The sequence below is a fragment of the Arthrobacter sp. BK1 genome (genome assembly GCF_056680055.1).
Genome location: NZ_CM155263.1, coordinates 1,941,537 through 2,053,852, shown reverse-complemented (window position 1 = coordinate 2,053,852; position 112,316 = coordinate 1,941,537). Strand labels below are relative to the sequence as shown.

At 65.9% G+C, this 112,316-nt stretch carries 110 protein-coding genes (2 of these 110 cut by a window edge); 63 read left to right on the top strand and 47 right to left on the bottom strand.

Annotated features, from left to right (window positions below; translation table 11 throughout):
• The 4 genes in view from AC1MCA_RS09250 to glyA are tightly spaced (at most 40 nt apart) and all read right to left on the bottom strand, a layout consistent with a single transcriptional unit that may run on beyond the window.
• Positions 1 to 2,538 carry the 5' portion of a sarcosine oxidase subunit alpha family protein gene (locus AC1MCA_RS09250; RefSeq protein WP_479802891.1) on the bottom strand. 405 nt of this gene lie to the left of the window's left edge, so the window shows 2,538 of its 2,943 coding nt (coding positions 1-2,538); its start codon is at positions 2,536 to 2,538; its stop codon lies beyond the left edge, outside the window.
• Positions 2,535 to 2,930 (bottom strand): sarcosine oxidase subunit delta, encoded by a 396-nt coding sequence (locus tag AC1MCA_RS09245; RefSeq protein ID WP_479802890.1) that lies wholly within the window; start codon positions 2,928 to 2,930, stop codon positions 2,535 to 2,537. The genes AC1MCA_RS09250 and AC1MCA_RS09245 overlap by 4 nt, the downstream gene beginning before the upstream one ends.
• 40 nt (positions 2,931 to 2,970) lie before the next feature.
• Complete coding sequence (locus tag AC1MCA_RS09240; protein WP_479802888.1) at positions 2,971 to 4,191, bottom strand: sarcosine oxidase subunit beta family protein; 1,221 nt, start codon at positions 4,189 to 4,191, stop codon at positions 2,971 to 2,973.
• Positions 4,188 to 5,528, bottom strand: coding sequence for a serine hydroxymethyltransferase (gene glyA, locus AC1MCA_RS09235; protein ID WP_479802886.1), 1,341 nt, complete (start codon positions 5,526 to 5,528; stop codon positions 4,188 to 4,190). The genes AC1MCA_RS09240 and glyA overlap by 4 nt, the downstream gene beginning before the upstream one ends.
• A 157-nt stretch (positions 5,529 to 5,685) precedes the next feature.
• Here glyA and AC1MCA_RS09230 point away from each other — a divergent pair, with 157 nt between their 5' ends.
• The 8 genes from AC1MCA_RS09230 (at position 5,686) to AC1MCA_RS09195 (ending at position 17,595) form a co-directional block, all read left to right on the top strand.
• Complete coding sequence (locus AC1MCA_RS09230; RefSeq protein ID WP_108598101.1) at positions 5,686 to 6,357, top strand: GntR family transcriptional regulator; 672 nt, start codon at positions 5,686 to 5,688, stop codon at positions 6,355 to 6,357.
• A gap of 248 nt (positions 6,358 to 6,605) precedes the next feature.
• Positions 6,606 to 7,415 (top strand): IclR family transcriptional regulator, encoded by an 810-nt coding sequence (locus AC1MCA_RS09225; protein ID WP_108598104.1) that lies wholly within the window; start codon positions 6,606 to 6,608, stop codon positions 7,413 to 7,415.
• A gap of 637 nt (positions 7,416 to 8,052) precedes the next feature.
• Entirely contained in the window at positions 8,053 to 8,466 is a 414-nt protein-coding gene (locus tag AC1MCA_RS09220) for a Rieske 2Fe-2S domain-containing protein (RefSeq protein WP_479802883.1), read from the top strand.
• Positions 8,457 to 10,388 (top strand): BCCT family transporter, encoded by a 1,932-nt coding sequence (locus AC1MCA_RS09215; RefSeq protein ID WP_479802882.1) that lies wholly within the window; start codon positions 8,457 to 8,459, stop codon positions 10,386 to 10,388. Before AC1MCA_RS09220 ends, AC1MCA_RS09215 begins: the two co-directional genes overlap by 10 nt.
• Positions 10,385 to 11,317, top strand: a complete 933-nt coding sequence (gene purU / locus AC1MCA_RS09210; protein ID WP_479802880.1) for a formyltetrahydrofolate deformylase — start codon at positions 10,385 to 10,387, stop codon at positions 11,315 to 11,317. The genes AC1MCA_RS09215 and purU overlap by 4 nt, the downstream gene beginning before the upstream one ends.
• 33 nt (positions 11,318 to 11,350) lie before the next feature.
• Positions 11,351 to 13,858 (top strand): GcvT family protein, encoded by a 2,508-nt coding sequence (locus tag AC1MCA_RS09205; RefSeq protein ID WP_479802878.1) that lies wholly within the window; start codon positions 11,351 to 11,353, stop codon positions 13,856 to 13,858.
• A gap of 273 nt (positions 13,859 to 14,131) precedes the next feature.
• A complete protein-coding gene (locus tag AC1MCA_RS09200) occupies positions 14,132 to 15,757 on the top strand; it encodes an HNH endonuclease signature motif containing protein (protein WP_479802876.1) in 1,626 nt (541 codons plus the stop codon).
• A 140-nt stretch (positions 15,758 to 15,897) separates the two neighbouring features.
• A complete protein-coding gene (locus AC1MCA_RS09195) occupies positions 15,898 to 17,595 on the top strand; it encodes an alkaline phosphatase D family protein (RefSeq protein WP_479802875.1) in 1,698 nt (565 codons plus the stop codon).
• Here AC1MCA_RS09195 and AC1MCA_RS09190 read toward each other — a convergent pair.
• Genes AC1MCA_RS09190 through AC1MCA_RS09180 form a run of 3 tightly spaced genes read right to left on the bottom strand, consistent with a single transcriptional unit; the run spans position 17,534 to position 21,702 of the window.
• On the bottom strand, positions 17,534 to 19,873 hold the full coding sequence (locus AC1MCA_RS09190) for an FdhF/YdeP family oxidoreductase (RefSeq protein WP_479802873.1): 2,340 nt from the start codon (positions 19,871 to 19,873) through the stop codon (positions 17,534 to 17,536). The two genes, AC1MCA_RS09195 and AC1MCA_RS09190, sit on opposite strands and share 62 nt — an antisense overlap.
• Positions 19,874 to 19,918: 45 nt before the next feature.
• Positions 19,919 to 20,599, bottom strand: coding sequence for an MBL fold metallo-hydrolase (locus tag AC1MCA_RS09185; RefSeq protein ID WP_479802871.1), 681 nt, complete (start codon positions 20,597 to 20,599; stop codon positions 19,919 to 19,921).
• Entirely contained in the window at positions 20,599 to 21,702 is a 1,104-nt protein-coding gene (locus AC1MCA_RS09180) for an S-(hydroxymethyl)mycothiol dehydrogenase (RefSeq protein WP_479802870.1), read from the bottom strand. The genes AC1MCA_RS09185 and AC1MCA_RS09180 overlap by 1 nt, the downstream gene beginning before the upstream one ends.
• Before the next feature lie 380 nt (positions 21,703 to 22,082).
• Here AC1MCA_RS09180 and AC1MCA_RS09175 point away from each other — a divergent pair, with 380 nt between their 5' ends.
• The 3 genes from AC1MCA_RS09175 to AC1MCA_RS09165 all read left to right on the top strand — a co-directional run bounded on the left by AC1MCA_RS09175 (position 22,083) and on the right by AC1MCA_RS09165 (position 25,799).
• Entirely contained in the window at positions 22,083 to 23,486 is a 1,404-nt protein-coding gene (locus tag AC1MCA_RS09175) for an MFS transporter (protein WP_479802868.1), read from the top strand.
• 60 nt (positions 23,487 to 23,546) lie between these two features.
• Positions 23,547 to 24,803 (top strand): aminopeptidase P family protein, encoded by a 1,257-nt coding sequence (locus tag AC1MCA_RS09170; RefSeq protein WP_479802866.1) that lies wholly within the window; start codon positions 23,547 to 23,549, stop codon positions 24,801 to 24,803.
• Between the two features lie 174 nt (positions 24,804 to 24,977).
• A complete protein-coding gene (locus tag AC1MCA_RS09165; protein ID WP_108600816.1) occupies positions 24,978 to 25,799 on the top strand; it encodes an IclR family transcriptional regulator in 822 nt (273 codons plus the stop codon).
• 130 nt (positions 25,800 to 25,929) lie between these two features.
• Here the strand turns inward: AC1MCA_RS09165 and AC1MCA_RS09160 are convergent, their stop codons facing one another.
• From AC1MCA_RS09160 to AC1MCA_RS09140, 5 genes are all read right to left on the bottom strand, one after another.
• Positions 25,930 to 26,229, bottom strand: coding sequence for a hypothetical protein (locus AC1MCA_RS09160; protein ID WP_479802864.1), 300 nt, complete (start codon positions 26,227 to 26,229; stop codon positions 25,930 to 25,932).
• The gene (locus AC1MCA_RS09155) at positions 26,216 to 26,959 is read right to left on the bottom strand and encodes a GAF and ANTAR domain-containing protein (protein ID WP_479802862.1); all 744 of its coding nucleotides are present in this window, start codon (positions 26,957 to 26,959) and stop codon (positions 26,216 to 26,218) included. Before AC1MCA_RS09155 ends, AC1MCA_RS09160 begins: the two co-directional genes overlap by 14 nt.
• Positions 26,960 to 27,098: 139 nt before the next feature.
• Positions 27,099 to 27,881, bottom strand: a complete 783-nt coding sequence (locus AC1MCA_RS09150; RefSeq protein ID WP_479802860.1) for an ANTAR domain-containing protein — start codon at positions 27,879 to 27,881, stop codon at positions 27,099 to 27,101.
• A gap of 10 nt (positions 27,882 to 27,891) precedes the next feature.
• Positions 27,892 to 28,140 (bottom strand): hypothetical protein, encoded by a 249-nt coding sequence (locus AC1MCA_RS09145; protein ID WP_479802858.1) that lies wholly within the window; start codon positions 28,138 to 28,140, stop codon positions 27,892 to 27,894.
• A 15-nt stretch (positions 28,141 to 28,155) separates the two neighbouring features.
• Positions 28,156 to 28,887: a GAF and ANTAR domain-containing protein gene (locus tag AC1MCA_RS09140; protein WP_479802856.1), complete on the bottom strand. Its 732-nt coding sequence runs from the start codon at positions 28,885 to 28,887 to the stop codon at positions 28,156 to 28,158.
• Positions 28,888 to 29,303: 416 nt separating this feature from the next.
• On the opposite strand from AC1MCA_RS09140, the gene AC1MCA_RS09135 reads away from it, so the two are divergent.
• From AC1MCA_RS09135 to AC1MCA_RS09125, 3 genes are all read left to right on the top strand, one after another.
• Complete coding sequence (locus tag AC1MCA_RS09135; RefSeq protein ID WP_479803350.1) at positions 29,304 to 30,107, top strand: alpha/beta hydrolase; 804 nt, start codon at positions 29,304 to 29,306, stop codon at positions 30,105 to 30,107.
• Positions 30,108 to 30,243: 136 nt separating this feature from the next.
• Positions 30,244 to 30,969, top strand: coding sequence for a FadR/GntR family transcriptional regulator (locus AC1MCA_RS09130; protein ID WP_479803348.1), 726 nt, complete (start codon positions 30,244 to 30,246; stop codon positions 30,967 to 30,969).
• Between the two features lie 88 nt (positions 30,970 to 31,057).
• On the top strand, positions 31,058 to 31,825 hold the full coding sequence (locus AC1MCA_RS09125; protein WP_479802854.1) for a glucosamine-6-phosphate deaminase: 768 nt from the start codon (positions 31,058 to 31,060) through the stop codon (positions 31,823 to 31,825).
• Positions 31,826 to 31,971: 146 nt separating this feature from the next.
• On the opposite strand, the gene nagA is transcribed toward AC1MCA_RS09125, so the two are convergent.
• The 9 genes from nagA to AC1MCA_RS09080 all read right to left on the bottom strand — a co-directional run bounded on the left by nagA (position 31,972) and on the right by AC1MCA_RS09080 (position 43,531).
• Entirely contained in the window at positions 31,972 to 33,201 is a 1,230-nt protein-coding gene (gene nagA / locus AC1MCA_RS09120; RefSeq protein WP_479802852.1) for an N-acetylglucosamine-6-phosphate deacetylase, read from the bottom strand.
• Entirely contained in the window at positions 33,198 to 33,881 is a 684-nt protein-coding gene (locus AC1MCA_RS09115) for an N-acetylmannosamine-6-phosphate 2-epimerase (RefSeq protein WP_479802850.1), read from the bottom strand. Before AC1MCA_RS09115 ends, nagA begins: the two co-directional genes overlap by 4 nt.
• Complete coding sequence (locus AC1MCA_RS09110; RefSeq protein ID WP_479802848.1) at positions 33,878 to 34,846, bottom strand: ROK family protein; 969 nt, start codon at positions 34,844 to 34,846, stop codon at positions 33,878 to 33,880. Before AC1MCA_RS09110 ends, AC1MCA_RS09115 begins: the two co-directional genes overlap by 4 nt.
• A 197-nt stretch (positions 34,847 to 35,043) precedes the next feature.
• Positions 35,044 to 35,961 carry a dihydrodipicolinate synthase family protein gene (locus tag AC1MCA_RS09105; protein ID WP_479802846.1) on the bottom strand — a complete coding sequence of 306 codons (918 nt, stop codon included), beginning with the start codon at positions 35,959 to 35,961 and terminating at the stop codon, positions 35,044 to 35,046.
• A gap of 37 nt (positions 35,962 to 35,998) precedes the next feature.
• Complete coding sequence (locus AC1MCA_RS09100) at positions 35,999 to 36,805, bottom strand: ATP-binding cassette domain-containing protein (protein ID WP_479802845.1); 807 nt, start codon at positions 36,803 to 36,805, stop codon at positions 35,999 to 36,001.
• Positions 36,802 to 38,946 carry a dipeptide/oligopeptide/nickel ABC transporter permease/ATP-binding protein gene (locus tag AC1MCA_RS09095; RefSeq protein ID WP_479802843.1) on the bottom strand — a complete coding sequence of 715 codons (2,145 nt, stop codon included), beginning with the start codon at positions 38,944 to 38,946 and terminating at the stop codon, positions 36,802 to 36,804. Before AC1MCA_RS09095 ends, AC1MCA_RS09100 begins: the two co-directional genes overlap by 4 nt.
• 3 nt (positions 38,947 to 38,949) lie before the next feature.
• Positions 38,950 to 39,906 (bottom strand): ABC transporter permease, encoded by a 957-nt coding sequence (locus AC1MCA_RS09090; protein WP_108598073.1) that lies wholly within the window; start codon positions 39,904 to 39,906, stop codon positions 38,950 to 38,952.
• Positions 39,907 to 40,020: 114 nt separating this feature from the next.
• Positions 40,021 to 41,646, bottom strand: coding sequence for an ABC transporter substrate-binding protein (locus AC1MCA_RS09085; protein WP_479802841.1), 1,626 nt, complete (start codon positions 41,644 to 41,646; stop codon positions 40,021 to 40,023).
• A 163-nt stretch (positions 41,647 to 41,809) separates the two neighbouring features.
• Positions 41,810 to 43,531, bottom strand: coding sequence for a sialidase family protein (locus AC1MCA_RS09080; RefSeq protein ID WP_479802839.1), 1,722 nt, complete (start codon positions 43,529 to 43,531; stop codon positions 41,810 to 41,812).
• A gap of 67 nt (positions 43,532 to 43,598) precedes the next feature.
• Between AC1MCA_RS09080 and AC1MCA_RS09075 the strand changes: the two genes are divergently transcribed.
• Positions 43,599 to 44,555, top strand: coding sequence for a carbohydrate kinase family protein (locus tag AC1MCA_RS09075; protein ID WP_108598087.1), 957 nt, complete (start codon positions 43,599 to 43,601; stop codon positions 44,553 to 44,555).
• A gap of 8 nt (positions 44,556 to 44,563) precedes the next feature.
• Here the strand turns inward: AC1MCA_RS09075 and AC1MCA_RS09070 are convergent, their stop codons facing one another.
• Both AC1MCA_RS09070 and AC1MCA_RS09065 read right to left on the bottom strand, forming a co-directional pair.
• A complete protein-coding gene (locus AC1MCA_RS09070; protein ID WP_479802837.1) occupies positions 44,564 to 44,935 on the bottom strand; it encodes a LapA family protein in 372 nt (123 codons plus the stop codon).
• A 168-nt stretch (positions 44,936 to 45,103) separates the two neighbouring features.
• Complete coding sequence (locus tag AC1MCA_RS09065; protein WP_479802836.1) at positions 45,104 to 46,288, bottom strand: ABC transporter substrate-binding protein; 1,185 nt, start codon at positions 46,286 to 46,288, stop codon at positions 45,104 to 45,106.
• 238 nt (positions 46,289 to 46,526) lie between these two features.
• On the opposite strand from AC1MCA_RS09065, the gene AC1MCA_RS09060 reads away from it, so the two are divergent.
• The 3 genes from AC1MCA_RS09060 (at position 46,527) to AC1MCA_RS09050 (ending at position 48,556) form a co-directional block, all read left to right on the top strand.
• Entirely contained in the window at positions 46,527 to 47,345 is an 819-nt protein-coding gene (locus AC1MCA_RS09060; protein ID WP_479802834.1) for an HAD family hydrolase, read from the top strand.
• A 132-nt stretch (positions 47,346 to 47,477) separates the two neighbouring features.
• Positions 47,478 to 47,726, top strand: a complete 249-nt coding sequence (locus AC1MCA_RS09055) for a hypothetical protein (RefSeq protein ID WP_479802833.1) — start codon at positions 47,478 to 47,480, stop codon at positions 47,724 to 47,726.
• 26 nt (positions 47,727 to 47,752) lie between these two features.
• Complete coding sequence (locus AC1MCA_RS09050; RefSeq protein WP_479802831.1) at positions 47,753 to 48,556, top strand: glycerophosphodiester phosphodiesterase family protein; 804 nt, start codon at positions 47,753 to 47,755, stop codon at positions 48,554 to 48,556.
• Positions 48,557 to 48,571: 15 nt separating this feature from the next.
• Here AC1MCA_RS09050 and AC1MCA_RS09045 read toward each other — a convergent pair whose 3' ends face one another.
• Entirely contained in the window at positions 48,572 to 49,003 is a 432-nt protein-coding gene (locus AC1MCA_RS09045; protein WP_479802830.1) for a hypothetical protein, read from the bottom strand.
• Between the two features lie 145 nt (positions 49,004 to 49,148).
• Here AC1MCA_RS09045 and AC1MCA_RS09040 point away from each other — a divergent pair, with 145 nt between their 5' ends.
• A complete protein-coding gene (locus AC1MCA_RS09040; RefSeq protein WP_479802828.1) occupies positions 49,149 to 49,400 on the top strand; it encodes a DUF6480 family protein in 252 nt (83 codons plus the stop codon).
• A 75-nt stretch (positions 49,401 to 49,475) separates the two neighbouring features.
• Here the strand turns inward: AC1MCA_RS09040 and AC1MCA_RS09035 are convergent, their stop codons facing one another.
• The 3 genes from AC1MCA_RS09035 to AC1MCA_RS09025 form a co-directional block, all read right to left on the bottom strand.
• Complete coding sequence (locus AC1MCA_RS09035; RefSeq protein WP_479802826.1) at positions 49,476 to 50,561, bottom strand: EAL domain-containing protein; 1,086 nt, start codon at positions 50,559 to 50,561, stop codon at positions 49,476 to 49,478.
• A gap of 211 nt (positions 50,562 to 50,772) precedes the next feature.
• Entirely contained in the window at positions 50,773 to 52,302 is a 1,530-nt protein-coding gene (locus AC1MCA_RS09030) for a putative bifunctional diguanylate cyclase/phosphodiesterase (protein WP_479802824.1), read from the bottom strand.
• Positions 52,303 to 52,357: 55 nt separating this feature from the next.
• Positions 52,358 to 54,010, bottom strand: coding sequence for a sensor histidine kinase (locus AC1MCA_RS09025; RefSeq protein WP_108599679.1), 1,653 nt, complete (start codon positions 54,008 to 54,010; stop codon positions 52,358 to 52,360).
• Positions 54,011 to 54,115: 105 nt separating this feature from the next.
• On the opposite strand from AC1MCA_RS09025, the gene AC1MCA_RS09020 reads away from it, so the two are divergent.
• The 4 genes from AC1MCA_RS09020 (at position 54,116) to AC1MCA_RS09005 (ending at position 57,520) form a co-directional block, all read left to right on the top strand.
• Entirely contained in the window at positions 54,116 to 54,502 is a 387-nt protein-coding gene (locus AC1MCA_RS09020) for a DUF7793 family protein (protein WP_479802822.1), read from the top strand.
• A gap of 205 nt (positions 54,503 to 54,707) precedes the next feature.
• Positions 54,708 to 55,517, top strand: coding sequence for a class I SAM-dependent methyltransferase (locus tag AC1MCA_RS09015; protein ID WP_479802821.1), 810 nt, complete (start codon positions 54,708 to 54,710; stop codon positions 55,515 to 55,517).
• A 370-nt stretch (positions 55,518 to 55,887) separates the two neighbouring features.
• The gene (locus tag AC1MCA_RS09010) at positions 55,888 to 56,304 is read left to right on the top strand and encodes a hypothetical protein (protein ID WP_479802819.1); all 417 of its coding nucleotides are present in this window, start codon (positions 55,888 to 55,890) and stop codon (positions 56,302 to 56,304) included.
• A 91-nt stretch (positions 56,305 to 56,395) separates the two neighbouring features.
• Positions 56,396 to 57,520 carry a glycerate kinase gene (locus AC1MCA_RS09005; protein ID WP_479802818.1) on the top strand — a complete coding sequence of 375 codons (1,125 nt, stop codon included), beginning with the start codon at positions 56,396 to 56,398 and terminating at the stop codon, positions 57,518 to 57,520.
• 19 nt (positions 57,521 to 57,539) lie between these two features.
• On the opposite strand, the gene AC1MCA_RS09000 is transcribed toward AC1MCA_RS09005, so the two are convergent.
• Together AC1MCA_RS09000 and AC1MCA_RS08995 are read right to left on the bottom strand one after the other, a co-directional pair.
• Positions 57,540 to 58,061, bottom strand: a complete 522-nt coding sequence (locus tag AC1MCA_RS09000; protein WP_479802816.1) for a DUF6766 family protein — start codon at positions 58,059 to 58,061, stop codon at positions 57,540 to 57,542.
• Positions 58,062 to 58,263: 202 nt separating this feature from the next.
• Complete coding sequence (locus AC1MCA_RS08995) at positions 58,264 to 58,758, bottom strand: DUF6328 family protein (protein WP_479802815.1); 495 nt, start codon at positions 58,756 to 58,758, stop codon at positions 58,264 to 58,266.
• A 206-nt stretch (positions 58,759 to 58,964) separates the two neighbouring features.
• Between AC1MCA_RS08995 and AC1MCA_RS08990 the strand changes: the two genes are divergently transcribed.
• The 4 genes from AC1MCA_RS08990 to AC1MCA_RS08975 all read left to right on the top strand — a co-directional run bounded on the left by AC1MCA_RS08990 (position 58,965) and on the right by AC1MCA_RS08975 (position 62,148).
• A complete protein-coding gene (locus tag AC1MCA_RS08990) occupies positions 58,965 to 59,864 on the top strand; it encodes an SDR family oxidoreductase (protein ID WP_479802813.1) in 900 nt (299 codons plus the stop codon).
• A 52-nt stretch (positions 59,865 to 59,916) separates the two neighbouring features.
• On the top strand, positions 59,917 to 60,288 hold the full coding sequence (locus AC1MCA_RS08985) for a hypothetical protein (RefSeq protein ID WP_479802811.1): 372 nt from the start codon (positions 59,917 to 59,919) through the stop codon (positions 60,286 to 60,288).
• A gap of 178 nt (positions 60,289 to 60,466) precedes the next feature.
• Positions 60,467 to 61,282 (top strand): GAF domain-containing protein, encoded by an 816-nt coding sequence (locus AC1MCA_RS08980; RefSeq protein WP_479802810.1) that lies wholly within the window; start codon positions 60,467 to 60,469, stop codon positions 61,280 to 61,282.
• The gene (locus tag AC1MCA_RS08975; RefSeq protein WP_479802808.1) at positions 61,279 to 62,148 is read left to right on the top strand and encodes an SGNH/GDSL hydrolase family protein; all 870 of its coding nucleotides are present in this window, start codon (positions 61,279 to 61,281) and stop codon (positions 62,146 to 62,148) included. Before AC1MCA_RS08980 ends, AC1MCA_RS08975 begins: the two co-directional genes overlap by 4 nt.
• A 1-nt stretch (position 62,149) precedes the next feature.
• Here the strand turns inward: AC1MCA_RS08975 and AC1MCA_RS08970 are convergent, their stop codons facing one another.
• Complete coding sequence (locus AC1MCA_RS08970; protein WP_479802806.1) at positions 62,150 to 63,502, bottom strand: uracil-xanthine permease family protein; 1,353 nt, start codon at positions 63,500 to 63,502, stop codon at positions 62,150 to 62,152.
• 261 nt (positions 63,503 to 63,763) lie between these two features.
• On the opposite strand from AC1MCA_RS08970, the gene AC1MCA_RS08965 reads away from it, so the two are divergent.
• The gene (locus tag AC1MCA_RS08965) at positions 63,764 to 64,369 is read left to right on the top strand and encodes a malonic semialdehyde reductase (RefSeq protein WP_479802804.1); all 606 of its coding nucleotides are present in this window, start codon (positions 63,764 to 63,766) and stop codon (positions 64,367 to 64,369) included.
• Positions 64,370 to 64,453: 84 nt separating this feature from the next.
• Here AC1MCA_RS08965 and pgm read toward each other — a convergent pair whose 3' ends face one another.
• Positions 64,454 to 66,112: a phosphoglucomutase (alpha-D-glucose-1,6-bisphosphate-dependent) gene (pgm, locus tag AC1MCA_RS08960; RefSeq protein WP_108600443.1), complete on the bottom strand. Its 1,659-nt coding sequence runs from the start codon at positions 66,110 to 66,112 to the stop codon at positions 64,454 to 64,456.
• A 242-nt stretch (positions 66,113 to 66,354) separates the two neighbouring features.
• Here pgm and AC1MCA_RS08955 point away from each other — a divergent pair, with 242 nt between their 5' ends.
• Positions 66,355 to 67,296 carry a nuclease-related domain-containing protein gene (locus tag AC1MCA_RS08955; RefSeq protein WP_479802801.1) on the top strand — a complete coding sequence of 314 codons (942 nt, stop codon included), beginning with the start codon at positions 66,355 to 66,357 and terminating at the stop codon, positions 67,294 to 67,296.
• A gap of 71 nt (positions 67,297 to 67,367) precedes the next feature.
• A complete protein-coding gene (locus AC1MCA_RS08950) occupies positions 67,368 to 67,952 on the top strand; it encodes a DUF4190 domain-containing protein (protein ID WP_479802799.1) in 585 nt (194 codons plus the stop codon).
• Between the two features lie 7 nt (positions 67,953 to 67,959).
• Here AC1MCA_RS08950 and AC1MCA_RS08945 read toward each other — a convergent pair whose 3' ends face one another.
• The 3 genes from AC1MCA_RS08945 to AC1MCA_RS08935 form a co-directional block, all read right to left on the bottom strand.
• Entirely contained in the window at positions 67,960 to 68,322 is a 363-nt protein-coding gene (locus AC1MCA_RS08945) for a hypothetical protein (protein ID WP_479802798.1), read from the bottom strand.
• Between the two features lie 103 nt (positions 68,323 to 68,425).
• Positions 68,426 to 68,626, bottom strand: coding sequence for a hypothetical protein (locus tag AC1MCA_RS08940; RefSeq protein WP_479802796.1), 201 nt, complete (start codon positions 68,624 to 68,626; stop codon positions 68,426 to 68,428).
• Between the two features lie 114 nt (positions 68,627 to 68,740).
• Complete coding sequence (locus tag AC1MCA_RS08935) at positions 68,741 to 70,213, bottom strand: amidase (protein WP_479802794.1); 1,473 nt, start codon at positions 70,211 to 70,213, stop codon at positions 68,741 to 68,743.
• A 111-nt stretch (positions 70,214 to 70,324) separates the two neighbouring features.
• On the opposite strand from AC1MCA_RS08935, the gene AC1MCA_RS08930 reads away from it, so the two are divergent.
• The 3 genes from AC1MCA_RS08930 to AC1MCA_RS08920 all read left to right on the top strand — a co-directional run bounded on the left by AC1MCA_RS08930 (position 70,325) and on the right by AC1MCA_RS08920 (position 71,991).
• Entirely contained in the window at positions 70,325 to 70,651 is a 327-nt protein-coding gene (locus AC1MCA_RS08930) for a rhodanese-like domain-containing protein (protein WP_108600621.1), read from the top strand.
• Positions 70,652 to 70,702: 51 nt separating this feature from the next.
• Positions 70,703 to 71,683, top strand: a complete 981-nt coding sequence (gene pheA, locus AC1MCA_RS08925; protein ID WP_479802792.1) for a prephenate dehydratase — start codon at positions 70,703 to 70,705, stop codon at positions 71,681 to 71,683.
• 95 nt (positions 71,684 to 71,778) lie between these two features.
• A complete protein-coding gene (locus AC1MCA_RS08920; protein ID WP_108600623.1) occupies positions 71,779 to 71,991 on the top strand; it encodes a hypothetical protein in 213 nt (70 codons plus the stop codon).
• A 27-nt stretch (positions 71,992 to 72,018) separates the two neighbouring features.
• On the opposite strand, the gene AC1MCA_RS08915 is transcribed toward AC1MCA_RS08920, so the two are convergent.
• Positions 72,019 to 73,077, bottom strand: a complete 1,059-nt coding sequence (locus AC1MCA_RS08915) for a diacylglycerol/lipid kinase family protein (protein WP_108600624.1) — start codon at positions 73,075 to 73,077, stop codon at positions 72,019 to 72,021.
• A gap of 88 nt (positions 73,078 to 73,165) precedes the next feature.
• Here AC1MCA_RS08915 and serS point away from each other — a divergent pair, with 88 nt between their 5' ends.
• Together serS and AC1MCA_RS08905 are read left to right on the top strand one after the other, a co-directional pair.
• Positions 73,166 to 74,446, top strand: a complete 1,281-nt coding sequence (gene serS, locus AC1MCA_RS08910) for a serine--tRNA ligase (protein WP_108600625.1) — start codon at positions 73,166 to 73,168, stop codon at positions 74,444 to 74,446.
• Between the two features lie 266 nt (positions 74,447 to 74,712).
• Positions 74,713 to 75,573, top strand: a complete 861-nt coding sequence (locus AC1MCA_RS08905) for an HAD family hydrolase (RefSeq protein ID WP_479802789.1) — start codon at positions 74,713 to 74,715, stop codon at positions 75,571 to 75,573.
• A gap of 256 nt (positions 75,574 to 75,829) precedes the next feature.
• On the opposite strand, the gene AC1MCA_RS08900 is transcribed toward AC1MCA_RS08905, so the two are convergent.
• From AC1MCA_RS08900 to AC1MCA_RS08890, 3 genes are read right to left on the bottom strand one after another with little or no spacing between them, the layout of a single operon-like run.
• Positions 75,830 to 76,429 carry a hypothetical protein gene (locus tag AC1MCA_RS08900; RefSeq protein WP_479802788.1) on the bottom strand — a complete coding sequence of 200 codons (600 nt, stop codon included), beginning with the start codon at positions 76,427 to 76,429 and terminating at the stop codon, positions 75,830 to 75,832.
• A 47-nt stretch (positions 76,430 to 76,476) separates the two neighbouring features.
• Complete coding sequence (locus tag AC1MCA_RS08895; RefSeq protein ID WP_479802787.1) at positions 76,477 to 77,187, bottom strand: hypothetical protein; 711 nt, start codon at positions 77,185 to 77,187, stop codon at positions 76,477 to 76,479.
• Complete coding sequence (locus AC1MCA_RS08890; protein ID WP_479802785.1) at positions 77,180 to 77,653, bottom strand: hypothetical protein; 474 nt, start codon at positions 77,651 to 77,653, stop codon at positions 77,180 to 77,182. The genes AC1MCA_RS08895 and AC1MCA_RS08890 overlap by 8 nt, the downstream gene beginning before the upstream one ends.
• Before the next feature lie 322 nt (positions 77,654 to 77,975).
• Between AC1MCA_RS08890 and AC1MCA_RS08885 the strand changes: the two genes are divergently transcribed.
• Positions 77,976 to 80,384 carry a phosphoketolase family protein gene (locus AC1MCA_RS08885; protein ID WP_479802783.1) on the top strand — a complete coding sequence of 803 codons (2,409 nt, stop codon included), beginning with the start codon at positions 77,976 to 77,978 and terminating at the stop codon, positions 80,382 to 80,384.
• An 88-nt stretch (positions 80,385 to 80,472) separates the two neighbouring features.
• Here AC1MCA_RS08885 and AC1MCA_RS08880 read toward each other — a convergent pair whose 3' ends face one another.
• Positions 80,473 to 81,222 carry a DUF429 domain-containing protein gene (locus AC1MCA_RS08880; RefSeq protein WP_479802781.1) on the bottom strand — a complete coding sequence of 250 codons (750 nt, stop codon included), beginning with the start codon at positions 81,220 to 81,222 and terminating at the stop codon, positions 80,473 to 80,475.
• A 126-nt stretch (positions 81,223 to 81,348) separates the two neighbouring features.
• On the opposite strand from AC1MCA_RS08880, the gene AC1MCA_RS08875 reads away from it, so the two are divergent.
• Positions 81,349 to 82,188, top strand: coding sequence for an alpha/beta fold hydrolase (locus tag AC1MCA_RS08875; protein WP_479802779.1), 840 nt, complete (start codon positions 81,349 to 81,351; stop codon positions 82,186 to 82,188).
• Here AC1MCA_RS08875 and AC1MCA_RS08870 read toward each other — a convergent pair.
• Complete coding sequence (locus tag AC1MCA_RS08870; protein ID WP_479802778.1) at positions 82,119 to 83,516, bottom strand: carboxylesterase family protein; 1,398 nt, start codon at positions 83,514 to 83,516, stop codon at positions 82,119 to 82,121. The genes AC1MCA_RS08875 and AC1MCA_RS08870 overlap by 70 nt on opposite strands.
• A gap of 179 nt (positions 83,517 to 83,695) precedes the next feature.
• Positions 83,696 to 84,184: an inorganic diphosphatase gene (locus AC1MCA_RS08865; RefSeq protein WP_108600631.1), complete on the bottom strand. Its 489-nt coding sequence runs from the start codon at positions 84,182 to 84,184 to the stop codon at positions 83,696 to 83,698.
• 257 nt (positions 84,185 to 84,441) lie between these two features.
• Here AC1MCA_RS08865 and dacB point away from each other — a divergent pair, with 257 nt between their 5' ends.
• Positions 84,442 to 85,836, top strand: coding sequence for a D-alanyl-D-alanine carboxypeptidase/D-alanyl-D-alanine endopeptidase (gene dacB / locus AC1MCA_RS08860; RefSeq protein WP_479803346.1), 1,395 nt, complete (start codon positions 84,442 to 84,444; stop codon positions 85,834 to 85,836).
• A gap of 30 nt (positions 85,837 to 85,866) precedes the next feature.
• On the opposite strand, the gene AC1MCA_RS08855 is transcribed toward dacB, so the two are convergent.
• On the bottom strand, positions 85,867 to 86,121 hold the full coding sequence (locus tag AC1MCA_RS08855; RefSeq protein ID WP_479802776.1) for a hypothetical protein: 255 nt from the start codon (positions 86,119 to 86,121) through the stop codon (positions 85,867 to 85,869).
• A gap of 178 nt (positions 86,122 to 86,299) precedes the next feature.
• Between AC1MCA_RS08855 and AC1MCA_RS08850 the strand changes: the two genes are divergently transcribed.
• From AC1MCA_RS08850 to AC1MCA_RS08770, 17 genes are all read left to right on the top strand, one after another.
• Positions 86,300 to 87,433 carry a zinc-dependent metalloprotease gene (locus AC1MCA_RS08850; protein ID WP_479802774.1) on the top strand — a complete coding sequence of 378 codons (1,134 nt, stop codon included), beginning with the start codon at positions 86,300 to 86,302 and terminating at the stop codon, positions 87,431 to 87,433.
• A gap of 84 nt (positions 87,434 to 87,517) precedes the next feature.
• Positions 87,518 to 88,585, top strand: a complete 1,068-nt coding sequence (gene tilS / locus AC1MCA_RS08845; RefSeq protein ID WP_479803344.1) for a tRNA lysidine(34) synthetase TilS — start codon at positions 87,518 to 87,520, stop codon at positions 88,583 to 88,585.
• Positions 88,586 to 88,622: 37 nt separating this feature from the next.
• Complete coding sequence (hpt, locus tag AC1MCA_RS08840) at positions 88,623 to 89,174, top strand: hypoxanthine phosphoribosyltransferase (RefSeq protein ID WP_108597333.1); 552 nt, start codon at positions 88,623 to 88,625, stop codon at positions 89,172 to 89,174.
• A gap of 184 nt (positions 89,175 to 89,358) precedes the next feature.
• On the top strand, positions 89,359 to 91,425 hold the full coding sequence (gene ftsH, locus AC1MCA_RS08835; RefSeq protein WP_479802772.1) for an ATP-dependent zinc metalloprotease FtsH: 2,067 nt from the start codon (positions 89,359 to 89,361) through the stop codon (positions 91,423 to 91,425).
• A 10-nt stretch (positions 91,426 to 91,435) separates the two neighbouring features.
• Positions 91,436 to 92,080: a GTP cyclohydrolase I FolE gene (gene folE, locus AC1MCA_RS08830; RefSeq protein ID WP_108597331.1), complete on the top strand. Its 645-nt coding sequence runs from the start codon at positions 91,436 to 91,438 to the stop codon at positions 92,078 to 92,080.
• Between the two features lie 10 nt (positions 92,081 to 92,090).
• Positions 92,091 to 93,011 carry a dihydropteroate synthase gene (gene folP, locus AC1MCA_RS08825; protein ID WP_479802770.1) on the top strand — a complete coding sequence of 307 codons (921 nt, stop codon included), beginning with the start codon at positions 92,091 to 92,093 and terminating at the stop codon, positions 93,009 to 93,011.
• Between the two features lie 13 nt (positions 93,012 to 93,024).
• Positions 93,025 to 93,414, top strand: a complete 390-nt coding sequence (gene folB, locus AC1MCA_RS08820; RefSeq protein WP_479802769.1) for a dihydroneopterin aldolase — start codon at positions 93,025 to 93,027, stop codon at positions 93,412 to 93,414.
• Positions 93,411 to 93,947: a 2-amino-4-hydroxy-6-hydroxymethyldihydropteridine diphosphokinase gene (gene folK, locus AC1MCA_RS08815; RefSeq protein ID WP_479802767.1), complete on the top strand. Its 537-nt coding sequence runs from the start codon at positions 93,411 to 93,413 to the stop codon at positions 93,945 to 93,947. Before folB ends, folK begins: the two co-directional genes overlap by 4 nt.
• A gap of 2 nt (positions 93,948 to 93,949) precedes the next feature.
• Positions 93,950 to 94,486, top strand: coding sequence for a DUF3180 domain-containing protein (locus AC1MCA_RS08810; RefSeq protein ID WP_479802765.1), 537 nt, complete (start codon positions 93,950 to 93,952; stop codon positions 94,484 to 94,486).
• Positions 94,467 to 94,979, top strand: coding sequence for a PH domain-containing protein (locus tag AC1MCA_RS08805; RefSeq protein WP_108597326.1), 513 nt, complete (start codon positions 94,467 to 94,469; stop codon positions 94,977 to 94,979). Before AC1MCA_RS08810 ends, AC1MCA_RS08805 begins: the two co-directional genes overlap by 20 nt.
• Complete coding sequence (locus AC1MCA_RS08800; RefSeq protein ID WP_479802763.1) at positions 94,976 to 96,607, top strand: PH domain-containing protein; 1,632 nt, start codon at positions 94,976 to 94,978, stop codon at positions 96,605 to 96,607. The genes AC1MCA_RS08805 and AC1MCA_RS08800 overlap by 4 nt, the downstream gene beginning before the upstream one ends.
• Positions 96,600 to 97,490, top strand: coding sequence for a Rossmann-like and DUF2520 domain-containing protein (locus tag AC1MCA_RS08795; RefSeq protein ID WP_108597324.1), 891 nt, complete (start codon positions 96,600 to 96,602; stop codon positions 97,488 to 97,490). Before AC1MCA_RS08800 ends, AC1MCA_RS08795 begins: the two co-directional genes overlap by 8 nt.
• A 1-nt stretch (position 97,491) precedes the next feature.
• Entirely contained in the window at positions 97,492 to 98,421 is a 930-nt protein-coding gene (locus tag AC1MCA_RS08790; protein WP_479802761.1) for a 4-phosphopantoate--beta-alanine ligase, read from the top strand.
• Between the two features lie 348 nt (positions 98,422 to 98,769).
• Positions 98,770 to 98,991, top strand: a complete 222-nt coding sequence (locus AC1MCA_RS08785; RefSeq protein WP_479802759.1) for a hypothetical protein — start codon at positions 98,770 to 98,772, stop codon at positions 98,989 to 98,991.
• Positions 98,992 to 99,003: 12 nt separating this feature from the next.
• Positions 99,004 to 99,330 carry a hypothetical protein gene (locus AC1MCA_RS08780; protein WP_479802757.1) on the top strand — a complete coding sequence of 109 codons (327 nt, stop codon included), beginning with the start codon at positions 99,004 to 99,006 and terminating at the stop codon, positions 99,328 to 99,330.
• 89 nt (positions 99,331 to 99,419) lie between these two features.
• Positions 99,420 to 100,115 (top strand): GAF and ANTAR domain-containing protein, encoded by a 696-nt coding sequence (locus AC1MCA_RS08775; protein WP_479802756.1) that lies wholly within the window; start codon positions 99,420 to 99,422, stop codon positions 100,113 to 100,115.
• A 9-nt stretch (positions 100,116 to 100,124) separates the two neighbouring features.
• Positions 100,125 to 100,835: a GAF and ANTAR domain-containing protein gene (locus AC1MCA_RS08770; protein ID WP_479802754.1), complete on the top strand. Its 711-nt coding sequence runs from the start codon at positions 100,125 to 100,127 to the stop codon at positions 100,833 to 100,835.
• 87 nt (positions 100,836 to 100,922) lie between these two features.
• Here the strand turns inward: AC1MCA_RS08770 and AC1MCA_RS08765 are convergent, their stop codons facing one another.
• Entirely contained in the window at positions 100,923 to 101,204 is a 282-nt protein-coding gene (locus tag AC1MCA_RS08765; RefSeq protein ID WP_479802752.1) for a hypothetical protein, read from the bottom strand.
• A gap of 128 nt (positions 101,205 to 101,332) precedes the next feature.
• On the opposite strand from AC1MCA_RS08765, the gene AC1MCA_RS08760 reads away from it, so the two are divergent.
• From AC1MCA_RS08760 to AC1MCA_RS08750, 3 genes are all read left to right on the top strand, one after another.
• Positions 101,333 to 101,953, top strand: a complete 621-nt coding sequence (locus AC1MCA_RS08760; protein ID WP_479802750.1) for a TetR/AcrR family transcriptional regulator — start codon at positions 101,333 to 101,335, stop codon at positions 101,951 to 101,953.
• 219 nt (positions 101,954 to 102,172) lie between these two features.
• Positions 102,173 to 102,739, top strand: a complete 567-nt coding sequence (locus AC1MCA_RS08755) for a type 1 glutamine amidotransferase domain-containing protein (protein ID WP_479802748.1) — start codon at positions 102,173 to 102,175, stop codon at positions 102,737 to 102,739.
• Positions 102,740 to 102,888: 149 nt separating this feature from the next.
• Positions 102,889 to 104,376, top strand: coding sequence for an MDR family MFS transporter (locus AC1MCA_RS08750; RefSeq protein ID WP_479802746.1), 1,488 nt, complete (start codon positions 102,889 to 102,891; stop codon positions 104,374 to 104,376).
• Between the two features lie 44 nt (positions 104,377 to 104,420).
• Here AC1MCA_RS08750 and AC1MCA_RS08745 read toward each other — a convergent pair whose 3' ends face one another.
• The 4 genes from AC1MCA_RS08745 to AC1MCA_RS08730 form a co-directional block, all read right to left on the bottom strand.
• Positions 104,421 to 105,578 carry an alpha/beta hydrolase family protein gene (locus AC1MCA_RS08745; protein WP_479802744.1) on the bottom strand — a complete coding sequence of 386 codons (1,158 nt, stop codon included), beginning with the start codon at positions 105,576 to 105,578 and terminating at the stop codon, positions 104,421 to 104,423.
• Positions 105,579 to 105,655: 77 nt separating this feature from the next.
• Positions 105,656 to 106,489 (bottom strand): alpha/beta fold hydrolase, encoded by an 834-nt coding sequence (locus AC1MCA_RS08740; RefSeq protein ID WP_479802742.1) that lies wholly within the window; start codon positions 106,487 to 106,489, stop codon positions 105,656 to 105,658.
• Positions 106,490 to 106,530: 41 nt separating this feature from the next.
• Positions 106,531 to 107,394, bottom strand: a complete 864-nt coding sequence (locus tag AC1MCA_RS08735) for an alpha/beta fold hydrolase (RefSeq protein ID WP_479802740.1) — start codon at positions 107,392 to 107,394, stop codon at positions 106,531 to 106,533.
• A gap of 33 nt (positions 107,395 to 107,427) precedes the next feature.
• A complete protein-coding gene (locus AC1MCA_RS08730; protein WP_479802738.1) occupies positions 107,428 to 108,312 on the bottom strand; it encodes an alpha/beta fold hydrolase in 885 nt (294 codons plus the stop codon).
• A 68-nt stretch (positions 108,313 to 108,380) separates the two neighbouring features.
• Between AC1MCA_RS08730 and lysS the strand changes: the two genes are divergently transcribed.
• The 5 genes from lysS to AC1MCA_RS08705 all read left to right on the top strand — a co-directional run.
• Entirely contained in the window at positions 108,381 to 109,913 is a 1,533-nt protein-coding gene (gene lysS / locus AC1MCA_RS08725) for a lysine--tRNA ligase (RefSeq protein ID WP_479802736.1), read from the top strand.
• Between the two features lie 2 nt (positions 109,914 to 109,915).
• Positions 109,916 to 110,125: a hypothetical protein gene (locus tag AC1MCA_RS08720; protein WP_479802735.1), complete on the top strand. Its 210-nt coding sequence runs from the start codon at positions 109,916 to 109,918 to the stop codon at positions 110,123 to 110,125.
• A 138-nt stretch (positions 110,126 to 110,263) separates the two neighbouring features.
• On the top strand, positions 110,264 to 110,593 hold the full coding sequence (locus tag AC1MCA_RS08715) for a histone-like nucleoid-structuring protein Lsr2 (protein WP_479802733.1): 330 nt from the start codon (positions 110,264 to 110,266) through the stop codon (positions 110,591 to 110,593).
• Between the two features lie 570 nt (positions 110,594 to 111,163).
• The gene (locus tag AC1MCA_RS08710; RefSeq protein ID WP_479802731.1) at positions 111,164 to 111,862 is read left to right on the top strand and encodes a M23 family metallopeptidase; all 699 of its coding nucleotides are present in this window, start codon (positions 111,164 to 111,166) and stop codon (positions 111,860 to 111,862) included.
• A 112-nt stretch (positions 111,863 to 111,974) separates the two neighbouring features.
• Positions 111,975 to 112,316, top strand: partial view of an ATP-dependent Clp protease ATP-binding subunit gene (locus AC1MCA_RS08705; RefSeq protein WP_479802729.1) — the start only. 2,154 nt of this gene lie beyond the right edge of the window; the window shows 342 of its 2,496 coding nt (coding positions 1-342); the start codon lies at positions 111,975 to 111,977; its stop codon lies beyond the right edge, outside the window.

Genomic DNA, 112,316 nt, shown 5'->3' with positions numbered 1-112,316 from the left:
GTCGGTGTCCTGCCCGACGATCGGGTAGCCCTTTTCGGCGCGGAGCACGTGCATGGTCTCGGTGCCGTAGGGGGTGATGTTGAACTCGGCGCCTGCAGCCGCCACGGCCTCCCAGGTGTTCAGCCCGTACCAGGACGGCACGTTGATTTCGTAGGCCAGCTCACCGGAGAACGAGATCCGGCAGACCCGTGCCTGCACGCCGGAGGCGAGGGTGGTCTCGCGGAAGGTCATGAACGGGAAGGCTTCGGCCTCAAGGCCACCGTTGGCGGCGAGCTCGGGAGCGACCTTCGCCAGGACGGCGCGGGACTTGGGTCCGACGACGGCAATGGTGGACCACTGTTCGGTCACCGAGGTGCAGTGGACGTCCAGTTCCGGCCATTCGGTCTGCAGCCATTCTTCCAGCCAGTCCAGGACCTTTGCGGCGCCGCCGGTGGTGGTGGTCATGAAGTAGCGGTCGTCGTCGAGGCGCAGGGTCACGCCGTCGTCGAAGATCATGCCGTCTGCCATGCACATCACGCCGTAGCGGGCGGAACCCGGGGCGAGTTTCTTGAACGCGTTGGTGTAGATCCGGTTGAGGAACTCACCGGCGTCCTTGCCGCGGATTTCGATCTTGCCCAGGGTGGTGGCGTCCATGAAGCCCACGGAATCGCGGACGGCGGCGCATTCGCGCAGCACGGCTGCGTCCATGTCCTCCCCGGCCTGCGGGTAGTACCAGGGGCGCTTCCACTGTCCGACGTCCTCGAACAGGGCGCCCTTGGCGACGTGCCACGGGTGGATCGAGGTGACGCGGGCGGGGTCGAACAGTTCGCCGCGCTGGCGTCCGGCGAGTGCCGCGAACGCCACGGGGGTGAACGGTGCACGGTAGGTGGTGGTGCCGATGTCGCCGATGCCGCGGGAGGCTTCGCCGGCCGTGCGGAGTGCGGCGGCGATGACGCCGATCGCGTTGACGCCGGAGGTCTTGCCCTGGTCGTTGGCGGTGCTGATGGAGGTGTAGCGCTTGATGTGCTCCACGGACCGCATGCCGGCGCCGGTGGAACGCAGCACGTCAGCCACTGACTGGTCGCGCTGGAAGTCCACGAAGTGGTGGTGCCAGTCGTCCGGCGTGCCCTCCTGGCCCGGGACCAGCCACAGCTGCCGGGTCGGCGCGGAGGCCTTCGGCTCACCGAACGTGACCGGCTTTGTGGCGGATTCGAAGCCTGCTGCGATCGCTGCCGAAGCGCCGGCGGAGATGCCCTCGGCCAGGACGTCCGCCAGTTCGAAGCTGCCGCGGCCGGAGCCGATGGTCTGCTGGTTCGGGACCACGGTGCTCGGCACAAAAGCTGCCAGCTCGTCGTCCCAGCGCAGTTTGCCCTGGCGCTGGGAGTGGAGGTGCACCAGCGGGCTCCAGCCACCGGAAACTGCCAGCAGATCGCAGGCGATCTCTTCGACGCCGGAGGTGAGTTCGCCGTCGTCGTTGATGCTGCGGACGGTGACGGCGTTCAGCCGGCCGTCTTCACCCGCACCTGTGTTGGCGACGGCGCTGCCGATCAGCACGCGGGTGCCGGCTTCGACGGCGGCCGTAGCCACCGCGGTGAGCCGGGAACGGGCGTCGACGACGGCTGCTACCTTGACGCCGGCGGCGCGGAGGTCAGCGGCCAGGGCGTAGGCGCTGTCGTTGGTGGTGCTTATGACAACACGCTGCCCGGCTGCCACTGCGTAGCGGTTCAGGTAGCTGCGCACGGCGGAGGCGAGGATGATGCCCGGCCGGTCGTTGTTCTCGAAGACCAGCGGGCGTTCGTGGGCGCCGGGAGCCAGGACCACCTGCTTGGCACGGACGTGCCAGATGCGCTGCCGGGAGACGCCGGTGGCGGCCGGGCTGGACAGGTGGTCCGTGCGGTTCTGGACCGCGATGACGTAGTTGGCGTCGTAGGCGCCGAAGGCGGAGGTCCTGTTCAGGACGGTGGCCTCGGCTCCGGATACCAGTTCGGCTTCCACATCGGCAACCCATTCCAGCGCCGGCTTGCCTTCGATGGTCTCGGCCAGTTCAGGGGCGGTGGAGCCGGAGAGCAGCGATCCGCCGAGTTCGGGCTGGTCGTCCATGAGGATGACGCGGGCGCCGGTGCGGACTGCCTCACGGGCTGCGGCGAGGCCGGCGGGGCCGCCGCCGATGACCAGGACGTCGGTGTGGACGTACTTCTTGTCGTATTCGGCGTGGTCTTCCTCCGGGTCCAGCTTGCCCAGGCCGTTGAGCAGTTCCGCCTTCAGGCCGTCCACCAGGGTGACGGTGGTGGCGGGGAGCATGGACTCTGCGACGTCGCCGGGGAAGCGCGGGGAGATCTTGACCATCGCGTTGGATTCCTCCACGCCGGCGGACATGATGCCGCGGGCGCGGTCCTCGTAGAGCGAGTTGCCGGCGGCGATGCGGCCGTTGGCGATCAGGGCCGAGGCGAGGGTGTCGCCGGGGTGGCCCGTGAATTCCTCGCCGTCCACGGTGAATCGCCAGGAGATGGTGCGGTCGATGCGTCCGCCGGAGGCGAGGCGGGCGTTCTGGGAAGTCACTTGGTTGCTCCCTTCGGGGCGGTGGTGCTGGTGCCGGAGATGCTGGGTGCGGCGTTCCCGGTGGTGGTGCTGTCAGCGGCGGTGCTGGCAGTGCCTGATTCGGGTGCCGCCTTGACCGTCAGGTCAGGCCGGGGCGTGCCCATCGGGTAGATCGCCTGGATGTCGTAGGTGACGGTGTCGCGGAGCATGTTGAACCACTGGCGGCAGCCGGTGCTGTGCAGCCAACGCTCGGCGAAGATGCCCTTGGGGTTGTCCCGGTAGAACAGGAAGTGTGCCCATTCCTTGTCGTTCAGCTCGTTCGGGTTCTCCGGGTAGGCCACGTGGGCCTGGCCGCCGTAATGGAACTCGGTCTCGTCGCGCGAGCCGCAGTTGGGGCATGCGATAAGCAGCATGTGCGTCTTCTTTCTCTGTGTTCAGGGTCGCCGGCGGCGGCTAGTGGGCGACGGCGGCTGCGCCGTGTTCGTCGATGAGGGCTCCGGTTTCGAAGCGTTCCAGCGCGAACGGCTTGTTCAGCTGGTGCGGTGTGCCGGTGGCGATGTTGTGGGCGAAGGTGAGGCCGGCAGCCGGGGTGGCCTTGAATCCGCCGGTGCCCCAGCCGCAGTTCACGAACATGTTCTCCACGGGGGTGTTGCCCACGATGGGGGAAGCGTCCAGGGTGGTGTCCACGATGCCGCCCCAGGTCCGGAGCACGTGGGCCCGGGCAAAGATGGGGAAGAGCTCGACGGCGGCTGCCATCTGGTGCTCGATCACGTGGAAGGACCCGCGCTGACCGTAGCCGTTGTAGGAGTCCACGCCGGCGCCCATGACCAGTTCGCCCTTGTGGGCCTGGGAAACGTAGACGTGCACGTGGTTGGACATGACCACCGTGGGGTGGACCGGTTCGTGCAGCTCGGAGACCAGCGCCTGGAGCGGATGGGACTGGATGGGAAGCTCGAAGCCGGCCATTTCGGCCAGGACCGAGCTGTGCCCGGCCGCAGCCAGGCCAACCTTTTCGGTGTTGATGGTGCCGCGGTTGGTCTTGACGCCGGTGACCCGGTTGCCGTCCTTGATGAAGCCGGTGACTTCGCAGTTCTGGATGATGTCCACGCCCATTTCGTCGCACTTGCGGGCGAAGGCCCAGGCCACGTGGTCGTGCTTGGCGATGCCTGCGCGCGGCTGGTAGGTGGCACCCATGACGGGGTAGCGGATGTTGTCGTTGATGTTCAGGATGGGGCAGAGTTCCTTGACCTGCTTGGGGTCCAGCCACTCCGCGTCCACGCCGTTGAGCTTGTTCGCTCCCACCCGGCGCATGCTTTCACGTACGTCGCCGAGTGTGTGGGCGAGGTTCATCACGCCGCGCTGGCTGAACAGGAAGTCGTATTCGAGTTCCTCGGGCAGGATTTCCCAGAGCTTGAGGGCGTGCTCGTAGATGGCGGCGCTCTCGTCCCAGAGGTAGTTGGAACGGATGATGGTGGTGTTCCGGGCCATGTTGCCGCCGGCGAGCCAGCCCTTTTCAAGGACGGCGATGTTGGTCATGCCGTGGTTCTTGGCCAGGAAGTATGCCGTGGCCAGGCCGTGCCCGCCGCCGCCCACAATTACGGCGTCGTAGGAGGACTTGGGCTCCGGGTTGCGCCAGAGGAAATCCGGGTGCTCGGGAAGCTGTTGGGTGTTCACTTGGCTGCTCCAATCAGGTCTGCTTCGAAGGCGGCAACGTCGGTGCCTTCATTGAGGTGGGGGTAGAGGGGGAACTGGTCGGCAAGGGCCGTGACCCGGGCGCGGAGTTCGACGACGGTCTGGTCACCAATGGTGCCGGTGCCGGCAGCGGCGATGAGCGCCGTCGCGATGACGTCTGCAACCTCGGTGAATTCCGCGGCGCCGAAGCCGCGGGTTGCCAGCGCCGGAGTGCCGATCCGGAGTCCCGAGGAAACCATCGGCGGGCGGGGGTCGAACGGGACAGCGTTGCGGTTGACCGTGATGCCGATCCGGTGCAGGGCGTCTTCGGCCTGCTGGCCGTCCAGCTCGGAGTTGCGGAGGTCAACCAGGATCAGGTGCACGTCGGTACCGCCGTTGACCACGGAGATGCCTGCAGCGGCCACGTCGTCCTGAAGGAGGCGTGCGGCCAGCAGCTTGGAGCCCTGCAGGACGCGTTCCTGGCGTTCCTTGAACTCCGGGGAGCCTGCGAGTTTGAAAGCCACGGCCTTGGCGGCGATCACATGCTCGAGCGGGCCGCCCTGCTGGCCGGGGAACACTGCGCTGTTGATCTTCTTGGCGTACTGCTCTTTGGCGAGGATGACGCCGCCACGGGGGCCGCCGAGGGTTTTGTGAGTGGTGGTGGTGACGACGTCGGCGTAAGGCACCGGGTTGGGGTGCAGGCCGGCGGCCACGAGGCCGGCGAAGTGGGCCATGTCCACCATCAGGTAGGCGCCCACGAGGTCGGCGATGCGGCGGAACTCGGCGAAGTCGAGCTGGCGCGAGTAGGCGGACCAGCCAGCGACGATCAGCTTGGGCCGGTGTTCCAGCGCCAGGGCCTCGACTTCGGCCATATCAATCCGGAGGTCGGATTCGCGGACGTGGTACGGAACCACGTTGTAGAGCTTGCCGGAGAAGTTGATCTTCATGCCGTGGGTCAGGTGGCCGCCGTGCGCCAGGTTCAGGCCCATGATGGTATCGCCCGGGTTCAGCAGGGCGAACATGGCGGCGGCGTTGGCCTGCGCGCCGGAGTGCGGCTGGACGTTCGCGTATTCTGCGCCGAACAGGGCCTTGACCCGGTCGATGGCCAGCTGCTCGATCACATCAACGTGCTCGCAGCCACCGTAGTAGCGCTTGCCCGGGTAGCCCTCGGCGTACTTGTTGGTCAGGACTGAGCCCTGCGCCTCCATGACTGCGGAGGGGGCGAAATTCTCCGAGGCGATCATTTCCAGGGTGGACTGCTGGCGGCCCAGCTCATTGGCGATGGCCTGCTGGACCTCGGGATCGACTACGGAAAGTCGCTCGTTCAACTGCTCAACCACGGATGCTCCTTTTGAAATACCACTGTTGCATTGACTGATATATCAGTGTGAGGTCAATGGTATGATTGGAATCACAGTGAGTCAAGGGCGGGGAGCAAAGTGGCACAACGCTTCCGCTTGCGGCTCCGAAATTGAGTCTGAAGAACGGAGTGGCGCCTTGCACGCATTTCCTGCCCTTCCCCCTGCCGAGGGCGAAGTATTGTCCCAGGCGGAGGCCGCCTACCGTCAGCTGCGCGACAAACTGATCATGCTCGAGATCCGTCCCGGCGAGCCCATCAATGACGGACAGCTCGCGGCTGAACTTGGCTTCGGCCGCACTCCCGTGCGCGAGGCCATCAAACGGCTCGAGGTGGACCACCTGGTGGTCTCGTACCCGCGCCGGGGCACATTCGCCACCATCGTTGACATCACCGAACTCGCCGACGTGTCGGATATACGAGAGCTATTGGAACCGCTCGCTGCCCGGCGTGCTGCGATCAACGCCAGTGACGAGATGCGTGCAGAAATCCGGTCCGTTGCGGAAGCCATCGCGGGCATGGACACCAAACCTGCCGACAAGCGCGAGCTCATGCGCTACGACCTCACCGTGCACCGGCTGATCTACCGTGCCGCCGGCAACCGCCATTTGGAAGACTCGCTCATCCGCTACGACAACCTGGCCACGCGCATCTGGTGCCTGGTCCTGGACAAGGTGCCGTCGGTTGCGGGCCACATCACCGAGCACGTGCGGTTGCTCGAGGCAGTGGCCGACGGCGATGCGGAACTCGCGGGAAAGCTGGCACTGGAGCACGTGTCCAGTTTCGAGAAGACCATCCGCAAGGTGCTTTAAGCGCTTTCCCGTTCCCGGCTACCGACGCGGATCAAAGAGCCTCGGGCACCGCATGCCCCGTGAAGAGATCCGCCTTGCAGCATCACTGATTTCAGGGACAAACGGCCCTGTTGGTGTACTGCGGGACCCGAGTGCCCGCGCCCTTGCGGACAAACGGCATAGGATCGAAATGGTGAACTGACCGGGAGGAAGCTTCAGGCGGCCGTTTGGCGGGTAAGCAAGCCGCAAATGACTTGAGGGTATGGATGATGGCTTCGAACAATGACCGCGAATCCGACGTCGACGCGGAGACCGGCCAGCATGGCGGCGTCCAGTCAGTGGACCGGGCCCTTGCGGTCCTGGAGATCCTCGCGCGCGATGGCCATGCCGGCGTGAGTGATATCGCCGAGGAGATGGGCATCCACAAGTCCACCGTCTCCAGGCTGCTGGGTTCGCTGGTGAGCAGGGAAATGGTCCACCAGAACAGCGATCGCGGAAAGTACCAGCTCGGCTTCGGTATCCTTCGGCTGGCGAGCTCCATTCCCGGCAGATTGAGCCTGGTCCGGGAGGCCCGCCAGGTTATGGAGAGCCTGGCGGACCAGTTCAAGGAGACCGTGAACCTCGCAGTCCTGCGCTCCAATTACGCGGTGAACGTCGACCAGGCGATGGGGCCGTCGACCCTCGCAACGTATGACTGGGTGGGCAGCCTGACCCCGCTTCACGCCACCTCCAGCGGGAAGGTCCTGCTTGCGGCACTGTCTGCGGATGACCGGGACCGGATCCTGAAAGAGACCGGGCTGCCCGCACGCACTCCGCGGACCATCACCAACCGGGGAAAGCTGGAGAACGAGCTGATCAAGGTGGCCAGGGACGGCTACGGCGTTACCCTCGAGGAATTCGAAATCGGGATCAACTCCATGTCCGTCCCCGTATACAACCACCTCGGAACGGTCGTTGGCGCCATCAGTATCTCCGGCCCGGCCTTCCGCTTCGACCCCGAAAAGGAGCCGGGGCTGGTGGAGGGCATCAAGGAAGCGGGTCTTCAAGTGAGCGCAAAGATGGGCTACACCGGGCGGTAAACGCAGGAACGCCCGGACGGGAGCCCGGCGAGTGCCGGTGCTCGCACCGCGAGGCTCCGCCGCCACGTGGTGAAGAGCTTCAGCTGGTTCAGGCCGAGAACCGCCACCGGGACTTCCTGCGGTAGTCGACGGCAAGGCAGCTGTGGGTGTGCCGACGCCACCCGCCTTAAATTCCAGCCTGCCCTAGACATCGGAACTGCCCGCGAGCTGCAGTTTGACCCCGTACTGGTTGACCGGAAATAGTGCGTTTTGGCTGGCGGCGGCCCGCCTTCGGTATTCAGCAGAGCCCCAATGGCTCGGGCGGCGCGTCCCAAGGCGCCTGTCCAGTTCAGCTAACGCGCCCGCGCGGGCGGCGGAAAGACCTGCCAGGAAGGCTCATGCACTCGCTGGCATCTGCACTAAAGCGACCTCTTTCAATTGCTTCTTGCGCAACAGCAAGCGCTATATGAAACAGAGGGAGCGAGGTCACCGTCGTTGTCAAGGGCTGTGCAATATCGGCCCCGCGTGCAGCCATAGAAGAAAAAACCCTTGACAACCTCAAGGGACGGGGCGCACTCTGTTGCTTATTGCGATGGTCGTTGTTCATGACGGAACTCGATCTCCCGGCAGACGCCGCACCAACTATGCAGGATCCCCGATGAAAGAAGAGGCCCATATGCACAAGGCATGCCCCTTCAGTGAACTTGCTCCCGGGAAAGCAATTCGTCTGAACACATCACCTCCCCTCGCCGTCTTCCACACGAAGGCAGGCGGAATATCTGCGCCCGACGGCATGTGCACCCACCAGGGCTCATCCGTGGCCGATGGCTGGGTTGAGGACCGCTCGGTGGATGGCCCCCTCCATTCCTCCGGGTTCACCCTCCGCACAGGAAGCGTCGACGCCCCGCCGGCCAACCTGCCGGTCCGCTCGCATGAAGTAACAGTGATCGACGGCGACATCATGATCACCGAATCAACGGAAGCCCCCAACCTTCCGCCACGCCTGACGGTGGACGGCCACGTCCGGCACCAGCGCATGAATCCGAACCAAAGGACCTGCTCATGGCTTTGAACAGCGACATCCGTCAGGACGGCAACCCTGCTGCCGAGCCCGACATCACTCCCGCATCCTTCGACCCGCTCGCCGAGGCGGAGGACACCGAACAGATCATGCACGAACTCCGCCAGACGAAAGCCGAACAGGCCGTTGCCGGGCGGCGGAACCGCAAGCTGACCCTTGATAAAACCACGTTCGGCATTACTGGCGTGCTCGCCCTGGCGTTCGTGGCCTGGGGTTTCCTCGGCCGTGACAGCCTGTCCGCCACCTCAACCCTCGCCCTCGACTGGGTGATGGAGTACACGGGCTGGCTGTTTATGGTCCTGGCCTCATTGTTTGTTGTTTTCGTCCTGTGGCTGGCCCTCGGCAAGTGGGGAAACATCCCCCTTGGCAAAGACGGGGAGAAACCCGAGTTCCGGACGGTTTCGTGGGTTGCCATGATGTTTGCCGCCGGTATGGGCATTGGCCTGATGTTCTACGGCGTAGCCGAGCCGCTTTACCACTACATCTCCCCGCCCCCCGGTACCGTGGACGGAAGGACTCCTGCGGCAATCCAGACCGCCATGGCCACCTCCATCTTCCACTGGACCCTGCACCCGTGGGCGATGTACGCCGTCGTCGGAATCGCCATGGCATACGGCACCTACCGCCTGGGCCGCAGGCAGCTGATCTCCGCAGCCTTCACCTCCCTCTTCGGCATCAGGACGGTGGAAGGCCCTGTCGGAAAGTTCATCAACATCCTGGCCATCTTCGCGACACTCTTCGGCACGGCCGCTTCCCTGGGCCTCGGTGCCCTGCAGATCGGCAGCGGACTGACCTCAAACGGCTGGATGGGCGAGATCGGCACACCCGTACTGGTCGCCATCGTTGCCATCCTGACTGCCTGTTTCGTGGCCTCGGCAGTGTCCGGGATCAGCCGCGGCATCCAGTGGCTGTCCAACATCAACATGGTCCTGGCCGTGCTCCTGGCACTCATCGTCTTCATCGCCGGGCCCACGCTCTTCATCCTCAACCTCATCCCCGCTGCCGTGGGGGACTACGCCCGTGACCTTGCCGAGATGGCGTCCCGCACCGAGGCAGTGGGGGACGAGTCCCTCCGCACCTGGATGTCCGGCTGGACCATCTTCTACTGGGCATGGTGGGTTTCCTGGACACCCTTTGTGGGAATGTTCATCGCCCGGATCAGCCGCGGCCGCACCATCCGCCAGTTCGTCACCGGCGTGCTGCTGGTCCCCAGCCTGGTCAGCGTGATCTGGTTCGGAATCTTCGGCGGCACCGCCTTCCACGTCCAGCAGGAGGCCGACAAGGCGAACCAGCCAGGGCTGGTGGACATGAGCAGCGGTTCGCCGTCCGTCAACTTCGACGGCGCGCTGTTCGACCTGGTGAAGAACCTGTCCATGCCGGACTGGCTGACCGCAGCCGTCATTGTCCTGGCGATGGTCCTGGTGGGGATCTTCTTCGTCACTGGTGCCGACTCGGCATCCCTGATCATGGGGTCCCTGAGCTCGAACGGTTCCTCCGAACCCAAGCGCGGGCTGGTCATCTTCTGGGGTCTCCTCACCGGAGCTGTGGCGGCTGTGATGCTGCTGGCCGGCGGCGACAAACCATCGGAAGCGCTGGCCGGCCTGCAACGCATCACCATCGTGGCGGCCCTGCCGTTCGTGCTGGTCATGCTGCTGCTGTGCTTTGCGCTCGTCAAGGATCTGCGCCGGGACCCGCTTTCACTCCGACGCCGGCTTGCCGACTCGGTGGTCGAACGCGCCATCCGTGACGGTGTTGACCAGCATGGCGGAGTCCAGTTCGACCTCGTGACCAGGCATGAATGCGGCGACCGCTGTTTGGCAGACGGCCGCTGCCCCGGGGATGCCACCAACACCGGCTCCATCGCCGCCGTTACTGCCACCAAGCCCACACCAGCACCTCAGGAGAACCCATGACCACTGTCATCGAAAGCCGCCCGGCGCACAGTTCCACCGCTGTGGCCGGTGCCGTAACAGCAGCCGCCAAGACCCGTCCCGCTGAATTTGTCCTCACCTTGTCCTGCCCCGAGCAGCCCGGCATCGTCCGGGCAGTGACTGCCTTCCTGGCCGACCGCGGCTTCGACATCGTGGAGCACAAACAGTTCGACGACCACGTCAGCGGCAACCTGTACCTGAGAACTGCCTTCACGGGCGGCGGTGCCGACGAGCTCAGCCAACAGGTTCTTGCAGCCGAGTTCGCGTCCATAGCAAGTGAGTTCGGCATGGAGTTCACCATCCATGACGGCAGGCCCCAGCGGCTCCTGGTGATGGTCTCAAAGTTCGGGCACTGCCTCAATGACCTCATCTTCCGGTGGCAGGCGGGAAGCCTCGGTGCGGAGATCGCCGTCGTGGTTTCCAACCACGAGGACCTCCGCCCCATGGCGGAGGCCGCTGGCCTGACCTTTATCCACGTTCCGGTCACCGCCGCAACCAAGCCCGAGGCGGAGGCCCGGCTGCTTGAACTGGTGGCAGAGTACAATGCGGACCTCGTGGTCCTGGCCCGTTATATGCAGGTTCTGTCCAACGAGCTGTGCACCAGCCTCCGCGGCCGCGCCATCAACATCCACCACTCATTCCTGCCCGGCTTCAAGGGCGCCAAGCCCTACCACCAGGCGTACGACCGTGGGGTGAAGCTCGTCGGCGCCACGGCGCACTACGTGACCGCCGACCTTGACGAGGGTCCCATCATCGAGCAGGAAGTCTTCCGGGTGGACCACAGCCTTGACGCGGATGCCCTGGTCACGGTGGGCCGGGATGCCGAAACGCAGGCGCTGTCCCGGGCCGTGAAGTGGCACTGCCAGCACCGCGTCCTGCTTAACAACACCCGCACCGTCGTCTTCCGCTAACGCAAACGCCAAGCAAAACCAGGAGAAACACTTATGAGCGCATCACCACGCGTTGTCATCATCGGCGCCGGCATCGTTGGCACCAACCTCGCGGACGAACTCGCCACCCGCGGCTGGACCAACATCACGGTGGTGGAACAGGGTCCGTTGGAGCTGGCCGGCGGCTCCACCTCGCACGCCCCCGGCCTGGTCTTCCAGACGAACCCGTCCAAGACCATGACCGAATTTGCCAGCTACACCGTGGACAAGCTGCTCTCCCTCAGCGCGGACGGCATCTCCTGTTTCAACCAGGTGGGCGGGCTGGAACTGGCCACCACCGAAGCGCGGCTGCAGGACCTCAACCGGAAGCTCGGCTACGCCACCTCCTGGGGCATCGAAGGCCGGATCATCGACGCCGACGAGTGTGAGAAGCACTATCCGCTGCTTAACACCGGCGCGCTCGCTGACGGCCGACGGATCCTGGGCGGCCTCCTGGTGCCCTCCGACGGCCTGGCATCGGCCGCCCGCGCCGTGCAGCTGCTGATCGCGAAGGCACGTGCAGCAGGCGTGGCCTTCCGCGGTTCCACCGCGGTGACCGGCATCGAGCAGTCGGGCGGGAAGGTCACCGGCGTCGAAACGGCCGACGGCGTGATCCCGGCGGACATCGTGGTGTCCTGTGCAGGCTTCTGGGGCCGCGAACTCGGCAAGATGGTGGGCCTGAAGGTTCCGCTGCTGCCGCTGGCCCACCAGTACGTGAAGACCACCCCGCTGGACGAACTGCGCGGCGTCAACGACCTTCCCAACGGGGCCACCAAGCCCATCCTGCGCTACCAGGACCGCGATCTCTATTTCCGCGAACACGGCAACCGGATCGGGATCGGCAGCTACGCCCACAAGCCATTGCCGGTGGACATGGAGCGGCTGCCCCGCGTCGGCGCGGAGGACATGTCCGATCACAACATGCCGTCCCGCCTGGACTTCACGCTGGAGGACTTCGCGCCCTCCTGGGAGGACTGCCAGGACCTGCTGCCGGCCCTGCACAAAACGCAGATTGACGACGGCTTCAACGGAATCTTCTCCTTCACCCCCGACGGCGGTCCGCTGATGGGGGAGGCGCCCGACCTCAAGGGCTTCTTTGTGGCCGAGGCCGTCTGGGTCACCCACTCGGCGGGCGTGGCCAAGGCCATGGCCGAGCTGCTGGTCGAAGGGCAGTCCCGCACAGACCTGCACGGCTGCGAGCTGACCCGCTTCGAGGAAGTCCAGACGTCCGATCAGTACGTCAGCGAGACCTCCCAGCAGAACTTCGTGGAAATCTACGACATCCTGCACCCGCTGCAGCCCAAGGAATCCCCGCGGGACCTGCGCGTCGCCCCGTTCAACGTCCGCCAAAAGGAGCTCGGCGCATTCTTCCTGGAGTCCGCCGCCTGGGAACGTCCGCACTGGTTCGAGGCCAACCGCAGCCTCCTTGCCGAGCTTCCGGAAGAGTGGCAGCCGCCGCAGCGGGACGAGTGGGCCGGAATGTTCTCGTCCCCCATCTCCGCAGCTGAAGCGTGGAAGACGCGCACCGCCGTCGGGCTCTACGACATGACGCCGCTCAAGCGGCTGTCAGTGGTTGGGCCTGGTGCGCAGGCGCTGCTTCACAGGCTCAGCACGGGCAATATCGCCAAGAAGCCGGGCGCCGTGACGTACTGCCTGCTTCTGGCGGACGACGGCGGCATCCTCAGCGATGTGACCGTGGCGCGTTTGGCGGAGGAAGAGTTCCAGCTGGGCGTGAACAGCAACGTGGACTTTGACTACCTCCGGGTGGAGGCCCGTCAGCAGTCGGCCGCGGATCCTGCCCAGTGGGTGCACGTCTCGGACATCACCGGCAGCACCTGCTGCATCGGGCTGTGGGGGCCGCTTGCCCGCGAAGTGATCGGCAAGGTCAGTTCTGATGACCTGACCAACGACGGGCTCAAGTACTTCCGCACCAAGCAAATTTCGGTGGGCGGCATTCCTGTCACGGCCATGCGGCTCTCTTACGTGGGGGAGCTCGGCTGGGAGCTGTACACCACGGCCGAGTACGGGCTGAAGCTCTGGGACCTGCTGTTCGAGGCGGGCCGGGAGCACGGCATCATCGCAGCTGGCCGTGGCGCGTTCAACAGCATGCGCCTCGAGAAGGGCTACCGGCTCTGGGGCACGGACATGACCTCCGAGCACCACCCGTACGAGTCGGGCCTGGGCTTCTCGGTGGCCAAGGACAAGACCGGCTTTGTGGGCGCTGAGGCATTGATCGCCCGGAAGGAGCAGCCCGCCACCCGCGCGCTGCGGTGCCTGACGGTCGACGACGGGACGTCCATCGTGCTGGGCAAGGAACCGGTGTACGTGGCCGGTTCCGCGGTTGGTTATGTCACGAGCGCCGCCTACGGTTACTCGGTCCGCAAGCCGCTCGCGTACGCCTGGCTGCCGGCTTCGGTTTCGGTCGGGGATTCGGTGGAAATCGAGTACTTCGGGAAGCGCATCGCCGCCACCGTGACGGCCGAGCCACTGTTCGATCCGGGCATGGACCGCCTGCGCGGCTAAGCTGCCCTTTCCGCGGGCCCGCTGGTGTCTCCTTGTGGGGACTCTTTGGGCCCGGGGGAAGCGGCCTGGTAGCCGTACGTTCCTGCCCGGTTGCTTACTGAAATGCCCGGTGCGTCCACGGACGCGCCGGGCTTTTCTGCGCTTTCTTCCGGTTCTTCGGGGCCGGGACTAAATGGGCGTGAGCGCACGGCAGCAACTTCGCCTTTTCGCTCACCTCGACTCTTCCCCTCGGCCTGCCGCGTTATTGTCAGACCCACCTGTGATGATGAATTCATGGGAACAAGCGCGGTGGTGGCGGAGGCTTTTGCGGCTATCAATGCCGGCTTCGCTGTGCTTGCTGCCGTGGTCACCGACGCCCGTGTTGGAGCAGCAGCCGCCGGGCCGGATTCGGGTGCTGATCCTGCGGCCTGCCTGGCCGAAGACTGCCTTCAGATCCTCTCCCGGGTCGCTGAATCGGAGCCGCGGCTGGCCGCCGTGAAGGCCCTCGCCGCCGCCAAATACTTCGAAACTGCGGCGTTGATCGCCGGGCCCCTAACCGTCCCCGGGGACGCTGCAGTGCAGGAGATGGCGGTCCGGGCAGAAGTCGCCTGTGTCCTGACCATCGGCGAGCGGGCCGCGGGTTCGCTCCTGCACCACTCCCTGATGCTGACCACCAGGCTGCCGCTGACCCTGGCCGCCCTGCGGGACGGCTCCCTGTCCTGGCAGCACGCCCGGGTCATGGTCGAGGAAGCGGACACCCTTGACCCGGCAGGTGCCGCGGCGTTGGAGACACACTTCCTGGACCCGGGCCCGGAGGCCCCGGATGCCGCCCGGGCCTGCACCGCGGGTCAGATGCCGGCGTCCCGGTTCCGGCACAAGGCTCGCACCTGGCGGGAACGCCACCATGCCGAGAGTATCGAGGAACGCCACGCCAAGGGTGTCCTGGACCGCCGGGTCCAGTACTGCCCGGACCAGGACGGGATGGCCTGGATCACCGCCTACCTCCCCGCAGATCAGGCAGTGGCGATCTGGAACCGCACCACCGCGATCGCCCGCGGCCTGCAAGGGCCTGATGAGTCGCGCACCCTCACCCAGCTCCGCGCCGACACGTTCGCCAAGGCCCTGCTCAGCAGCGGGATCGCGCTCAACGCCACGGCCCTCGACAACACCGGGGCCCTGGCCAACACCGGGACCCCGATCAACACCTGGAACGAGTCCGGCAGCGGGGAAGAGTCCAGCAGCGGGGAAGGCCGCAATGCCAGCGGCGGTGAAGCGGTGAATCCGGGCAAGGTCCCCACCCCGCGGGCCCAGGTCCTGGTCACCGTCCCGGTTTTCGCCCTGCTCGGCGTCACCGGTGAACCCGCGATGCTCGACGGGTACGGCCCGATCCCGGCATCGATGGCCCGGGACCTCCTGGCCAACGGGGCCGAATCCTTCTACCGGGTCCTCGTGGACCCCCGCGACGGGGCACCACTGGAGATCGGCCGGACCAGCTACCGCCTCACCAAAGCCATGAAACACGCCCTTCAGCTCCGGGACGGCAAATGCACCTTCCCCGGCTGCAACAACCAGTCCCTGGACAACGACACCGACCACCTCACCGCCTGGGCCCACGGCGGAACCACCGGCATCAGCAACCTGGCCCAACTCTGCCCCAAACACCACAAACTCAAACACAACAGCGGCTGGACACCCTCCACCGCCGCCAGAAACCAATCCCCCGGCTGGACCTCACCCACCGGCAGGCACTACAAAGCCGAACCCCACGACTGGGAACCACCCCACTGGCCCCAAAAACCCGAAACACAGCGCAAACCCGAACCGGGCCACGGCTCCGGCTCGGGCCACCCCGACTTCATCCACACCGGCCTCTCCCTCGGAGAGGACGGCTTTGAACGGTTCCTCCACTCCGCCGTCTAGAACCGCCAGAGACGGAGTGGCCGCGTTCGATGGCTGTGCCTTGGAAACACCGCGAGCTCAACGGCCAGCACTTCTCCGGTTTGTGGTCTACTTTGGCGCTGCCCATGGTTGCCGGGGGCCGGAACGGGTACAACTAAGTCATGACGACGTCACCCCTGGTCCTTGGCCCCATGATGCGGTACGTCGATGAGACCTCTGCCAGCATCTGGGTGGAAACCCGGGATGACTCCCACGTCACGGTCCACGCCGGAGGCCAGAGCTGGACGGCCCGCACCTTCGCCGTGCATGGACATCACTACGCCTTGGTGGAGGCGGCCGGGCTGGAGCCGGGAGCGGTGCTGCCCTACACCCTTGAAATCGACGGAACCCAGTGCTGGCCTGAGCCCGCATCCGGGTTTCCGCCGCCGGTGATCGCGGCGCTGAAGCCCGGAAAGCCGCTGCGCATGGCCTACGGCTCCTGCCGCACCAGTGTCCCGCACGACAAATCCGGCAACCGGACCCACGGGGTCGACTCACTCCGGGCCTTCGCCTTGGGGATGGCCTCCGGTGATGTGCTCCCCTGGCCGGATCTGGTGGCCTTCCTCGGGGACCAGGTGTACGCCGACCTGACCAGCGACGAGATGCAGGAGTTCATTCGAGCGCGGCGCGACATCGAGGCGCCGCCGGGGGAGGAGCTCAAAGACTACGAGGAATACGCCCACCTATACTTCCTGGCCTGGTCCGATCCGGCCAACAGATGGCTGCTGTCCACCCTGCCCAGTGCAATGATCTTCGATGACCATGACATCCGCGATGACTGGAACACGTCCCTGAGCTGGAAGAAGGAAATGGAGGCCACGTCCTGGTGGCACGGGCGGATCGTGGCGGGGCTGGCCTCGTATTGGGTCTATCAGCACTTGGGGAACCTGTCACCCAAGGAACGGGACGAGGATCCCATCTGGCGGCAGATCGCCGGCCACACAGGTGAGGCCGAACTCGATCTCAGTACAGCGCTGGATAGTTTTGCGGACCGGGCCGATCAGGAACCGGAATCGTACCGTTGGAGTTACTGCCGGGATATCGGCGACACACGGCTGCTTGTGGTGGACTCGCGCGCCGCCAGGAACCTGGCCCCGGACAACCGTGCCCTGCTGGACAAGAATGAAATGGCCTGGCTTGACGGCCGGATGCGGGGTGATTGCCGGCACCTGCTCGTAGCCACTTCGCTGCCGTTCCTGCTGCCGATGGGACTGCACTACGTGGAATCCTGGGATGAGGCCATTTCCCAGGGCGCATGGGGAAACCGTGCCGCCAGGGCCGGCGAGAAAGTACGCCAGGCGGTGGACCTTGAGCACTGGGGCGCCTTCCAGAACAGCTTCCATCAGGTGGCGGACATGGTCGCCGAGGTGGCCGATGGCAGACGCGGCACCGCACCGGAAACCATCACGTTCCTCTCCGGGGACGTCCACTACTCCTACGTTGCGGAGGTGGAGCGCGATTCCGGCAGCCGCATCATGCAGGCCGTCTGCTCCCCGATCCGTAACCCCCTGCCCCGGTTGATGAGGTCCTTCGCCGCCGTGATGTCCTACGGGGTGGCCGCCCCGATCGGTGCGTTGGTGGCGCGCTCAGCGAAGGTGCCGGACCCGCCGTTCCGCTGGAAGCGGGTCAAGGGTCCCTGGTTCACCAACAACCTGGCCTGCCTCGAAGTTGCCCCGGAGGGGCTGCACCTGTGGTGGCAGACCGGCGTGGTCAGCGGCGGTGACGAGATGCATCCCAGGCTCGAACGTGTGGCGTCCCTTACCGTGGCTCCGCGGAGCTCCCAGGAGCGTGCGGCACAAAGCGGACGAACATTGCCTTGAAGCCGGGGGTGTTGGATTCCCTGGCCACGTTCTCCTTGTGCACCAGGGCGTTGGCTTCGGGGAAGTACGCGGCGGCGCAGCCCTTCGCCGTCGGGTAGGCCACCAGACGGAACTTGTCCGCCTGCCGGTCGTGGCCGCGGAACGTGCTCACCACGTCCACAAGGTCCCTGTCCTGGAAGCCGAGTTCAACCAGATCGTCAGGATGGATGAGGATGACGCGGCGGCCGCCGGAGATGCCGCGGTAGCGGTCATCCAGGCCGTAGAAGGTGGTGTTGTACTGGTCGTGGCTGCGGATGGTCTGTAGGACCAGGTGCCCGGCGGGCGGGGTGAGGTACTCCAGCGGGCTGACGGTGAACCGGCCACGGCCGATGTCTGTGTTGAAGGACCGGGTGTCGCGTGGGGGGTTGGGCAGCACGAATCCGTTTTTGGTCCGGACGCGGGTGTTGAAGTCCTCGAAGCCGGGCAGTGTCCGTTCGATGTGGTCCCGGATCACGTCGTAGTCCTCAGCCATCGCTTTCCAGTTGACCTGGTGGTCCGGACCAAAGGTGGCTTCGGCCATGCGGGCGACGATGACGGGTTCGGCGAGCAGGTGTTCGGAGACCGGGGTGAGCCTGCCCTGGGTGGAGTGGACCACGGACATGGAGTCTTCCACGGAGAGGAACTGGGCGCCGGTGGGGTGTTTGTCGTCCTTGTCGGTCCGGCCGAGGGTGGGCAGGATCAGCGACGTGCGGCCGTGCACGATGTGGGAGCGGTTGGGCTTGGTGGAGATGTGCACGGTCAGCCCGATCCGCTGCATCCCCGCCTCGAGGGTTTCAGTGTCCGAGCAGGCAAGGGAGAAGTTCCCGCCCATCGAGACGAAGACGTCCACCTCGTCGCGTTCGAACGCTTCCATCGCTTCGACCGCGTCATGGCCGTGGTGCCGGGGGGAGGTGATCCCGAACTCGGCGTCGAGGGCGGCGAGCAGGGGTTCTTTGGGTTTTTCCCAGATGCCCATGGTCCGGTCGCCCTGGACGTTGGAGTGTCCGCGGACCGGGCAGGCGCCGGCGCCGGGCTTGCCGAAGTTGCCCTGCAGGAGCAGGACGTTGACCATTTCCTTGATGGTGTCCACCGAGTGCGGCTGCTGCGTGACCCCCAGGGCCCAGCAGAAAATCGTGGCTTTGGACGTGATGAGCATGCCGGCGACGGTTTCGATCTGGGCGCGGGTCAGGCCGGTCGCCTTCTCCGTCTCGGCCCAGTCCAGCACCTGGCGGGCATCGGCGTAGGCGTCGAAACCGTCGGTCTGGGCGTCAACAAAGGAGCGGTCGACGACGGCGCCGGGGTTGCGTGCCTCTTCGGCCAGGAGGAGGTGGCCGAGGGCCTGGAACAGGGCCAGGTCCCCGCCGACCTTGATCTGAAGGTACTCATCCGCCAGTGGCGTGCCGCCGCCGACGACGCCGGAGACGGTCTGGGGGTCCTTGAAGTTGAACAGGCCGGCCTCGGGGAGCGGGTTGACCGCGACGACTTTGCCGCCGTTGTCTTTGCACTCCTTCAGCGCCGAGAGCATGCGGGGGTGGTTGGTGCCCGGGTTTTGCCCGACCACAAAAATGAGTTCGGAATCGTGGATGTCTTCCAGGGACACAGTGCCCTTGCCGATGCCGATGGTTGGGTTCAGCGCGGACCCGGAGGATTCGTGGCACATGTTGGAGCAGTCCGGGAGGTTGTTCGTGCCCAGGGCCCGGGCAAACAGCTGGTACATGAACGCGGTCTCGTTCGCAGTCCGGCCCGAGGTGTAGAACACGCACCGGTCCGCACTGCTGGCGCGGATGTGCTCCCCGACCAGGCCGAACGCGTCAGCCCAGGAAATCGGCGAGTAATGGGAGTCGCCCTCGCGGATGACCACCGGTTCGCTGAGCCGGCCCTGGTTCCCCAGCCAGTACTCGGTTTTCGACGACAGCTCGGCAATCGAGTGTTTGGCCCAGAACTCGGCGCCGACGGTGCGCAGGGTGTTTTCCTCAGCAACGGCCTTCGCGCCGTTCTCGCAGAACTCCGCGGCCTTGCGCTTGGTGGCCGATTCCGGCCATGCGCAGCCCGGGCAGTCAAACCCGCCCTGCTGGTTCAGGCGCAGCAGCGACTGCGCCGTCCGGGTCACCCCGGCCTGCGCCACCGCCCGCTCCAACGCCACCATCACAGCCTTCACCCCGGCCGCTTTCGTCTTGGGCTCATGGACCGCGAGGTCATCCTCATTGATGTCCGCCACCGGGGCGGGCTGCTTCCCGAACTTCACTGAACCGACCTTCATTGGACTGCTTTCACTTCGATCACACGGAGCTTTACTGCACGCGGCTTACGGCGCAGGACTGACGACACAAACTTCTACTGCACGGGACTTACTGGGCTGATCGGCTGGATGATCCAGCTTCGCCAACGTTTCCCGCTCCGCACCAATAGTGGTGTTGTCGCCATGGCCGGTGCGGACCACAGTCTCCGGAGGGAGGGACAGCAGACGTTCCCGGATGGAAGCAACGATAGTGGGGTAGTCGCTGTAGGACCTGCCCGTGGCACCCGGACCGCCATTGAACAGCGTATCGCCCGTGAACACCGTTCCTTCGCCCGCCAGCAGGAAGCAGGTAGATCCCGGGGAGTGGCCCGGGGTGTGGAGGGCTCTCAGGGTGGCACCACCCACGTGGAACTCATCGCCGTCGGTAAGGAACCGGTCAGGCGTGGTGCCGGGGTAGACCTGCTCCCACAGCATGAGGTCCTCGGGGTGCAGATAAATTGGCGCGCCAACTGCCGCGGCAACTTCACGCGCGGCCCCGATGTGGTCGTTGTGCGCGTGGGTCAGCAGGATGGCAAGGACTTTCCGGTCACGCACCTGGCCGATGATCGCGGCGGCGTCGTGCGGCGAATCGATGATCACGCATTCCGCCCCGTTCCCCACGATCCAGACGTTGTTGTCCACATCCCAGGTGCCGCCGTCGAGCGAAAAAGTGCCCGAGGTGACAAGGTTCTCGATGGTGACGCCCATCAGGAGTCCACCGCCGCGGGAAGTTCAACCACTGAGCGGAGGACCTTGCCCTCGTGCATTTTCGCGAACGCCTCCTCCACCTGGTCGATGGTGATCCGCTCGGTCACAAACGCGTCCAGGTCCAGGTTGCCCTGTTTGTAGTGGGCCACCAGCATCGGGAAGTCGCGGGAGGGCAGACAGTCGCCGTACCAGGAGGACTTCAGCGAACCGCCCCGGCCGAAGACGTCCAGCAGCGGCAGTTCGAGCTTCATATCCGGCGTCGGGACGCCCACCAGGACCACGCGGCCGGCCAGATCGCGGGCGTAGAACGCCTGCTTGTACGTTTCGGGGCGTCCGACGGCGTCAATCACCACGTCCGCTCCGTTGCCGCCCGTGAGGGCCCGGATGGCCTCGATGGGATCTTCCTTGCTGGAATCCACGCCGTGGGTGGCTCCCAGGGAAGTGGCCATGGCCACTTTGTTGGCGTCGATGTCCACCGCGATGATGGTGGTGGCCCCGGCAAGCTTGGCGCCGGCGATAGCTGCGATGCCCACGCCGCCGCAGCCGATCACGGCTACGGATTCGCCGCGCTTGACCTCACCGGTGTTGATCGCGGCTCCGATGCCGGCCATGACTCCGCAGCCGAGCAGGCCGACGGCGGCGGCATCGACGTCGTCGTCAATTTTGGTGCACTGGCCGGCGGCGACGAGGGTCTTTTCGGCGAACGCGCCGATGCCCAGTGCGGGGGAGAGTTCCGTGCCGTCCTCAAGCGTCATCTTCTGGGTGGCGTTGTGGGTGTTGAAACAATACTGCGGCTGGCCCTTGGCACACGCCCGGCATTCGCCGCACACGGCCCGCCAGTTCAGGATCACCCGGTCCCCGGGGGACACCTCGGTGACGCCGGGACCGACGGCGCTGACCACGCCGGTGGCCTCATGGCCGAGCAGGATGGGGAAATCGTCGGTGATGCCGCCCTGCTTGTAGTGGAGATCGGTGTGGCAGACCCCGCAGGTGAGGATGTCCACCAGCGCCTCGCCCGGGCCCGGATCCGGCACCAGGATGGTTTCCACCGAAACCGTAGCGTTCTTTTCCTTGGCGATTACTGCCTTGACCTTGTGAACCATCTGGCGGTGTTCCTTTCCTGGGGCCCGGAGCCCCGCGGACGCGAGGGTATTTCATTGCGCATTACACAACACGACGCGCAATGCGCGTACTCGAAATATGTCAGCCAGTGCAGGCCGAGTCAATAGAACGCGGAAGTTCTACATCGCCGACGTCGGGTGAGGCGTGAATGGATAGTGCTGCCCGCTGTGCAACACAATCGCTCCTGCTGCAACTAATGCCGGCCGGGCCATGAGGCCGCGCCCTACCTGCCGGTAGTTCAAGGCACCTTCCGTGTGTTCACAAGCCGGAAACCTGCAGGCCTTGACTGTGTTACAAATCACCCATAGTCTAGTGCAACAGCGTTGCGCTGATTGCAACCCCAACACATCTTGGTGGATACATGAGTAACGAAACTTCCTCTCCGGCTCTTGCTGGAGGACCCGGCCCGGAACCGCATGAAACCCGTGACGGAACCCGGGCAGGCCGTAGCACCATGAGCGGCCAGAACTTTGCGCCTGCTGACAACGGTGTCAGCAAAGAAACCCGCCGCAGGGTCATCGCGGCAAGCTTCATCGGCAACTTCGTTGAATGGTTTGATTACGCCGTTTACGGCTACCTGGCCGTCACGATCGCCACAGTCTTTTTCCCTGAATCAGATCCCCAGACCGGGCTTCTGCTGACCTTCGCCCTGTTTGCCATTTCGTTCCTGGTCCGCCCGCTCGGCGGGTTCGTCTGGGGCCACATCGGTGACAGGGTGGGCCGGCGGACGGCCCTGTCGCTGTCCATTCTGATCATGTCCGGAGCGACCTTCTGCATCGCACTCATCCCCGGCTACGACACGATCGGCATCTGGGCTCCGGTCCTGCTGCTGATCATCAGGGTTGTCCAGGGCTTCTCGGCCTCCGGCGAATATGCCGGAGCCTCGGCCTTCCTCGTCGAGTACGCACCGGCCAACAAGCGCGGCCTGTACGCAGCGGTGGTTCCGGCCAGTACCGCTGCGGGCCTGCTCCTCGGCTCCCTGATCGCGGGCCTCCTGACCGTCCTGCTGACCTCCGATGCGATGCAGAGCTGGGGCTGGCGCCTGCCGTTCCTGCTGGCCGCCCCGATGGGCCTGATCGGACGCTATATCCGGACCAAGCTCGAAGACACCCCGGTGTTCCTCGAACTGGCGAAGGAGGATCAGGCCGTCAAAGCGCCTGTGTCAAGCCTGTTCAAGAACCACTGGCGCCAGCTGCTGCAGGCTGTCGGAGCCGTGCTGCTCAACGCCGTCGGGTTCTACGTGATTCTCAGCTACATGCCCACCTACCTGTCCTCCGAACTGGGACTGGGCGAAACCGAATCATTCCTGGCCACCACCATCGCGCTGATCACCTACATCGGGTTCATCTTCCTGACCGGGATGCTCTCGGACCGGTACGGCCGCAAGAAGGTGCTCATCAGCGCCTCTGTTGCCTTCATCGTGCTGACGGTGCCGGCCTTCGCGCTGCTGGGAACCGGCAACTTCCTGGTCATCGTCCTGGTCCAGATCCTGCTGGGAGCCATGCTCACCCTCAATGACGGGACGCTCCCCAGCTTCCTGGCCGAAATGTTCCCCACCCGGGTCCGCTACAGCGGCTTCGCGGTCAGCTTCAACCTCTCCAACGCGCTTTTCGGAGGCACCGCCCCGTTTATGGCAACGCTCCTGATCGCGGCCACAGCCAGCGACCTGGCTCCGGCCTGGTACCTGGTGGGTGCGGCAATCATCTCGCTGATCGCCGTGTCGCTTTCCAGGGAGACCTGCAAAGAACCGCTGCGCCACGAATAGCCCGCAATCTTTCCCTGCTTCCCTCCTCAAGTAGCTGCACTCAAGAAAGGCATCACCACAATGACCACCACAGCATCCGAGAACGCAACGTCCGTCGCCGAACTGGAACGGGTCAAGTTCCTGAAGAACGGCGAGAAAGTCAGCCTCACGTTTTCAGACACCGAATTTGAGCGGCGTCTCGCCGGCCTGCGCCGCATCATGGCCGAGAAGGAACTCGACGCCGTCGTCCTGACCAGCTACCACTCCATCAAGTACTACTCCGACTTCCTGTTCACCACCTTCGGCCGTTCCTACGCCATGGTGGTCACCAAGGATGACAACGTCACCGTCACCGCCAACATTGACGCCGGGATGCCCTGGCGCCGCAGCTACGGCGACAACATCATCTACACGGACTGGCGCCGGGACAACTACATCTTCGCCATCCAGGAAGTCCTGCGTACCCGCGGCATCAACCCGCGCCGCCTCGGCGTCGAGGATGACTCGCTGCCGCTGGACAACCGCAACAAGATCCAGGCAGCTTTCCGGTCGGCAACCCTGGTGGACGTGGCCCAGGCCGCGATGCGCCAGCGCATGATCAAGTCCGCCGAGGAAATCGAGGTCATCAAGCACGGCGCACGGATCGGTGACCTGGGAGGCGAAGCCATCCGTAACGCCATCACCGCCGGGATCACCGAGTACGAGGTGGCCCTGATCGGCACCGAGGCCATGGTCCACGAAATCGCACGGACCTTCCCCAACTCCGAAATCCGCGACACCTGGGTGTGGTTCCAGTCCGGCATCAACACCGACGGCGCCCACAACTGGGCTACCACCCGCAAGATCCAGGAACACGACATCCTGTCCCTGAACTGCTTCCCCATGACCTCCGGCTACTACACCGCCCTGGAACGCACCCTGTTCTACGGCGAACCGGACGCCCGCTCCCTGGAGCTGTGGAACATCAACGTTGAGGTCCACAAGCGTGGCCTGGAACTCATCAAGCCCGGTGCGGTCTGCAAGGACATCGCGGCCGAGCTCAACGAGATCTACGTTGGTCACGGGCTGCTGGCCAACCGGACGTTCGGCTACGGACACTCCTTCGGCGTCCTGAGCCACTACTACGGCCGGGAAGCCGGGCTGGAACTCCGCGAAGACATCGACACTGTCCTGGAGCCGGGCATGGTGGTCTCCATGGAACCGATGATCACCGTCATGGACGGCCAGCCGGGCGCCGGCGGCTACCGCGAACACGACATCCTGGTGGTCGGCGAGGACGGCGCGGAGAACATCACCAAGTTCCCGTTCGGCCCTGAGTACAACATCATCGGAGCCTGACCCGGCGACCCGACCTGGCAACGCGGGGTCACTCCCGGCCCAGTCCCGGGCATTTTACGGGCCGAAAGTGACCCCGCGTTGGGGTTAAGGTGACCCAGGGCGAAAGCCTGCCGGCGGCGCCGCACCCAGTGCGGCGCCGCTTTCGGCTGACAATGCGCAATGATAGTGAGCACCATGACCACACCAGATTCCAGTGATACCAACGGCAAGAGCGACACCAAAGGTGCCTCCGTCATCGTCAACGCCATCGCGGTCTTGCGCTCCTTCACGGCGGACGAACCGTTGCTGGGGGTCACCGAGATCGCCAACCGTGTGGGCATGCACAAGAGCACGGTGTCCCGCATACTGGCGACCTTCGAACAGGAAGGCCTCGTGGAGCGGGATCCGGACACGCGCCGCTTCCGCTTGGGGCTGGGCCTGATCGCCGTCGCTGGTCCACTCCTTGCCGAACTGGAGGAGCGCCGCGTTGCCTACCCGGTCCTGCGCGAGCTCACGGAGCGGACCGGAGAAACCAGCGCGCTCATGATGTGGGAGGGCAACGAGTCCATCTGCGTGGAGCAGATCGCCAGCCGGCACCAGATCAAGCACACCGCGCCGCTCGGGGCGCGGTACAACGATGCGCTGAGCTCGTCCGTCCAGGTTTTCCTGGCCACCGAACCTGAGGAGCGGGTCCGTTCCCTCCTGCTCAGCGGAGCGATCGCCTACCCCGGGTTGGATGAGTCCAGCCTCGAGGACTACCTGCTCCGCCTGAAGGAAGATTCCAGCCGCGGGTGGGCCATCAACTACGGGGAATCCTCCCTTGACGAGGTGGGCGTTGCCGCCCCGGTCTACGACCACCGCGGCGACGTCGTCGCTGCCGTCCTCATCCCGGCACCACGGTTCCGGGTCTCCCAGGAACGCCTGCAGAGCCTCGGCGAGTCCTGCGCCGCAGCAGCGGACAAAGTCACCGCGCGCCTCGGCGGTCACGCACCGGGAACCGCCCGCAGCGAACGCTAACCCCGTCAAACCCTCTCTCACTTTAAGTCAGACCCTCTCTCACTTAACGCAAGGAAAACAGCGATGCTCTCGCACCACTGAGAGAGCATCCGGCGCATTCCTGCATTAAGTGAGAGAGCGTCGGGGCGGGCTAGGGGGCATCAGGTGACCCGTCGCCGTCGTGCGGACCGTCAGTGCCGAACTCGTCGGAGTAGGGAGCCCGCTGGCCGGACTGGCTGGCGAAGAGTTCGTTGGCGGCCATCGCCAGCAGGTCACGCTGCAACTCGGGGAGGGAAAGGAGCCCTTGGAGGTACGCCTCCACCTCATACTCGCCCACCGATCCGCCGATGCCGAAGTAGTACAGCCACAGATCACCAGTGCTGACCTGTGCTGCTGACAACGCTGCCTGCAGCCTGCTGCGTTGCTCGGGTTCGCTGCTATCGAAACCCATCACTTCTGCCTCTGTCCGGGGCGGATGTGACGCCGGTCAGGATCGCGGCGCTTACCTCCCTGAGTGTGCTGTGGGTCGCGCGGGTCTCCTGCATCAGGAGCTGAAGTGCCTGGTCCTGCGTCAGTGTGTGGCGTTCCAGGAGCACGCCGCATGCTCGGTTGATCATGTCCCTGCTGTACAGGGCGGCCTGAAGGCCTTCGCTGATGCGCTCCGGAATTTCCGCGGTCTGGATGTGTGAGAGGAGGGTTGCTGCCGGTGAGGCAAACAGTTCCATGAGGGCCGCCGTGGAATCCTCAAACACCCCGGGTCCGGCAGCGTAAATCTTCATGGCGCCGATGCCCTCCCCGTCCGCGATCAGGGGCGCACTGACCACTGACCGGACGGACAGGTCCCCGACGGCGGCACTCCAGTCAGGCCAGCGGGTGTCTGCGGCGACGTCGTGGACGAGCACGCTTTCCTGGGTGGCCCAGGCCATGAGGCAGGGCCCTTGCCCCAACTGGTACTGGAGGGCGTCTGCCCGTTCCACAATCGCGTCCGTAAAGCCGGAACTGACCGGCCGGGCCTGGGAATCGAGGATGGAGACGCCGGCGCCGATAGCTCCCGGAATTGATTCCTTGACGGCGCGGGACAGGAGCTGAACGGCGTGGTCCACTTTTTCTTCGGTCAGAAGCAGCCCCATGATCCTGCCGATGACAGAGGAAAGCTCATCCAGGGGATACTTCCTGATCATGTGTTTGCCTCCGGCCATTTCCGCGCGACCCGTCCCCGGGGGCCGTTTCACCCGGTATCGACCGTTTATTTACTTCAGCTAAAGACTATCTCTTGTGGTGCACTGCAACTCCGTCAGGCACGAATTCCGGTGCATGGCGCTATTCCTCGTAAGTCGTCGAAATGTCCTCCTCGCCGCCGATGGAAGAAATTATTGCCGAGGCCACTTCCCTCAGCTTGATGTTCCGGTGGCTGGAGGTCTTGACCAGGATCTGGAATGCCGCATCACGGCTGCACCTGTTCTGCGCCATGATGGCGCCAATGGCCGTGTCAATAACGGTGCGGGACTTCAGTGCGGCCGTGAGGTCGTCCCGGGCGTCGCGCAGGTGTGCAATGTTCAGGGCAAGATCCAGTGCTTTGGCTGAGATGCCTGCGACGTTTTCGGCTTCATCAATGCCCTGCTGTGAGAAGCCGTGCGCTGCAGGCGAGTAGAGATTGACCACGGCCTGCGCCTGATTTTGGAGCCGCATCGGACATGCCAGGATGGAGCCAATCTCCGCCGCCCCGGCAGCGCGGAGGTATTTTGGCCATCGCTTGTCCGAGTTCGTGTCGGGGACATAGACCGGGGTCCCCGACCGGAGGGCTGTCAGGCAGGGGCCATCGCCAAGGGTGTTTTGGAGTTCATCCAGGCCCTGGGCCCTGGGATCGCTGCTTGCTACGGCGAAGGGCCTCTTGTGCCTGATGACAGTCATGCCACAGGACATGCGGTTCCCGTCCCGCGAGAGTTGCCCGGCGATGATCGTTGCCATCTCGGTCAGAAAATTCCGCACGTCCGAGCTTTCCAGCACGAGGTCCTGGAGGAGGAGTACAAAGTCCTGCAATCCCGTTCCGGCCTCTTCGACGCCGCCAGCGAGTGATTCACGGATTTCTACGTTGTCCGACATAGCAGATCCTTCACAGTCCTTCCGCCGTAATCTCCTCGATGGCCGTGTGGACAAGATCCATCTGCAGGGGAGGCAATTCCATCATCTCGTGCAGATAGGCGTCCAGCGACAGCTCATCAGCGCTTCCGCCGATGCCGTAATAGTAGGTCCACAATCCCATCAGATTGATGTTCCCATGACGGTAGCGAGTGGCGGCAAAGTTGCGCATGTCCGCCTCGTCACCGGGTTGCTGAATCCCGAGGATGCCGTCGTCTTTCAAGTCATGCCCTTTTGTTTATCTTTCCCCACCCGGGGTTATGACAGGGATATCGGATGCGTTCTGCAGGATGTCCCGGGTGATGTCATGCAAACGGCGGTTGCTGCTGCGCGAGGCAAGATGCAGGAGCTTTACGGCATCTTCGTGTCCGCAGCGGTTGTGCATCATGATCAGGGACACCGCGGCATCCACAATTGCCCGGGATTGCAGTGCCGACCGCAAATGCTCTGGGTAGGCATCCGTTGGGTGCACCCGCATCGCCAGGCGAAGGATCCTTGACAGCGATGCGGCATGCTCTTCAACAGTGGCCACTGTCTCAGGATCGAAAGTGCCGGCGTCGGTCGAATAGCAGTTAAGGGCGGAGCGGGAACCGTTGCCGGTCTGGATGGGGACTGCCAGGACGGTCCGGATTCCTTCGTCCGCTACAGCCCGTGCATACCAGGCCCACTGCTCGTCGGATTGGAGGTCAGGGATCAGGACCGTATGCTGCTGCCGGAGCGCGGTCAGGCAAGGGCCGTTGTCGTAGGCGTACTGGCGCTCATCCAAGGCGCGGGCGGCCTCGGTGCTGCTGGCTACCGTGGCGGGCCCCGCCTCCCGTTCCACGGTGATGGCGCACAGCAGGGGAGTTTGTCCGCCCAGCAGGGATGCGGAAATGGCTGTCAGTCCCAACAGGAATTCCGTGAAGCCGGGGCTTTCCAGAAGAAGGTCCTGAAGTTGCTCGGCAGTGGGGAGAGCATCGTTGTCGGCCATGCGGCCTCAATTCCGTGCAAAGGCCGGGTCATTAACCCCGGCTGGCGGCTGAGCGCTCTCTGCGCGCACGGCCCGAATATTCAACCCCGGACCTGTACGCCACCTATATTTCACCCGAAATCTCCTACTACTGACATTACGCCTACCTGGTCACCTCGCGGGGGTTCCTCAACACATTGCTGACGGCTGCCTCCCGCACGCCGGCGGAATCCAAAGCCGGAGTGAAAAAGTGTCTGCAACCCTCGCCACGATGCACGCTGTAGGCTCGGCACATGGCTGATCTGCGGCGTCGGACGTTTGTCTTTCGCACGCTGGTTGGCGCGGCCGCCGCGGCGGCCGTTGGAAGTCTCGGCGCCGCGTGTTCGCCCGGCGCCGGGCGGGAAGGTGCGGCCGTTGGCGGCGCCAAGGGGGAAGCAGTGAAGCGGCACAAGTACCAGTACGGCGAGGATGCGAGCCAGTGGGGCGAGCTCTTTCTGCCGGACCTGCCCGACGGCGGTGAGCACCGTGGCGTAGTGGTGGTGATCCATGGCGGCTACTGGCGTTCGCAGTACGGGGCCGAGTTAGGGGAGCCCCTCGCCCGGGACCTGGCCGCGCACGGCATGGCCGCCTGGAACCTTGAATACCGCCGGGCCGGAAACGGCGGCGGCTGGCCGAATACCTTCGCGGATGTTCTCGCCGGCATCGACAAACTCGGCGACCTGGCGGCCCCGCACGCCCTGAACCTTGGGCCGGTTGTGGCGCTGGGCCATTCTGCCGGCGGGCACTTGGCCGCCTGGGCGGCCGGCCGGGGCAAACTCGCCCAGCTTGGAATGCCCGATGTTGACCGCCAGCTCCTGCGGACATCTGATGGCTCGGCGGTGCATCTTACCGGTGTGGTCAGCCAGTCGGGCCTGCTCAACCTGGCAGGGGCAGAGCAGCTGAACCTCAGCAATGGTGCGGTGAGCAACCTGCTGGGCGGATCGTCGTCGAAATATCCGCTCCGCTACAAATACGCGGACCCCATGACCTCCCTTCCGCTGCCCGTGCCGGTCTATGCCGTTCATGGGTCCGATGACGATACCGTTCCGCTGAGCCAGTCCGAGTCGTACGTCAACGCCGCTGCCGCAGCCCGGATGACTGCGAAACTGGTCATGGTCCCCGGCGACCATTACGCCCTCATCGATCCAAAAATGCCTGCTTACCGGACGTGCCGCGAGCTGGTCCGGACGCTCCTGGGTTAGATTCGGTCTCGCGGGGGTAAGAACAGCTCCAAATTCATACGTCATTTATAGACATTGGACATCCCATCTCCTGTACTCTTGAGTGGTAACCAGTCGCGACCCGTTATACGCGGCAAAGGAGGAGACCCACGTGGCCATCGCATCGCAAGAAGTATCGCCCGCACGTTTCAGCGCGCAGCTCCGTTCGCATGCCCTGCAGACACGGATCATGGACCTGATTCTGGACCGGGGACTGGACGTCGGTGACGCACTTCCTACGGAAAGCGAGCTCTCGGCCGAGCTGGGCGTGGGACGCAACACCGTCCGCGAATCCCTGAAAGTGCTGCAGGCGCTGGGGGTCATCGAGATCCGGCACGGCTTCGGCATGTTCGTGGCGCCCAACAACTTCAGCGCCCTGGTCTCCGGACTGACCTTCCGTGGCCGGCTGTCCCTCCGCCACAAGGGCGAGGAGGCCATGGAACTCATCGACGTCCGGCAGGCCCTCGAATCGGGGCTGATCGGATCGGCCATTGACCTGCTCACCGACGAGCATCTGGCTGACCTGCGCACCACCATGGAAGCCATGGAAGCCGCGGCCCGCAAGGGTGAGCCCCTCTATGAGCACGACGCCGAGTTCCACCGCAGGCTGTATGCGCCCCTGAACAACGAGCTGTTGATTAACCTCATGGACGTCTTTTGGCAGGTCTACCGCAAGATCCACCTGGCCCTCGGTACCGGCCCGGTCAATCTCGAGCAGCAGACGCAGGACCACTGGGAAATCTTCGAGGCCGTGGCCAACAAGGACAAGGCCCTCGCGTCCGAACGCCTGCAGCGCCACTTTGACGGGATCCGGCTGAAGCTCAAGGACGTTGCGGCCGCTTAGCCGGCACCTGCCTCCCCACCCGCTCCCACGCCCGGCGCCCCGGGCGTGATTGGACCTGCCCGCCCCCTTTGTAGAGAGTGCCTTTGACGTGGAAATTTTTGTTGTGCCTACCGCCTCAGCCACCGGCTCCGTTGCCGCCGGAATACTGGCCGCTGTCATCCGCAGCAAGCCGGACGCCGTCCTGGGCGTAGCCACCGGCGGATCGCCGTTGCCCATTTACGCTGCGCTCGCAAACCACCGGCTGGACATGTCCTCCGTCCGTGCATTCGCCCTGGACGAGTACGTTGGCCTGCCCGCGGGGCATCCCGAAAGCTACGCCGAAGTGGTCCGGCGCGAAGTGACGGAGCGGCTGCAACTGGACCCCGCCCACGTGAGCGTTCCGGACGGGGCCGCAGCCGATCCCGCGGCGGCCGCTGCCGAATACGACGCTGCCATTGCGGCTGTTGGGGGCGTTGACGTTCAGATCCTCGGCATCGGCCACAACGGTCACCTGGCCTTCAACGAGCCCGGCTCCGCCCTGGACTCCCGGACGCGGGTGGAGGTTCTCACCGAACGCACGCGTGAGGCCAACGCCCGCTACTTCACCCCTCCGGAAGAGGTGCCGCTGCGCTGCATCACCCAGGGACTCGGCACCATCCTTGAGGCCCGGCACCTGCTGCTGGTTGTCAACGGGCCGGACAAGGCAGGCATCCTCGCCGCCGCCCTGCACGGACCCGTTACCGCTGACTGCCCGGCATCGGTACTGCAGCTTCATTCGCACGTAACGGTGGTGGCAGACGAAGCCGCCGCCGCGCAGCTGGATGAGGGGAGCGGGCAGGTCACCGTGCGGGTGTCCGGCGCAGTCGCCGGGGTCTGACGCCCAACGACCGCGCAGCCGGCAGGGATCCGCCCAGCCTCCCAGGAACCCACGCCATGATCAAGCTTGCCGGGGAGCGCACGCGGATGCTGCACCGCGAATACCAACCCTCGCAGGGCTGCCGGGCATCACTGCCGGTAGCCAGCCTACTGACCCGCCAGCACACGCCCCGCCCGCATCACCAGGGTGCGCTCGAAGTTCCCGTCCACCACCACGACGTCGGCACGCAGTCCCGCGCGCAGGCTCCCCACCTCGTTGTGGAGCCCAAGAATCCGGGCCGGAACTGCCGTAGCGGACTGGACGGCGGCGGCCGGCTCCACACCGGCACCGATGGTCCGCCGCACAACATCCAGCAGCGTGGCCGTCCCGCCCGCGAGCGAACCGTTGCTCCGCAGCCGTGCCTCGCCGCCGCTGACCGTGACGGCGGACGGGCCAAGTTCGTAGTCGCCGTCGGGCAGCCCGGTGGCCGCCATCGAATCGGTCACCAGGATGACGTTCCCGGCACCCACCAGTTCGAAAACCATCCGCACTGTTTCCGGGTCGAGGTGCACGCCGTCGGCGATGAGCTCGACTGCGGCCGTCCCCGCGCGTGCCAGCCGGAGGCATGCAGCGACGGGGCCGGGAGCGCGGTGATGAAGCGGCGGCATCCCGTTGAACAGATGCGTCACCGTGGGACGCGAGACCCCCGGCTGCCCGGAGGCCGCCAACAGCCGCGCCGCCTCGGTCAGTGAGTCCGCCGTCGTCCGTGTATCCGCGTTCGTGTGGCCCAGCGACGGCGTCACGCCATGCTCGGCGAGCACCTTCACCAGGGCCGCCGCGCCGGGCAGTTCAGGGGCGTAGGTCATGGTCCGGAGGTGGCCGCCGGCCGCCTCGAGCAGTTCGCCCAGCAAAAACACGTCAGGATCGAGCAGGAACCGGGGGTCCTGCGCGCCGCAGCGGGCGTGTGAGAGGAACGGGCCCTCCGAGTGGATGCCCGCAATAAGCCCTTCCTCGGCGAGCGGGGTGAGGGCGCCGATGGCCCGGAGCAGATCCCCCCGGGAGGCTGTCACCAGGCTGGCCAGCAGGGTGGTGGTGCCGCTGCGGTGCAGAAAATCCACGGTGGTCCGGGCGGATTCGGCGTTACCGGTGGGGAAATCGCCGCCCGCCGCGCCATGGCAATGCAGATCCACCAGCCCGGGCAGGATCAAGCTGCCTGGCGGTAGCTCGAGCTCCTCGAAACCCTGCATCGACGAAGCGTCCATTCCTGGGCGCGGACCGACATAGGCGATGCGGCCTTCGGCGACGGCCACCACAGCGTTGTCCAGCGCCATGCCGTCCGTCAGGACAGTGCCGGACAGAAGGTAGCCGGCACCTGCGTCGTTCGCGGTGGGGATCACGTCAGGGCCTTGGCGAACCAGCCGGTGATGGTGGCCGGGTGGGTGATCGCTGTCCCGACGACGACGGCGAACGCGCCGGCGTCGAGCGCTTGCTTAGCCTGGCTGGGGGAGTGGATCCGGCCTTCGGCGATCAGCGGCACCCCGAAACCGGCGGCGGCGATCTGTTCAAGCAGTTCGAGGTCCGGGCCATCTGTCTTGGGGCGCTCGCCGGAGTAACCGGAGAGGGTGGTGCCGATCAGGTCCGCACCGGCCTCGACGGCGGCGGCGGCGTCCTCGAAGGAACCGCAATCCGCCATCACCAGCGCATGGGAGTCCGCGTGGATCCCGGCGACCGTGCGGGCCAGGGTCAAGCCGTCCGGCCGCGTGCGGCGGGTGCCGTCCACCGCCACCACGTGTGCGCCGGCGTTGGCCACAGCCAGGGCGTGCCGCAGCGTGGGAGTGATGAAGACGCCGCCGTGTCCGTCCTTCCAGAGCCCGATCACCGGGACCTCGACGGCGGTGCGCGTGAACTGCACGTCGGCCAGGCCCTGGACGCGGATGGCAGCCGCCCCGCCGATAACGGCCGACGCCGCCACCTGGCCTGTGGTGCGCGGGTCCCGCATCGGCTCACCCGGGTACGCCTGGCAGGAAACGATCAGCCGGCCGCGGAGGGCTTCGAGGGCTTCGGGGGTCAGGATCACTGGGGGTTCCTTTGGAGCGTAGGGCCGGTGGTGAGGATCAGGCTTGCCGCGCCAACCATGGCGGCCGCGTTGCCGAGTTTAGCGGGCATGACCGGCAGGGCAGCCAAGGCCGGCAGCAGTTCGGCGCGGAGGGTGCGCTCCATCGGCCGCCACCAACGTGCGCCGGCTTCGGAGAGTCCGCCTGAAACCACCACAACCTCGGGGTCCAGGATGTTGGCGAGCCCGCCCACGGCCTGCCCGGCAGCCCCGGCACCGAGGCCCACCGCCTGGATGGCCAGTGCGTCGCCGGTACCGGCACGGGCAAAGACGCTGCGGGCGTCCGGGGCCGGGGCGGTGCCGCCCAGACGCACGTACGTTTCACGGATGGCCGGTCCGGAGGCGATGGCTTCAACGTGCCCGGCTCCGCCGCAGACGCAGGGGAGCGGGGCGCCGCCGTGCTGGGCATAGGGCGACGCGAAATGGCCCACGTGCCCGGCCACATAGCGGTGGCCCAGAACGGGCTTGCCGGCCAGGACAAAACTGCCGCCGACGCCGGTGCCGAAGGCCACCAGGAGCGAACTGGCGGTTCCCGCCGCAGCGCCGGTCCACGCCTCACCAAGCGCATGCGCGTGGACATCGTTCACGGCGCGAACGGCGTCCGGAGCCAGCCCCAGCCGGGCGGCCAGTCCCGCGGTCAGCTCCGTCCCGGCCCAGCCGAGGATCGCGTCGGTCGCGGACACCACAACGCCGCGCCCGGAGTCAATCACCCCGGCCGACCCAACCCCGACGCCCGCCACGCACAGGCCCTCTGCTTGAGCCTTCGCAATAAGGGCAGAAACCAGCGCCGACGTAGCATCGAGAATCGCCCCGCCACCATCCCGGTTCAGCGTCGGAATGGTCTCCGAAAACAGCACCTCACCGTCCGCCGAAACAACCCCGGCAGCAGTCTTAGTACCACCAAGGTCCACACCGATCGCGTACTGCATTTCTATCCTTACTGGTGACCACCCGGAGAAGGCGAGGCTTTTGCTGAGCGACTGAGGGGTTGTTTTGCGTAGTCCCGCATCGCCGACCAGAGCATTGCGCAGGTCGCGCAGCGACCGAAGCGGTGCGCCGGGAGGTGTCTAAGGGACGGCAAAATGATCCCTCAGACGCGCCGCGACCACCGAAAACGGAACCGGACCTAGACCAGCCCGTTGCGTTCCAGGATGACCTTGATGGCGGTCGTCTCGGTCTCGTTGAGGGACAGCATGGGCACGCTCATGGTGTTGGACTCGATGATGCCCATGATCTGCAGGGCGGTCTTGAAGGCGCCGAGCCCTGCTGCGCCGCCGGAGACGCGGCCGTTGGGGGTGTAGACGATCTCGAATAGGTCGGCCAGGCGGTCCTGTTCGCGGACTGCGCCGGCCCAGTCGCCGGCCTGGGCGGCGTCGAACAGGCGGCGGTAGCCGGCCGGATCCACGTTGCCGAGCCCGGGGACTACGCCTTGGGCGCCGCCGAGGAGGGCGCCGTCCACCACCACTTCGTGGCCGGTGAAGATATCGAAGTTGGGGATATCGCGGCCGGCCAGGAGCAGCTGGCGGAAGGAGACGTCATCGCCGGAGGAGTCCTTCACGCCGGCAATGACACCGTCGCGGCCCAGCCGGACCAGGAGGTCTGTGGGGAGCTTGAAGTGGGTGCGGACGGGCACGTCGTAGGCGAAGATCGGCTTGTCGATCGCAGCGTGGATGTCGCGGAAGTGGGTTTCGGTTTCCGCCACGTTGCCGATCGCGTAGTACATGGACGTGACCACGATGGCGTCGGCGCCGAGGTCGATGACCTTCCTGGCTTCCTCGATCACGCGGTGGGTGGTCTGCTCGTTGGCGCCCACGATCAGCGGCACAGCGCCGGCGTTGGCGTCGGCGATGGTGGAGACCACGAGTTCACGCTCGGCGTTGGTCATGTAGGGGACCTCGCCTGATGAGCCCAGGACGAAGAGTCCGGACACGCCGCCGTCGAGCAGGTGCTTGGTGACGTTCTTCAGCGACGCGGTGTCGATGCTGCCGTCGGCGTGGCGGGGGGTGACGACAGGCGGGATGACGCCCTGGAATTGGGTAGACACGTGAATTCTCCGTTGGTTGGAACTGATGAAGGGAAAGCTAGATGTGCAGGAGGCTCGGGGCGGCGCCCAGGAGCTTCTTGGTGTAATCGTTGGTGGGGCTGTCGAAGACCTGCGCGGCGCTGCCCTGCTCCACGATCTTGCCGAAGTACATGACGCAGATCCGGTCCGAGACGTAGCGGACGGTCTGGATATCGTGCGAGATGAACACCATGCCCAGGTTCAGCTGGGTCTTCAGGTCCGAGAGCAGGTTCAGGACCTGCGCGCGCACCGAAACGTCCAGGGCCGACGTCGGCTCGTCCGCCACGATGATGTCCGGATCCAGTGCCAGGGCGCGGGCGATCGCCACACGCTGCCGCTGCCCGCCGGAAACCTGCGACGGCGTGACCTCGGACGCGGACTGCGGCAGGCCCACGAGGGCCAGCAGGTCCTTGACCTTGGCCGCCCGCGAAGCTGCGGTTCCGATGCCGTGGATCTGCAGCGGGTCCGTCAGGATGTCCTGGACGGTCATCCGCGGGTTCAGCGCGGTGGCCGGGTCCTGGAAGACAACGGACACGGAGCGGCCGAATTCCTTGCGCATGGCGGCGTTCCGCTTAATGGCGGGCTTGCCGTGGAAGAGGACCTCGCCCGACGTCGGCACCTGCAGTCCCACAAGCACCGACGCGAGCGTGGACTTGCCGCAGCCGGACTCACCTACGATTCCCACGGTTTCGCCGCGGCTGATGGTGAAGTCGACGCCGTCCACGGCTTTGACGATGTTGGGGCGGAAGAGCCCGCCGCCGCGTGCATGGTGGTGGACCTTGACGTCCTTGAGTTCGATGACCGGCTTACCGGTGGATTCGCTCACTGTGCATCCTCCTTCAGATGGCTTGCCCAGTAGTGGTCGGCATCCCCGCCTCCGGCGGCACTTACGGATGTCAGGACCAGCTTCTGGTCCGGATCGGCGTCGGACCGCAGGGAGCGCGGAGCGAAGCGGTCACCGGCGGCGAAGTCGCGCGGGGACGGGACGGTGCCGGGGATCTGGTGCAGCCGGACGGCGTCGGCCTCGATGGAGAGGACGGCACCGAGCAGGCCGCGGGTGTATTCGTGTTTGGGGTTCTGCAGGAGTTCGGACGCCTGTGCTGATTCCACCACCTGGCCCGCGTACATCACCGTGATGCGGTGGGCCAGGGAAGCTACCAGGGCGAGGTCGTGGCTGACGAAGACCATGGCGAAGCCGAGCTGTTCGCGCAGGTCGTTGAGCAGGTCCACCACCTGTTTCTGGACGGTGACGTCCAGGGCAGTAGTGGGCTCATCCGCCACCACGATCTTCGGCGAACGGGACAGGGCCATGGCGATCAGGACGCGTTGGCGCTGGCCGCCGGAGAGCTCGTGCGGGTAGCTGGCGAGTGTCCGGACGGGATCGAGCTTGACCAGTTCCAGCAGTTCGGTGGGGGTTTTGCGGCCACCGCGCTTGGTCAGCTGCTCCAGCTGGTCCTTGATTTTCATGGACGGGTTCAGGGAGCTCAGCGCGTCCTGGTAGACCATGGCGATCTGCTGGCCACGCAGGCCTTCGTAGGCCTTGATGCTGCTGTGCTTGGTGGCAGGATCCAGCAGTTCCTTGCCGTCGAATGTGATGGACCCGGTGACCTGGGCGGTCTTGGGCAGCAAGCCCATGACGGCCAGGGAGGTGATGGACTTTCCGCAGCCCGATTCACCTACCAGGCCCATGGTTTCGCCTTCGCGGACGGTGAAGGAGACGTTGTCCACGATCGCGGTCTCGCCGAAACGGCCGGGGAAGCGGATGGACAGGTTCTTCACTTCAAGGACGTTCCGCGCGCCAACCGGGACCTGGGGGAGGCGGTCGGTGCGCTTGGCCTCGATGGCTGAGAGCAGTTCGAGTTCCTTGTCCAGGAGCAGGTGCGGGTTCGCCGCGGCAAGCTTCGGATCGGCGAGGACGGCTGCCTCCGTATAGCGCTCCTCGGTGAGGACATCGCCGTAGGAGGCGCGGACGCCGTCGAGCTCGTGTTCCTCCACTACCGACGGCTGGGCCACGGAGGTCGCCACCTGGGTATCAACAGGTTCCGCGGCGGCACCCACGGCAGCGCCGGCAACAACAGCTGCCGAGCCGTCGTCGTCCTTCACAGTCACTGCCTTACGCAGCTTCGGGTTCACCATGGCGTCGGTGAGGCCCTCGGCAAGGATGTTCAGCGACAGCACCGTGAGCAGGATGGTCACACCGGCGAAGGTGGTGGCCCACCAGCCGCCGGACAGCACCAGGTTGCGGCCGTAGGAGATGACGTTGCCCCAGGACGGCGCGGGATCCTGCACCCCGGCGCCCAGGAAGGACAGCGAGGCTTCGAGGATGATGGCGTCTGCCACCATGACCGTGGCGAACACCAGTACGGGGGCGGCGGTGTTGCGGACGATGTGCTTGAGCAGGATGTAGAAGCGGCCGGCACCGATCACCCGCTCGGCGCGGACATAGTCTTCGCCGTACTGCGAGAGCACGTTGGCGCGGACCACGCGGGCCAGCTGCGGGGTGTAGATGATGGCGATCGCAATGATGATGGTGGGTACGGAGTTGCCGAAGGCTGCCAGCAGGACGGCCGCCAGGGCGATGCCCGGGAACGCCATCAGGATGTCCATCAGGCGCATGATGATTTCGTTGACGGCCTTGCTGGACGTCGCGGCGAGGGACCCCAGAAGGGCACCGACGAGGATGGCCAGGATGACGGCGCCGAGGCCGATCATCAGCGAGGACTGGGCGCCGAACAGCAGCCGGGAGAAGATATCGCGGCCCAGCCGGTCAGTGCCGAAAAAGTGCTCGGCACCCGGCGGCGTGGCCGGGATGAAGGTCTCCAGCGGGTCATGCGGGGCGATGACCGGCGCGAAGACGGCCGCCAGGACGATCATGATGAGGAAGAGAAGGGCGATGCGGGAGCCCCAGGGCAGGGCCTTGAAACGGATGCCCGGCGCACTCAGCCGGTCTGCGAGCTTGCTGCGCATGAGCTATACCGTCCTGATTCGGGGGTTGATGAGCAGGTAGAGGAGGTCCACCACGATGTTCACCAGAACGAAGGTGACGGAGATGGTGAGCACCACGCCCTGGACCAGGTTGATGTCAAGGTTGGTGATGCCGTTCAGGATCAGCTGGCCCATGCCGGGAAGGGCAAAGATCATTTCAATCACGACGGCGCCGCCGAGCAGGTAGCCCACGCGCAGTCCCAGCACGGTCACCGGAGTGACCAGGGCGTTGCGGAGGACGTTCTTGGAGACCACTTCGCCGTAGGGGACGCCGTTGCCGATGGCGGTGCGGACGTAGTCGCGGTCCAGCTCCTCCACCATCGAGGTGCGGACCACCCGGATCAGCGAGGCCGAGACGGGGATGCCCAGGGCGAGGGCCGGGAGGGCCATGGAGTTGAGCCAGCCGCCAAAGCCGGATTCCGGCGTCGCGATGCCGCCGGAGGGGAACAGCGGGCTGGCGCCGAGGGCGAACCACTGGATCAGCAGAATGCCCAGCCAGAACGACGGCGTGGCGATCGCGGCGATGGAGAAGACGCGGACCAGCTGGTCCTGCCATTTATCGCGGTACAGGGCACCGAGGATGCCGAAGACCAGGGACAGGACGATCGCGATGAGGACGCCCAGGAAGGTCAGCTGCAGCGTCAGCGGGAACGCCGAGCCGATCATGGATGCCACCGATTTTGCCGGCGGGGTGGTGACGCCGAGGTCGAACCGCAGCAGCTTGGCGAGGAAGCCGAAGTACTGCACGATCAGCGGATCGTTCAGGCCGTTTTCCTGGCGGTACTGCTGTTTGGCTTCTTCGCTGGCGCCGTCGCCGAGGGCCGAGCTTGCCTGGTCGCCGGGAGCCGCCTGCAGGACGAGGAAGACCAGCAAGGTGATGCCCAGGATCATTAATGGCAGTGCTGCGAGTCTGCGGCCGAGCAGACGCAATATCGTGACCAATGTGTTCTCCGGTGTGTGTGGGGTGCTGCAGATCCTGTGTTGCGGGGCCTGCCCTGCGTGCTTCCTGGGGGGGAACAGGGGCGCAGGGCAGGCCTCGCAACGCAAGGGGGGTGCTTAGGCGGTGCGTCCGACGTCGATGAAGGACATGCCGGTGGTGGGCAGCGGCTTGAAGCCGTTGAGCTTCTTGTCGTCCCAGGCGCTGGGCAGCTGGCGGTGGAAGATCGGGTAGAGCGGGACTTCCTCGGAGATCAGGTCGACGATTTCGCCGGTGATCTTCCTGGCATCTTCCTTGGCAGCCTGGGAGCCCTTGTTCATCAGCTCCTGCAGCTGGGCGCGCTCCGGGGCCGTCCAGTAGGCGCGCTTTTCCATCCAGGTGGCGCCCGAGTAGAACCAGCTCAGGAGCAGGTCCGCGTCGTTGCCGAAGACGGAAGGGTCACCCGGGGCTGCCACCACTGAGTAGTCGCCGGCGCCGACGCGGTCGGTGTACAGGGCACCGGACTGGATGCTCTTGACCGAGACCTTGACGCCCGGGAGCTTGTTCCACGATTCGAGGATCAGCGGGGCAACGTCCTTGACCCAGGCGGTGTCCGTGGTGAGCAGCTCGAACTCGAGGCTCGTCACGCCGGCTTCCTTCAGCAGCTCTTCGGCCTTCTTGGCGTCGTAGCCGTAGACGTTCCTGGCCTTGACGTAGTCCGGGTGGCCTTCCTGGAAGTAGGAGCTGGCGGCCTTGGCGTTGCCGAACAGGGCCTTCTTGATGATGGCGTCCTTGTCCAGGCCGTAGTGCAGGGCCTGGCGGACCAGCTTGTTGTTGAAGGGCGCCTTGTTGCAGTTGAACATGAGGAACATCAGGCCGAAGGACTGGACAGATTCGACCTTGACCCTGGACTTGAGGCCGTCAATGTCCAGGTAGGGGACGTCCTCGATGGCCTGGACGCGGCCGGACTGGACGGCGGTGACGCGGGCTGCGGCGTCGGAGAGCAGGAGCCAGGTCATGCCCTTGGCGAGTGCGGGCTTGGGGCCGTTGTAGCCGGCGAAGGCTTCGAAGACGATTTTGTCGTCCTTGACGGCGGAGATGAGCTTGTACGGGCCGGTGCCTACGGGCGCGGCGTCGAAGGCCTTCAGGTCGGTGGCGAGGGCCTTGGGGACGATCTTCACCACGGAGATGCGGGGGCCGAAGCCGGGGAACGCGTACTTGAGGGTGAACTCGACAGTCTTTGCGTCAACCGCCTTGACGTCCTGGATGAACGGGATGAACTGGGAGAACAGCGACTTGTTCGCGGGGTCCATCACCCGGGTGAAGGAGAAGACGACGTCCTCGGTGGTAACGGGGGAGCCGTTGTGGAAGGTGGCGCCGTCGCGGAGGGTCACCTGGTAGGAGGTGTCGGTGACCTTCTTGGGGTCTGCCGCCGCCAGCGCGTTGTACGGTTCGCGGGTGGCCGGGTGGAGCTCGATGAGGCCTTCGAAGATGTGCAGGTTGGCGGCCATCGGGGTGGCGCCGGATGAGCTGAGCGGGTCGAAGCCCGTGGAGAGGGCGTAGGAGATGCCCGCTTCGATGGTGAGGTCCTTGTTGACTGCCGCGGCGCCCGCTGAGCCGCCCGTGGTGGTGGTGGCTGCCGGGCTGCCGCAGGCGGCCACTGAGGCGGTGAATGCTGCCGCAGCGCCCATGGCGCCGGTCAGCTTGAGGAAATTCCGGCGGCTGGCGTCGTTGACCAGCGGCAGGTTCTTGGTGGTTACATTCATGAGGGCCTCGCCATTCCAGAAGGTTTATCGGATGTAGGACGTCCGAGCTCGTAGGATGACTGTAAGCGCCATCACAGGCCCGCGTCAAGCGGCCGCCGGTTCCAACGCTCTCTCACGTACCGCACGCTTTCTCCCTTAATGCGGGTTTTGGGTCAACGCTCTCTCACTCCCCGAGGCTGACGGCGCCGGTATGGGTGTCGAAACGGAAGGCCCGACGGCGGCGCACGGCAGTGCCGTCACATATGGCGGTCACCCCGTATGTCACTTCCGCGAACCCGCGTGCCACATCAGCTCCGGTGACGGTGTAGGCGGGGGTGAAGTAGAGGGCTTCCTCGCCTGCGCCCAGATCGGCCGGCCGAAAGGCCTCCGAGCCGGGACCCGAAAGCCCGACGCCGATCAGGGGCAGGGTGCCTGCGTTGCAGGCCCTGCCGGTGAAAGCGACGATGTCCCCGGCCTTGTAACCGGGAATGATGGGGCCGTAGTTCAGGTCCTGCGCCTCCCGGGTGCCGATGACCTGCGCCGCCTCAGCCGAGTAGCCCTGCCCGATTTCCTTCCAGGTGTGGACGCCCCAGCCGTCGCTGCCGGACGGCATTACGTGGAACTCGCCGGCGTTCTGCCAGACTGCCGGGCGGCCGGGGGTGATGGAGCGGAGTTCCATGTCGAAGACCAGGGTGGGGGACACCTGCTGGACGGCGCCCGCGCGGGAGCTTGCGGCGGCGCCGGGCTCGGCGCCGGCCCTGTCCTTGGTGAGCTGGCCGACCAGTTGCTCCGCCGGGATCGATGCAAAGACGATTTCGCGGTACCCCTGCCGCTCGTAGAGGACGCCGATGTTCCCGTCGGGAAGCCGGGCCGCTGTCGAATAGGCGGAGCTTCCGGGGCATAGGACCAGCTTCGCGGGCCAGCTGCGGCCGTCGTCGGGGGACAGGCTCAGGACTGTGTTCCGCCGCAGCGACGGATCGTGGTTGTTCGTGGCCAGCAGCCAGGTGTCTGTCGCTTCGTCGGCGAACGAGCCAACAGTGGGCAGCCCGTCGAAGCGGACCAGCGAGCCGTTGTCGCCCGGGTCCGGGAGGTCCCCGACAGGAAGCAGCGCACCCCAGGTGGCCCCGCCGTCGTCGGATATTGCGGCAAGACGGCGCGGTGTACCCCGGCTGTGGAGGAGAAGCCGGCCGTCTGAAAGTGCAGCTACCTTGTTCTCGTTCGGGCTGAAGCCGTGCGTCCCGGCGCCGATGAGCTCCCCGAGGGTCCAGGCGTCCCCGTGGTCGTCGCTGTACGCGGACGCGGCCATAATCCCACCGCCCGCCAGGACAACAAACTGCTGCACCAGCCGGCCGCGGAAGGGGCCGGTGTGGATCTGGATGCCCTGCCCCGCAGCGGCAAAAATCCCGGTAATTTCCGGTTCGTCCGGGCGCGGGGATGGCCGCAGCTTGAGCTGGGCAGTGATTCTGCGGTGGTGCCAGGTCAGGCCGTCGTCGTCCGAGAAGCTGAGGTCGCAGTGCTGCACAGACTCATCAGGCTCCAGGCCGGCCGCTGCCTCGAAGAAGCCCGCCCGCGTGCCCGCGGCGTGAAACAGGAAGATGCGGCCGGCCTCCAGGTCCACCAGGAGGCTCGGATCGCCGTAGCCGTTGAGGCCCTCGCCGGTCCGCACCACCTGCTGGGCGCCCCAGGTCCGGCCGCTGTCCGTACTGCGGCGGAGCAGGAGGTCGATCGGGTTGGGCAGGTCGTCCAGGTTGGGGCGCCCATCGTAGGCGGCCAGCAACGTGCCCTCCCGGGAGACGGCCAGGGCTGGGATCCTATATTGGCGATAGCCGCCCGTGCCCCGGGTTGCGAGCACATGTTCGACGTCGGGCACGGCAGCCATCATCGGCCGGAGGACATGGGATGTCATATCTCCATGGTAGGCGAAGCTCGCTTCTCACAATGCCTGGCGGCGGCTTCTCTGGCAGAGTATGACCATGCTCACTGTTATCGGCGAAGGCCTTGTTGACGTTGTCCAGCGCGCCTCCGGAATCGAGGCCCACGTGGGCGGCAGCCCCCTGAATGTCGCGGTGGGCCTGGCCCGGCTCGACCATCCCGTGCAGTTCATCGGCCGCTACGGCCGCGACGCCTACGGTGATTCGGTGGCGGCGCACCTCCGATCCAGTTCAGTCATGCTGCCGCTGGGCCCCGATGAGCTGCCCACCAGCGTGGCCACCGCCCTGATCGACGACGACGGCGCCGCTACCTACACATTCGACCTCGCCTGGGAGCTTCCCGGCCTGGCGGACCGGTTGGCGTTCATGCTGCAGGGAACCACCCTGCTGCACACCGGTTCCATCGCCACGATGCTGGCGCCGGGCGCCGCAGACGTGCTGGCCGCCGTCGAGCACGCCCACCCGGCAGCCACTATCAGTTTCGACCCGAACTGCCGCCCCAGCATCATCACCGATGTGGACTATGCGCGGCGGCAGGCGGAGAAGTTTGTCACCTTGTCAGACGTGGTCAAGGCCTCAGACGAGGACCTTGCGTGGCTCTACCCGCGCGCGGATGTGCTGGATTCTGCCCGCCGGTGGCTGGCCCTGGGCGGTTCGGAAGGGCCTGCCATGGTGGTTGTCACGCGCGGTGCGGCCGGCCCGTGGGGTGTCACGGCCGCTGGTGAGGCGGAGTATCCGGCCCCCGGAGTGGAGGTGGCTGACACCGTGGGTGCGGGGGATTCGTTCATGGCCGCGCTGCTCTCCGGGATTGTGGACCGCGGCCTGGATGGAGCCCAGAACCGGGAGGAACTCCGGGATCTCCCGGCCGAGGGCCTGGCTGAGCTCCTGGCCCACGCATCCAAGGCTGCCGCCATCACCGTCTCGCGGCCCGGTGCCAACCCACCCACCCGCGCGGAGCTGAACGCTGTCCCGGAGGAACACGCGGGGGCGGGGGAGTAGCTCAGCGGTTAAGCGCCGGTGACTTTGCGGCGCCGCTTTTCGCTGTGCCTCAGCTGCAGGATGCGGGCACCACCGGCGATCGCTACCAGGATGCCGCCTCCGACGGCTGCGATGAAGAAGGCCACGCCCTGGGCAAGCCGGCCCTCAAAGCCGAGGAATTTCACGGCCACCATGTCCTGGTTCTGGATGAAGAAGATGATCAGCAGCACCAGCACCACCAGGCTGACAGCCACGGCACTCCAGATGACGGCAGCCCGGGTGACGCGGTTAGGCGCGGACACGCCCGCAGGCGGAGGAACAGGTTCCCCGCGCCGGGCCGTCGGCGCGGCATCCGGGGCCGGGGGTACAGCAGCGGGCGGCAGGGGTTCTTCTGTGCTCATACGGTCATTGTCTCTCTGCGCCGGCCACTTTGGCGGGATGCGGTGAGAGTCCTAACGTTGGTCGCCCAAAAAAGGCCGTCGGGACACGCAAAAGCCCATCCGTCCGGAACTGAGGCCAGTTCCGGACGGATGAGCGGGTTACGTGAGGGTGCAGCCTGAACCGTGTGGCTACTCCTTGCCCAGCCCCGCTGCCGAGGTTTTGTCCCCGGTCACCTCGTTGAGGGCGGTCAGATCAAAGATCCCGTTGATATCGGCCTGCTTGGTGGTGCCGGCCTCGACGCCGTCCTTGAGCAGCTTGGGGTAGGTCCCGGCGAGCGGATCCACCGTGAAGACGATGTTTTTCAGTGACCTGTCGATGACGTCGGCTTTGAGTTCAGCGCCCGGTGCTTCCTTGAGGGCTGCGTTGATGACGGTGGCTTTTTCGCCGGCTGCTGCACCATTGAGCCACTCCACGGACTTTACGTGGCCCTTGAGCAGCGCCTTGATGGTGTCCGGGTGTTCGGCCGCGAACTTCTGGTTCACGATCAGGATGGTGGTGGGGAACTCGCCGGCCTTGCCGGAGAGGGAGCCGTCCCAGAGGTCCTTTTCATCCACGAGCACCTTGGCGCCGGCGGTCAGCACCAGCCGGGAGGCCCACGGCTCAGGCAGCCACGCGCCGTCGAGCTTTCCGTCCTGGAACAGTTTCAGCGTCTGGGCGTTTTCGGTGGGGTTGATGGCGACGTCGCCGCTGCCGTCAACGTTGGTGTTGTAGCCCTGGGTGGACAGCCAGGCGCGGAGTGCCACGTCCTGGGTGCCGCCGAGCTGGGGCGATGCGAGGGTCTTGCCCTTGAGGTCTGCCGCGGAGGTGATTTCCGGTTTCACCACCAGCTGCGCACCGCCGGCTGCGGCCCCGGCGATGATGTGCACCGATTCGCCGGCGCTCTTGACGAAAGAATTGATCGCCGGGTTCGGCCCGATGTACGTGGCGTCGATGGCGCCTGCGTTGAGGGCCTCGATCGCGGCAGGTCCGGCGTTGAAGACCTGGGTGCTGAGCTTGGTGTCGCCCAATTCCTCGGCGATGTAGCCCTGGCTGACACCAACCAGTGCCGGCGCGTGGGTGACGTTTCCGAAGTAGCCAAGCTTGAGCTCCGCTGCGGGGTTGCCCGCCGGTGCCGCGACTGAGGCGGGGGAGGTGCCTGCGTTATTTGCGGAGACTGCGGAGGCCACCGCAACGCCGCCGCCCACCAGGGCAACCAGCCCGGCGATAACGCCGATCTTCAGGCCGAGCGGACGCTTGGGCGTGGAGGACTGGCCAGCCACGATGCGGGTGGATGCCTGTTGGTTCTGCGGACTCTTGTCCTGGGGAGTTGTCATGGGATTTCCTTCGCTGGCGGAGATGCTGGTGTTGAGATTACGGAGCGCCCTGCGGTGCCACAACGGTTCCTGACGCTCGCGTTAACGGGACGTAGCGAAGGCTCAACATGACGTAGCGCAGCGTCAAGAAACGTCGCGGGACGACGCAACCACCAGGCCCGGGGAGCCACCGCCGGAGTGGCCCCGGAGCGGCGCCCGCCCGGCCCGGGAAGCCCGCCACCCCACGTAGACTGGCAGCATGCGGCTGGTAGCAAGTGATATTGACGGAACGATCCTTGGGCACGACGGAAAGATCAGCGACCGCACCGTCCGTGCCTTCCATGCCTGCCGCGAAGCCGGCATCGAGCTCGTCTTCGTCACCGGCCGGCCGCCCCGCTGGCTCCATCCGCTCGAAGAGCAGCTTGGCCACACCGGCACCGTCATCTGTTCCAACGGCGCCGTGGTGTGGGACCTTGAGGAAGACAGACTTGTCTCGGCGCGGACACTGAGCGTTGAGGCGGTGCTGGAAATCCGGCGGATCATCAAGGACGTCCGCCCTGCCGCACTCTTCGCTGCGGAAACGCTCACCGGCTTCCATCTGGAGCCCGGCTTCATCGAAAACGGCTCCGGCGAGCTACTGGAGGAGTTCACCCCCGCAGCGCTGACCGAGACGCTGGCCACGGACGACGCCGTCGTGAAGTTCCTGGCCATCGTCCGGGAAGGCACCCCGGATGACTTCCTCGCAGCGGTTCGCCCCGCCGTCGCGCATCTCGCCTTTGCCACCCACTCAGCCCCCAGCGTGGCCATGCTGGAACTGTCCTTCCCCGGCGTCAACAAGGCCGTCACCCTTGCGGAATACGCAGGCTCCCTGGGGATCGACGCCGCGGACGTCGTGGCGTTCGGGGACATGCCCAACGACGTCGAGATGCTGCGCTGGGCCGGCCACGGTTATGCCATGGCCAGCGGCCACCCGGAAGCCATCCGCGCGGCCGGGCAGCAGGCCCCGCACTTCGACGACGACGGCGTGGCCCAGGTCCTCGAGGCCAGGCTCGCGGCGCTGGGTGTAGAGCTGGCCTGACCCGGCTTGGGTGCCAAGCAGTCCCTGCCGCCACACTGGGGTGCCCGCTATTCACAGCCGGCGCTCACCTGCCGTTCATCTTTGCCCACTAGCGTGACTTCCGGATGCACATCCATCGCTTGAGGGGAAGTCATGGCAAGAAACGGTAACCAACGCGCCGCCGAAGCGCCGCTGCGCGCGGCAGAACCGGCGGAGCACTGGAAAGCACTCAGGGAAGGCGACCGCGTGCGCGTCCGCCTCACCCCGGGGTTCGAAACAGGCGGCCTCGTGGACGCCATCACCTGGGACCACACCGCCGTCTGGGTGGATCTCGACGGCGGCGGGGGCCGCACCCTGCTGCACTGCAGCGACGGCGTGGAGATTGTGCCGCAGGAGAACTAGCCTTGCGGCTCGGGTACGCTCACAACGTGACCTTGCCCTTCTTCGAGCGTTCCCCGGATGATGCTCCGGCCGGGCCCATCGCCATGGCCCACCGCGGATTTTCCCGTGAGGGGCTGGAAAACTCCATGGCCGCTTTCCGCGCCGCCGTCGAACTCGGCTACCGGCACCTCGAAACGGACGTCCACACCACGGCCGACGGCGTGCTGGTCCTGTTTCACGACGACACCCTGGACCGGGTGACCGACAGCCGCGGGAAGATTTCCGAGCTGACCGCCGCAGATGTGGCCGCGGCACGGATCGGCGGCCGCGAACCGGTTCCCCTGTTCGACGAATTACTCACCGAGTTCCCTGATGTCCGGCTGAACCTGGACGTCAAGGACTGGAACTCCGTGCGGAGCCTGGCCGCCGGCATCGAACGCCACGGCGCCCACGACCGCGTCCTGGTGGCCAGTTTTTCTGACCGCCGACGCCGGGCGGTGCTGAAGCTGCTGAGCCGCCCGGTGGCGTCGTCGGCAGGCCGGGCGACCATCTCGCTGTTCGTCCTGCTGGGGCCGCTGCTTCCGGTTTCGTTGCTGCGTTTTGTCCTGCGCGGCCCGTTGCGCGACGTTCAGGCGCTTCAGGTTCCCGTTCGCTACGGTGCCATCCGGGTAGTAACCCCGGCTTCAGTCCGGCGTGCGCACACCCTTGGGTTGGTGGTCCATGTGTGGACCATCAACGAGTCCGCCGAGATGCACCGGCTGCTGGACCTCGGCGTGGATGGGATCGTGACCGACCGTGCGGACCTGCTGACCCGGGTACTGCAGGAACGGGGCGGGTGGCCCCGGGACTGACCCGGGGCCATGGGGTCAGCTGCGCCCAAGATTGGTGGACGGATCCTCGTCGCCCTCGCCGGGATCGGCCCGCAACGTGTCCGGATCGCCTTCCGGAAGCCCGCCGGGGCCTGGCACATCACGGGGAACGTCCCCCGCGTCCGCCGTCGCCGCCGACCCTCCCGTGTCCGCCGCTGACCCTCCCGTTGATTCGGCGTGTCCGCTGCGGTCAGATCCGCTGGGGTTGGCGGACACTGGTCCGGTAGCGGGGCCTGGCTTCAGCCCGGGCGCCTTCTCCTTCTCGGTTTCCATGGCGTTGGAGCCCTCGCTGATGGACGAGTGGACTTCAACGTCGCTGTTCGGGTCGGTAGGCTCCGGCACGTGCGTGCCTTCCGTGGGCGAGGACGTGCCCGCCAGATCTTCCATGGCGTTCTCCGCTGCCTTGCCGATGCTGTCTCCAATGCCCATCTGACTGCTCCTTTAGTGACGATGCGCGCCGGCCAAGTGCCGGCCAGCGCGCGGGGATGCTACGTTTCCAGAATTATCAGCATGCTTACAATTAGTCCAGAGCTGCGGGAGAAGCCGCATCTGATGGAGGAGAGGAAGCCGCACCATGAGCAGTTACCATCCGGAGAATGACCCCGCGAACCCCGACCAGCCAAGGCAGGAGCCAGGGCGCGGGCGGTCAGCGCGCGAGGATTCAGCGACGGAGCCCCAGCAGCCGGCGAAAGACCCTGCAGCCTCGGCAAATCCCGACCCCGCAGAAGGAAACATCACCGGCCTGGAGCCCGGCGGTGGAGTTCCGCCGGGCGAAACTCCACCCGCTGAGGACCAGATGAGCGGCGATCAGGGGCACGCGGAGTAGCCCGCTTCAAACGCTGGGAGGACAGGTGCCCCATGGTGCCTGTCCTCCCTGGAGCGCACGTCGGATCAGTGCGTGTCAGTGTCGGTCAGAGCCGCTGGAACCGTGGGCAGCTTGCCTGTCCTGGGTGGTGTGCCTGTCTGCGGCGGCGTGCCCGTCTTCGGCGGAGATGCGGCGAAGTCCTTCGGGATCGAGCGGGGTGTTCCATGCTGCCCAGTCCTTGGGCCGGACGGACGGCCGTCCCAGCAGGTAGCCCTGGCCGGCGCTGAAGCCCAACTCGGTGAGGACGCGGAGTTCCTCGGGCGTTTCGACGCCTTCCGCCACCAGGACGGTGCCCGTCTGCTCGGCGAAGTCCACCAGGCATGCGGCCAGCGCATGCTGCGACGGATCGAGGTCCACGCCGCTGATCGTATTCCGGCCCAGTTTGATGAAGTCGGGCCGCAAGTGCAGCATACGGCTGAGGGTGCCGGCATTGGGGTGGGAATCGTCAATTGCTATGCGCAGCCCGCGTTCACGGAGCGGCGTAATTGCGGAAACAAAATGTGAGTATTCCTCATCCGGAATTCCCTCGGTCAATTCGAGCACGATGCGGCTTATTGCCAGCTCGATGTGATCAAACAATTCAGGCAGCCGTGGATCGAGGCATGATTTCGGCGAGATGTTGAGGGAAACGTAAAGGTGCTGCGGAAGGGTCGCCGCCGCGGCGGCGGCTGACGCCAGGGCCGAGAATTCCAGATTGGCGCCGAGGCCGACGGCTGCGGCTTCCGCAAACCAGAGTTCGGCCCCTGCGCCGTCGTCGCTGACAAACCGCGATAATGCCTCAACGCCAACGACCCTCCTGGACTCGAGGCCGTAAATCGGCTGGAACGCAGTCATGAGCATCTGGTTTTCCAGCAGCGCGCTGATCCGGGACAGGCTGCGCAGCGAATCCAACCGCTCGGCCAGCAGCGGCGGCATCGCGTTCAGCGGCTGAGGCGCGCGGGCGGCGTCGGGAGTGCCCCCGTCCGCGCCGTCCTGCTGGCGGCGGTCCAGGAGGTATTCCAGCAGCGCCCGCTCAGGCACGCCCGGGTTTTCGCCCAGGCTGTCGCTCAGACGTTGGCGTATTGCTGCTCCAGCGGGATCGGAATCCGACAGGACGGCAGCGATAATTCCCCATGCTTGCACCCGAACAGTCATTAGCAACGCCCCCAGTTGACGTAGTAATTGCCCGTTGGCCCTTTTATTTTCAAGTTTCAGACGCTTTCAGAATTCGGTGGTTCTGATGGATGCCGTTCTCCAGGGCCGAGAAGAAAGCTGCGAAGAAACGGGTACCGCAACTTGATCGTATATCGGCACGAACCAAAGCGCAGCCCCTCAATCAACAACCTGTATTACTTTAAGCCGATGTCCTGGCCAGCAGTTCCGGAATATTCTCCGGCGGGACCGGTTTGCTGAAGAAGTATCCCTGCGCGCTGAGACAGCCGAGGCTTCTGAGGTGCTCGGCCTGTTCGGCTGTCTCCACGCCCTCCCACACGGCTTCCAGGCCGCAGGCGCGGACCAGTTGGAGGACGGCCGCCACCAGCGGGGGCTGGCTGGGATCCGTACCCAGGCCAACAATCAGCGATCGGTCCACCTTGACCCGGTCCACGGGGAGCCTGCGCAGGTAGCTGATGGAGGAGTAGCCCGTTCCGAAGTCGTCGATCTCAATTCCGACGCCCAGGCCGCGCAGGCCGCCCAGCGAATACCGGTCCAGCTCATTGCCCTTGACGATGGCCACTTCGGTCAGTTCCAGGACAACCTGTTCCGGCCGGACCCCGGTTTCCTTCAGGACGCCGCGGACGTCCTCGATGAACTGGAGGCTTTGCAGGTCTGTGGCGGAGATGTTGATGCGGACGGAGAACCGGCTGTCCGCCACGCCGGCGTCGATCCAGGTGCGCAGTTGGCCTACCGCTGTGGTCAGGACCCACAGGCCCAGCTCGGAGATGAGCCCTGCGTCTTCGGCCAGCGGAATGAACTCGTCCGGCATGATCAGGCCGCGCGTGGGGTGGTTCCAGCGGACCAGGGCTTCCACGCCTTCGATCCGCCCGGAATCCAGCTCCACCACGGGCTGATAGTGCAGCACCAGGCCCTCGCCCTTGATGGCGGCCCGGAGATCGTCCAGCAGTTGGCTGCGGAGCCGGCGGACCAGGAGGAGGCCGGGTTCGAAGACATGGAGCCGGTTCTGCCCCTCGGCCTTTGAGGCGTACATGGCGACGTCGGCCTCCATCAGAAGGTCCTCCGGCGTCCGCCTGGCTTCCCCGATGCTGAGCCCGATGCTCGCCCCGCAGCGGATGGTACGGTCCGGGAGCTCGATCGGCTCCTTCAGGGCGGCCAGGATCCGTTGGGCCACGATCGCAGCCTGGTCAACGCTGGTGGCAGGCATAACGATGGCGAATTCGTCGCCTCCCAGCCGGCCCACAACATCGGTGGCCCGGACGGCGTTGCGGATGCGCTCCGCCACGGTGATCAGAACTTCGTCACCGGCCGCGTGGCCGAGGGTGTCATTGATGGATTTGAAGGCATCAAGGTCCAGGAGCAGGATGACCGGCTGGGTCTGGGTCTGGGTTTCGTCGTCGCCGTCCTGCGAGGACTTCAGCGCCGCCAGGAGCGCCGAGCGGTTGGCCAGTCCGGTAAGCGGGTCCTGCATGGCCATCTTCTGCATTTCGCGGTGCGCCTCGTGGAGGAGCTGCGTCCGCACCTCCACCCGTTGCTCGAGTTCCTCGTAGATGATCTGCAGGTCTTCGGCCAGCAGGTTGGTGCCCATGATGATGGCATCGAGTTCGTCGCGGGCGGGTGAAACCTCAATCCGTGACTGGAGGTCGCCGGAGGCAAGCCGGACGATGCCGTCCAGCAGCTGGGACAGTCTGGGGTCGTCGTCGTTGAACATCGGGGCCTCCTTTCCGGGTTTCAGGGATCCTGCATCCGTCACAAACCGGTGCTTGTCAGGGAACCCGCGCCGCGTGGCCGTCGAGGGGAAGGCTCACGCTGACGGTTGTCCCTGCGCCAAGCTCCGAGGCAACGTCGATCCGGCCGCCATGGCGTTTGACGATGTCCTGGGTGATGGCCAGTCCGAGGCCTGTCCCGGGAACCGCCCCGGACATAGCGTTGGAGGCGCGGTAGAAACGGGTGAAAATGTGGGTTATCTCGTCCTGGGAGATTCCCATCCCGGTGTCCGAAACACTGACCGTCGCGCGGCGCGTGCCGTCGGCATCCGCCTGCAGGACAGTGCCGACGTCGATCCGCCCACCTCCTGGTGTGAACTTGATGGCGTTGGAGACCAGGTTCGTGAAGACCTGCTGCAGCTGCACCTCATCAGCCTGGATTTCGGGGTCTTCGGGGGCAGGCGCAATGGCGATGGTGACGTTCTGCAGAGTCGCCAGCGGCCTGAGGGCAGCCGTGACAATCTCCAGTGTCCGCGCGAGCCGGACCGGTGTCAGATGCAGGGGACTTTCTTCATGCCCGTTACGGGAAACGCTGAGCATGTCTTCAACCAGCAAACGCAGCCGTTCGGTGTTCCTGACCACGATGTCCAGCATCTGGTGGACCTCGTGGGAGACCGGATCGGAGGTGTTCTCCTGGATCATGTCCAGGTACGCCATGATCGAGGTCAGCGGGGTGCGGAGTTCGTGGTTCACGGTGGCCAGGAAGTCAGTCTTGGCCTTGTCCAGCTGCTGGAGCTGCTTGACCACCTGCTGCTGGCTGGTGATCAGGTGGCTTTGGATCAGGCCGTGGGCCGCATTGCCGGCCACGTGCTGGATCAGTCCCAGTTCCGCCCTGGACCACTCCCTGGGCGAGTCCATGAGGGCCATCCAGATAATCCCCAGGGATGAATTGCCTTCCCCCATGGGAACGGTTACCGATGCCGCGGCGCCCAGCGCAGCGAGTTCGGCCGGCAGCTGGTCATCGTCATTGCCGGACAGGTGGGTGCCTTCCACCGTCAGGGTCTCCGCCCGCGTCCACAGGGAGTCCGCCGTACGCTGGGCAGATTCCTCATCGCTGAACAGCCCATCAGGCAGTGGTGCCAGCCTGGTCCGGTGCCACTGCGCCGTGATGGGAGGTACCCGCTCGTCGTCGAACGTTGTCAGCCAGACGCGGTCGGCGCCGAACGTTTCACCGAACCCCTTCACCACCAGGTCCGCGATCTGCTGGGGGTCGTTGGTGCCGCGGACCGCAGCTGAGACCTGCCGCAGCCTTTCACGCAGCGTCTCTGCTTCCTGCCGGGCCTCGTTCCGGCGCGAGACCAGGTTGATGAGCGCCGTTGCGCGGTGGATGAGCTCCTTTGCCACCGGCGGTTTGGCGATGCAGTCACGCACTCCGGCGTGTTCCACGGCCTTAACCTCGGCCGGGCTGTCGAGGTCCACGAGGACCAGGGCCGGAGCCGCCGCCTCGATGTCGGAGAGGGAACTGTCCAGGACCAGGACGTGGGGTGCGGAGCGGTCAAGGAGAGCTGACAGGCCGGCGGAATCTGCCGTGGCACTGACAGTGAAACCGGCGGTTTCCAGGGCCGCCGTGCTCGACTGCCGGCGCGCGGCGTCGGGGTCGGCAACGATTGCCAGGTACGGCACCGTTGCGACATGTGGAGTGTCCCCTGGCAACCTGTCCCCTTCGCCTGCTGATGTAGCACCAGTTCACTGGTGAATGAGTACATTGTAGGGGGACGGCGCTCAGCAGTTCCTCATAAATATGCGTGGAGGGTTATCGTGACGAATCAGCCGGGAGATGGTGTCAAGGCGGATCTGGTGCTGGATGGCCACGGCGTCATCGAGCTGACGTGGCCGCGGGGCGTGTCAATCTCCGAGGCCGACGCCGAGGCTGCCATGCGTGGCGTGAACGAGCTCTGCGGCGCCGGAAGGCATCCCATGCTGGTGGATATGGCGAGCACAGCGCAGGTCAGCAGGGGGGCGCGCGCAGTTTTTGGCCGTCCCTGCCAGGCGTCCCGCATTGCGCTGCTGGGAGCTTCGCCCGTGGATAAAGTGCTGGCCAACTTCATCCTTGGCATCAACAAACTGCCGTGTCCCACGCGGTTTTTCACCTCGCGGGACGAAGCGATGGAGTGGCTGCTGAAGGAACCGGTGGCCGCGGCCTGAGACGGGCCGCCCGGCAGTTACCCCTGAGGAGACCATTGAAACCAGCCGGGGCCATTGGAACCCGGACGCGGTCACGGGAACCCGGACGAGGCCGCGGGAACCCGGACGAGGCCGCGGGAACCTGGCTGGGCCCGGACGGGGACCTGCGGACCATGAAGAGCCCGGCCAACACGTCCGGAAGGCGTTCCGGGCCTATATTTGAACGGTGTCCTCCCCAGCTGAATCAGTGCGCTCCGCCCTCCGGAAGTACCTGATCCTCCCCAAGCTCATCAGCCTGTCCCGCGCTGCTCCGAAGGACAGGGCTGTGGCCTGGGACCGCTACTGGGAAGGTATAGCCAGGACAGGGTCCCGGAGCGAGGTGCTGTGGGATTCCGGCACGGACCATGAGGTGCTGGGCTACCACGAGGTCCTCAAGCGGCATTTCGATCCCGGCCTGCCCGTGGTGGATGTGGGCTGCGGCCACGGCGGGTTCAGCCGGGCACTGGCAGCGTTCTATCCGCGGGTTCTGGGCGTGGACGTGTCCGGGCATGCCGTGGCCCGTGCCCGCGAAGAAGCTGCCGGCATCCACAACGTCAGTTACCTCGAGCGCGACATGACGCAGCCCGGGGCAGGCGCCGGGCTGCGGGAACCGGGGGACGCCAACGTCTTTATCCGTGGAGTACTCCACGTCCTCGACCGGGCAGACCAGGCAGCGCTGATGGAAAACATGCTGGAGTTGGTGGGGGTCCGGGGCACGGTTTTCCTGGCCGAAACGAACTTTCAGGGAAACCCGGTGGAGTATGTTTCGCACCTCGGCGCATCGCTACGGAACATCCCGGCACCGCTGGAACTCGCCATCCGGAAGCTTCCGATGCCTGGCCGCTTTGGACCGGAGGAGCTCGCCCGTGCGGTGCCGGCTGACCGGTGGTCCGTGCTGGAAGACGGCTCGGCCACGATTGAGACGAATCCGATGACGGACGCATCGGGTGACAGCCTGGTCCCGGGGTACTTTGCCGTATTGCGCAAAAGGCAGTAATTTCCGCCACCGAGGCCCGTTCTCCGCACACTTCCCGCAGGTTTGGCAGCGCCCCTTGCCTGGCTCTTGACACAAAGCCGGCTCGGACGGGTACTTATAAGTACCCTTAGTAAAATCGGTATTCGCGGAAAGGACTTTGGAGCCGTGGTTGGGGAACAGCCTCAGCCACACGAGCTGCGCGGAGCGGTGTAAACCTCCGGCCCCGCGGCTCGAATCATCTACCAGAAGGCGGCGGCCAAACGCCAACTTCCGGCTCGGGAATCAGGGCCGCGAAGGGGATTTAGCCGTTGCCAAACCCTCCGGCAGGGGGCTGGCGACCGGATGAACCCGGGAACCGCCCAGTGACGGCGGAAGAACTACAGGAACGATCATGCTCGAACTGCTAGCCACCGGTTCCCTCCGTGGAATGCTGCTGCCCCCCACCTACGGGACGCACGTCACGCAATCGGCCGAATTCACTGTCATGTCCGTCGAAATCTGGACCACGGGACTGGTGGTGAACATCCACCTGGCCTCAACCGAAGGCCCTCCGCCCAACATCACGGTCCAGGACCACTTCGGCACGGAGTACACGCTGCAGGACTCCGCCACGGTGGGTTCCCGGAACCTGCAGGTCTTCACTCCCTCGGTGCCGGAAGGGACCCGGAGCCTGACCATCAGGTCGAAGGACGATGCCGAAGCCCGCCCCGTGGTGACGTTTGCCGTGCCCGCCCTGGTCCGACGCGTCGCGGCAGAGCATCAGGCCGTCCCCTTCCCCGCGCCGGCCCGTCTCCGCCGCCCGGCTTAGGCAGAGGCGGCCCTGGGGGCCCGGTCCGGCATCCGTCCGCATGGCGGATCGGGCAAGCGCTTTCCCACTGAGAACTGGCATGATGGACGGCATGCGCATTCTCATCGCTCCGGACAAATTCAAGGGCTCACTCACCGCGGCTGAGGCTGCCGCCGCCATTGCGGAGGGTGCCCTGCGCGTCTATCCCGACGCCGTCGCCACCCAGTTCCCGATCGCCGATGGCGGCGAAGGGACCTTGGAGGCGGCCGTGGCAGCGGGATATGAGGAGCGACTCAACGCCGTCGTGGGTCCCATCCTTGCTCCGGTGGGCGCCGCATGGGCCATCCGAAAGAACGCCGACGGCGGTGCTTCCGCCGTGATTGAGACGGCGCAGGCATCCGGGCTCGCCGAAATGGAACCTACTCCGGCCAATGCCCTGCGGGCCCACAGCTACGGCTGCGGGCAGCTGATCGCAGCCGCCCTCGATGCCGGAGCCACGGAGATCGTGCTGGGGCTCGGCGGCTCGGCAATGACCGACGGCGGCAGCGGCGCCCTGCGTGCATTGGGGCTCAAGCCCCTGGATGCCGCCGGAAACGTGGTCCCCCTCGGCGGCGGGTCCCTCGGTGACATTGTTGCCCTGGACGTCTCAGGGCTGGATCCGCGACTGTCTGCCGTGTCCTTCAGGATCGCAGTGGACGTCCAGAATCCGCTCTACGGACCTACGGGTGCTGCCCACGTTTTCGGTCCCCAGAAAGGGGCCGATGAGGAGGCAACGGAAGTGCTCGACGCCGGGCTCCGCAACTGGGCATCGGTCCTGCGCGAGTCTACGGGCCGGGACGTCAACGTGCCGGGTGCCGGCGCGGCGGGCGGGTTCCCGGCGTCGTTCCTTGCCTTCACCAGCGCCACGCTGGAAGGCGGATTTGCGCTGGTGGCCGGACTCACGGGCCTGGCTGGCCAGTTGGAGAACGCCGATCTGGTGATCACCGGTGAGGGGTCCATGGACTCGCAGTCGCTGACCGGCAAGGCACCCATCGCACTCGCAGACGCTGCCCATGGGCGGGGTATCCCCGTCATTGTGGTGGCCGGACGGATCCTGGTGACCCAGGAGGAGCTGGCGGGGCACGGCGTGGTGGCCGGGGCCCAGCTGCTGGACGTCGCAGCCGGCCCGGAAGACGCCATTGCGAACGCCGCGAAGTACCTGGCGTGGGCCACCACTCAGGTGCTGGAAGGCGCATAGCGCCACCAGCGGTTGCGGGTCAGGTGCCCGTCTCGTAATGCGGCTCGGCCACGGGTTTTGATTCGGGGGAGCCCCTCTCGCGGAGATAGACGGACGCGCCCACCAGGACAGCGACGGCCAGGAACTCGCTTTGCCAGTTCTGGAAGGACTCGAACCAGAACTGGCTGGTTCCCATGAACTCAAGGACGCTGACAGTGGCCTCGCCATGGCTTTGCTGCTCGTCGTTGTAGGCCGCCGCCCCACCCATGGCATGCGCGCTGAACGAGGCGATGAAGAGCAGGAACAGCAACAGGGACAGCGAGTGTTCGTAGGCCTTGAGCCACATGCCGCCCCGTTTGACCGGCCAGGGGGTGGAGTCCTTGATGGCCGCGTTCCGCGGGTCCTGATCCTGCGGAGCTTCCTTGCCCATCGGCTTGGACTCGGACGATCCCTTCTGGAACAGGAACACGGTGAGCACAACGTACATGCCCATCTGCAGGAACTCAGATTCCCAGTTCTCAAAGGTCGCTTCAACGAAATTGCCCGTGGACAGGTACTCCACCACGGTGACCCGGGCTGCCCGTGCTCTGCCTGTTCCTCGCTGTACGCCGCGGCGCCGGACAGGATCATTCCAGCGAAAAACGAGAGGAACAGCCCGGCGTTGACCAGCAGCAGTCCGTGTTCCTTGGCCCAAGTGCGCATGTCCACCCTCCCGGTACGTCCCAGCCTCCCGCGTGCTCTGTGATCCCTGACCGCCCGGTGGATTACCCGCCGGAGGCCCGTTTATTGAGCCGCACCGGGACTGCACTGAGCAGCAGGAGCAGGATGGCCAGCAGGACGCCTCCTGCCGTCAGGCCAGCTGTACGGCCCAGGGTCACATCAAAGACCAGGGCCGCGGTTCCCACGCTGAGCATCCCAACACCGCCCAGGGCCACCTTGGTGATGAAATCGGCGCTGGACACCAGGGTTGCCTTCAGGCGCTGACGGAAGAGCCGCCGGTGGACGCTTACCGGCAGGAGAATCAGGGCGGTGGTCAGGGACGCAACCACCACGTTGACGAGGTAGAGGCCAACCTGAAAATCGTCGAGGGTCTCGAAGCGCTCCTGGAACGGGAGGGTCAGCAGGAAGCCGGCAAGAATCTGGACGCCTGTCTGTAAAACCCTGAGTTCCTGCAGCAGCTCGGCCCAGTTCCTGTCGAGCTGCTCCTCCGGGGTCTCATTCCGGCCGGTCTTGCCCGTGAAGTCCTCCACATCGGACATGGCTTCTCCTCCCGCGATGCCCGGATGAGCCAGCTGGCCCCGCCGGGGTGCTCCAAAACTAGGCCGAAGTTGCGCGGAGATCAACTTTTGATAAGTTTACTGATTATTGTCCCGGGACGGTGGACTTGCTTCGCCCAGCGGGATAGTTTCGAAGGGCCGGAGAAGTCCGGGGCGCCCTTGGAAAACCGACAGCGAACAGGCGGACTATGAGCGAGACCGAGAAGCAGACGGACCAGCCGAGGGACCCGAGGGGCGGCTACCACTCTGGACCGTTTCCTGAGCAGGAACAGGAGCAGCCGGGCCTCACCGCGCCGATGGATCCCAAGCCGGACCATGGCGAGCTGAGCTATGAAGGCCACGGGATGCTGCAGGGCAAGGCTGCCCTGATCACCGGCGGGGACTCGGGAATTGGCAAGGCGGCGGCCATCGCGTTTGCCCGCGAGGGGGCCGACGTCGCAATTTCCTACCTTCCCGAAGAGGAAGACGACGCGCAGGACACCGCCGGCTGGATTCGCAAGGCAGGCAGGCGGGCGCTCCTTCTGGCTGGCGACGGGCGGGAAGAGGAGTTCAGCACCCGGATCGTCGCGGACGCCGTGGCTGAGTTTGGCCGGCTCGACGTTGTGGTGCTGAATGCGGCCTACCAGAAGAACCGGGACAGCTTCGATTCCCTTCCCACGGAGGAATTCGACCGGGTGTTCAAAACCAATCTTTACTCCCTGCTTTGGACGGCACGGGCCGCGGTACCGCACCTGGAGGCCGGCGCCTCGATCATCACCACCGCGTCCATCCAGGCCTTCAACCCCTCGCCGCAACTGATCGATTACGCCATGACCAAGGCGGCTCAGGTGGCTTTCACCAAGGCGCTTGCGCAGGAATTGGGGCCGAAGGGAATCCGGGTCAATGCCGTGGCGCCCGGCCCCATCTGGACTCCGCTCATCCCTGCCACCGAATGGCCGGACAAACTTCCCACGTTCGGGCAGGACACGCCCTTGCAGCGGGCAGGCCAGCCGGCTGAACTCGCCGCCGCCTACGTGCTGCTGGCCTCGGACCAGGGCTCGTACATTTCCGGGGCTGTGCTGCCCGTGACCGGCGGCAAGGGCCTCTAGCAGCAGCAGGATTTACACGTCAGATTCAGCCACATCCACAACAGGAGGAACCATGAGTCAGGACAGCCAGGACACTCAGGGCTCGAAGCCCGAAGAAGAGGGTGGCTACGGCACTCCGACCCCGGAGCAGGAGCTGGGCGGTGCCGGTGCCGGCCGGTCCGGCGGCTCCGATGACCAGCCGCACGCCGGGGCCGACACTAACGATCCGGGCGTTGAAAGGGACGAGCCGCCGGTTCCGCGCGACGTGGACGTACCCTCCGCAGAAGCCGAAATCGACGAATCCAACGCTGATTCACAAGGGTCCGAGCCCTTCTCTTCGGAGCCGGGCAAGGAGGCGTCCGGCGTGCCGGACGGCAGCGGCAACGACCTCCCCCAGGAGAAGTCACCGAACGACGACGACGAGGAAAGCTTCGACGCCGGCTGACCGGTGGGTGCCGCGGACGGGCAGACGTCCCGGCAGGGTGAAAGAGCTGCCGTCCGGCTTCGTGCCGGGCGGCACTCTTCTGCGTCCATCTGCCGTACTTTCGCCCATCCGGGCCGATACGGACGTATCCTAGGAAGAGGTTTTGAAGTGGGCCGCCTTCCGAACCAAGGCGTGGATCATGGCCGCGGAGACTCCGGCGCAACCGGTCTGGGAATCACTTCCCGATCCCCAGGATGTGGTGTTCGACAGCAAGGATGTCGAGGGCTTCCTTGCTGAGGTCACCCATGAATTCATGCGCGATATCAACGGGGAGCACCGCGGCATCAGCTGGGCCGCCACCTTCTTCCGCCACGGCTCAGCCCACACGGTCGCGGCCGGCAGCGCCCTAGCACTGGCCGCGGACCAGGAGCAGTGCTCCTTCGAGGATGGGCCGGTCCTGGAGGCCCTGCGTTCGGGAGACTTCGTTCACCTTGCTGACATGGCCCGCGACCGGCGCTGGCCGGGATATGCCAGTGCGGCAGCAGACCACGGCGTCAGGTCGTTGCTGTCCATGCCGATTGTGTCCACCGCAGGGTCAAGTGCCGCGATCAACCTCTACGCATCCACCCCGCACGTCTTCACCAGCGAGGACATCGTCAAAACCCTGGCCTACGCGCGGGAAGTGGCCAGGGCGCTGCGGGTAGTGCTGCGTGTCGCCGAACGGGCCGAAGCCAGCGCCGAGCGGGCTGTCGCCGAAAGCTCCATGGTGCTGATGGACGTGGCCGTCAGCGCGCTGATGGCGGATTACGGCTTGGGCCATGAGGTTGCCCTGCAGTATCTGCGGACCGTTGCCAGGCATAACCATCAGGGCCTTCGCGAGGCTGCGATGAATATAGTGGCCGCCTCACGGCAGGACGCGAATCCTCCTGCCCACGAAACGGCCGATTTGCGTGGACTGGTTTCAGTTGAATCACCGGCCCTCAAGGGACCCCACACAACAGGGAGTACACCATGAATGCCTGGAAGGAAAACCCGGTAACCCCGGATGCCTTTTCGGTTCCTGCACCACATCCTTGGCACCGGCTCGTTGCCCTGGGTGACTCATTCACTGAAGGGATCGGCGATCCCGAGCCCCTCAGCGAAGGCGGTTACAGGGGCTGGGCGGACCGGGTTGCAGAGGAACTGAGCGAAAACCAGCCGGATTTCGCGTACGCCAACCTGGCCGTGCGGGGGCGGCTGGTGCGGCAGATCTTCGATGAGCAGCTCGGCCCGGCGCTGGCTCTGAAGCCTGATCTGGTCACGGTTTCAGCGGGCGGTAACGACATCGTCTTTCGGCGCAGCGATCCTGACCGGCTTGCCGAGACAATCGACGAGGGGGTGGGGCAGCTGACCCGTTCCGGGGCCACGGTGGTCCTTTTCGCAGGCCCGGATTGGGGTGCGACGCCGATCTTCAGCCAGATCCGCGGGAAGGTGGCCATCTTCAACGAGAACCTGCATACCGTGGCGGCACGCCACGACGCGGTGATGGTTGACCTGTGGTTCCTGCGCGAACTCTCAGACCCCGGCATGTGGGACCCGGACCGGTTGCACTTCTCGCCGCTGGGCCATCACACCATTGCGGCGGCGGTGCTGAAAGGCCTGGGCGTCCCACACACGCTGCTGCCCCAGCAGCCCAAGCGGATGGTCCCGCGAAGCTGGCGCCAGGCCCGCACCGAGGACCTGACCTGGGCGCGCGAATACCTTGTCCCCTGGGCGTTGCGGCAACTCAAGCTCCATCCGGAGGACGAGAGCCTGCTGGTGCCCAAACGCCCGGAGCCACGGCCCGTTTTCGGCCGCGGCGGCCCCGCTGCTCAACAGCTCAGCGGCGGCCACGCGGCCTGACTCAGCGCTTCTTCGGTGCGCGTTTCGCAGCAGCGTTAAGGGTGGCCTTCGCTGCAGGCGGCAGCCCGGCCACTTCGGTTTCCGGCTCCGCCACAGAGCCGCGGGCCTTGGCGATGGCTTTCATGCCGTGGTAGATCACCAGGGCGGCGGTGGAGCCGAGCGCGATGCCGGTGAACGTCAGGTCGCCGACGGTCCAGGTGTAGTCCGCAATGCCGATGATCAGCGCCACGGCGGCGGTGGTCAGGTTGATCGGGTTGGAGAAGTTCACCTTGTTCTGGACCCAGATCTTCACGCCCAGAACGCCGATCATCCCGTACAGCATGGTGGCGGCACCGCCCAGGACCCCGGGTGGGACGGTGGCAATCAGTTCGCCGAACTTGGGTGAGAAGCTCAGGACGATGGCGAACACGCCGGCCACCCAGTAGGCCGCCGTCGAATACACCTTCGTCGCTGCCATAACGCCGATGTTTTCGGCGTAGGTGGTGGTGCCGGAGCCGCCGCCGATGCCCGCCAGCACCGTCGCAGCTCCGTCAGCCATCAGTGCGCGGCCGGAGACGCCGTCGAGGTTCTGGCCGGTCATGGCTGCCACAGACTTCACGTGCCCGATGTTCTCGGCCACGAGGACCAGCACCACCGGGATGAAGAGGCCAAGCACCCCAACGTGGAACTCCGGGGTCTGGAACTGGGGCAGGCCGATCCACGCCGCCGCGTCCATCTTTTCGTAGCTCACTTCGCCGCGGAGCATGGCCACGAGGTATCCCACCACCACGCCCACCAGGATGCTCAAGCGGCCGATGATGCCGCGGAACAGGACGCTGACAAGGATGATCGTGGCGAGCGTAATGACGGCGGTGATGGGGGCGGCGTCGAAATTCTGTTTCGCAGCGGGGGCGAGGTTCAGCCCGATCAGCGCCACAATGGCGCCGGTGACGATCGGCGGCATCAGCCGGTTGATCCACTCGGCGCCGAATTTCTGCACAATGGCGCCGATGAGGGCAAGTACGACGCCGGCAATCACCACGCCGCCCAGCGCCCCCGGGACGCCGAACTGCTGTTGGGACGCCATGATGGGGGCGATGAACGCGAAGCTCGAGCCGAGGTAGCTGGGTACGCGGCCCTTGGTGATCACCAGGAAAAGCAAGGTGCCGATGCCCGAGAAGAACAAGGTGGTGGCCGGCGGCATCCCGGTGATGATGGGGACCAGGAAAGTGGCTCCGAACATGGCCACCACGTGCTGCATGCCCACGCCGATGGTCAGTGGCCAGGCGAGCCGCTCATCCGGGGCAACCACGTGGCCCGGTTTGATCGATTTGCCGTTGCCGTGGAGCTTCCATTTCATTCCGAGCATGCTCATGGGCGGGGGCCTTTCAAGGGGTGCCGCGACGGGCCGGGATCTTCCGCTGCAACAATACCGCGCCGCAGGGCACCGCGTTGAGAGGGTGCTGTCGGGTGGCCTGCCTGTAGTCCGAAGGATTCCGGCTCCTCGTCCGCGGAGGGTCTATGGCCAAGGTCACGTGCCGTCATGGGAAGAGGAATCGAACGCTTGAAGTTGCAACTATGGAACGGGGAACAGACAGCCGCCAAACAGGTGCGCTGCGCATCGAAAGGTACGTCAATGACCATTGCCCACGAAGAAGCAGTTATCGACCCGGCCGCCGTCGACGCCATCTTTGCCGAAGCGCGCACGGCCAACTCCTTCACCGGCGAGGTGACCGAGGACCAGGCCCGCGCCATTTACGAGCTCACCAAGTTCGGCCCCACGGCTTTCAACTCCCAGCCGCTCCGCGTCACCTACGTCCGCTCCGACGAGGCCCGCGCGAAGCTCGTTGACACCCTGGCCAACGGAAACAAGGCCAAGACCGCCTCGGCTCCGCTTATTGCCGTCCTCAGCTATGACACCGCCTGGGCCGAGCAGTGGGACACCTTCCTGCCCGGGTACAACGCCCCGAAGGCCATGTACGACGCCGCTCCGGACCTGGCCGCTGCCACCGGCAACAACAACGCCCACCTGCAGGCGGGCTACTTCATCATCGCCGTCCGCTCGCTGGGTCTTGCCGCCGGCCCCATGACCGGAGCCGATTTCAGCGCCATCGACGCAGCCTTCTTCCCCGCCGGCGATCAGAAGAGCTTCCTCGTGGTCAACATCGGCCAGCCCGGTGAAGGCGCCTGGGGCGCAGCAAAGCCCAAGTTCAGCTACGAGGACGTCGTCCGCACCGTCTGAACCCAGAACCCAAGATGCCCTATCACTTGTGGTCCCTATCCAGCCTGGATAGGGACCACAAGTGATAGGGCATCAGGCGTTAAGTCAGGCGATGACGCCGTCCACCAGCGCCTTGGCCTCGGCCTGGACCTGCTTGAGGTGCTCCTCGCCCTTGAAGGACTCGGCGTAGATCTTGTAGACGTCCTCGGTCCCGGACGGGCGGGCGGCGAACCAGGCGTTCTCGGTGACGACCTTGAGCCCGCCAATCGGCGCGCCGTTGCCCGGTGCCTCGGTCAGCTTCGCGAGGATCGTCTCGCCTGCCAGCTCGGTGGCGGTGACGTCCGACGGCGAGAGCTTGCCCAGGGCCGCCTTCTGCTCCCGGGTTGCTGCTGCATCAATGCGCGCATAGACAGGAGCGCCGAACTGATCGGTCAGGCCCTTGTACAGCTGGGAGGGGGACTTGCCCGTGACGGCGGTGATCTCCGAGGCCAGCAGCGCCAGCAGGATGCCGTCCTTGTCCGTGGTCCAGACGCTGCCGTCCAGCTTATTGAAGGATGCGCCGGCTGATTCCTCGCCACCGAACGCGCCCTCGCCGGACAGCAGCCCCGGCACAAACCACTTGAAGCCCACGGGGACCTCCACGAGCTTGCGGCCCAGGCTTTCAGCAACGCGGTCGATGATCGAGGAGGACACCAGGGTTTTGCCCACCACCGAATTGGGGTTCCAGCCGCTGCGGTTGCGGTAGAGGTAGTCGATGGCCACTGCAAGGTAGTGGTTCGGGTTCATCAGGCCACCGTCCGGGGTGACGATGCCGTGGCGGTCGGCGTCGGCGTCATTGCCGGTGGCGACGTCGAACGCGCCTGAACTGCCGCCGTCGGACATCCGCTTGATCAGCGAAGCCATCGCGGCCGGCGACGAGCAGTCCATCCGGATCTTTTCGTCCCAGTCCAGGGTCATGAACGCCCACTGCGGGTCCACGGTGGGGTTCACCACCGTGAGGTTCAGGTGGTGGCGCTCGCCGATTTCGCCCCAGTAATCCACTGCGGCACCGCCCATGGGGTCGGCACCGATGCGGACGCCGGCGTCGCGGATGGCGTCCAGGTTCAGCACCGACGGGAGGTCATCAACGTAGCTGCTCAGGAAGTCGAACTTGCCGGTGCTGTCCGCGGCCAGGGCGTCAGCGAGCGGAATGCGCTTCACGCCGCGGAGGCCGTTTTCGAGCAGTTCGTTGGCGCGGTTGGCGATCCAGCCGGTGGCGTCGGAGTCTGCGGGGCCGCCGTGCGGGGGGTTGTACTTGAAGCCGCCGTCGCCCGGCGGGTTGTGGCTGGGCGTGACCACAATGCCGTCCGCCTCCGGGGCGCCCGCCGCACGGTTGTTGTTGTAGGTCAGGATGGCGTGGCTCAGAGCAGGGGTGGGGGTGTAGCCGTGACGGGCGTCCACCAGTACCTGCACACCGTTGGCGGCCAGCACTTCGAGGGCGGAATTCTGCGCCGGCTCACTGAGGGCGTGGGTGTCCTTGGCCAGGAACAGGGGGCCGGTGATGCCCTGCCCTGCCCGGTATTCCACAATCGCCTGCGTGATCGCGACGATGTGTTTTTCGTTAAACGACGCCTTGAGGCTGGAACCACGGTGCCCCGAGGTGCCGAACGCTACGCGCTGGCCGGGATCACCAAGATCCGGCGTGATGTCGTAGTACGCGTCGAGGAGCGCAGTGATGTCAACAAGGTCCTGGGGTTGGGCAACTGTGCCCGCGCGGCTAGCCATGGGACCAGCATGCCAGACGCAGGCCGGGGGCAGAACGAGCTGTCCAGAATCCGGCCCCTGTGACGCGGAATGTCACGAAACAGGTAATGAAACCTGAGTACCGGGGCCAAAAGTACCTATATACCGGCTCCCGCCGCCGCTGTTACGTTCGGAAAAAGTATGGAGCGTCAAAGCGCGACGGCGGCACCGGGCCACGTCGCACGCGGCTGTAAGCGGCCGCCTGGAAGGGAAGGGGCCGGGTCATGGGGGCAGGGGACGGAGCAGCCGAACAGGCAAGGCGGACTGCAGAACGGGTGCAGCGACTGAAGCGCCAGCTGGACCAGGCCGAGCATGCCACGAAGGCGTGGGATGAAGGTGCTGTCGGCGAACAGATCGTGGCAGAGCGGCTGGGCACACTCGTTCCGCACGGCTGGTTCCTCCTCCACGACATGCATTGGCCAGGGCGGCCCAAAGCCAACCTCGACCACGTGCTGGTGGGACCCGGCGGCGTCATCGTGGTGGATGCCAAGAACTGGACAGGGGAGGTCAGCGTCGCGTCCGGTGTCCTTTGGCAAGGCCGGTTTGCCAGGACGCAGTCCGTGGAATGCGCCCTGGCGCAGTGCGCGGCCGTCGCCTCTGTGATGGCGCCGCGGCACCGGCGGTTCGTCCGCCCGCTCATCTGTCTTGCCGGGCAGCCGGATCTGTTCGGCATTACCAGCTCCGACGTCGCCGTGGCAGGTTCCGACCGCGTTGTTGCTGCCGTACTGGCACTGCCCACGGTCCTCGACGAGCAGGACGTGGCCGCCTTGCACGCCCGCCTTGGCGAGGAACTCATGCAGGAACCCGTAGCGGAAAGCCCGGTGGTGAGAGCTTTGACGTCGAAACCGGCCGGCCCGCCCAGGGTTGCGCAGCCGCCGGGGACGCCGGGCAGGCAGCCGCGGCAGACACGTGCGGCAGGCAGGTCTGCGGTGGACGGGCCAGCGCCTGGCAACGGGCCAGCGCCGGGCCGGCCAGGTCCGCGGAACTTCGGACCCCCGGTCAGCCGGACTGCGGGCGCAGGAATCGGCAGCACCGGTCACGGTGCGGGCTACGGTGCGGGCCGGAAGTCGAGGGCCCAGCAGCAGGCCACCAGCATGACCCACCTGATGTTCCTTGCCGCCTTCGTAGTCTTCGCCGTGTATGTCCTTCCCTACTGGGGCGGGTAGGGACTGTGGAAGGTGTGACTGGAATGACGGCGGCGGTAGGCTAAGCCGTAAGACTTCCGAGGGGGAAAACCATGAGTGACCAGCCAACGCCACGCCCCGATTCCCAAGGGTCAGGTACCCATGGGACAGACGATCCGCCATCCGGCTACGAGCCGCCGCGCTTTGTGCCGCCGCAGGGCTCCGACCTCCCCGCGCCACCGCTTTACGATCCTAACCAGTACGGCGCGGGCCGGTACGGCCAGCCGGAAAACCAAGCGGGCGGGCAACACGGCGCGCCTTACGTCCAGCCAGCCAGCCCTTACGGACAAAGCACTGGCGCGTATGGCCAGCCAGCCAGCCCGTATGGACAACCCAGCCCGTACAGCCAGCCCGGCTCCTATGGGCAACCGCAGTACTACGGCATGCCGGCAGAGCCCAAGGGCCTGAGTATCGCCAGCATGGTCTGCGGTATCGCCTCAGTCATTCTTGGCTGGCTCATGATCCCGCAGGTCGCCGCGATCATCACCGGACATCTGGCGCTCCGCCGCGAACCCTCGGGCAAGGGCCTGTCCATCACCGGCCTGGTCCTGGGATATCTGTGCTTGCTCGGCTATGGAGCGTTGTGGCTGTTCCTCGTCCTGGGGCTGATGGCGTACAGCACAAGTTACGGCTACTGAGCAGGCGCTAGGTTCCGGCGATCCGCTGTGCATGTTCGCGCTCCGCTTCGCTCAATGAGCCGGCTGCGCTCTGAAGCAGGGACCAGCGGGTTGTGATTCCATCGGGACCGGTGAGGCTGCCCGCCGCCAACGCGCTTTCTATCCGACGCCGAACCTCGTTTTCCGCCTTCGGTTCGGCCGCGAAGACCACGCTGAGCGCCACTGTGTTGCCATCGCGCTGATGGCTTGTGTGGTGCGGCGCCAGCGGGCACGGCGGCGGGTGCTCCCAGCTTCCACAAAGCTCTACGGTGATCGCGGCCCGTGCCGCCCCGGGGTCGCTTTCAGCGTCCATGAGCAGTGAAGCCTCGTGGACGTACGGTTCACGCATCATGTCCCTGCTTTCGGGAGCGGCGGGGCCTGGCGCGCAAGGGCAGTGCCGGCAGCGGAAAGGCCCCTGTCCGGGGCCTTTCGTCGGGCGGATCAGACCAATGTGGTCAGACCCTCTCGTGGGTGCGCTCGGCAGCCGGTTCCTGGGCTTCAGTCTTCCGGCGACGCGGGAAGGCCCAGAAAGAGAAGTCCTGGGCCGTGTAATGCGGCTCCTGACGGTCCGGCTGGGTTTCCTTGCGCGGTTCAGGTTTGCGGCCGGTGTCCTTCTTGGCCCGCCACCCGAAATCCTCCATCGATGAATAGCACATCACAAACCTCCTCATAGTGACTGCGCTCTTAATCCTCCTCCGGATTGGTCCCGGAGTCGACACCCCCCAACCCACGGAAAGACTGTGCCGAGGTGCCTCCCAAAGCACCCAAAATTAGAAACCGATCTGTGCCGCCACCTGCAGCAGGAGCGCTTCCGATCCGGCCGGTCCCACGAGCTGTATTCCCATGGGGAGGCCGTGGCCGTGCTGTCCGCCGGTCCATTGGACGGGAATGGTGATGGCAGGAAGGCCGCAGACGTTGACCATGGATGACCACGGCGCGAACTCGCACTGGCGCCGGTAGTCGCCGTCGGCGTCGTGGTCCCACTCCGCAGCCGGCCAGCGACCGTCGCCGTGGGTGGCGCCGGTGAACCAGCCCACCGGCCGCGGGGTCTGTGCGAGGGCCGGCGTCAGCACCAGGTCCCATTCCCCGTACTGCGTGATGGTGTCGCGTTCGAACTGGCGGAGGAATGCCAGGGATTCGTTCAGTTTCGCGGCGCTGCGCTGTTGGGCCCGGCGCCGAAAAGTGCGGGTCAGCGGCGTGAGGAGGGCTTCGCGGTGCGGACTGATGCGGGCTGTGCCAACGGGCGCTGTCCAGGCCGTGGTGAAGGCGTCCGGGTAGCGGTTGTCATAGCGGATGGCGGCTTCGGCAACACCGTGCCCGGCGTGCTCAAGCATGTCGCGGCCAGTCTGCAACGCGTCCAGGGCCTCCGGTTCCGGCGTGAACGGGAAGATAGCGGACCAGGGGCTGTCCAGGGTCAGCCCGATCCGCAGCCGGCGGGGTTCGCGCCCCACCGCATCGAGGAAGCTGCCGCCGGCGGCGGGCACCAGCGCATCCATCATCAGCGCTGCATCAGCGGCATTCCGGGCAAGAGGTCCCGCCACCACCAGACGGCCGGGATCGCCCGAACTCTCGCCCGAGGGCACCAGTCCGCGTCCGGGTTTGAGGCCCACCAGACCACAGGCCGCCGCCGGGATGCGGACTGATCCGCCGCCGTCGGACCCTGGCGCGAAGGGAAGCAGGCCCGCGGCAACCGCCGCGGCACTGCCCCCGGACGAGCCGCCGGAACTCCGGCTCAGTGCGTACGGATTGCGCGACGGCGGGGCGATGCGGTTTTCGCTGTATGCCGTCAGTCCGAACTCCGGAACCTGGGTCTTTCCCAGAGAGATGACTCCGGCAGCTTTGAGGAGTGCAGGGAGGGCGCCGTCCACGGGAGCAGGTTTGCGGTCCAACGCTGCGCTGCCGTGCGTGGTCACCACGCCTGCCACATCAGTCAGGTCCTTGAAGGCCAGTGGCATCCCGTGCAGGAAGGGCAACTCCCCGTCGCCGCCAACTGACGTTCCCGCGCCCGCTCCTCTCCGGACCCGGGCGAATCGTTTGTCGGCTGCGTCGGCATCGACCAGCGCCTGTTCGGCGGTCACGGTGATAAAGGCCCCAAGCCGCGGATTCCGGTCTTCGATGCGGGCCAGGAAATGGGCGGTGGCTTCCCGCGCGGAGACTTCCCCGCTGCGGAGCGCATCCCTGAGCCTGACGGCGGGGAGCTCGTGGATCTCAGTCCCGGCACCGGTTGGCTGAACAGCGGTCAAGGCGCCTCCTCAGAATCAGATAGAAGCGTAACCTGCCCGGACGGCAGCGGGCATGGCCGACGGCTGGCGCTAGGCTGGGATCAGACCATGATGTTCCGAAGGAGGACTCCTGTGAGCGATTTCGATACTGTGCCAGTCAACGATGTTCCGGACGAGGCAGTAATCCTGGATGTGCGCGAAGACTACGAGTGGGTAGCCGGTCACGCCGATGGCGCCCTCCACATTCCGCTGGACCAGCTTCCGGCCCGGCTGGACGAACTGGACCCGGACCAGGATCTGTACGTCATCTGCAGGACGGGCGGCCGGTCGCAACGTGCCGCCCAGTGGCTCACCGCCCAGGGCTATGCCGCCATCAACGTGGCCGGCGGTATGGACCAGTGGCTCGAATCGGGTAAGCCCCTGGTTTCGGACAACGGCCTCAAGCCCCTGATCCTGTAGTCCATCCGGGCACCCGCTCCGTCAGCGTTCATCACCCTAGGGGAATACTTCATGCCGGCGTCACCCACTACGTACACCTTCCTGGGTCCCGAAGGCACCTTCACCGAAGCGGCGCTGATGCAGGTCCCCGGCGCCGCGCAGGCAACGCGTGTCCCGGCCTCCAACGTCAACGCCGCGCTGGACAGGGTGCGCGAAGGCTCCGCAGATGCGGCTATGGTCCCCATCGAAAACTCGGTGGAAGGGGGAGTCACCGCAACCCTTGACGCCATCGCCAGCGGGCAGGAGCTACGGATCATCCGGGAGGTCCTGGTCCCGATCAGCTTCGTGCTGGTGGCCCGGCCCGGACTGGCGGTCTCCGCGATCCGCCGCATCTCGACCCATGGCCATGCCTGGGCGCAGTGCCGGCTCTGGGTCGACGCCAATATTCCCGGCGCAGAATATGTCCCCGGCTCGTCCACGGCGGCGGCCGCCATAGGGCTGCTGGAGGACGATGCCCATTACGACGCCGCCATTTGCGCTCCCATAGTGGCGCAGGAGCAGCCTGGACTGGCTGTCCTTGCGGAGAACATTGGCGATAACCCGGGCGCCGTGACCCGGTTCATTCTGGTCAGCCGGCCGGGTGCCCTGCCCGAGCGGACCGGAGCCGACAAGACCACCGTGGTGGTCCCGCTTCCGGAAGACCGTCCGGGCGCACTGATGGAGATCCTGGACCAGTTCGCCGCCCGCGGCGTCAACCTGAGCCGGATCGAGTCCCGCCCCACCGGCCAGTATCTGGGCCACTACTTCTTCAGTATTGATGCGGACGGCCATGTCGGGGATGCGCGGGTTGCCGACGCCCTGGCAGGGTTGCACCGGATCAGCCCTGGCACCCGTTTCCTGGGTTCGTACGGCCGCGCGGATGCCCAGAGTGCTTCGGTGGCTCCGCACACGTCCGACGAGGCATTCCAGGCGGCCCATGCCTGGGTGGCCGGCATTCTGAAGGGTGCCCCCGCGGCGCCTGAAACCGTTTCCGGAGCTTCGCCCACAGCGTAGGTGAATGCCGGCCAGGGTACTTCCCCGGGGCAACTACTGTGCGTATGCTTACTTGATCCACTTGGGGGGATGGCCCCTAACGAAGGGAGCGGGTCATGAACACCAGCAGCACAGATAACGACGGTCAGGGCATGATCGTCAACCCCAAGCCCACCGCTGACAATCAGGACTGGGACGGCGACGACGCTGATCGCGCTGACCGCCTGCGCTTTGAAGAAGAGCAAGCCATGATCCGTGAACAGTCGGAAGCACGTGCCGCCGCGAAGGCTGCCGCAGAGAACAAAACCGCCAAGAAGGCCAGCGCCTAGGCCTGTTTCGCCCGGATCCTGCCCACCTTAGCCCGGCTGGCCCGCCACCCTGATCAGCAGGGAACGCGCCTCCACGCGGACCGTTATTTTTGTCGCTTCCCCGGTGGTGTCCCCGTCTACTTGGGTGGGCATCGGTTCGGGGCATTTGATGACAATCTTCCCTGCCCGGTAAACGGTCATGATGGGCAGGTTGCCCTTGTGCTTGAACACGATCTTGGCGTACATGGCCAACCAGCCGACGGCGCTCCGCGGGCTCATGACCACCACGTCCAGCATGCCGTCGTCGATCATGGCCTCAGGAATGAAGTCGATGCCTCCTGGAATCAGCCCGCAGTTGGCAAACAGCACGCTGCGGATGTTCCTGACCTGCTCCGGGTTGCCGTCAAGGGCGACGGATACTTTCTTCCGCCGTCCCGGCAGGTGACGCATCCCCGCCTCCGTGTAGGCCAGCCAGCCCACGGCTCTTTTGAGGCCGTCGTTGGTGTCCGCGAGGATTTCGGCGTCCATGCCGATGCCGGCGATGACCAGGAAGGCATGTTCCGAGGAGTGCCCGGTGCGCGAATTCTCGATCCCCATCCGCGCGGTGTCGATGTAGCGCTGCTGGCCGAAGAGTGCAGTCTGCACGTTGGCGTGCAGGTCGTAAACGTCCAGGTCCAGGTTGCGGGCCAGCAGGTTTCCGGTCCCGAGCGGAATGATTCCCATGGCCACCCCCGTATGCGCGAGGGTCTCGGCCACGACGCGTACTGTTCCGTCTCCGCCGCCCACCAGGACGACGTCGGCCTTGTAGTCCAGCGCTGCACGCGCCTGGGAATGCCCGGGGTCCTCAGCGGTGGTCTCCAGGAACAGCGGTTCGTCCCAGCCGGCAGCAATGCAGGCCCGCTGGATGGCTTCCCTGGCGTCTGAGGCGCGTGCCTTGATGGGGTTGAGGATCACCGCCACCCGCTGATGTGCAAGGCCCGTTTCGTGGGCATCCTCGCCCACGGCGCTGCGGACGTGAAGGGCTTTAAGCCGGCGCACGCCCCACCAACTGGAGACGGCGAAAGCCAGTGCTGCCGCGCTCAGGAGGTAGAGAAGCCAGTCGTTCATGGTGCTCCAACAGTATCCCGGCGTCCGTGGCCCCGTTTCCCGCCCGTGCCGGAAGCCCGGCTCCGCCCGGATTGGATACTCTTGTCTGGTGATCGACGTAAAAGAACTCAGCGAAAACCCGGACAAGTTCCGTGCCAGCCAGCGCGCCCGCGGCGCGGACGAATCAGTGGTCGACGCGATCATCTCCGCAGATGCAGCCCGGCGCGCCGCGCTGATCCGCTTTGAGAACCTTCGCGCCGAGCAGAACGTCTTCGGCAAGAAGGTGGCGCAGGCCAAGGGCGACGAGAAAAAAGCACTCCTGGCCGAGGTCAAGGAACTGGCCAACACGGTCAAGGCAGCGTCGGCCGAAGCCGACGCTGTGCAGGCCAAGCAGGACGAGCTGCTCCGCACCATACCCAACCTCATTGAGGACGGCGTCCCGGAGGGTGGCGAGGACGACTACATCGTGGTCAAGACCGTCGGCACGCCCCGCGAGTTCCCTGACTTTGAGCCGCGCGACCACCTGGAAATCGGCGAACTGATCGGCGCCATCGATATGGAGCGCGGCGCCAAGGTGTCCGGCTCGCGGTTCTACTTCCTGCGCGGTGTGGGTGCCCGCCTGGAGATGGCGCTGCTGCAGATGGCCATGGAGCAGGCCGTGGACGCAGGCTTTGTCCCCATGATCACGCCCACGCTGGTGCGCCCCGAAATCATGCAGGGCACCGGGTTTGACGTAAAGCACGACGCCGAGATCTACCGGCTCGCCGAGGACGATCTTTACCTCGTAGGAACCTCCGAAGTGGCCTTGGCCGGCTACCACGCGGACGAGATCCTGGACCTCACCGCCGGTCCCATCCGTTTCGCCGGGCAAAGCTCCTGCTACCGCCGCGAGGCCGGTTCGCACGGCAAGGACACCCGCGGGATCATCCGCGTCCACCAGTTCAACAAGGTGGAGATGTTCATCTACACCACCGTTGAGGAAGCTGCGGCGGAACACCAGCGGCTCCTGGCGTGGGAAGAGGAAATGCTGGCCAAATGCGAGCTGCCGTACCGCGTCATTGACACCGCGGCCGGCGACCTCGGCATGTCAGCGGCCCGCAAGTTCGACTGCGAAGCCTGGGTGCCCACACAGGGCGCCTACCGTGAGCTGACGTCCACGTCCAACTGCACCACGTTCCAGGCCCGCCGCCTGAACATCCGCGAGCGTGTGATCAACGCAGAAGGCGTGGCCAAGGGCACCCGCGCGGTGGCCACCCTGAACGGGACGCTGGCGACCACCCGCTGGATCGTGGCCATCCTGGAGCACCACCAGAACCCCGACGGCTCGGTTAACGTCCCGGCCGCGCTGCAGAAGTACCTGGGCGGCCTGGAAGTCCTCCCGGTCCTCTAGGCCCGCAGCCTTTTCCGCCGACAAATCCCCGACACGCGGGACGTCCGCCTACTCCAACGCGGGGTCACTTTTCGCCCGCTAAATCCCGATTATCGGGCGAAAAGTGACCCCACGTTGTGGTTGGAGCGGCGGGCCGGGGCGGTGGCGAAGCAGGGGCGGAGGTAAACACTCACAACGGGGATAACCCTGTGAGTATTAACCGGCTGTTCACTGGGCGTGTGGCCCGCGTCCTAGTCCGTGCTGGGGCCATCTGCTTCACTGGATGCATGACTACATTGACTGAAGGCTCAGTCGCTGGCAACGAAGACCAGCGAAGCGCCACTGAAAACAACACTGACCGGTTCATGATCGCACTGGACGTCGACGGCACCCTGGTGGACCACGACGGCCACATGTCACCCGGCGTCCGGGAAGCTGCCCAGGCTGTTGTAGCTGCCGGACACGAGGTCATGATCGCCACCGGCCGGTCCCTGAACGCCACGCTGCCCATCATTGAGCAGATCGGCATCGGCACCGGGTACGCGGTCTGCTGCAACGGCGGCGTGACGCTCCGGCTGGATCCGGCCCTGTCCGACGGCTACGAAGTGATCCACAAGGTAACGTTCGACCCCGCTCCTGCCCTCCGCGCGCTCCGGTCCAAGCTCCCCACCGCGAAGTATGCGCTGGAGGACGAGGACGGCAACTTCCTTTCCACCGAGCGATTCCAGGACGCCAGCTTTGGCGTGGAGGCCATCGGCGTCGACTTCCAGACCCTGCTGGAGGCCACGGCTGTCCGCCTCGTCGTGTTCAGCACCGAGAACACCCCTGAAGAATTCTCCGAAACCATCCGCGAGATCGGCCTGGCCGGTGTCACCTACTCCGTGGGCTGGACGGCCTGGCTGGATATCGCCGCTGCAGGCGTGACCAAGGCCAGTGCCTTGGAAATTCTCCGTGGCCGGCTGGACATCGAGCAGCACCTCACGGTGGCCATCGGTGACGGCCGCAATGATATCGAGATGCTCAACTGGGCCGGACGTGGCGTGGCCATGGGCCAGGCGCCTGCAGAAGTGATCGCGGTGGCCAACGAGGTCACCGCGTCCGTGTACGACGACGGCGCCGCCCACGTGCTGCGCAGCCTCCTGCCGTAGCGGCTGCTTCCGCCCCGCCCCGGTTGGGGACGGGCTGCAGGAAATCCGGGGCGTATGGCAGCCGCAGGCCTTCGGATTCTTCGTGCGGAAAACGCCATTGTTTATACCTCTTGGTCTCGGGGTGCGGGCTGCTCCGGCTGATGAACGCCTGGTCCGTGGGTGGCGGATCAGCGAAGCCGGGCACAGCGAGACTATGTTCGAGGTGGTGCCGCTACAAGGGAAACGAACACGTTCGTCCGGACTTGGTCAGAGGTGTTCAGTGCACTTCGAGGATCAGTGCCAGCAGCCGGGCCGCGGCCGGACGGGCGGCGTGTTCCTCAGCCCACTGCGACCTCGCCACGGCCTTGCTGACGGCCTGGGTGGTGATCCCCAATTCCTGGGCCACGGCTTTCTGTTGCCCGCGGACCCCTGGCGTCATCAGATCCAGGACCCGCCACTCGGCCCCGCTCCGGTCGCGGACAATGTGGCCCAGCAGCCGGAGGACTGCCTCGGCTTCGTGGGCGATGTCTGCGAGTGGCCCCTCCACGGCAACCGGGATGCGTTCCTTGCCGTTCCGGAGCCGGTCCACGGCACGGCGGGCGTAGATGAGGCTGTGTCCGGAAGCATCCTTGATCTGGTTGGGAAGCGGCTCATTGACCGGCCCCACGCCGATCCCCACGTACCAGGCACCGCAGCGCAAGGCGATCAGCGCTGCCTCCACTGCCTGGTGCGGGCAGTCCACAATGCCCTGGACCTCGTCCTCCACGGACCTGTCGAAATCCAGGCGCGCCGGAATGTGCCGCAGGTCCTTCAGCAGTTGAGGGACACGGTCGCCGTCGCGTCGGCTATCCGTTTGGTTGATGGTCAGCGTGAACATTCTGGGTACACCCTACCCGGTAGTACGCATCACGGAAGTGCCCTGATTCAGGCCTGGTCAAGCCTGATGGCTGAGCTGACTTGAACGTGCGGAAGGGCTTGCAGCCCGGCAGGTCCTGCGCCGTAGATGCCGGACTCCACCACGGCCTGCTGGATCGCAATGACGAGCCTGTCCGGAGCCCCGGCCATGCTGAACGTGAAGAAGCCGGGCTCCAGTGCCTCGGTCCCGGCCCCGCCCCCGGCGCCGGCGGCGAGGGCTGTGGGTGCGCCACGGAAGACCACGGCGTACCGCCCGCGCACGCCCAGGGAGGTTTTGCCGCTCTTACCCAGGGTCTTGAGCAGGCTGTCCGCCGCGACGCCGGCCGGAGCCGCGACCGTCCGCAGCGACCCCGGGTCGAAGTCCTGCCAGAAGATGGCGCGGGCGGTGTCTGTCCTGGCGTACCCGTACACGAGGCCGCGGTCGAACACCAGCACCCGGCGGAAGCTCCAGAAAAGGGTCAGCGACCACAGGACCACCCCAGTGAGGATGCTCGTCGCCAGGAAGAGCGGGATGTCGGAGAAGAGGGCCGGGTCCCGTTGGGATGAGGGCCACCCGGTGAACTGGAGGATCGTCCCATAAACAAAACCAACCACCACCAGGGCGGGAAGCCACCTCCAGGCGATATGCCAGGAAAATTCGCTGTGCCGCAGCCGCCCCAGCCTGTCCCCGTAGAGCCGTTCGGCCCGGCGGACCAGCCAGGGTCTTCCGGCGTCACCCACGCTGACCCCGTTGGTCGTAGAGCCCGGGCAATTGGGAATGCCGGGCCGCGGCGTCGTCCGCCGCAGCCTGCATCACGTCCGGGTCGACGGGCGGGGGCGGTGCCGGAAACCTCCGGTCAAGAGTGATGTGGCGGGTTTTTGGGCCTTCCCCTGAGGGGCTGAAGCCACCGGCAGCCCCGAGGACGATCACGAGTATCACTGCGGGAAACAGCACCATTCGGGCAAACATGACCCATCCTGCTCCCCAGAATCCCGGGCGTCCACCGGTGTCGAACCGCGCCACCGCAGTGCTGGACGCCAGTGAACCGAGGGAGAGTCCATGGGGACAACAGAACCCGTACAGCCAGGGTGCCGCTATCCACACAGTGATGGCTGCGGCTGCGGCCTGGCCGGCGGTTCCCGTCGCGGAACCGGCCACAGCAGCGGCCGCCACCGCGGCGGCCACGGCCACGACGCCGAAGTCCACGGCCCCAGGGTCTGCCAGCCGGAGGATTCGACCACTGGCCGGCCGTCCCCCAGGTTTTTCGTCCGTTTGCGCGCACTCGTGATGAGCGCAGGGTCCGGGTATTGCACCGCCCCTGGTCCTGTTGCCACGGTAGTCTCCCTCTGCCTGCTTCGATTCAACCCCTCAGAACCTACCTGCTGCCCTTCCTGTGCCGCCATGGGCAGGGCAGTCCATCGGACGCAGCGGACACGTTGTTGTGGGACCTCGGAGGTTGCCAGTGCGGCGGTCATCTGCTCGGATGGAGCGACGGCCGCAGCGGCGGCAGAGCTACGGGAGGATGGTTATGGCCGGCAGCATGACGCAGGACGAGCTCGAACTGGTGGACCGCTGGTGGCGGGCCGCGAACTACCTTTCCGTGGGACAGATCTACCTCCGCTCCAATCCGCTCCTGCGCGAGCCGCTGAGCGCGGAGGACACCAAGTCCAGGCTTCTCGGCCACTGGGGGACAACGCCCGGACTGAACTTCGTCTACGGCCACCTGAACCGGGTGATCCGGCGTGACTCCCAGGAGATGCTTTTCGTCGCGGGCCCCGGCCATGGCGGCCCCGCCGTGGTGGCCAACGCCTGGCTCGAGGGCACCTACTCCGAGATCTACGGCCAGGTGGGGAATGACGGAGAGGGCATGGCCGAACTGTTCCGCCAGTTCTCCTACCCTGGCGGCATTCCCAGCCACGCGGCACCCGAGACCCCGGGGTCCATCAGCGAGGGCGGCGAACTGGGGTACTCGCTGGCCCACGCGTACGGGTCCGTATTCGACAACCCCGAGCTGATCACCGCCGTCGTCATCGGGGACGGAGAGGCGGAGACCGGTCCGCTGGCGGCGAGCTGGCACTCCCATAACTTCCTGGATCCGGTGGCGGACGGCGCTGTGCTGCCCATCCTGCACCTCAACGGATACAAGATCGCCAACCCCACCATCCTGGCGCGCATGCCGGAAGATCAGTTGGAGCAGCTGCTGCGCGGCTACGGCCACGAACCGTATTTCGTGACGGTCAAGGACCCGGACAGCACCGCCCAGGCGCACCGGGACTTCGCGGACGCACTCGAGTCATCCCTGGCCGGCATCCGGGCCATCCAGGATGCGCGACGCAACCGTCACGGCGGGACAAAGGGCGATGCTCCCGACGGCGGCACTCCAGGCAGCGATGCCGCTCCCCGGTGGCCCATGATCGTGTTGCGCTCGCCGAAGGGCTGGACGGGCCCGCGGGTGGTGGACGGACTGCAGGTGGAAGGCACTTGGCGCAGCCATCAGGTCCCGCTTTCCGAGGTCCGCACCAACGGCGGGCACCTGAAGCAGCTGGAGGAATGGCTGAAATCATACGGCTCCGACGAACTGTTCGACGGCGACGGGCGGCTCATGCCCGATGTTGCGGCGAATGCGCCTGCCGGGAACCTGCGGATGAGTGCCACGCCCCACGCAAACGGCGGGCTGCTGCGCAGGCCCCTGAAGCTCCCCCCGTACGCCGACCACGCCGTCGACGTCCCCGTATCAGGGACCGAACGGATCAGCCCCATGATCACGCTGGGCTCGTGGATGCGGGACGTCATCTCGCTGAACCCGGAAACGTTCCGGCTGTTCGGGCCGGACGAGACAGCATCCAACCGGCTCCAGAGCGTTTACGAGGTCACCGACAAGGTGTGGCAGTACCGGATTGACGACGTCGACGAACACCTCGCGCGGTCCGGCCGGGTGATGGAGGTGCTCAGTGAGCACCTGTGCCAGGGCTGGCTGGAGGGCTACCTCCTGACCGGACGGCACGGCGTGTTCAGCTGCTACGAAGCCTTCATCCACATCGTCGATTCCATGTTCAACCAGCACGCCAAGTGGCTCAAGGTCCACAGCCAGCTGCCGTGGCGCCAGCCTGTGGCATCGTTGAACTACCTGTTGTCCTCCCACGTCTGGCAGCAGGACCACAACGGCTTCTCGCACCAGGACCCGGGTTTCATTGACCACGCGGTGAATAAAAAGGCCGAGGTCATCAGGGTCTACCTGCCGCCGGACGTGAACACGTTGCTCTCCGTGATGGAGCACTGCCTGGCCTCTACGGACTACGTGAACATCGTGGTCAGCGGCAAACAGCCGTCGCCCACATGGCTGGGGCCGGCCGACGCCGAAAACCACTGCCGCCGCGGACTGGGGATCTGGGGGTTCGCCGGGTCCGAAGTGGCAGGGGAGGAGCCCGATGTTGTGCTCGCCTGCGCCGGCGACGTGCCCACCGTGGAGACCGTCGCAGCGGCCGAACTGCTCAGGCAGGGCGCCCCGGAGCTGAAAGTCCGGGTGGTCAACGTGGTGGATCTGATGCGGCTGCAGGACGTGAGTGAGCACCCGCACGGCCTCCCGGCGTCGGACTTTGACGGTATTTTCACTCCGGACAAGCCGATCATTTTCGCCTACCACGGCTACCCGGCGCTGATCCACCGCCTCGCGTACCGCCGGACCAACCAGGAGGGCCTGCACGTCCGGGGTTACAAGGAAGAGGGCACCACCACCACGCCGTTCGACATGGCGATGCTCAACGGGATCGACCGTTTCCAGCTGGCCATCGATGCCATTGACAGGGTGCCGGGCCTGGCGGAAAAGCACTCCATGCTGCGGCAGACGCTTCAGGACCGCCGGATGCAGGCCCGGGAACACACCCGCATCCACGGCGAGGACCCGGAGGAAATCCGCAACTGGACGCTGACACCCTGAGCCAAAGCAACGCGGGGTCACTTTTCGCCCGAAAATCCGGGTTTATTGCACCAAAAGTGACCCCGCGTTGCTCCTGTGGAACCGGGTATCACCCAAGGCTGGCGAGCCCGCCCGACGGCACGTGGATCCAGCCCTCGGTCAGGGCCGCGGCGGCGTAAGGCTCCGGCGGACGGAGTGTCTGCCCCAGGTTGACGGCGCGGGCGGTCAGCGAGGCGATCACCGCATCAAAAAGGTCATCGGAGGCGGCCAGCCGGCCCTCGTGACCGGCCAGGTCCAGCCACGGCGCCGCCGCAGCCAAATGGTCCAGGAGAACGCCCAGCCGTTCCGCCTCGGGTGCACGGCCGCCCTTGTACCCACGAGCCAGAAGGCCCCAGGTCTTCAAAGACGCAGCGGGATAGACCTCGGCCAGCCGCCCGGATCCGTCCCTCGCCTGCGGTCCGTACCCAGCCGCGATCTTGGCCTGGATCACCGCGCACCTCATGGCCGGGTGGGCGAGCCGGTCTGCAGAGACGCTGAGCGGGATCAGCCCGGTGAGGCCGGTGACGAACCGGTCGGTGTCGCGGTAGGCCAGGAGGCGACGGCCCTCGATCCCGTCATGGTCCAGGACCGGCAGGGCGTCAAAGTTCAGGTGCGCGGCAAGGAACGGCAGGAACGCATCCGGCCACCCCACCGGGCAGTCGATACCGGTCATCGAGCTGCTTCCGAACAGCTCCACAATCTCCGTGTCACCCACGTCCAGGGCCAGATGCTCCAGGCGGGCCGCGCCGGCGTCCCATTCCAGCACGGCCACGGCCGTCTTCTTCGTGGCTGCGGCCAGATCCACCCCGAGCGTCTTCACGTCACCAGACTTTACCGCCGGCGCCTTGGTAACGTACTGGACATCAGGTGACGCCCAGCCCTGATTCTGCAAGGCTGTTCCTGGTGGGCCGGCTGCCGGCTTACCGGGCCCGAAAGGATCACCTGCATGCCATGGCTTGATGTGCTCGGCAACGATATTCACTACACGGACTCAGGCCGCGGCCAACCGGTGGTGCTGCTGCACGGCCACGCATCTTCGGCGGCATGCTGGGAACCGATAATCCGTGAACTCGAGCGGACCTTCCGGGTGCTGGCATACGATACCTACGACCACGGCTGGTCCTCGAACTCCCCGCGGCAGGGACCGCTGGTTGACCGGGTCGCAGAGCTTGAGCATTTCATCGACTCCCTGGGCCTGCAGAACGCGATCATTGTGGGGCAATCCATGGGCGGAATGACCGCGCTTCGGTGGGCCGTCCGCCACCCCGGCGCCGCCCCTGCCCTTGTAGTGTGCGGCATGGGCTGGCCGCTGGTTGTCCCACCTCCCGGACAACCGGGCCCGCCGGAAAAGTTCGAGGTGTTCAGCTCGCTGGACGACGACGAACGTATCTGGCTGGGTGTAGGAAACTCGTTCACGGCGCGCTGGATCGCGGAGAACCCCAAGGACTTTGCCCGTTACGTCAGGGTTCGATCAACTGCCACCGCCATTGAAGCGGCCCGCCACCCGCGCAGCCTTGAACAAAGCCAAGGGGAGTTCCTCAGCGCTGACCCGCAGGACGTCGAATGGTTCCAGCAGGGACTGGAATCCATCACCAGCCCGCTGGTGCTGCTGATTGGGGCCGGGGAAAGGCCGCGCATCCGCCGGGGAGCTGAGCACGTTGCCGCGACTGTGCCCGGGGCCCGCCTCCTGGTTGTGGAGGACGCCGGCCACAATGCCTACTTCCAGCGCCAGGACATTCTGGTGGAGGCCATCCGCAGCACGGCCGCCACCACCCGGGGACGCTGACGCCGCGGGGCCGGCCGCGGCTCTGAAGTGTATTTCAATGCGCCGGGGATTTCACCCGTTTCACCCAGGCCATCGCCGCGGGCAAACGAAGCCCAGAGCCGGCGGACCTCACGGCCCACGGCGTTGGTCTCGTCCCACGAGGCGCCGGCAAGCAGGCCCGCCGCTTCCCAGGTTTTCCGGTTGCCGAAGAGCAGCGGGAGATCAACGGTGTGCGCGGCCCGGTAGAAGTTCCCCGGGGCTCCCCAGGAGAGCACGTAGCTGTACGCCTTGCCGCCCGCGCGGGCGTGCCGGCGGGCAAACCGGCGGGCCGACCTGCCGTAGACCGCTTCCGTGATCGCCCAGTTGATGGCCTTCACGGCGGCACCGCCCAGGAGGGGGACCTTGGCCAGCCGCCCCACAACCGGGTTCCGGGGCAGGAACAGCCGGGCCTCATCGGAGGTGTGGCCGATCAGCACGTCGATGACCGGCGCCGTCGTGTTCCAGGCAGCTTCGATCTCGTCTTCCGGCGGCAGCGGGGCGTGGCCGTACTGGGTGCCGAACGGCATGGCAGCCATCAGCCCGTACTTCCTGGCCACCTGCGAGACGTGGCCTTCGATCTCCACAACGTCCAGCATCGGAGTGTCCTCGGTGACCGCTTCCGCCGCGATGCCCATGGCAGTGCTCATCTTGTGCCGGCCCCGGGTGATTCCCAGCGGCGCACTCTGGATGATGGCCCGCTGGAACAAAGACGGCGCTTCCGGAGCTGCCATCAGGTGCGCGACCGAATCGCCGCCGGCGGACTGCCCGAACGCCGTGACGCACCCCGGGTCGCCGCCGAATGCGCCGATGTTCCGCTGCACCCAGCGGAACGCCTCGAGCTGGTCCAGCAGGCCAAGGTTTGCAGGCCGGCCGGTACCTGTGGCGAGATACCCGAACAGGCCGAGCCGGTATGTCACGGACACCACAATGACGCGGTTTTCGGCAACAAGGGTCTTCGGGTCGAAAATCGCCAGATCGCCGGAGCCTGACGTGTACGAGCCACCGTGCAGCCACACCATCACCGGCACCCGCTCGTCGTCGTCGAGACCTGCGGGGATAGTGATTGAGAGGTTCTGGCAGTCTTCGCTGCCGGGGAGTTCCCCGTAAAAGGTGCCCAGGATGTCATCCAGGAAAGGAACGGGACCCTGCGGGCAGGCGGGCGCCAGCGTTGTGGCGGCGAAATCGGAAGCCCGGTCCGGCGCAGCGACCGGGGGCTGAAAGCGGCCCGCGGTGGCATAGGGGATCCCGGTGGCGCGCAGCACTTCACCGTCCCGCCAGCCGGTGACCGGACCGCACGGAGGATTAAACAACGGAGGATTACACAACGGAGGCTTAGACGAAGGTTCGGAACTCACAGGGCAACGATTCCACAGAAACCACCGGCCTGTTAAACCACAACGCGGGGTCACTTCCGGCCCGATTCCGGGTGGGAATCGGGCGGGAAGTGACCCTGCGTTGCTGTAACCCGCGTTGCTTTAAGCGGTGGGGACTAGTGAGCTACCGGCACGTAACGCTTGATGGAGGCTTCCAGCTCGGCTTCGGCGGCGGCGCGGTCGCCCCAGCCCTCAGCCTTGACCCACTTGCCCGGCTCCAGGTCCTTGTAACGGGTGAAGAAGTGCTCGATTTCCTTGATCAGGAATTCGCTGACGTCGCTGACTTCCTGGATGTGGTCGAAGCGGGCGTCAACAGGAACGCACAGGACCTTGGCGTCTCCGCCGCCGTCGTCGGTCATGTTGAAAACGCCGATGGGGCGGGATTCGACGATAACGCCGGGGTGCAGATCGAAGTCCTGCAGGAGCACCAGTGCATCCAGCGGGTCGCCGTCTTCGCCCAGGGTGTTCTCGAAGAACCCGTAGTGCGTGGGGTACTGCATGGAGGTGAAGAGGACGCGGTCCAGGCGGACGCGGCCGGTCTCGTGGTCAACTTCGTACTTGACGCGGGATCCCTTGGGGATCTCGATTGTCACGTCATGCTTCATGGAATGCTCCTCGGCAGTTGCAGGGGTTCGCGGCACAGAAGACGAACCGCAAAAGGAGTGTCGGTGCCGCCGACTATTATTGAGGATATAGCGAGTGGCCCGGGTTTCAGGAACTGGCGGGGAAATTTCAGGACTTGAGGACCAGCACCAGCATGAACCAAACAGCGGCCCCGGGCGGGAGCAAGGACCCGTTCCGGCGTGTGCTGCACCGGATAGTTAAGGCCTGGCCCACTGCGCTGTTGCTGGCTTTGATCGTGATGGTGGCCCTGCCCGCGGGCTGGCTGATTGCCCCCGCCTTCATCGGGCCGCCTCCGGTCACCGCGCCCCAAGTACCGGCCTGGCAGCAGGCCCCCACAACGCTTTCTGCCGGCCAGGGCCTGGAGCCGCTGCAGGATTCAGCGCCGGTTCCGCTGCCGGCCGCCGTGACTGCGCAGCTGGACTCCCACTTAAGGCCCGACGGCGGCGGCACCTTCACGGGGATGGTCCAGGACGCGTTGACGGGCCAGGTCCTCTACGACCGTGGGGGGTCGGAGAACCGGATCCCCGCCTCCAACATGAAGCTGCTCACCGCCGTGGCCGCCCTGCGGGCCATCGGGCCCGAACACCGGTTCAGCACCAAGGTCCTGGCGGGCCCCGGCCTGGACCAGGTCACCCTGGCCGGTGGCGGCGATGTCCTCCTCGGAGCCGGCGAATCAGCGCCGGACCAGGTGATGGGCCACGCCGGGCTCGCCTCGCTGGCCGCGGCTACTGTGGCCGCGCTCAAGGAGCAGGGAGCAGCCGGCGGGGTAACGGTCCTGGTGGACGATTCGCTGTTCACCGGCCCAAACCTGAATCCGGCGTGGGAGCAGGGCGATGTTGCGGCAGGCGAAGTGGCGCCGCTGTTTCCCCTCGCGTTGAACTCGGCACGTTTCGATCCTGCCGTCACCACCGGCCCCCGGCCGCAGGATTCTGCCGTGACGGCAGGGGAGGCGTTCGCGGCGCAGCTCAAAGCGGCGGGTTCCGCTGCGGGGCTCACGGTGGCCGCCGGCGTCGGGCGTTACTCACCTTCCGGAGCCGGGGAAGTTGCTGCGGGAGCGGAACCGGCGGTCCTGGCAGAGGTCCGGTCCGCCACTGTGGGCGATCAGGTGGACCTGATGCTGCAGTCCTCGGACAACTACCTGGCGGAGGTGCTGGGCAGGATGGCCTCGGCGGCTTCCGGCGGGCCTGCCAGCAATGAAGGCGCCACCGCTGCGATCCGTACGCAACTGGCGGACGCGGGCATCCCCACGGACACCCTGAGTCTGGCCGACGTGTCCGGGCTGGCGCTGGGCAACCAGGTCTCCGCCCGGCAGTTCGCCGAGGTGGTCAGGGCCATCACCACCGGTCCCGACACCAGGCTGCGCGAGGCACTGGACGGATTCCCGGTGGCCGGCCTGACCGGAACCCTGGACGCCCGCTACGGGAATGATGCCACGGTCCGCGGCGCCGGCCTGGTACGGGCCAAGACAGGCACGCTGAACTCGGTGATCGCACTGAGCGGCTATGTGGTGGACGCCGACGGCCGGCTCCTGGTCTTCTCCTTTATCGGCAACGGGCTGACGCCGGGAGCGGCCGGAAACCGGGAAGCCCTGGACCGTGCGGCCACGGCGCTCGCGGCCTGCGGCTGCCGGTAGGGATCCGGCGCGCGGGGATTCAAGGCGCTCCTAGGTGCCGGCGGAACCGTGCGGATCCGCGGCGGGATCCGCCGTATCGGCGGGCTTGGCAGCAACGACCACGCCAGCAGTAGTCCCGCCAGCAACGTTCCCGGCAGCAACAGCGGACGCCTCTGTGCCTTGGGCTGCGACGGCGGACGTTGCGGTGGTGCCGAGTACGGCAGCCATCACGACGGCGGCCAGCACCGACCGCCAGCCGCTGCGGGGCCCAACGGTCAGGGGAGCAATGGGACGGTACGGGATCATGGTGTTCTCCTGTGGACGGGGCTGGAGTTGTATGGGCTGTTGTCACTACTGTGGCCGGGCCATTTAGCACGGCGCTGTTGGCTTCCTGTGCGGCGCCTGTGGACCCGCGCCCGTGAACGCGTTCGCCGGTCAGCGAACTTAAGGGCGTTCCGCCTCGCGCTGTGATCTGATGGGAAGCATGGAGTCCACTGCACGTGATTCGTCAGCACCGGCAACATCCAGTCCCGCCCAGGCCCTGATCAACTGGGACCTCGCGGCATCCACTGCGGCCCGGCTCGCTTCGGCGGGTCCAACCCTGAACACAGGGGAGATCAACGAAGCCGTGGACAGCCTGCGCCGCCTCGCGGACGCCTCGGTGCCGCACGTCCACGAGATCACCGGCCTTGACGCGGCGAAGGACCTCCGGGACTCTTCGGTCCTGGTGGTGGACCGGGCCAACTGGGCCAAGGCCAATACGCAGAGCTTCGCCGTGATGCTCAAGCCCGCCATGGAAAAGATGCTTGCCAGCCGCCGCGGCACCCTCAGCCCCGCCGCCGCCAGCGTCAGCGGAGCCATCACCGGCAGCCAACTCGGCGCGGTCCTGGCGTTCCTGTCCAGCAAGGTCCTGGGCCAGTACGATCCCTTCGCGGCGCTCGCGGAAGGCTCCACAGCGCCGGCGGGTGGCAGGCTGCTCCTGGTGGCACCCAACATCGTCTCCGTTGAGCGTGAACTCAATGTCACTCCGGAGGATTTCCGCCTCTGGGTCTGCCTGCATGAGCAGACGCACCGGGTGCAGTTCGCGGCCGCGCCGTGGCTCCGTCACCACATGCTGGAGCAGATCGATGACCTCAGCGGGCACCTCCTGGGCAACGTGGACACCCTGATGGAACGTGCTTCCGCCGCGGCCCGCTCCCTCAAGGACCGCAGCGCCACGGGCGATACCCCCGGCCGGGGCGCCATCCTGGACCTGCTGCAGAATCCCGAGGAAAAGGCCGCCATCTCCCACCTGACGGCGGTCATGAGCCTGCTGGAAGGCCACGCCAACGTGGTGATGGACGCCGTGGACACCAGCATTGTCCCGTCCGTCAAGACCATCCGGCAGCGCTTCACGGACCGCGGCAAGGACCGCGGTGTGATGGAGAAATTCATCCGCAACCTGCTGGGGCTGGATGCCAAGATGCGGCAGTACTCCGACGGCGCGAAGTTTGTCCGCGCCGTGGTGGACGTGGCCGGCATGGAAGGCTTCAACAGGGTGTGGGAGTCCGCTGACCACCTTCCCACCGAACCCGAAATCCACGACGCCAAGCTGTGGCTGGACCGGATGGGCCTGTAGTTGCCTGACGCCACCACCGGTTTTCACAGCGGACGACGACGGCCCGGCAGGCTTGCGCCCGTCGTCGGCACTGCGCGCAAGGCCCTGCAGAACGCGCTGGCCGACGCCGGCTATCCAGCGCACGTTCTGGTGGCATGCAGCGGGGGACCGGACTCGCTGGCGCTGGCCTCCGTGGCGGCCTACTTCGCCCGGCGCGGGCACGTGGACGGCCGTCCGGTAACAGTCGGCGCAGTGGTGGTGGACCACCAGCTCCAGGCAAGCTCAGCCGAGGTGGCCGCCCGGACCGCCTTGACCCTGCAGGAACTGGGGCTTGCGCCGGTGGAAGTCCGGACCGTGGTGGTTGCGCCCACCGGCATGGGCCCGGAAGCGGCCGCCCGGGACGCACGCCATGCGGCGCTGGAAGCGGAAGCCCACGCCCAGGGCGCCGCCGCAATCCTCCTCGGCCACACCCTGGACGACCAGGCCGAACAGGTCCTGCTCGGCCTCGCACGGGGATCCGGCACCCGTTCCCTCGCCGGGATGAGGCCCGCCCGCGGCCTGCTGCTGCGGCCATTCCTGGGCCTCCGGCGCGCTGATACCCTGGCAATCTGCGCCGCGGAGGAACTCGAACCCTGGCACGATCCCAGCAATGCTGACCCCGCTTTCGCCCGTTCGCGGACCCGTGTGGAGGTCCTGCCGCTGCTGGAGGAAAAGCTCGGCCCCGGCGTCGCTGAATCGCTTGCCCGGACGGCGGCCATCCTGCAGTTGGACGCCGATTATCTGGAGGACGTGGCAAACAGCACGTTCGCAGCGCTGGTGGAGCGGTCCGGGCAGGAACTGAGCCTTCCGGAAGAAGCTTTGGGCCGGCTTGCCCCGGCCATCAGGTTCCGGGTGATCGCCAAGGCCGCCGCCGACGTCGGAGGCCAGCAGCCCAGCTACCAGCGCCTCCTGGCCGCGGAAGCGCTGTTGCGGCGTCAGGGTTCCGCAGGCCCCGTGGAGCTCCCGGGCGGCGTGAGTGTGTACCGGCTCTCGCTGGCCCAGCTGGCGGAACCCGGCGGCACGGAACCGGCCACCCCCACCGCCGGCCGGGCGGAGGGCGGCAATCCCGTTCCCCGCGAAGGTGCCCGCTGTGGGAAGCTAGTATTCCGGCCTCAAAAACCGCCTAAAAATTAGTCGCATCCCGCATTCCGCATCTACACAGGAGCCATTGGTGGATTCAAACGACGTCCAGGCAGATCTCAAGCACGTTCTCTACACCAAGGAACAGATCCAACAGCGGATCGGTGAACTCGCTGCCCAGATCGACAAGGACTACGAAGGCCGCGATCTCCTGATCGTCGGCGTCCTCAAGGGTGCAGTGATGGTCATGGCAGACCTCGCCCGCGCGCTCCACAGCCACGTCTCCATGGACTGGATGGCAGTTTCCTCCTACGGCTCCGGCACCCAGTCCTCAGGGGTTGTCCGCATCCTCAAGGACCTGGATACGGACCTGATGGGCAAGGACGTCCTGATCGTCGAGGACATCATTGACTCCGGCCTGACGCTCTCCTGGCTGAAGACCAACCTGGAATCCCGCGGCACTGCCTCGGTGGAAATCTGCACCGCGTTCCGCAAGCCTGCGGCCACCAAGGTCAAGATCGACGTCAAGTACGTCGGCTACGACATCCCCAGCGAATTCGTCGTGGGCTACGGCCTGGACTACGCCGAGAAGTACCGCAACCTGGACTTCGTGGGCACGCTCGCCCCGCACGTCTACGAGTAACCCGCCCCTTGCCGCCGGCCATGGCCGCGCACCTGTCCCGCTACGCCCAGAGGGAACTTTTGGGCGGCTCCATGCGTGAATTACACCGGACGGTGTATAGCTAGAAGCTGACGCAGCACCATCACGCGCGCAGACCACTCGCCGTGCAGCACAACCAGGAGGGACGGGGCCAGCCCCCGAACAGATGAAAGCTAAGAGTTTCTTCAAGGGCCCGGGCATCTGGATCGTTGTTGTGATCGCCATGCTCCTCGTGGCCTTTGCAACGCTGGCTCCCGGCGGTGCGGCACGGATCGACACAGATAACGGCCTGGAGCTCCTCGCCGACAGCGGCAAGGTGGAGCAGGCAAAAATCTTCGACGGCGAAAACCGCGTTGACCTGGTGCTGAAGGACAACCTGACCGTTGACGGACAGGACAAGGGCAAGAGCGTCCAGTTCTTCTTCGTTGACGCCCGCGCCGCCGACGTCGTCAAGGCCGTCACTGCCGCCAAGCCCGCCAACGGCTACACCGACCAGCCGATCGAAAGCAACTGGTTCTCCGGCCTGCTTTCGCTCCTGATCCCCGTGATCCTCCTTGGCGCACTGTTCTGGTTCCTGATGACCCGTATGCAGGGCGGCGGTTCCAAGATCATGCAGTTCGGCAAGTCCAAGGCCAAGATGGTCAACAAGGACATGCCGCAGGTGACCTTTGTGGACGTCGCCGGTGCGGATGAGGCCGTCGAGGAACTGCAGGAGATCAAGGAATTCCTGCAGGAACCCGCCAAGTTCCAGGCTGTCGGGGCGAAGATCCCCAAGGGCGTGCTGCTGTACGGCCCTCCCGGAACCGGCAAGACCCTCCTGGCCCGCGCCGTCGCCGGTGAAGCCGGAGTCCCCTTCTTCTCGATCTCCGGTTCCGACTTCGTGGAAATGTTCGTCGGTGTGGGCGCCTCCCGTGTCCGCGACCTGTTCGAACAGGCCAAGGCCAATTCCCCGGCCATCATCTTCGTTGACGAGATCGACGCCGTCGGCCGCCACCGCGGCGCCGGCATCGGCGGCGGCAACGACGAACGCGAGCAGACCCTCAACCAGCTCCTGGTGGAGATGGACGGCTTCGACGTCAAGACCAACGTCATCCTGATCGCGGCAACCAACCGTCCGGACGTCCTGGACCCGGCACTGCTGCGTCCGGGCCGTTTCGACCGCCAGATCACGGTTGAGGCGCCGGACCTGATCGGCCGTGACCAGATCCTCCAGGTCCATGCCAAGGGCAAGCCGATGGCGCCCGGCGTTGACCTCAAGAGCGTGGCCAAGAAGACCCCCGGCTACACGGGTGCCGATCTCGCCAACGTGCTCAACGAGGCCGCCCTGTTGACGGCCCGCTCCAACGCCAACCTCATTGATGACCGCGCCCTGGACGAGGCGATCGACCGCGTCATGGCCGGCCCGCAGAAACGCAGCCGGGTGATGAAGGAACACGAGCGCAAAATCACCGCCTACCACGAGGGCGGCCACGCCCTGGTGGCGGCAGCCCTGCGGAACTCCGCGCCGGTCACCAAGATCACCATCCTTCCCCGCGGCCGCGCCCTGGGCTACACCATGGTGGTCCCGGAGAACGACAAATACTCGATCACGCGCAACGAACTCCTGGACCAGATGGCCTACGCCATGGGCGGCCGGGTAGCCGAGGAAATTGTCTTCCACGACCCCTCCACCGGCGCGTCCAACGACATCGAGAAGGCCACCGGAACCGCCCGCAAGATGGTCACCGAGTACGGCATGAGCGAACGGGTGGGTGCTGTCCGCCTCGGCCAGGGTGGCGGCGAACCGTTCCTGGGCCGCGATGCCGGGCACGAGCGCAACTACTCCGACCAGATCGCCTACGTGGTGGATGAGGAAGTCCGCCGCCTGATCGACCAGGCCCACGACGAGGCCTACGCCATCCTGATCGAGAACCGCGACGTCCTGGACCAGTTGGCCCTCGAACTCCTGGAACGGGAAACCCTCAACCAGGCCGAAATCGCCGATATCTTCCGGGACATCCGCAAGCGTGACTTCCGGGAAGTATGGCTGTCCAAGGAGTCCCGTCCGGTGCAGCAGGCCGGCCCGGTGGAGTCCCGCCAGGAAAAGGCCGAACGGGAAGCCCAGGAGGAGGCCAAGCAGGCCCGCCTGGACGAGCCGCTGGACGCCCAGCCGCCGCACCCGCAAGGTGTGCCGGAGGACGCTCCCTTCCAGGGTGGCATCCCCGACTCGGGGCCCGACGCCCTGCGCGGCTAAGCTTTCTCCTGTGAATCACTTCGACGACGACGACGCCCACGACTCCGCCATGCACCCCGCAGAGGGTGGATCCCACCACAAGAAGCACGAAAAGGTGGACCGGCCGCGGATTGAAGCCGCTGTCCGCGAAATCCTGCTGGCCATCGGTGAAGATCCGGACCGGGGCGGGCTTCAGGACACCCCTAAACGGGTCGCCAAGGCCTACGCCGAGGTGTTCGCGGGGCTGCACCATGATCCCGCGGACGTCCTCTCCACCACCTTCGACCTTGACCACGAGGAACTGGTCCTGGTCAAGGACATTCCCTTCTACTCGACGTGCGAGCACCACCTGGTGCCGTTCCACGGGGTGGCCCACGTGGGCTACATCCCCTCACATGACGGAAAAGTGACCGGGCTGAGCAAACTGGCCCGGCTGGTGGACATTTATGCCCGCCGTCCGCAGGTGCAGGAGCGCCTCACCACGGAAATCGTCGAAGCGATGGTCACCCACCTCAAACCCCGTGGCGCGATCGTCGTTGTTGAATGCGAACACATGTGCATGTCAATGCGCGGTGTCCGCAAGCCCGGAGCAAAGACCGTCACCAGCGCGGTCCGCGGGCAGCTCCATGACCCGGCCACCCGTGCCGAAGCCATGAGCCTCATCCTCGGAAGGTAACAATCAGACCATGGACTCACTCGCAGCAGCCCCGGGAACCGGGCCGGCAACATCGCCGCTGCCCATCCTGCGCAAACCTCGCCCGGCCGCCAGGTTCGCAGACCTGCCCACGGACCGCACCCTGGTCATGGGCATCCTCAACGTCACTCCGGACTCCTTCAGTGACGGCGGAAAGCACGCCACCGCAGACACCGCTATCGCGGCCGGCCTGCGGATGTTCTACGCCGGAGCGGACATCATCGACGTCGGCGGCGAATCGACGCGGCCCGGAGCCGAAGACGTAACCCCGGAAGAAGAACAGCGCCGCGTGGTCCCGGTCATCCAGGCCCTGGTCAAGGCCGGAGCCCTGGTCAGCATCGACACCACCCACGCATCCACCGCCGCAGCTGCCCTGCAGGCCGGGGCGGCCATCATCAACGACGTTTCCGGGCTCACCATCGAGCCCGAGATGGCGGAACTCGTGGCTTCGTCCAAGGCTCCCTACGTGCTCACCCACCGCCGCGGCGACGCCCGCACCATGAACTCCCTGGCCGAATACCAGGACGTCGCCGGCGAAGTGGTTGCGGAGCTCGCCGGAGTGCGGGACAAGCTCTACGCAGCCGGTGTCACCCCGGACCAGATCATTGTCGATCCGGGCCTGGGATTCGCCAAGAACGACGCCCAGAACTGGGAACTGCTGCAGAACCTCGACCAGCTGGCGGGACTGGGGCACAAAGTCCTGGTGGCTGCATCCCGCAAGCGCTTCCTCGGCACGCTGCTCACGGTGGCCGGCAAGTCCGCCGCCCCGGAAGAACGCGACGCCGCCACGGCAGCGATCACTGCCATCAGCGCCTCCCGTGGCGCCTGGGCAGTCCGCGTGCACGACGTCGGACCCAGCCTTGACGCCGTCAAGGTCGCCTCACGCTTGGCTGCTGCACACACCAACCACTAGGGCCGGGGGACCCATGGACAGGATTACGCTGAGCGGGGTCACCGCGGTCGGCTATCACGGCGTGTTTGATTTTGAACGCCGCGACGGCCAGCCGTTTGTGGTGGACGCCGTACTCCATCTGGACTTTGCCAAGGCCGCTGAATCCGACGACGTCCGGGACACCGCGCACTATGGTGAGGTGGCGGACCGGATCAAGGAGTGGATCACCGGGGAGCCGCTGAACCTGATCGAGGCCCTCGCGGTCCGGATCGCCGATTCGCTGCTTAGGGACTTCGCCATCGAGGCGGTGGACATCACGGTTCACAAGCCGCAGGCGCCCATTGAGGTGCCTTTCGGTGATGTGGCCGTGAGCGTCCACCGCGCCCGGCAGCAAAATGCCCCAACAGGCGGGCCGCAGCCATGACCGGTTATACCAAGGCTGTGCTTGCGCTCGGCAGCAACCTGGGTGAGCGGAACGACACCCTGTCCGAAGCTGTTGCGGACCTGGTGGACCCGCCCGAGGTCCGGCTGCTCGCCGTTTCCCCCGTAGTCCAGACCAAAGCGGTGGGCGGCCCGGCGGGCCAGCCGGACTTCCTGAACATGGTCATCACCGTCGAAACGACGCTGGACCCCGCTGAATTGCTGAAGCACTGCCAGGCGGTGGAGAACAAGCACCACCGCGTGCGCGAGGTCCGCTGGGGGCCGCGGACGCTCGACGTCGACATCATCACCTACGGCGATGTCATCAGCGACGATCCCGTGCTGACGCTGCCGCATCCCCTCGCGGCCAAGCGAGCTTTTGTGCTTTACCCCTGGTCCCTGATCGAGCCGGCCGCCACGTTGGACGGCGAACGCATCAGCGTCCTGGCTGCCCGCGCCGCCGACTTCGGCGATCTGGCTCCATTTGACGGATTCGGCGACTACGACGGCGTCCCCACAGCAGGGGCGGTGGAGTAACCGTGAAGCCCATCAATCCCCTCCGCCTGATGCTGATCGGCCTGGTCATGGCCATTGCAGGCTGGTCGGCCACGGTGGTGACCAGCCGGTTCAGCCTGGCCACCCCGGTTCTGCCGGCCACCGCCCTGGCCTCCATGGGCGTGATCGTGGCCATCACCCTGATTCTTGGCATCCGGATCCTCAGGTGGCGTAACAGCAACCGCGACGCCACCAGGAAAAAGACTGCACTGAACCCGATCCTCGCTGCCCGGACGCTGGTACTGGCCCAGGCCTGCGCCTACGCAGGCACTGTCCTGCTCGGCTGGCACGTGGGGATCTTCCTGGACCAGCTCCGGATCTGGAACCTCCGCAGCGACCAGGGCATCACCTGGGTGGCTGTCGCCATGGCCGGCGGCGGCCTGGTCATGATCGTCGTGGGGCTGCTGGTGGAGCGGTTCTGCAAGATCCCGCCCGAAGACACCGAAACGCCCGGCGAGGGCAAACGGAGCCCGCGGGGCGAAGCCGCGGGGGAAGGCGAATATGCGTACCGAGGCGATTGATCCTCCCGGCATCATCTGGCAGCGCGTGTCGCCGAAGTACATCACCGTCCGGCTGGTCCAGTGGGCCATCGCCAACCTGGCCGCAGTGCTGATCCTGTCCCTTCCCCTGGTACTTGTCCTGTCGGGCTGGTGGCGGTGGCCCCCGCTGTGGCTGGCCATCACCGTCCCGGCCGTGACGCTGGTCCTGGCATTGTGGCGGCTCGCGCTGATCCCGCGCCAGGTGCGCGCCATCGGCTATGCGGAACGCGATGATGACCTGCTGATCCGCGGCGGCATCTTCTTCCAGCGGACCATGGCTGTACCGTACGGGCGGATGCAGTACGTCGATATCGCAGTGGGACCCGTGGAGCGCGGGCTGGGGCTCTGCACCCTCAAACTGCACACCGCCTCGCCCGGGACCAACGCGCTGATCCCCGGCCTGCCCGCTGCGGAGGGCGCCCGCCTGCGCGAGCAGCTCGCAGCCCGGGGCGAAGCCAGGCTGGCAGGACTGTGACCGCAGACGTTCCGGAGCCCGGCGCGCCTGCAGTGCTTCCGAAAACGCCCGACGGCGAGTGGCTGCGGGTCCACCCGGCGTCGCCTTTTGTGCGTGGCTGGCTGGCGCTGGCAGCCATCGGCTTTTTCTTCGGGCGGGACATTTTCGAACGGATGCTGCAGGGCCGGCCTGTCTTCGAAGAAGACTTCGCCGGCAGGGCACCCTGGCTCGTGGCCGCCGGTGGTGCCGTGCTGCTGGCTACTGTGGCCGGTTTCGTCCTGGAGTGGTACTTCACCAAGTACCAGGTGTCCGGCGGCTACGTCCGGGTGAACTCGGGTTTCCTTTTTCGCCAGCAGCGGCAGGCCCGGCTGGACAGGGTCCAGGCCATCGACATCGTCCAGCCGCTCCTGGCCAGGATCTTCGGGCTGGCTGAGCTCAAGTTCGAGGTGGCGGACGCCGGCGAATCCGCTGTGCGGCTCGCGTTCCTGCGCATGGACGATGCCCGGCAGCTCCGGGCGGACATCCTGGCGCGCGCGGCCGGCGTGGTCCTGGATCCTGAACGTCCGCAGGAACCGGCTCCTGAGGCGCCGGAACATCCCGTACTGTCAGTGCCGCCGTCGCGCCTGGTGGGTTCGCTCCTCCTGAGTGAACAGAGCTTTTTTGTGGTCCTGGGCGGCGTCGCGTCGGTGATCCTGTCCGCCGTGACGGAGAACCGCGGCTTCTATTTCTACCTGATTCCTGCGGCGCTGGGCCTGGCTGCCAGCTACTGGGGCTCCTTCAACAAGGGCTACAACTTCACTGCCGCCATTTCGCCGGACGGGATCCGGCTGCGCTACGGGCTCCTGGATACCCAGGCGCAGACGCTGCCGCCCGGCAGGATCCAGGCCCTGAAAGTCTCGCAGCCGCCGCTCTGGCGGATCTTCGGCTGGTACCGGATCCAGGTCAATGTTGCCGGGTACGGGGCGCTGGGCAGCAACGGGGAAGTGTCTTCGCGCACCACACTGCTGCCGGTCGGAAAGCTGCCTCACGTGATGAGCATGCTCTCGCTGGTGCTCCCGGACCCGGGTACTGCCGAACCCGGGCGGATTTTCGCGGCCGGGCTCAACGGGCTGGATTCCGACGGCGGTTTTGTCACCACGCCGCGCCGCGGCAGGCTGCTCGCACCGCTGGGATGGCGCCGCAACGGGTTCACAGCCACCGCTACTGCCCTCCTGATCCGCTCGGGCCGGTGGTGGCGGCAGTTGGTGGTGGTCCCGCATCAGCGGACCCAGTCGCTGGCCCTGCAACAGGGTCCGCTCGCACGGCGTTTCGGGCTCGCGGACCTTGTCCTGCACACCACGGCGGGGCCGGTGTCTCCGCGGCTGATCCAGGCCGGAGCGGACGAGGCCCGCGCCCTCTTTGATGCGCAGGCCGCCCGGGCCCGGCTCGCCCGCAAGCGTCAGACCACCGAGCATTGGCTAGCGCAGGTGGTGGAGCCCTTCCAGGCGGCGGTACCGGTGGTGCAGGACCTCCAGAGCACGGCGCCGGTGGCTGGGTCCACCGGGACTCCTGCCGCGCCAGCCGTTGAGTCGGTTGAGCCCGCACCCGCTGCTGAGGCCAGCGACACCCCGCCACTGACACCCCAACAGGAAGGCCCGCAACGTGGCTAAGCCCGGACGCCTCGGCGTCGGAATCATTGGTGCCGGCAAAGTGGGCGCCGTCCTCGGTGCCGCCCTGCGCGCTGCCGAGCACGCCGTCGTCGGGGTTTCCGCGGTGTCCGACGCCAGCCGCGAACGCGCGGAGGCGTTGCTGCCCGGCGTTCCGGTCCTGGAGATCCAGGACATCGTGGAGCGCTCCCAACTGGTGCTCCTGGCAGTCCCGGATGACGCCCTGGCCGGCTTGGTTGACGGCCTGGCCAAACTGGGGGCCTGGCAGCCGGGTCAGATTGTTGCCCACACCTCGGGCAGGTTCGGCGTGGGGGTCCTCCGTCCGGTCCGGGCGGCAGGGTCCATTCCGTTGGCTTTGCACCCGGCGATGACTTTCACCGGCATGAGCCTGGACCTCGCCCGCCTGCTTGACTGTACTTTCGGGGTCACCGCGGACGCCGCGATGCTGCCCATCGCCCAGGCGCTGGTAGTGGAGATGGGCGCTGAACCGGTGGCTATCGCGGAGGGGGACCGCACCCTGTACCACGCCGCCCTGGCGCATGGCTCAAACCACTTGGTGACCCTCGTGGCACAGTCGTCCCAGTTGCTGCGGGACGTTGGCGTTGAAGCGCCCGAACGCATGCTCGGACCGCTGCTGCGCGCCACCTTGGAAAATGCCCTGGCCTCTGGCGAATCGGCCCTGACGGGGCCGGTGGCACGCGGCGACGTGGGTACCGTCCAGGCTCATGCCGAGGCGCTGCGTGAGCACGACGCCGGGGCGCACGGCGACGTGCTGGAGGCATACCTCGCCATGGCCCGCGCCACTGCCCTGCGCGCGGAAAGCCGTGGGCTGCTCAAGACCGAACAGCTGGGAGCAATCCGGGCTGCGCTGGAAGAAGGAAACTGACATGGCCATCCAACTGGTAACCACGGCGGCGGAGCTGCGGGACGCGGGTGCCCGCCTGCTCACGCACAAACAGGGCCGCTCACAGGGCCTCGTGCCCACCATGGGCGCGCTCCACGAGGGGCATGCCACGTTGGCGCGGACCGCCGTCGAACAAAACGACGTGGTGGTGGCAACCATTTTCGTGAACCCGCTTCAGTTCGGTGATGCCGTGGACCTGGACCGGTACCCGCGGACCCTTGATGCCGATCTGGCACTCCTGGAAGAGCAGGGTGTGGACCTGGTCTTTGCGCCCTCCGTCGAGGAGGTCTATCCCGGTGGCCAGCCGCTGGTGCGCGTGAGCGCGGGCTCCCTCGGGGAGAAATGGGAAGGCACCTCCCGGCCGGGCCATTTCGACGGCGCCCTTACGGTGGTTGCCAAACTGCTTCACTACGGCACGCCCGCAGCCGGGTTGCCCGCCACCGGGGCCTTCGTCACGGGAGGCGGCGGGGGACTGCCCTCCTACCGGGCCTACTTCGGCCAGAAGGACGCGCAGCAGCTGGCGCTGGTGCGCCGCATGGTGGCGGACCTGAACTTTCCGGTCGACATCGTGGCGGTACCCACTGTGCGTTCCGCTGACGGGCTGGCCCTCTCCAGCCGCAACCGCTTCCTTTCGGCAGAACAGCGCGACGCTGCGCTGGTGCTCTCACGGGCGCTGCGGCTCGTCGAGGAACGGGCGAACGCGAATGAGCCGTTGGATCTCGAATCCGTGCAGGCACTGATTGAATCCCAGGCGCTGGTTGAACTGGACTACTTCGACGTGGTGGATCCGCGCACCCTTGAGCCGCTCGCCGAAAACTGCCGGAACGTCCCGTTCCGTGGCGAGGGGTTGGCGCTTATCGCAGCCAAGGTGGGACCGGTCCGGCTGATAGACAACGTACCGCTCAGCTCCTGATCCCGTTGCCTGCGGAGCAGCTGGTTCGGTGGCAGCAACAGGTTGCCGGGGCGAGCCGCGCAGCTCCGCTCCCTGTTCGGCTTTCGTCACATCAGCTATGCTGAAAGCGTTGCCCCGGACCCTGGCATCGCCCTATTTGGCGTACTCCAGGAGGACCACTCCCCAGCACGGGCACCCACACCTCATTCCGGACTCCGGTCCGATTACCGTATTGCCCTTTCAGGCCCCGCCCGGCCTGGGCCTGCCGATCCTGGCCCGCCCGGCGAGCCGCATCCACGGCAGAATCCTCCCGTGCCTGCATCCCCCTATACCTGTGGCCTTATGCCACTGCACCCAGGAGCACATCCCATGATCCGCACAGTAGATGACGGACTGTCCTACCTCGTCAAGGTCAAAAACGCGTCCTCGTTGGACGACTACCTCAATTCGGCCGTTGACCTGGCCCGCCAGCACGCAGCACTGACCGGCCTCTGCGGGATCCTTGTGACCCGTCATGCCTTCGACACCTACACGGTTGCGGTCAGTGAGACCGTACCTTTCGGCGAGACCCGCGAACGGCAGGATCCCTAGGGGGAGGCCCCGATGGTTTATCTGGACTCCATGTTCCACGCCGTCCCTGACGGAGCAGGGGACGAACAGGCAGCGGACCACCCGTCAGTTGTTGCCCGGGCCGTGGACGGCGGGATTGCGGCCTACGCAACGCGGGAGGAGGGACTCACTCCGCTCGGGTGGCAGGCCCGCGAAATCATAGCCTCCATCCTCGAGGACACATCGCCCGGCCTCGCGGAGGTTCACTGGCGCCTCCGCCGATGCCTGGCCGCCCACCCGGGCGCGCCGGAACGGGCGCTGCTGGCCCACCTGATGGAAACCACGGAACTGGTGAATCAGGGACCTGGTCAATTCCGATAGGTATCCTTGAGATGACGGCTCCGCCGTTCCGGTTCAGCCTGCAGCCGGGCCCTTTCACCGCGGAATGATTCAGGGATCAGGGGCTCACCATGGAAAGTGCACCCGGCATGGCTGCGGGTGAGGACGACGAGTGTGCCCCCTATGTGGCGCGGCTGCCCATAACGGGCGCCGCGGTTTCCCTGTTCGGCGGCTCGGCCGCTGAAACCCTGGTTTCTGCGACCGATGACCTCGCCGCCCGCCTGGATGAACTGCAGTTCAACCTGGGGGAAGGTCCCCGTTGGCGTGCCCTGGAGACCCGGTTGCCCGTGTTGGTCCCCGATGCCCAGTCCCCTGCAGATTCCGAGTGGCCGATGTTCCACCGGGCGATCCAGGGGACACAAGCCGCTGCGCTGTTTGTCTTTCCGCTGACAGTCGGGGCGCTGGACCTGGGTGTCGTCGAGCTGTACAGAGCACTACCCGGAAAGCTGAGCCGATCCGACCAGGCGACGGCGGCGGTGCTTGCGGGCCAGACCTCGTGGCACCTCCTGCGCAAAATCCTCAACCTCAGTTCTCCTGAGACCGATCCGGTCCTTGAACCGGGGCTGATGTCGCGACGGGAGATCCACCAGGCAACAGGGATGGTTCTGGCCCAGTCCGGTGCTACGGCAGCCGAGTCGCTGCTTTTGTTGCGTGCCCACGCCTTCGCCCACGACCTCACCTTGAAGGAGACGGCCGCGGCCGTACTGGCGGGAAGGCTCAGCTTTGACCCTAAGAACGGCGGGCCGGGCGGACGCCCACTGCAGTAAAATGGCGCCATGGGAATCAGTACGCGCGCCGAGCGCGTCAGCGAGGCGTTCGTGAAGATCACGGACACGCTCGTGGCTGACTACGACGTCGTGGACCTCCTCCAGAACCTCGTGGAGGAGTCTGTAGGCCTGCTGGACGTGGCGGCCGCGGGCTTGCTCCTTGCCGACCCCAATGGTGATCTTCAGGTAGTGGCCTCCACCAGCGAGGAGAGCCGGCTCGTGGAGATCCTGCAGCTTGAAGCCGGGGCCGGTCCCTGCGTTGAGTGCTACCTGAGCGGGAAGGCAGTGGAGGTGGAGAACATTGCCGCTTTGACTGATTGGCGGGAGTTCCGTGAGGCTGCGCTCTCGCAGGGCTTCCGCTCGGTTCATGCTGTGCCGATGCGCGTTCATGGCCGGACCATCGGGGCGATGGGACTCTTCGGGGCCCGGGAAGGTGAGCTGACCGCGGAAGACGCCGCCATCGGGCAGGCACTCGCGGACGTGGCAACCATCAGCCTGATGCAGGAGCGGACCATCCGGGAAGCGGCCCTGGTCAACGAACAGCTGCAGCGGGCCCTGAATACCCGCGTGCTGATCGAACAGGCCAAGGGCGTCATAGCCCACACCGCAGGGGTAGACATGGATGAAGCCTTCAACAGGTTGCGAAACCATGCGCGTGCCACCAGCCAGAGCCTTCATGTGACGGCCGGACGGATCGTGGACCGCAGCCTGACGTTGTAGAGCTGGGCCCGGCCCTTTGCTCCCGTCCTTTGCTGCTGACCGGACGGTTTTACGGGACTGACTCAACCCTGCAAAGAGGGGCTTCCTTTACAGCGCCGTTTCCCCTTGCGGATCACGGTTGACCATCAGTTGCTGCAGGAGAGCACGTTCCGGCCTGCCGGGGTTCTGTGCCACGCAGCGGCGCAGCCTGGCCCGGGCCAGTTCCTCGCTGGGGTCGGTCCCGGCCAGCACTTCATCAATGATTTCCTGGGCCTGCCACCGCAGGGATTCCTTCGCGAACTGCCGGACTTCAGCGGACGCCGCCGCTCCTTCAATCCACGGATCAGTCTCTGCGCTCGGGATAAATTCGAAAACTCGCTCTGCTGACATCGGGGCCTCCTTGCACCAGGCCGTGGGATTCCTGATGGGGTCCCTCGGCGTCGAAGCACTGCGCTGAAAAACACATTACAGCGAGTAAGACTGGTCTGTCTCCCCTTGGGGGTAAACTTATTCTTACGATGATTCAAGGTGCAGATCCCGTACCGTCCCCTGCGGAATTCCAGGTAGCGGCGGCACTTGGACCTGCCGATTCGCGGAGCCGGATCCTCGCCGTCGCCTATGATCTCTTCTCTCGCCGCGGCGTCCGGGACGTGGGCGTCAACGAGCTGATTGAGCGCTCGGGCGTGGCCAAGGCAACCTTCTACCGGCATTTCCCGTCGAAGGATTCCCTGGTCCTCGCCTTCCTTGAACAGCGGGACCAGCTCTGGACCGTAGAAGCCATCGTCAGCCAGGCGCGGCTCCGCGGCACCACACCCACCGAACAGCTGCTGGCCATCTTTGATGTCTTTGGTGACTGGTTCCTCCGGGACGACTTCGAGGCCTGCTCCTTCATCAACGTCCTGCTTGAAATGGGTCCCGCCCATCCGCTGGGCAAGGCCAGCATCGATTACCTGGCAAAGATCAGGGGCCATGTGCAGGCACTCGCCGAAGAGGCAGGCCTGCAGCGCACCGAGGAATTCTCCCGGTCCTGGCACATCCTGATGAAAGGCTCCATCGTCTCGGCCACCGAAGGCGATACCGGGGCTGCGAAGCGCGCCCAGCAGATGGCCGGCTGGCTTATCGAGCACCACCGCAGCTGACCCTCCCCGCGGCACTGCAGCGGATCTGTCCGCGCGGGAGGTTCCCCAGCTTCGCCCTGGTACACCTGCCAGCGCCGCCGTTGCATACAGTGATTCCCACATAGTCAGCTTGCTTATGACTTGAGGCTTTTCTAGGCTGGATGGGTCAGACACCCAACTCTAGAAGCGGTCCCCGCGCGCGCTGGAAGCCGCCCCGGTCCGCCTCACTGAAGGAGAAAAATGTCAGAACACAGCATCGCAGGGAAGAAGGTTGCCTTCCTGTTGACGGACGGCGTGGAGCAAGTTGAGCTCACCAGCCCGTGGCAGGCAGTGAAGGACGCCGGCGGCGAACCCACCCTGGTGGCCCTGTCGAGCGGCCGGCTGCAGGGCTACAAAGGCACCGAGAAGGGGGATACCTTCAACGTGGACCTCACCGTTGCCGAGGCTGATGCTTCGGACTTCGACGCGCTGGTGCTCCCGGGCGGGGTAGTGAACGCCGATCATCTGCGGGTGGACAAAGATGCGCAGAACTTCACGCGCAGCTTCTTCGAGCAGCACAAGCCCGTGGCCGCCATTTGTCATGCCCCGTGGCTGCTGATCGACGCCGGTGTGATCCGGGGCCGCAACGTGACCTCGTACCACACGCTCCAGACCGACCTGAAGAACGCAGGCGCCAACTGGAGCGATGAGGAAGTAGTGGTGGACCAGGGCCTGGTGACCAGCCGCAGCCCGAAGGACCTCCCCGCCTTCAACAGCAAGGTGGTGGAGGAAATCTCCGAAGGCCGGCACGCCGGCCAGACCGCCTAGGCGGAAGTGTTCCCTCAGGGTTAAGAAAAATACCCGGTGGAGGAATTCCTCCACCGGGTAGAGTGTTGAAATCTGCAGCGACGATGCTCGCGCGCCACTTTATTCCCAGGCCCGCGCCACTTCATTCCAAACTCCCTGAGGGAACACCCATGTCTACAGAAGTCTCTCCGAACGCTGCCGGGCAGCCCGGCCAGCCTGCACCAACGGCGGCGCCGAAGCACCCCGCGACGGAGAAAATGTCCCGCGAGTCGGTGACCATCATCGCCACCCTGCTCGTGGCCACCTTTGTGGTGATCCTCAACGAGACCATCATGAACGTTGCCCTGCAGCGGCTGATGGTGGACCTTGGCGTCGATGCTCCCACCGTTCAGTGGCTCTCCACCGGCTTTATGCTCACCATGGCCGTGGTCATCCCCACCACAGGGTTCATTCTCCAGAGCCTCTCCACCCGTGCGGTCTTTATGCTCGCCATGGGACTCTTCGCAGGCGGCACCGCCCTGGCGGCCATCGCACCTGGCTTCGAAATCCTGCTGCTGGCCCGCATTGTCCAGGCCGGCGGCACGGCAATCATGCTGCCCCTGCTGATGACCACCATCCTTACGCTGGTGCCGCTGGCCAAGCGCGGCGCGGTCATGGGCAACGTCAGCATCGCCATCTCGGTCGCGCCGGCCATGGGACCAACCGTCTCCGGACTGATCCTGGAGCACTTCACCTGGCGCTTTATGTTCGTGTTCGTCCTGCCGGTGGCGCTGGCAGCCCTCGCCATCGGCGCCAAATACCTGACCAATATCGGTGAGACAGAAAAGACCAAGCTCGACTTTTTCTCGGTCTTCCTGACGGTTCCGGCCTTCGGCGGCCTGGTCTACGGTCTCAGCCAGATCGGTGGCGGACACGGCGGGCAGGCCGGTCCCGGCACCGTGGCCGTTGCCGCGCTCGTGATCGGCGTCGCCAGCCTGGCGGTCTTTGTGCTGCGCCAGGTCCGGCTGCAGAAGGCTGAGGCACCCCTGCTGGACCTCCGCGCCTTCAAATTCCGCATGTTTACCGTCTCCGTGCTGCTGATGGTGGTGGCCATGATGGCCCTCTTCGGCGGCGTCATTCTGCTTCCCCTCTACCTTCAGGAAATCCGCGGACTGGGTTCCCTTGAGACCGGGCTGGTGCTGCTCCCGGGTGGCCTGGCCATGGGCCTGCTGGGTCCGGTCATCGGCCGCCTTTTCGACAGGATCGGCCCCCTGCCGCTCACCGTGACCGGATCGGTCCTGATGGTGGTGGCCCTGTGGCAGTTCTCCATGCTCGACGCCGGCACTGCTGTGTGGTGGATTGTCACCCTCCATGTGGGGCTGAGTTTCGGGCTCGCGCTGCTGTTCACTCCGGCGTTCACCACGGGCCTGAACCCGTTGCCGCCGCATCTGTACTCACACGGCTCGGCGATCATGAGCACCACGCAGCAGGTCGCCGGCGCGGCCGGCACCGCCTTGCTGGTGTCCATCTTCGCCGTGGTCTCCGCCGCATCAGGCCTTGTGGCGGGGATGAGTGCCGCGTTCCTGACGGCAACTGTCATAGCCCTTGCCGCCGTCGTGCTTTCCGCGATGATGCGCAAGACCGAGGGCGCAGCCCCGGGCCACGGACCGGCCCACTAACCCACTCCCGGACCAACCCCACTCCCAAACCAACGCGGGGTCACTTAACGCTCAATCCGGGGCCCGGAACGGGCGTTAAGTGACCCCGCGTTGTGGTGAAGCCAGCCTTCCACCGCCTTTTCCCAGAGTGCGGGATCCCTGTTCCACTCCTGCGTGTGCCGGCAGGCCGGGAACCTGACCAGGCTCACCAGGTCAGGGAAACGGGCCGCGTAGTCCTCGCTGATGCGTATCGGCGTGCTGGCATCGCCAACGCTGTGGAGGATGATCGCCGGCACGGGCGGCGCCATAGCCGTGAAATCCAGGGTTCGAAGATCCAGCGGCTGGGCCAGTCCGGCAAGCCGGTGCAGCGGCCCGCGGAGGATCCGCAACACTCCGATGGCCAGGGCGGTGGGTAGACGCCGCGATGCCGTGTGGGAGAAGAGCGTCCGGTGCCAGTCCAGGACCGGCGCCGTCAGCACCAGCCCGGTGATCAGGTCCCGGTGGCCGGAAGTGTGGGCTGCGGCCAAGGCCATGGTTGCACCCATCGACCAGCCCGAGATGATGATCGAGCCGGCACCATGCGCAGCCGCGTAATCCAGGGCCGCTTCCACGTCCGCCAGTTCGCTGAGGCCGAGGTGGTGTTTGCCGTCCGGCGTCGGGGGAGCGTCAGGGTCGCCGCGGAATGAGATGAGCAGTTGCGTGCAGCCGAGCCGGTGGAAGAACGGTGCTGTGCGGAGGCCGGTGGCCCGGCGCCCGCCGAGCCCATGGACGTGGATGACCCAGGGGCGCTGGGCGGAGCCGGGGATGAGCCATGCCGGAGCGGGTCCTGGCAGCTGCACGTCCTCGAAGGGCAGGCCGGCCCCTTCAGGGGTTGGGTAGACGTAGCCGGACCAGTAGCCCACAGTGTCCCGCTCGAGTTGGCCGCTGTAGATTTTTTCGACGCGGCGGGTGACCGTGCGGGCCCTGTTGTCGCTGGATATCACCTGACCGATGCGGGCGTGCCCGGTGCGGTTGCCCCAGTACAGGCTGTAGACGCCCGGAGCCGAGGTGTCCTTATCGGCGCGGAAGGTGACAGAGCCGACGTCGACGTCCAGAATCCTGATGCGCTCCGGCCGCTGGACGATGGGGGTCACCAGACTCCTGGCGATCCGCAGGCAAAGCCAGCCCGCAAAGGAAGCCGCAGCGAATGCGGCGGCCGCACCGGTGAGGGACCGGTTGCTCACCCAGCCGCCTGGGCGGCGGGGCCGGAACGGGGCTGGCCCTGAACGCGGCCGGCACTGCATGGGGCGGGGCTCACAGGTCAGCCGGCGAAGAACTCGCTGAGTTCGGTGATCAGCTTCTCCGGGGCGCGGAGCACGCCGTCATGGCCGGCGCCCGGCAGGATGGTGTAGCTGGAGCCGGAGAGGACGTCGTGGATCTGGCCGCATGCCACACCGAAGTACGCCGGGCTTTTCTCGCCCACCACGATCAGGGTTTCCAGGGGCAGTGCCAGGAACGGTTCGGCCGGCATGTCCGCGGCGATGATGGCCTTGATCTCGCGGACGCCGGTGTTCATCAGTTCACGCTGCTGCTTGCCCACGTGGGTCGCGGCGGTGAGCTTGTTCGCGATGGTGAGCATGGACAGCGGCATCCGGGAGAACGCACCGCCTGTTTCCAAGCCCTTGTTCAGGACCGCAAGGGCCCTGCCGTCATCCCCGGCCGCGGTGGCTTTTTCATATTCGGCGGTCCAGTCCGCCTTGACGCTGTGGTTCACGGACACCGCCGGGTCATAGACGGCGAGCCGCTCCACCGGGAGGGTACGCGCCGCGTGCAGGGCCACGGCGCCGCCGAAGCTGTGCCCGAAGACGTCGGTGCTGGACGTGTGCTTCATGACGGCGTCCAGGTCCCGGATATCCGTATCCAGGGTATAGTCCTCCGGCTGCGGCGAGGAGGAGCCGCGGCCCCGGCGGTTGAACGTGTGCACCGGCCGGCCCAGGGCTGCGCTGAGTTTCTGCGCGAATTTGGTGTAATCGGCTGCGGTCACCATGGAAGCCGGCACCACCACCACGCCGGAACCGGCCGAAGCCAGTTCCGCACCCGTGGAGAAGAGCTCCAGTGTGCCGCCGTCGGGGGTTCTGATGTTCTCACGCGTCATGAACCGAGCCTATCGGAGGTACCTGAGTGCTGACAGCAGGCTCAGCCCTTGAAGTACTCCGCGATGTCCGTGACCAGCTCATTCACCGCTGCCGGGATGGAGCCGTGGAAGCCTTTGGGCGAGAGTTCGTAGGTGCTGCCTGGTACCGAGGCGTGCAGGCGCTGGGCGGTGACCTTGTAATAGCCCGGGCTCTTGCCGCCCACCATGAAGTGCGTATTGGCGGGCAGGACGCCGAAGTCCCGGACGTGGTCGGCTTCGTCGTAGGCAGCCCGCAGTTCGCCGACGCCGGTAGGCATCAGTTCGCGGAACATCCTGTTGACCTTGGTGCGGGAGACCAGGGCCATGAGGCCTGCGAGGACGGGCTCGGGAATTTTGGAGAGCGTGGTGGCAGGCTGCATGCCCTTCTTCAGCCGGGCCAGGGCATGGCCTACGTTGCCGGCGTTGACCGCCGCCTCAAAATCGTCCAGCCAAGAGGTGTCCATGCTGCCGTCGATGTTGACCGCGGCGTCATAGACCGCCAGCTTGTCCGGCTCGTGGGAAGTGCCGGCGAACTCCTGCACCGCATTCAGGGCCACCGACCCGCCCAGGCTGTGGCCCAGGAGGTTACGGGCGCCGGTGGCGTCCATAACCGTGCGGACATCCGCGATTTCAGTGGCCATGGAGTAATCGGAGGGCTGTTCGGTGGAGTTGCCCCGTCCGCGCCGGTCGTAGACATCCACGGCCCAGCCCTCGCCCAGCCCTTTGGCCAGCGCCACCGAGAACGGACGGTAGATCAGGGCGGTGAGGAACGCGCCGCCAATGACCACTACGCGGCGCTCGCCCGGCGCATCGTCGGTGCCGTAGCTGTACAACGCCAGCCTGCCGCCGTCGTGCGTGGGGACTTCCTGTTCTTTCACGCTCCCCATCCTAAGTGTGGGGCCTGGCCGCTGGCTCCAGGACTACCGGCGCCTCCCCAGCGCCCGGAGCTGGCCGGCGCTGCCGTTGATGAACCGGGCAATCCTTACGGCAAGGCCCTTGCCGGGACGGATCGGGCCCTCGTGCAGCTGGCCCGGCACCACCTGGAACGTGATGGCGGGGACGGCGGCTGCCAGCTGGCGGCCGGTCTCGGCGAAGTACGCGGGGCTCCAGCCGCCGCTCAGCATCAGGATGGGGGTGGTGAGGGACGTGAAATCGTCCAGTTCGGCGTCGGCGTCGAGCACGGCGCGCATTTCCTTGACGGCGGTGGGCAGCAGCTGGCGCATCTCGGACCCGAGGTTGGTCCGGGCGGAAAGGATGCTCAGCATCCGCAGGGCGCCGAGGGGCAGGTAGGACAGGGGGCCAGCAGTCGCCAGGCCCTGGACCAGGTGCGCCCATGCATGGTTGAGCTGTCCGGCGGTCACCGCATCCTCGAGCTCGGGCCGCCAGCGGTGGCTCAGGTTTCCGGAGAGAGAAACCGCGGCGTCGTAGGTCACCAGCCTGTGGATCGGCAGGGTCCGCGCTGCCTGCAACGCCACGAACCCGCCGTAGCTGTGCGCCACCACGTCAGTGGACCCCGTCTCGCGCATCACCGTGCCGAGGTCGCTGACCTCGGTCTTCACCGAGTAATCATCGGGCTGGCGCGATGACCCCGCCCGCCCCCGGCGGTTGTAGCAGTGCACAGGGCGGCCGAGCAGGACACTCAGCTTCCGGGCGAAAGGCCGGTAGAGGGCATCGGTGACCAGAGTGCCGTGGATAAGTACGACGCCGGGAGGCCCCGCCGTCGTCGGGTCCAGTTCCGCCTTGGTGAGGAAGGAATGACCTTCGAGGTGCCCGCCATCCTCCGTCTCCACCGTCCATTTCTCCACAGCCCGAGTCTATGCCCGGGGCCGGCCCCGGAAGCCGGCTGCACGATCGCCCGGTAAACTTGGGGATTGTGACTTCCCAAAACACCCCCGCCCCCAAAAATGCCCCAGAGCCGGTCGACGCCAGCGAACAGATGCGCATCCGCATGGAAAAGCGCACCAAGCTGATCGAGCGCGGCACCGAGGCATATCCGGTGGGTGTTGAGCGCACGCACTCCCTCACCGAGATCCGCGAAAAATACGCACACCTCGAGGCTGATGACACCACCGGCGACGTCGTGGGCGTCACCGGCCGTGTGGTTTTTGTGCGGAACACCGGCAAGCTGTGCTTCGCCACGCTCCAGGAAGGCGGCGTTGACGGCAAGGGCACCCGGCTCCAGGCCATGCTGAGCCTGGCCAACGTGGGCGAAGAAGCGCTCGCGGACTGGAAGGCGCTGGTTGACCTCGGCGACCACGTCTTCATCAAGGGTGAAGTAATTTCCTCCCGCCGAGGCGAGCTGTCCGTCATGGCCGAGTCCTGGTCCATGGCCTCCAAGGCCCTGCGCCCGTTGCCCGTCCTGCACGCGGAGCTGAACGAGGAAACCCGTGTCCGGCAGCGTTACGTGGACCTGATGGTGCGCGATGAAGCCCGGGAAATGGTCTATACTCGCGCCGCGATCACCCGGTCCATCCGCGAGAGCCTCCACCGGCACAGCTACGTGGAGGTGGAAACCCCCATTTTGCAGCTGGTCCACGGCGGCGCCCTGGCCCGTCCGTTCGAAACGCATATGAACGCGTTCGATCAGAAGATGACCTTGCGCATCGCCACCGAGCTTTACCTCAAGCGCGCCGTGGTGGGCGGAATCGACCGCGTCTACGACATGGGCCGGGTCTTCCGCAACGAGGGCGTGGACTCCACCCACAGCCCGGAATTCACCACGCTTGAATGCTACGAGGCCTGGGCGGACCAGTTCGTCATGGCCAACCGCATCAAGGAGATCATCCTCGACGCCGCTGACGCTGTGGGTGCCGGCCGGACCCTCCAGACGGACGCCGGGGAAATCAACCTCGACGGCGACTGGGCCTGGCTGTCCGTTTACCCCGGCTTGTCCGAGGCCGTTGGCCAGGAAGTCACTCCCGACACGTCAGTGGAGGTGCTGCGGGACATCGCCGCAAAGCACGAGGTGAAGGCAGACCCGAAATGGGATGCCGAGAAGCTGGCCGTGGAGCTGTTTGGCGAAATCGTCGAGCCCACGCTGCTGAACCCCACCTTTGTCTATGACTACCCGCCTTCCGCGCAGCCGCTTGCCCGCCCGCACCGCGAGGACGGCCGCCTGATCGAGGCCTGGGACCTCATCATCGGCGGCATGGAACGCGGCACGGCCTTCTCCGAGCTGATCGACCCCGTCATCCAGCGCGAACGGCTCACCGAACAGTCCCGGCATGCTGCCGCCGGTGACGACGAAGCCATGCAGCTGGATGAGGACTTCCTGCGCGCCCTCGAATACGGTGCGCCGCCGATGGGTGGCATCGGCCTGGGGATCGACCGTCTGGTCATGCTGTTCACCGGTGCCGGCATCCGCGAAACCATTCTCTTCCCGCTCCTGAAGCCGGAAGGGCACTGACTGTGGAATATGTAGCAGTTCTCCTGCCCTCGGTAGTGGTGGGCCTGATTTTCTGGTTTGCGATGAAATCGATCTTCAATGCCGATAAGGCCGAGCGGCAGGCGGAAGCCCGTGCCCAGGCCGAAGCCCGGGGTGCAGCAAATACGGAGCCTGATGCAAAAGCCAAGAATCAGTCTTCGCCCCCTCTGGACCGTCCGGATGCGGAATCCTGATATAGTCCCGGGACTTTGTGTGGATATCCACAGGAACCAATAGATGCTTTGACGCGTTGCCATAATGAGGGTCATACTTTTTAGAGGAACATCCTGCTTTTCTGAAAATCCGAACCCTTTCCCAGAGGAAGACTATTAATGGCACAGAAAGTAAACATCGTCCTCGTAGATGATCTGGATGGGGGATCCGCGGATGAGAATGTCCGCTTTGGCCTCGATGGGGTCAGCTACGAAATTGATCTGTCTTCGGCCAACGCGGCCGAACTCCGGACGTCGTTGGAGCGGTTTGTAGCCGCGGCGCGCAAGACATCTGCCGGGCGGACTGCCCGCACCAAACCGGCAGTGACCGGGCGCGGCAATGATTCCGCGCAAATCCGTCAATGGGCCCGCGAAAACGGCTACACGGTTAACAGCCGTGGCCGAATTCAAGCGGAAATCCAAGAGGCCTACCAAAAGGCCAATTCTTAGGAGTCGGCCGCCAGCCTTACCAGGAACCCTGTCTTCGCCCCCGGCGTCGGCAGGGTTTTTTGGTGTCTTGAATTGCGCGAAGGAACATTTTGTGCCGTCAGGCGGACAAGGCCAGGGACATGCCTTGAATTTGCCCGCCGAATCCATGCTTCGGCGGGAGACCCTAATGTGGGTAATTAGGGGATCGCAGCGGTTTATTGCCTCCCGAGGTGCTGAAGCCGGCTTCTGGAGGCTCTTGTGCGGGGTTGCGGTCAGACGGAATGCCCTAAGGAATGCCCAGCCGGCACTAAGCGCCAGTAAAGAAGCCGGCGACAACCAGGTGCGGTGAGATTCCAGCGCGTCCACTTTTGTTCGAAGGCCTTCCTGGCCGATGCCTGTCCGGACCCCTTACCCTGCGCGAACTGGTTGTTTAGGAGTATGTTGACCACGAAGACGATGACATGGGTTGCCTTTTACAACGCCCACGCGTTGCCGACAGGCCATGCACTGTCCAGCCCGTTGGCCGACGAATAGACGGCCGGCGGCAAGCGGGTGCCCTTCGGGACGCACGGGACGGGCTCGAGGGAAGCCATGACATTTGAGGTAAACCCGGCGCTCCGGTATGTGGACGTTTCGCTCCCGTTCGCCGGACGGTGGAAAGTGGAGAACAGCCCGAAGCGCCGGGTCCCCAGCCATGGCACCAGTATGCTGGGCACCGCCTACGCCATCGACTTCGTCGGTGTGGACGAGAACGGCAGGACTGCCCCGGGCGTGAGCTGGCGGACCGCCCTCGGCACGGAGCCGCCGGAGCAGTTCTTCGCCTTCGGCCGCGAAATCCTGGCCCCGGTGACCGGCCGGGTAGCAGCCGTGCATCAGGGCGAGCAGGACCACGGGGCCCGCCGCTCCCCGGTTTCGCTCCTGCCTTACGCGCTGGGACAGGCTTCACGGCTCCGTCAGGGGCTCGGCAACATCACCGGCAACTGTGTGATCATTGCTCCGCGCGGAAGCGGCGCCTTTGTTGCGGTGATGCATCTCCAGGCCGGCTCCATCCGGGTATCCGTGGGCCAGGAGGTTACGGAGGGAGAGTCCATCGCCAACTGCGGCAACTCCGGCAATTCCACGCAGCCACACGTGCACATGCAGGCGATGGACAGGCTTGACCCGTGGACAGCCCAGGGGCTTCCGATGCGGATCAGGCGCTATTACGAAAAGCCCCGCAGGTCCACGCGCTTCATACTTCGGGAAAACACGATTCCGGACGAAGCTTCAACCGTGGAGGCCGCGCGCTAGCCGCTTCATCCCGTCACACGGACACGCATGGTTTCCCCTGTGGCGAACACGCTCCACAAGTCAGGGTCTGCCACGTAGCATCAAAGTACGTCGTAGCTAGGAGTGTGGCGAAATGTTTGAGCGATTTACGGACCGTGCCCGTCGAGTAGTTGTGCTTGCCCAAGAAGAGGCACGCATGCTGAACCACAATTACATTGGTACCGAACACATCCTCTTGGGTCTGATCCATGAAGGTGAAGGCGTTGCCGCCAAGGCTCTGGAGTCCTTGAGCATTTCGCTCGACGGCGTTCGCGAGCAGGTGCAGGAGATTATCGGCCAGGGCCAGCAGGCTCCGTCCGGCCACATCCCCTTCACGCCGCGCGCCAAGAAGGTGCTGGAGCTCTCGCTGCGCGAAGCCCTGCAGCTGGGCCATAACTACATCGGCACCGAGCACATCCTGCTCGGCCTCATCCGT

Coding starts and splice junctions, on each gene's coding strand:
- AC1MCA_RS09040 (WP_479802828.1), top strand. CDS start 49,149: ATGAGCAGTTACCATCCGGAGAATGACCCCGCGAACCCCGACCAGCCA.
- AC1MCA_RS09085 (WP_479802841.1), bottom strand. CDS start 41,646: ATGAATGTAACCACCAAGAACCTGCCGCTGGTCAACGACGCCAGCCGC.
- AC1MCA_RS08780 (WP_479802757.1), top strand. CDS start 99,004: ATGGTTTATCTGGACTCCATGTTCCACGCCGTCCCTGACGGAGCAGGG.
- AC1MCA_RS08770 (WP_479802754.1), top strand. CDS start 100,125: ATGGGAATCAGTACGCGCGCCGAGCGCGTCAGCGAGGCGTTCGTGAAG.
- AC1MCA_RS09070 (WP_479802837.1), bottom strand. CDS start 44,935: ATGAGCACAGAAGAACCCCTGCCGCCCGCTGCTGTACCCCCGGCCCCG.
- AC1MCA_RS08790 (WP_479802761.1), top strand. CDS start 97,492: ATGGCCATCCAACTGGTAACCACGGCGGCGGAGCTGCGGGACGCGGGT.
- AC1MCA_RS08750 (WP_479802746.1), top strand. CDS start 102,889: ATGTCTACAGAAGTCTCTCCGAACGCTGCCGGGCAGCCCGGCCAGCCT.
- AC1MCA_RS08735 (WP_479802740.1), bottom strand. CDS start 107,394: ATGGGGAGCGTGAAAGAACAGGAAGTCCCCACGCACGACGGCGGCAGG.
- AC1MCA_RS09200 (WP_479802876.1), top strand. CDS start 14,132: ATGGGAACAAGCGCGGTGGTGGCGGAGGCTTTTGCGGCTATCAATGCC.
- AC1MCA_RS09140 (WP_479802856.1), bottom strand. CDS start 28,887: ATGGCCGACAACGATGCTCTCCCCACTGCCGAGCAACTTCAGGACCTT.
- AC1MCA_RS09220 (WP_479802883.1), top strand. CDS start 8,053: ATGAAAGAAGAGGCCCATATGCACAAGGCATGCCCCTTCAGTGAACTT.
- AC1MCA_RS08885 (WP_479802783.1), top strand. CDS start 77,976: ATGGCCGGCAGCATGACGCAGGACGAGCTCGAACTGGTGGACCGCTGG.
- AC1MCA_RS08740 (WP_479802742.1), bottom strand. CDS start 106,489: ATGACGCGTGAGAACATCAGAACCCCCGACGGCGGCACACTGGAGCTC.
- AC1MCA_RS08760 (WP_479802750.1), top strand. CDS start 101,333: ATGATTCAAGGTGCAGATCCCGTACCGTCCCCTGCGGAATTCCAGGTA.
- AC1MCA_RS09030 (WP_479802824.1), bottom strand. CDS start 52,302: ATGTTCAACGACGACGACCCCAGACTGTCCCAGCTGCTGGACGGCATC.
- AC1MCA_RS08980 (WP_479802810.1), top strand. CDS start 60,467: ATGGCCGCGGAGACTCCGGCGCAACCGGTCTGGGAATCACTTCCCGAT.
- AC1MCA_RS08755 (WP_479802748.1), top strand. CDS start 102,173: ATGTCAGAACACAGCATCGCAGGGAAGAAGGTTGCCTTCCTGTTGACG.
- AC1MCA_RS09165 (WP_108600816.1), top strand. CDS start 24,978: ATGACCACACCAGATTCCAGTGATACCAACGGCAAGAGCGACACCAAA.
- AC1MCA_RS08865 (WP_108600631.1), bottom strand. CDS start 84,184: ATGAAGCATGACGTGACAATCGAGATCCCCAAGGGATCCCGCGTCAAG.
- AC1MCA_RS08905 (WP_479802789.1), top strand. CDS start 74,713: ATGACTACATTGACTGAAGGCTCAGTCGCTGGCAACGAAGACCAGCGA.
- AC1MCA_RS08775 (WP_479802756.1), top strand. CDS start 99,420: ATGGAAAGTGCACCCGGCATGGCTGCGGGTGAGGACGACGAGTGTGCC.
- AC1MCA_RS09245 (WP_479802890.1), bottom strand. CDS start 2,930: ATGCTGCTTATCGCATGCCCCAACTGCGGCTCGCGCGACGAGACCGAG.
- AC1MCA_RS09195 (WP_479802875.1), top strand. CDS start 15,898: ATGACGACGTCACCCCTGGTCCTTGGCCCCATGATGCGGTACGTCGAT.
- AC1MCA_RS08965 (WP_479802804.1), top strand. CDS start 63,764: ATGACCATTGCCCACGAAGAAGCAGTTATCGACCCGGCCGCCGTCGAC.
- AC1MCA_RS09185 (WP_479802871.1), bottom strand. CDS start 20,599: ATGGGCGTCACCATCGAGAACCTTGTCACCTCGGGCACTTTTTCGCTC.
- AC1MCA_RS08715 (WP_479802733.1), top strand. CDS start 110,264: ATGGCACAGAAAGTAAACATCGTCCTCGTAGATGATCTGGATGGGGGA.
- AC1MCA_RS09075 (WP_108598087.1), top strand. CDS start 43,599: ATGCTCACTGTTATCGGCGAAGGCCTTGTTGACGTTGTCCAGCGCGCC.
- AC1MCA_RS09060 (WP_479802834.1), top strand. CDS start 46,527: ATGCGGCTGGTAGCAAGTGATATTGACGGAACGATCCTTGGGCACGAC.
- folK (WP_479802767.1), top strand. CDS start 93,411: ATGACCGGTTATACCAAGGCTGTGCTTGCGCTCGGCAGCAACCTGGGT.
- ftsH (WP_479802772.1), top strand. CDS start 89,359: ATGAAAGCTAAGAGTTTCTTCAAGGGCCCGGGCATCTGGATCGTTGTT.
- AC1MCA_RS09215 (WP_479802882.1), top strand. CDS start 8,457: ATGGCTTTGAACAGCGACATCCGTCAGGACGGCAACCCTGCTGCCGAG.
- AC1MCA_RS08855 (WP_479802776.1), bottom strand. CDS start 86,121: ATGATCCCGTACCGTCCCATTGCTCCCCTGACCGTTGGGCCCCGCAGC.
- AC1MCA_RS09180 (WP_479802870.1), bottom strand. CDS start 21,702: ATGGTTCACAAGGTCAAGGCAGTAATCGCCAAGGAAAAGAACGCTACG.
- AC1MCA_RS09150 (WP_479802860.1), bottom strand. CDS start 27,881: ATGTCGGACAACGTAGAAATCCGTGAATCACTCGCTGGCGGCGTCGAA.
- folB (WP_479802769.1), top strand. CDS start 93,025: ATGGACAGGATTACGCTGAGCGGGGTCACCGCGGTCGGCTATCACGGC.
- pheA (WP_479802792.1), top strand. CDS start 70,703: ATGCCGGCGTCACCCACTACGTACACCTTCCTGGGTCCCGAAGGCACC.
- AC1MCA_RS09190 (WP_479802873.1), bottom strand. CDS start 19,873: ATGAAGGTCGGTTCAGTGAAGTTCGGGAAGCAGCCCGCCCCGGTGGCG.
- AC1MCA_RS08950 (WP_479802799.1), top strand. CDS start 67,368: ATGAGTGACCAGCCAACGCCACGCCCCGATTCCCAAGGGTCAGGTACC.
- purU (WP_479802880.1), top strand. CDS start 10,385: ATGACCACTGTCATCGAAAGCCGCCCGGCGCACAGTTCCACCGCTGTG.
- AC1MCA_RS09155 (WP_479802862.1), bottom strand. CDS start 26,959: ATGATCAGGAAGTATCCCCTGGATGAGCTTTCCTCTGTCATCGGCAGG.
- AC1MCA_RS08785 (WP_479802759.1), top strand. CDS start 98,770: ATGATCCGCACAGTAGATGACGGACTGTCCTACCTCGTCAAGGTCAAA.
- AC1MCA_RS09110 (WP_479802848.1), bottom strand. CDS start 34,846: ATGCAGTACGCGATCGGTGTGGACCTTGGTGGTACTAAGACTGCTGCC.
- AC1MCA_RS09055 (WP_479802833.1), top strand. CDS start 47,478: ATGGCAAGAAACGGTAACCAACGCGCCGCCGAAGCGCCGCTGCGCGCG.
- AC1MCA_RS08920 (WP_108600623.1), top strand. CDS start 71,779: ATGAACACCAGCAGCACAGATAACGACGGTCAGGGCATGATCGTCAAC.
- AC1MCA_RS09225 (WP_108598104.1), top strand. CDS start 6,606: ATGGCTTCGAACAATGACCGCGAATCCGACGTCGACGCGGAGACCGGC.
- AC1MCA_RS08970 (WP_479802806.1), bottom strand. CDS start 63,502: ATGAGCATGCTCGGAATGAAATGGAAGCTCCACGGCAACGGCAAATCG.
- AC1MCA_RS08945 (WP_479802798.1), bottom strand. CDS start 68,322: ATGATGCGTGAACCGTACGTCCACGAGGCTTCACTGCTCATGGACGCT.
- AC1MCA_RS09045 (WP_479802830.1), bottom strand. CDS start 49,003: ATGGGCATTGGAGACAGCATCGGCAAGGCAGCGGAGAACGCCATGGAA.
- AC1MCA_RS08850 (WP_479802774.1), top strand. CDS start 86,300: ATGGAGTCCACTGCACGTGATTCGTCAGCACCGGCAACATCCAGTCCC.
- AC1MCA_RS08805 (WP_108597326.1), top strand. CDS start 94,467: ATGCGTACCGAGGCGATTGATCCTCCCGGCATCATCTGGCAGCGCGTG.
- AC1MCA_RS08955 (WP_479802801.1), top strand. CDS start 66,355: ATGGGGGCAGGGGACGGAGCAGCCGAACAGGCAAGGCGGACTGCAGAA.
- AC1MCA_RS09175 (WP_479802868.1), top strand. CDS start 22,083: ATGAGTAACGAAACTTCCTCTCCGGCTCTTGCTGGAGGACCCGGCCCG.
- folP (WP_479802770.1), top strand. CDS start 92,091: ATGGACTCACTCGCAGCAGCCCCGGGAACCGGGCCGGCAACATCGCCG.
- AC1MCA_RS09095 (WP_479802843.1), bottom strand. CDS start 38,946: ATGCGCAGCAAGCTCGCAGACCGGCTGAGTGCGCCGGGCATCCGTTTC.
- AC1MCA_RS09170 (WP_479802866.1), top strand. CDS start 23,547: ATGACCACCACAGCATCCGAGAACGCAACGTCCGTCGCCGAACTGGAA.
- AC1MCA_RS09065 (WP_479802836.1), bottom strand. CDS start 46,288: ATGACAACTCCCCAGGACAAGAGTCCGCAGAACCAACAGGCATCCACC.
- AC1MCA_RS09205 (WP_479802878.1), top strand. CDS start 11,351: ATGAGCGCATCACCACGCGTTGTCATCATCGGCGCCGGCATCGTTGGC.
- AC1MCA_RS08975 (WP_479802808.1), top strand. CDS start 61,279: ATGAATGCCTGGAAGGAAAACCCGGTAACCCCGGATGCCTTTTCGGTT.
- AC1MCA_RS09010 (WP_479802819.1), top strand. CDS start 55,888: ATGCTCGAACTGCTAGCCACCGGTTCCCTCCGTGGAATGCTGCTGCCC.
- AC1MCA_RS08990 (WP_479802813.1), top strand. CDS start 58,965: ATGAGCGAGACCGAGAAGCAGACGGACCAGCCGAGGGACCCGAGGGGC.
- AC1MCA_RS08710 (WP_479802731.1), top strand. CDS start 111,164: ATGACATTTGAGGTAAACCCGGCGCTCCGGTATGTGGACGTTTCGCTC.
- AC1MCA_RS09080 (WP_479802839.1), bottom strand. CDS start 43,531: ATGACATCCCATGTCCTCCGGCCGATGATGGCTGCCGTGCCCGACGTC.
- AC1MCA_RS08875 (WP_479802779.1), top strand. CDS start 81,349: ATGCCATGGCTTGATGTGCTCGGCAACGATATTCACTACACGGACTCA.
- AC1MCA_RS08900 (WP_479802788.1), bottom strand. CDS start 76,429: ATGTTCACGCTGACCATCAACCAAACGGATAGCCGACGCGACGGCGAC.
- AC1MCA_RS08995 (WP_479802815.1), bottom strand. CDS start 58,758: ATGTCCGATGTGGAGGACTTCACGGGCAAGACCGGCCGGAATGAGACC.
- AC1MCA_RS09160 (WP_479802864.1), bottom strand. CDS start 26,229: ATGGGTTTCGATAGCAGCGAACCCGAGCAACGCAGCAGGCTGCAGGCA.
- AC1MCA_RS08985 (WP_479802811.1), top strand. CDS start 59,917: ATGAGTCAGGACAGCCAGGACACTCAGGGCTCGAAGCCCGAAGAAGAG.
- AC1MCA_RS09005 (WP_479802818.1), top strand. CDS start 56,396: ATGCGCATTCTCATCGCTCCGGACAAATTCAAGGGCTCACTCACCGCG.
- pgm (WP_108600443.1), bottom strand. CDS start 66,112: ATGGCTAGCCGCGCGGGCACAGTTGCCCAACCCCAGGACCTTGTTGAC.
- AC1MCA_RS08915 (WP_108600624.1), bottom strand. CDS start 73,077: ATGAACGACTGGCTTCTCTACCTCCTGAGCGCGGCAGCACTGGCTTTC.
- AC1MCA_RS08940 (WP_479802796.1), bottom strand. CDS start 68,626: ATGTGCTATTCATCGATGGAGGATTTCGGGTGGCGGGCCAAGAAGGAC.
- AC1MCA_RS08765 (WP_479802752.1), bottom strand. CDS start 101,204: ATGTCAGCAGAGCGAGTTTTCGAATTTATCCCGAGCGCAGAGACTGAT.
- dacB (WP_479803346.1), top strand. CDS start 84,442: ATGGTGGCCCTGCCCGCGGGCTGGCTGATTGCCCCCGCCTTCATCGGG.